This is a genomic window from Curtobacterium sp. 458, from assembly GCF_030406605.1.
In the GTDB taxonomy this organism is placed as follows: Bacteria; Actinomycetota; Actinomycetes; order Actinomycetales; family Microbacteriaceae; genus Curtobacterium.
In genome coordinates this window covers 1,937,711-2,048,320 of the sequence record NZ_CP129104.1, presented here as the reverse complement: position 1 = coordinate 2,048,320, position 110,610 = coordinate 1,937,711, and the positions used below count along the sequence as shown (strand labels likewise).

Annotated in this window: 117 protein-coding genes (2 of these 117 only partly in view); 60 read left to right on the top strand and 57 right to left on the bottom strand. The window is 72.2% G+C overall.

Features of this window, described 5'->3' with window-relative positions:
• The 3 genes in view from QPJ90_RS10215 to QPJ90_RS10205 are tightly spaced (at most 55 nt apart) and all read left to right on the top strand, a layout consistent with a single transcriptional unit that may run on beyond the window.
• Positions 1-690, top strand: partial view of a sugar kinase gene (locus QPJ90_RS10215; RefSeq protein ID WP_290131138.1) — the 3' portion only. The gene continues 288 nt to the left of window position 1, outside the view; the window shows 690 of its 978 coding nt (coding positions 289-978); its start codon lies beyond the left edge, outside the window; the stop codon is at positions 688-690.
• A gap of 55 nt (positions 691-745) precedes the next feature.
• Positions 746-1,396, top strand: a complete 651-nt coding sequence (locus tag QPJ90_RS10210) for a bifunctional 4-hydroxy-2-oxoglutarate aldolase/2-dehydro-3-deoxy-phosphogluconate aldolase (protein ID WP_290131137.1) — start codon at positions 746-748, stop codon at positions 1,394-1,396.
• A complete protein-coding gene (locus QPJ90_RS10205; RefSeq protein ID WP_290131136.1) occupies positions 1,393-2,991 on the top strand; it encodes an amidohydrolase family protein in 1,599 nt (532 codons plus the stop codon). Before QPJ90_RS10210 ends, QPJ90_RS10205 begins: the two co-directional genes overlap by 4 nt.
• A gap of 55 nt (positions 2,992-3,046) precedes the next feature.
• On the opposite strand, the gene QPJ90_RS10200 is transcribed toward QPJ90_RS10205, so the two are convergent.
• Entirely contained in the window at positions 3,047-3,430 is a 384-nt protein-coding gene (locus QPJ90_RS10200; protein ID WP_290131135.1) for a Rid family hydrolase, read from the bottom strand.
• A gap of 148 nt (positions 3,431-3,578) precedes the next feature.
• On the opposite strand from QPJ90_RS10200, the gene QPJ90_RS10195 reads away from it, so the two are divergent.
• A complete protein-coding gene (locus QPJ90_RS10195) occupies positions 3,579-4,835 on the top strand; it encodes a hypothetical protein (RefSeq protein WP_290131134.1) in 1,257 nt (418 codons plus the stop codon).
• Between the two features lie 101 nt (positions 4,836-4,936).
• Here the strand turns inward: QPJ90_RS10195 and QPJ90_RS10190 are convergent, their stop codons facing one another.
• The 3 genes from QPJ90_RS10190 to QPJ90_RS10180 all read right to left on the bottom strand — a co-directional run bounded on the left by QPJ90_RS10190 (position 4,937) and on the right by QPJ90_RS10180 (position 7,455).
• Positions 4,937-5,428 (bottom strand): pyridoxamine 5'-phosphate oxidase family protein, encoded by a 492-nt coding sequence (locus tag QPJ90_RS10190; protein ID WP_290131133.1) that lies wholly within the window; start codon positions 5,426-5,428, stop codon positions 4,937-4,939.
• A 182-nt stretch (positions 5,429-5,610) separates the two neighbouring features.
• Positions 5,611-6,237 carry a hypothetical protein gene (locus QPJ90_RS10185; RefSeq protein WP_290131132.1) on the bottom strand — a complete coding sequence of 209 codons (627 nt, stop codon included), beginning with the start codon at positions 6,235-6,237 and terminating at the stop codon, positions 5,611-5,613.
• Between the two features lie 108 nt (positions 6,238-6,345).
• Positions 6,346-7,455, bottom strand: coding sequence for an LLM class flavin-dependent oxidoreductase (locus tag QPJ90_RS10180; protein ID WP_290131131.1), 1,110 nt, complete (start codon positions 7,453-7,455; stop codon positions 6,346-6,348).
• A gap of 99 nt (positions 7,456-7,554) precedes the next feature.
• Between QPJ90_RS10180 and QPJ90_RS10175 the strand changes: the two genes are divergently transcribed.
• Positions 7,555-8,463, top strand: a complete 909-nt coding sequence (locus QPJ90_RS10175; RefSeq protein WP_290131130.1) for an SDR family oxidoreductase — start codon at positions 7,555-7,557, stop codon at positions 8,461-8,463.
• A gap of 36 nt (positions 8,464-8,499) precedes the next feature.
• Here the strand turns inward: QPJ90_RS10175 and QPJ90_RS10170 are convergent, their stop codons facing one another.
• The 3 genes from QPJ90_RS10170 to QPJ90_RS10160 form a co-directional block, all read right to left on the bottom strand.
• A complete protein-coding gene (locus QPJ90_RS10170) occupies positions 8,500-9,177 on the bottom strand; it encodes an SGNH/GDSL hydrolase family protein (protein WP_290131129.1) in 678 nt (225 codons plus the stop codon).
• Between the two features lie 10 nt (positions 9,178-9,187).
• Entirely contained in the window at positions 9,188-9,925 is a 738-nt protein-coding gene (locus QPJ90_RS10165) for an SGNH/GDSL hydrolase family protein (RefSeq protein WP_290131128.1), read from the bottom strand.
• A gap of 104 nt (positions 9,926-10,029) precedes the next feature.
• Positions 10,030-10,818, bottom strand: coding sequence for an NRDE family protein (locus QPJ90_RS10160; protein ID WP_290131127.1), 789 nt, complete (start codon positions 10,816-10,818; stop codon positions 10,030-10,032).
• Between the two features lie 42 nt (positions 10,819-10,860).
• Between QPJ90_RS10160 and coaBC the strand changes: the two genes are divergently transcribed.
• The 8 genes from coaBC (at position 10,861) to QPJ90_RS10120 (ending at position 17,532) form a co-directional block, all read left to right on the top strand.
• Complete coding sequence (gene coaBC / locus QPJ90_RS10155) at positions 10,861-12,138, top strand: bifunctional phosphopantothenoylcysteine decarboxylase/phosphopantothenate--cysteine ligase CoaBC (protein WP_290131126.1); 1,278 nt, start codon at positions 10,861-10,863, stop codon at positions 12,136-12,138.
• Positions 12,139-12,255: 117 nt separating this feature from the next.
• Complete coding sequence (locus tag QPJ90_RS10150; protein WP_290131125.1) at positions 12,256-12,648, top strand: hypothetical protein; 393 nt, start codon at positions 12,256-12,258, stop codon at positions 12,646-12,648.
• Entirely contained in the window at positions 12,645-13,436 is a 792-nt protein-coding gene (locus QPJ90_RS10145; RefSeq protein WP_290131124.1) for a DUF2071 domain-containing protein, read from the top strand. The genes QPJ90_RS10150 and QPJ90_RS10145 overlap by 4 nt, the downstream gene beginning before the upstream one ends.
• Entirely contained in the window at positions 13,433-13,885 is a 453-nt protein-coding gene (locus QPJ90_RS10140) for a DUF1810 domain-containing protein (RefSeq protein WP_290131123.1), read from the top strand. Before QPJ90_RS10145 ends, QPJ90_RS10140 begins: the two co-directional genes overlap by 4 nt.
• A gap of 82 nt (positions 13,886-13,967) precedes the next feature.
• On the top strand, positions 13,968-14,618 hold the full coding sequence (locus tag QPJ90_RS10135; RefSeq protein ID WP_290131122.1) for a GntR family transcriptional regulator: 651 nt from the start codon (positions 13,968-13,970) through the stop codon (positions 14,616-14,618).
• A 99-nt stretch (positions 14,619-14,717) separates the two neighbouring features.
• On the top strand, positions 14,718-15,173 hold the full coding sequence (locus QPJ90_RS10130; RefSeq protein WP_058724303.1) for a MarR family transcriptional regulator: 456 nt from the start codon (positions 14,718-14,720) through the stop codon (positions 15,171-15,173).
• A 279-nt stretch (positions 15,174-15,452) separates the two neighbouring features.
• Entirely contained in the window at positions 15,453-16,328 is an 876-nt protein-coding gene (locus QPJ90_RS10125) for a phospholipase (RefSeq protein WP_290131121.1), read from the top strand.
• Between the two features lie 58 nt (positions 16,329-16,386).
• Positions 16,387-17,532 (top strand): low temperature requirement protein A, encoded by a 1,146-nt coding sequence (locus QPJ90_RS10120; RefSeq protein ID WP_290131120.1) that lies wholly within the window; start codon positions 16,387-16,389, stop codon positions 17,530-17,532.
• A 27-nt stretch (positions 17,533-17,559) separates the two neighbouring features.
• Here the strand turns inward: QPJ90_RS10120 and QPJ90_RS10115 are convergent, their stop codons facing one another.
• Genes QPJ90_RS10115 through QPJ90_RS10100 form a run of 4 tightly spaced genes read right to left on the bottom strand, consistent with a single transcriptional unit; the run spans position 17,560 to position 19,278 of the window.
• Positions 17,560-17,868 carry a hypothetical protein gene (locus tag QPJ90_RS10115; RefSeq protein WP_290131119.1) on the bottom strand — a complete coding sequence of 103 codons (309 nt, stop codon included), beginning with the start codon at positions 17,866-17,868 and terminating at the stop codon, positions 17,560-17,562.
• Positions 17,865-18,518: a hypothetical protein gene (locus QPJ90_RS10110; RefSeq protein ID WP_290131118.1), complete on the bottom strand. Its 654-nt coding sequence runs from the start codon at positions 18,516-18,518 to the stop codon at positions 17,865-17,867. Before QPJ90_RS10110 ends, QPJ90_RS10115 begins: the two co-directional genes overlap by 4 nt.
• Positions 18,515-19,069: a sigma-70 family RNA polymerase sigma factor gene (locus QPJ90_RS10105; protein ID WP_290131117.1), complete on the bottom strand. Its 555-nt coding sequence runs from the start codon at positions 19,067-19,069 to the stop codon at positions 18,515-18,517. The genes QPJ90_RS10110 and QPJ90_RS10105 overlap by 4 nt, the downstream gene beginning before the upstream one ends.
• Positions 19,070-19,125: 56 nt before the next feature.
• On the bottom strand, positions 19,126-19,278 hold the full coding sequence (locus tag QPJ90_RS10100; protein WP_290131116.1) for a hypothetical protein: 153 nt from the start codon (positions 19,276-19,278) through the stop codon (positions 19,126-19,128).
• Positions 19,279-19,395: 117 nt separating this feature from the next.
• Here QPJ90_RS10100 and QPJ90_RS10095 point away from each other — a divergent pair, with 117 nt between their 5' ends.
• Positions 19,396-20,025, top strand: a complete 630-nt coding sequence (locus tag QPJ90_RS10095; protein ID WP_290131115.1) for an MOSC domain-containing protein — start codon at positions 19,396-19,398, stop codon at positions 20,023-20,025.
• 15 nt (positions 20,026-20,040) lie between these two features.
• Here the strand turns inward: QPJ90_RS10095 and QPJ90_RS10090 are convergent, their stop codons facing one another.
• On the bottom strand, positions 20,041-20,424 hold the full coding sequence (locus QPJ90_RS10090) for an MmcQ/YjbR family DNA-binding protein (protein WP_290131114.1): 384 nt from the start codon (positions 20,422-20,424) through the stop codon (positions 20,041-20,043).
• 73 nt (positions 20,425-20,497) lie between these two features.
• Here QPJ90_RS10090 and QPJ90_RS10085 point away from each other — a divergent pair, with 73 nt between their 5' ends.
• Positions 20,498-20,797 carry an excalibur calcium-binding domain-containing protein gene (locus tag QPJ90_RS10085; RefSeq protein ID WP_290131113.1) on the top strand — a complete coding sequence of 100 codons (300 nt, stop codon included), beginning with the start codon at positions 20,498-20,500 and terminating at the stop codon, positions 20,795-20,797.
• 110 nt (positions 20,798-20,907) lie between these two features.
• Here QPJ90_RS10085 and epsC read toward each other — a convergent pair whose 3' ends face one another.
• The 3 genes from epsC to QPJ90_RS10070 form a co-directional block, all read right to left on the bottom strand.
• A complete protein-coding gene (gene epsC, locus QPJ90_RS10080) occupies positions 20,908-21,492 on the bottom strand; it encodes a serine O-acetyltransferase EpsC (protein WP_290131112.1) in 585 nt (194 codons plus the stop codon).
• Entirely contained in the window at positions 21,489-22,427 is a 939-nt protein-coding gene (gene cysK, locus QPJ90_RS10075; RefSeq protein WP_290131111.1) for a cysteine synthase A, read from the bottom strand. The genes epsC and cysK overlap by 4 nt, the downstream gene beginning before the upstream one ends.
• 320 nt (positions 22,428-22,747) lie before the next feature.
• Entirely contained in the window at positions 22,748-23,773 is a 1,026-nt protein-coding gene (locus tag QPJ90_RS10070; RefSeq protein WP_290131110.1) for a dipeptidase, read from the bottom strand.
• Between the two features lie 52 nt (positions 23,774-23,825).
• Between QPJ90_RS10070 and QPJ90_RS10065 the strand changes: the two genes are divergently transcribed.
• The gene (locus QPJ90_RS10065) at positions 23,826-24,401 is read left to right on the top strand and encodes a GNAT family protein (RefSeq protein ID WP_290131109.1); all 576 of its coding nucleotides are present in this window, start codon (positions 23,826-23,828) and stop codon (positions 24,399-24,401) included.
• Positions 24,402-24,415: 14 nt separating this feature from the next.
• Positions 24,416-24,877: an SRPBCC family protein gene (locus QPJ90_RS10060; protein ID WP_290131108.1), complete on the top strand. Its 462-nt coding sequence runs from the start codon at positions 24,416-24,418 to the stop codon at positions 24,875-24,877.
• Between the two features lie 7 nt (positions 24,878-24,884).
• Here the strand turns inward: QPJ90_RS10060 and QPJ90_RS10055 are convergent, their stop codons facing one another.
• Positions 24,885-25,604, bottom strand: a complete 720-nt coding sequence (locus tag QPJ90_RS10055) for a VIT1/CCC1 transporter family protein (protein WP_290131107.1) — start codon at positions 25,602-25,604, stop codon at positions 24,885-24,887.
• Positions 25,605-25,786: 182 nt separating this feature from the next.
• On the opposite strand from QPJ90_RS10055, the gene QPJ90_RS10050 reads away from it, so the two are divergent.
• Positions 25,787-26,515 carry a VOC family protein gene (locus tag QPJ90_RS10050; protein ID WP_290131106.1) on the top strand — a complete coding sequence of 243 codons (729 nt, stop codon included), beginning with the start codon at positions 25,787-25,789 and terminating at the stop codon, positions 26,513-26,515.
• Here QPJ90_RS10050 and QPJ90_RS10045 read toward each other — a convergent pair.
• Together QPJ90_RS10045 and QPJ90_RS10040 are read right to left on the bottom strand one after the other, a co-directional pair.
• Positions 26,472-26,966, bottom strand: a complete 495-nt coding sequence (locus QPJ90_RS10045) for an N-acetyltransferase (RefSeq protein WP_290131105.1) — start codon at positions 26,964-26,966, stop codon at positions 26,472-26,474. The genes QPJ90_RS10050 and QPJ90_RS10045 overlap by 44 nt on opposite strands.
• A gap of 4 nt (positions 26,967-26,970) precedes the next feature.
• Positions 26,971-28,374, bottom strand: coding sequence for an LLM class flavin-dependent oxidoreductase (locus QPJ90_RS10040; protein WP_290131104.1), 1,404 nt, complete (start codon positions 28,372-28,374; stop codon positions 26,971-26,973).
• Positions 28,375-28,569: 195 nt separating this feature from the next.
• Here QPJ90_RS10040 and QPJ90_RS10035 point away from each other — a divergent pair, with 195 nt between their 5' ends.
• A complete protein-coding gene (locus QPJ90_RS10035) occupies positions 28,570-29,526 on the top strand; it encodes a helix-turn-helix transcriptional regulator (protein WP_290131103.1) in 957 nt (318 codons plus the stop codon).
• A 19-nt stretch (positions 29,527-29,545) separates the two neighbouring features.
• On the opposite strand, the gene QPJ90_RS10030 is transcribed toward QPJ90_RS10035, so the two are convergent.
• The 7 genes from QPJ90_RS10030 to QPJ90_RS10000 form a co-directional block, all read right to left on the bottom strand.
• On the bottom strand, positions 29,546-29,995 hold the full coding sequence (locus QPJ90_RS10030; RefSeq protein WP_290131102.1) for a DUF6234 family protein: 450 nt from the start codon (positions 29,993-29,995) through the stop codon (positions 29,546-29,548).
• A 4-nt stretch (positions 29,996-29,999) separates the two neighbouring features.
• Complete coding sequence (gene sufU, locus QPJ90_RS10025; RefSeq protein ID WP_290131101.1) at positions 30,000-30,452, bottom strand: Fe-S cluster assembly sulfur transfer protein SufU; 453 nt, start codon at positions 30,450-30,452, stop codon at positions 30,000-30,002.
• Entirely contained in the window at positions 30,449-31,756 is a 1,308-nt protein-coding gene (locus QPJ90_RS10020; protein WP_290134205.1) for a SufS family cysteine desulfurase, read from the bottom strand. The genes sufU and QPJ90_RS10020 overlap by 4 nt, the downstream gene beginning before the upstream one ends.
• 103 nt (positions 31,757-31,859) lie before the next feature.
• The gene (locus QPJ90_RS10015; protein WP_290131100.1) at positions 31,860-32,072 is read right to left on the bottom strand and encodes an antitoxin; all 213 of its coding nucleotides are present in this window, start codon (positions 32,070-32,072) and stop codon (positions 31,860-31,862) included.
• 89 nt (positions 32,073-32,161) lie between these two features.
• Positions 32,162-33,496 (bottom strand): chloride channel protein, encoded by a 1,335-nt coding sequence (locus tag QPJ90_RS10010; RefSeq protein WP_290131099.1) that lies wholly within the window; start codon positions 33,494-33,496, stop codon positions 32,162-32,164.
• A 96-nt stretch (positions 33,497-33,592) separates the two neighbouring features.
• Positions 33,593-35,701, bottom strand: coding sequence for an alpha-galactosidase (locus QPJ90_RS10005; RefSeq protein WP_290131098.1), 2,109 nt, complete (start codon positions 35,699-35,701; stop codon positions 33,593-33,595).
• Positions 35,702-35,825: 124 nt separating this feature from the next.
• Entirely contained in the window at positions 35,826-36,809 is a 984-nt protein-coding gene (locus QPJ90_RS10000; RefSeq protein ID WP_290131097.1) for a magnesium and cobalt transport protein CorA, read from the bottom strand.
• 79 nt (positions 36,810-36,888) lie between these two features.
• Between QPJ90_RS10000 and QPJ90_RS09995 the strand changes: the two genes are divergently transcribed.
• Positions 36,889-37,689 (top strand): tryptophan-rich sensory protein, encoded by an 801-nt coding sequence (locus QPJ90_RS09995; RefSeq protein ID WP_290131096.1) that lies wholly within the window; start codon positions 36,889-36,891, stop codon positions 37,687-37,689.
• A 239-nt stretch (positions 37,690-37,928) separates the two neighbouring features.
• Here the strand turns inward: QPJ90_RS09995 and ald are convergent, their stop codons facing one another.
• The 4 genes from ald to QPJ90_RS09975 form a co-directional block, all read right to left on the bottom strand.
• Positions 37,929-39,029: an alanine dehydrogenase gene (ald, locus tag QPJ90_RS09990; RefSeq protein WP_290131095.1), complete on the bottom strand. Its 1,101-nt coding sequence runs from the start codon at positions 39,027-39,029 to the stop codon at positions 37,929-37,931.
• Between the two features lie 120 nt (positions 39,030-39,149).
• Complete coding sequence (locus QPJ90_RS09985) at positions 39,150-40,550, bottom strand: FAD-linked oxidase C-terminal domain-containing protein (protein ID WP_290131094.1); 1,401 nt, start codon at positions 40,548-40,550, stop codon at positions 39,150-39,152.
• Between the two features lie 28 nt (positions 40,551-40,578).
• Positions 40,579-41,562, bottom strand: coding sequence for an AraC family transcriptional regulator (locus QPJ90_RS09980; RefSeq protein ID WP_290131093.1), 984 nt, complete (start codon positions 41,560-41,562; stop codon positions 40,579-40,581).
• A 73-nt stretch (positions 41,563-41,635) separates the two neighbouring features.
• Entirely contained in the window at positions 41,636-42,598 is a 963-nt protein-coding gene (locus QPJ90_RS09975; RefSeq protein WP_290131092.1) for a sugar-binding domain-containing protein, read from the bottom strand.
• Between the two features lie 189 nt (positions 42,599-42,787).
• Between QPJ90_RS09975 and QPJ90_RS09970 the strand changes: the two genes are divergently transcribed.
• Positions 42,788-44,530, top strand: a complete 1,743-nt coding sequence (locus QPJ90_RS09970; RefSeq protein ID WP_290131091.1) for a glycerol-3-phosphate dehydrogenase/oxidase — start codon at positions 42,788-42,790, stop codon at positions 44,528-44,530.
• 145 nt (positions 44,531-44,675) lie between these two features.
• Here QPJ90_RS09970 and QPJ90_RS09965 read toward each other — a convergent pair whose 3' ends face one another.
• Both QPJ90_RS09965 and ykgO read right to left on the bottom strand, forming a co-directional pair.
• The gene (locus QPJ90_RS09965) at positions 44,676-45,332 is read right to left on the bottom strand and encodes a histidine phosphatase family protein (protein ID WP_290131090.1); all 657 of its coding nucleotides are present in this window, start codon (positions 45,330-45,332) and stop codon (positions 44,676-44,678) included.
• Between the two features lie 28 nt (positions 45,333-45,360).
• Positions 45,361-45,483 carry a type B 50S ribosomal protein L36 gene (gene ykgO / locus QPJ90_RS09960; protein ID WP_022905672.1) on the bottom strand — a complete coding sequence of 41 codons (123 nt, stop codon included), beginning with the start codon at positions 45,481-45,483 and terminating at the stop codon, positions 45,361-45,363.
• A 46-nt stretch (positions 45,484-45,529) separates the two neighbouring features.
• Here ykgO and QPJ90_RS09955 point away from each other — a divergent pair, with 46 nt between their 5' ends.
• Positions 45,530-46,582 carry a GTP-binding protein gene (locus tag QPJ90_RS09955; protein WP_290131089.1) on the top strand — a complete coding sequence of 351 codons (1,053 nt, stop codon included), beginning with the start codon at positions 45,530-45,532 and terminating at the stop codon, positions 46,580-46,582.
• Between the two features lie 216 nt (positions 46,583-46,798).
• Here QPJ90_RS09955 and QPJ90_RS09950 read toward each other — a convergent pair whose 3' ends face one another.
• Positions 46,799-48,313, bottom strand: a complete 1,515-nt coding sequence (locus QPJ90_RS09950) for an MFS transporter (protein ID WP_290131088.1) — start codon at positions 48,311-48,313, stop codon at positions 46,799-46,801.
• Between the two features lie 209 nt (positions 48,314-48,522).
• Between QPJ90_RS09950 and QPJ90_RS09945 the strand changes: the two genes are divergently transcribed.
• The gene (locus tag QPJ90_RS09945) at positions 48,523-49,047 is read left to right on the top strand and encodes a DinB family protein (protein ID WP_290131087.1); all 525 of its coding nucleotides are present in this window, start codon (positions 48,523-48,525) and stop codon (positions 49,045-49,047) included.
• A 163-nt stretch (positions 49,048-49,210) separates the two neighbouring features.
• Here QPJ90_RS09945 and QPJ90_RS09940 read toward each other — a convergent pair whose 3' ends face one another.
• Positions 49,211-50,176 (bottom strand): sugar-binding domain-containing protein, encoded by a 966-nt coding sequence (locus QPJ90_RS09940; protein WP_290131086.1) that lies wholly within the window; start codon positions 50,174-50,176, stop codon positions 49,211-49,213.
• Between the two features lie 124 nt (positions 50,177-50,300).
• Here QPJ90_RS09940 and QPJ90_RS09935 point away from each other — a divergent pair, with 124 nt between their 5' ends.
• From QPJ90_RS09935 to QPJ90_RS09925, 3 genes are read left to right on the top strand one after another with little or no spacing between them, the layout of a single operon-like run.
• On the top strand, positions 50,301-51,377 hold the full coding sequence (locus QPJ90_RS09935; RefSeq protein ID WP_290131085.1) for an outer membrane lipoprotein carrier protein LolA: 1,077 nt from the start codon (positions 50,301-50,303) through the stop codon (positions 51,375-51,377).
• On the top strand, positions 51,374-52,330 hold the full coding sequence (locus QPJ90_RS09930) for an ATP-binding cassette domain-containing protein (protein WP_290131084.1): 957 nt from the start codon (positions 51,374-51,376) through the stop codon (positions 52,328-52,330). The genes QPJ90_RS09935 and QPJ90_RS09930 overlap by 4 nt, the downstream gene beginning before the upstream one ends.
• Entirely contained in the window at positions 52,317-53,186 is an 870-nt protein-coding gene (locus QPJ90_RS09925; RefSeq protein ID WP_290131083.1) for an ABC transporter permease, read from the top strand. Before QPJ90_RS09930 ends, QPJ90_RS09925 begins: the two co-directional genes overlap by 14 nt.
• Before the next feature lie 60 nt (positions 53,187-53,246).
• Here QPJ90_RS09925 and QPJ90_RS09920 read toward each other — a convergent pair whose 3' ends face one another.
• The 4 genes from QPJ90_RS09920 to QPJ90_RS09905 all read right to left on the bottom strand — a co-directional run bounded on the left by QPJ90_RS09920 (position 53,247) and on the right by QPJ90_RS09905 (position 57,140).
• A complete protein-coding gene (locus QPJ90_RS09920) occupies positions 53,247-54,305 on the bottom strand; it encodes an NADP-dependent oxidoreductase (protein WP_290131082.1) in 1,059 nt (352 codons plus the stop codon).
• Between the two features lie 95 nt (positions 54,306-54,400).
• Positions 54,401-55,306, bottom strand: a complete 906-nt coding sequence (locus tag QPJ90_RS09915; RefSeq protein WP_290131081.1) for a metallophosphoesterase — start codon at positions 55,304-55,306, stop codon at positions 54,401-54,403.
• Between the two features lie 59 nt (positions 55,307-55,365).
• Positions 55,366-55,719, bottom strand: a complete 354-nt coding sequence (locus QPJ90_RS09910; RefSeq protein WP_290131080.1) for an L-rhamnose mutarotase — start codon at positions 55,717-55,719, stop codon at positions 55,366-55,368.
• Positions 55,720-55,778: 59 nt separating this feature from the next.
• Positions 55,779-57,140 (bottom strand): MFS transporter, encoded by a 1,362-nt coding sequence (locus QPJ90_RS09905; protein WP_290131079.1) that lies wholly within the window; start codon positions 57,138-57,140, stop codon positions 55,779-55,781.
• 188 nt (positions 57,141-57,328) lie between these two features.
• On the opposite strand from QPJ90_RS09905, the gene QPJ90_RS09900 reads away from it, so the two are divergent.
• The 14 genes from QPJ90_RS09900 (at position 57,329) to QPJ90_RS09835 (ending at position 75,364) form a co-directional block, all read left to right on the top strand.
• On the top strand, positions 57,329-58,339 hold the full coding sequence (locus QPJ90_RS09900) for a LacI family DNA-binding transcriptional regulator (RefSeq protein WP_290131078.1): 1,011 nt from the start codon (positions 57,329-57,331) through the stop codon (positions 58,337-58,339).
• Between the two features lie 234 nt (positions 58,340-58,573).
• Positions 58,574-59,665: a LacI family DNA-binding transcriptional regulator gene (locus QPJ90_RS09895; RefSeq protein WP_290131077.1), complete on the top strand. Its 1,092-nt coding sequence runs from the start codon at positions 58,574-58,576 to the stop codon at positions 59,663-59,665.
• Positions 59,666-60,066: 401 nt separating this feature from the next.
• Positions 60,067-61,392: an extracellular solute-binding protein gene (locus QPJ90_RS09890; RefSeq protein ID WP_290131076.1), complete on the top strand. Its 1,326-nt coding sequence runs from the start codon at positions 60,067-60,069 to the stop codon at positions 61,390-61,392.
• Positions 61,393-61,472: 80 nt separating this feature from the next.
• Positions 61,473-62,327, top strand: a complete 855-nt coding sequence (locus QPJ90_RS09885) for a sugar ABC transporter permease (RefSeq protein ID WP_290134204.1) — start codon at positions 61,473-61,475, stop codon at positions 62,325-62,327.
• Between the two features lie 59 nt (positions 62,328-62,386).
• On the top strand, positions 62,387-63,241 hold the full coding sequence (locus QPJ90_RS09880) for a carbohydrate ABC transporter permease (RefSeq protein ID WP_290134203.1): 855 nt from the start codon (positions 62,387-62,389) through the stop codon (positions 63,239-63,241).
• A 117-nt stretch (positions 63,242-63,358) separates the two neighbouring features.
• Positions 63,359-65,683, top strand: a complete 2,325-nt coding sequence (locus QPJ90_RS09875; RefSeq protein ID WP_290131075.1) for a family 78 glycoside hydrolase catalytic domain — start codon at positions 63,359-63,361, stop codon at positions 65,681-65,683.
• Positions 65,684-65,946: 263 nt separating this feature from the next.
• Positions 65,947-67,119, top strand: coding sequence for an L-rhamnose isomerase (gene rhaI, locus QPJ90_RS09870; protein WP_290131074.1), 1,173 nt, complete (start codon positions 65,947-65,949; stop codon positions 67,117-67,119).
• A 34-nt stretch (positions 67,120-67,153) separates the two neighbouring features.
• Complete coding sequence (locus QPJ90_RS09865) at positions 67,154-69,238, top strand: bifunctional aldolase/short-chain dehydrogenase (protein ID WP_290131073.1); 2,085 nt, start codon at positions 67,154-67,156, stop codon at positions 69,236-69,238.
• Between the two features lie 8 nt (positions 69,239-69,246).
• The gene (locus QPJ90_RS09860) at positions 69,247-70,710 is read left to right on the top strand and encodes a rhamnulokinase family protein (RefSeq protein WP_290131072.1); all 1,464 of its coding nucleotides are present in this window, start codon (positions 69,247-69,249) and stop codon (positions 70,708-70,710) included.
• Positions 70,707-72,029: an alpha-hydroxy acid oxidase gene (locus tag QPJ90_RS09855; protein WP_290131071.1), complete on the top strand. Its 1,323-nt coding sequence runs from the start codon at positions 70,707-70,709 to the stop codon at positions 72,027-72,029. Before QPJ90_RS09860 ends, QPJ90_RS09855 begins: the two co-directional genes overlap by 4 nt.
• A gap of 32 nt (positions 72,030-72,061) precedes the next feature.
• Positions 72,062-72,946: an amidohydrolase family protein gene (locus QPJ90_RS09850; protein ID WP_290131070.1), complete on the top strand. Its 885-nt coding sequence runs from the start codon at positions 72,062-72,064 to the stop codon at positions 72,944-72,946.
• A 48-nt stretch (positions 72,947-72,994) separates the two neighbouring features.
• On the top strand, positions 72,995-73,870 hold the full coding sequence (locus tag QPJ90_RS09845) for a fumarylacetoacetate hydrolase family protein (RefSeq protein WP_290131069.1): 876 nt from the start codon (positions 72,995-72,997) through the stop codon (positions 73,868-73,870).
• A complete protein-coding gene (locus QPJ90_RS09840; RefSeq protein WP_290131068.1) occupies positions 73,867-74,613 on the top strand; it encodes an SDR family oxidoreductase in 747 nt (248 codons plus the stop codon). The genes QPJ90_RS09845 and QPJ90_RS09840 overlap by 4 nt, the downstream gene beginning before the upstream one ends.
• A gap of 73 nt (positions 74,614-74,686) precedes the next feature.
• Complete coding sequence (locus QPJ90_RS09835) at positions 74,687-75,364, top strand: FadR/GntR family transcriptional regulator (RefSeq protein ID WP_290131067.1); 678 nt, start codon at positions 74,687-74,689, stop codon at positions 75,362-75,364.
• Positions 75,365-75,402: 38 nt separating this feature from the next.
• Here QPJ90_RS09835 and QPJ90_RS09830 read toward each other — a convergent pair whose 3' ends face one another.
• From QPJ90_RS09830 to QPJ90_RS09800, 7 genes are all read right to left on the bottom strand, one after another.
• Complete coding sequence (locus tag QPJ90_RS09830) at positions 75,403-76,359, bottom strand: aldo/keto reductase (protein ID WP_290131066.1); 957 nt, start codon at positions 76,357-76,359, stop codon at positions 75,403-75,405.
• Positions 76,356-76,724 carry an L-rhamnose mutarotase gene (locus QPJ90_RS09825; RefSeq protein ID WP_290131065.1) on the bottom strand — a complete coding sequence of 123 codons (369 nt, stop codon included), beginning with the start codon at positions 76,722-76,724 and terminating at the stop codon, positions 76,356-76,358. The genes QPJ90_RS09830 and QPJ90_RS09825 overlap by 4 nt, the downstream gene beginning before the upstream one ends.
• Positions 76,724-78,052 (bottom strand): alpha-L-fucosidase, encoded by a 1,329-nt coding sequence (locus QPJ90_RS09820; protein WP_290131064.1) that lies wholly within the window; start codon positions 78,050-78,052, stop codon positions 76,724-76,726. Before QPJ90_RS09820 ends, QPJ90_RS09825 begins: the two co-directional genes overlap by 1 nt.
• Before the next feature lie 70 nt (positions 78,053-78,122).
• Positions 78,123-79,043 (bottom strand): carbohydrate ABC transporter permease, encoded by a 921-nt coding sequence (locus QPJ90_RS09815; RefSeq protein WP_290131063.1) that lies wholly within the window; start codon positions 79,041-79,043, stop codon positions 78,123-78,125.
• Positions 79,036-80,010 carry a sugar ABC transporter permease gene (locus QPJ90_RS09810; protein ID WP_290131062.1) on the bottom strand — a complete coding sequence of 325 codons (975 nt, stop codon included), beginning with the start codon at positions 80,008-80,010 and terminating at the stop codon, positions 79,036-79,038. The genes QPJ90_RS09815 and QPJ90_RS09810 overlap by 8 nt, the downstream gene beginning before the upstream one ends.
• Positions 80,011-80,109: 99 nt before the next feature.
• Positions 80,110-81,348, bottom strand: a complete 1,239-nt coding sequence (locus QPJ90_RS09805) for a sugar ABC transporter substrate-binding protein (RefSeq protein ID WP_290131061.1) — start codon at positions 81,346-81,348, stop codon at positions 80,110-80,112.
• Positions 81,349-81,397: 49 nt separating this feature from the next.
• Complete coding sequence (locus tag QPJ90_RS09800; protein WP_290131060.1) at positions 81,398-82,738, bottom strand: enolase C-terminal domain-like protein; 1,341 nt, start codon at positions 82,736-82,738, stop codon at positions 81,398-81,400.
• A gap of 163 nt (positions 82,739-82,901) precedes the next feature.
• Between QPJ90_RS09800 and QPJ90_RS09795 the strand changes: the two genes are divergently transcribed.
• A complete protein-coding gene (locus QPJ90_RS09795; RefSeq protein ID WP_290131059.1) occupies positions 82,902-84,155 on the top strand; it encodes an alpha-hydroxy acid oxidase in 1,254 nt (417 codons plus the stop codon).
• Between the two features lie 45 nt (positions 84,156-84,200).
• On the top strand, positions 84,201-84,629 hold the full coding sequence (locus QPJ90_RS09790; RefSeq protein WP_290131058.1) for a hypothetical protein: 429 nt from the start codon (positions 84,201-84,203) through the stop codon (positions 84,627-84,629).
• Positions 84,630-84,640: 11 nt separating this feature from the next.
• Here QPJ90_RS09790 and QPJ90_RS09785 read toward each other — a convergent pair whose 3' ends face one another.
• The 6 genes from QPJ90_RS09785 to QPJ90_RS09760 all read right to left on the bottom strand — a co-directional run bounded on the left by QPJ90_RS09785 (position 84,641) and on the right by QPJ90_RS09760 (position 88,245).
• Positions 84,641-85,183: a hypothetical protein gene (locus QPJ90_RS09785; protein WP_290131057.1), complete on the bottom strand. Its 543-nt coding sequence runs from the start codon at positions 85,181-85,183 to the stop codon at positions 84,641-84,643.
• 80 nt (positions 85,184-85,263) lie between these two features.
• Positions 85,264-85,545: a type II toxin-antitoxin system RelE/ParE family toxin gene (locus QPJ90_RS09780; RefSeq protein ID WP_290131056.1), complete on the bottom strand. Its 282-nt coding sequence runs from the start codon at positions 85,543-85,545 to the stop codon at positions 85,264-85,266.
• Positions 85,538-85,801 carry a type II toxin-antitoxin system prevent-host-death family antitoxin gene (locus QPJ90_RS09775; RefSeq protein ID WP_290131055.1) on the bottom strand — a complete coding sequence of 88 codons (264 nt, stop codon included), beginning with the start codon at positions 85,799-85,801 and terminating at the stop codon, positions 85,538-85,540. The genes QPJ90_RS09780 and QPJ90_RS09775 overlap by 8 nt, the downstream gene beginning before the upstream one ends.
• Positions 85,802-85,846: 45 nt before the next feature.
• Positions 85,847-86,392 carry a cysteine hydrolase family protein gene (locus QPJ90_RS09770; protein ID WP_290131054.1) on the bottom strand — a complete coding sequence of 182 codons (546 nt, stop codon included), beginning with the start codon at positions 86,390-86,392 and terminating at the stop codon, positions 85,847-85,849.
• Between the two features lie 65 nt (positions 86,393-86,457).
• Positions 86,458-87,573, bottom strand: coding sequence for a cellulase family glycosylhydrolase (locus QPJ90_RS09765; RefSeq protein ID WP_290131053.1), 1,116 nt, complete (start codon positions 87,571-87,573; stop codon positions 86,458-86,460).
• A 156-nt stretch (positions 87,574-87,729) separates the two neighbouring features.
• A complete protein-coding gene (locus QPJ90_RS09760) occupies positions 87,730-88,245 on the bottom strand; it encodes a MarR family transcriptional regulator (RefSeq protein ID WP_290131052.1) in 516 nt (171 codons plus the stop codon).
• 103 nt (positions 88,246-88,348) lie between these two features.
• Here QPJ90_RS09760 and QPJ90_RS09755 point away from each other — a divergent pair, with 103 nt between their 5' ends.
• A complete protein-coding gene (locus tag QPJ90_RS09755; protein WP_290131051.1) occupies positions 88,349-89,308 on the top strand; it encodes an NADP-dependent oxidoreductase in 960 nt (319 codons plus the stop codon).
• 72 nt (positions 89,309-89,380) lie between these two features.
• On the top strand, positions 89,381-90,007 hold the full coding sequence (locus QPJ90_RS09750) for a CoA pyrophosphatase (RefSeq protein WP_290134202.1): 627 nt from the start codon (positions 89,381-89,383) through the stop codon (positions 90,005-90,007).
• Here the strand turns inward: QPJ90_RS09750 and QPJ90_RS09745 are convergent.
• Positions 89,982-91,163 (bottom strand): ROK family protein, encoded by a 1,182-nt coding sequence (locus QPJ90_RS09745; protein ID WP_290131050.1) that lies wholly within the window; start codon positions 91,161-91,163, stop codon positions 89,982-89,984. The two genes, QPJ90_RS09750 and QPJ90_RS09745, sit on opposite strands and share 26 nt — an antisense overlap.
• Before the next feature lie 135 nt (positions 91,164-91,298).
• Here QPJ90_RS09745 and QPJ90_RS09740 point away from each other — a divergent pair, with 135 nt between their 5' ends.
• From QPJ90_RS09740 to QPJ90_RS09715, 6 genes are all read left to right on the top strand, one after another.
• Positions 91,299-92,597, top strand: coding sequence for an extracellular solute-binding protein (locus QPJ90_RS09740; RefSeq protein WP_290131049.1), 1,299 nt, complete (start codon positions 91,299-91,301; stop codon positions 92,595-92,597).
• Positions 92,598-92,699: 102 nt separating this feature from the next.
• A complete protein-coding gene (locus tag QPJ90_RS09735; RefSeq protein ID WP_290134201.1) occupies positions 92,700-93,569 on the top strand; it encodes a sugar ABC transporter permease in 870 nt (289 codons plus the stop codon).
• Positions 93,569-94,474 carry a carbohydrate ABC transporter permease gene (locus QPJ90_RS09730; RefSeq protein ID WP_290131048.1) on the top strand — a complete coding sequence of 302 codons (906 nt, stop codon included), beginning with the start codon at positions 93,569-93,571 and terminating at the stop codon, positions 94,472-94,474. Before QPJ90_RS09735 ends, QPJ90_RS09730 begins: the two co-directional genes overlap by 1 nt.
• A 35-nt stretch (positions 94,475-94,509) precedes the next feature.
• Positions 94,510-96,171, top strand: a complete 1,662-nt coding sequence (locus tag QPJ90_RS09725; protein ID WP_290134200.1) for a glycoside hydrolase family 13 protein — start codon at positions 94,510-94,512, stop codon at positions 96,169-96,171.
• Between the two features lie 147 nt (positions 96,172-96,318).
• The gene (locus tag QPJ90_RS09720; protein ID WP_290131047.1) at positions 96,319-97,266 is read left to right on the top strand and encodes an ATP-binding cassette domain-containing protein; all 948 of its coding nucleotides are present in this window, start codon (positions 96,319-96,321) and stop codon (positions 97,264-97,266) included.
• Complete coding sequence (locus tag QPJ90_RS09715; protein ID WP_290131046.1) at positions 97,263-98,489, top strand: ABC transporter permease; 1,227 nt, start codon at positions 97,263-97,265, stop codon at positions 98,487-98,489. Before QPJ90_RS09720 ends, QPJ90_RS09715 begins: the two co-directional genes overlap by 4 nt.
• Here QPJ90_RS09715 and QPJ90_RS09710 read toward each other — a convergent pair.
• Positions 98,443-99,171, bottom strand: coding sequence for a hypothetical protein (locus tag QPJ90_RS09710; RefSeq protein ID WP_290131045.1), 729 nt, complete (start codon positions 99,169-99,171; stop codon positions 98,443-98,445). The two genes, QPJ90_RS09715 and QPJ90_RS09710, sit on opposite strands and share 47 nt — an antisense overlap.
• Before the next feature lie 112 nt (positions 99,172-99,283).
• Positions 99,284-99,949 (bottom strand): nicotinamide riboside transporter PnuC, encoded by a 666-nt coding sequence (gene pnuC / locus QPJ90_RS09705; protein ID WP_290131044.1) that lies wholly within the window; start codon positions 99,947-99,949, stop codon positions 99,284-99,286.
• Positions 99,950-100,072: 123 nt separating this feature from the next.
• On the opposite strand from pnuC, the gene QPJ90_RS09700 reads away from it, so the two are divergent.
• The gene (locus tag QPJ90_RS09700; protein ID WP_290131043.1) at positions 100,073-100,600 is read left to right on the top strand and encodes a hypothetical protein; all 528 of its coding nucleotides are present in this window, start codon (positions 100,073-100,075) and stop codon (positions 100,598-100,600) included.
• Positions 100,601-100,701: 101 nt separating this feature from the next.
• On the top strand, positions 100,702-101,307 hold the full coding sequence (locus QPJ90_RS09695; RefSeq protein WP_290131042.1) for a GNAT family N-acetyltransferase: 606 nt from the start codon (positions 100,702-100,704) through the stop codon (positions 101,305-101,307).
• 3 nt (positions 101,308-101,310) lie between these two features.
• Here the strand turns inward: QPJ90_RS09695 and QPJ90_RS09690 are convergent, their stop codons facing one another.
• On the bottom strand, positions 101,311-102,198 hold the full coding sequence (locus tag QPJ90_RS09690; protein WP_290131041.1) for an SDR family oxidoreductase: 888 nt from the start codon (positions 102,196-102,198) through the stop codon (positions 101,311-101,313).
• A 165-nt stretch (positions 102,199-102,363) separates the two neighbouring features.
• On the opposite strand from QPJ90_RS09690, the gene QPJ90_RS09685 reads away from it, so the two are divergent.
• From QPJ90_RS09685 to QPJ90_RS09675, 3 genes are all read left to right on the top strand, one after another.
• Positions 102,364-103,854 (top strand): cryptochrome/photolyase family protein, encoded by a 1,491-nt coding sequence (locus QPJ90_RS09685; protein WP_290131040.1) that lies wholly within the window; start codon positions 102,364-102,366, stop codon positions 103,852-103,854.
• A 118-nt stretch (positions 103,855-103,972) separates the two neighbouring features.
• Positions 103,973-105,307, top strand: a complete 1,335-nt coding sequence (locus tag QPJ90_RS09680; protein ID WP_290131039.1) for a GNAT family N-acetyltransferase — start codon at positions 103,973-103,975, stop codon at positions 105,305-105,307.
• On the top strand, positions 105,307-105,819 hold the full coding sequence (locus QPJ90_RS09675; RefSeq protein ID WP_290131038.1) for a DUF2087 domain-containing protein: 513 nt from the start codon (positions 105,307-105,309) through the stop codon (positions 105,817-105,819). Before QPJ90_RS09680 ends, QPJ90_RS09675 begins: the two co-directional genes overlap by 1 nt.
• Here QPJ90_RS09675 and QPJ90_RS09670 read toward each other — a convergent pair.
• Positions 105,801-106,151, bottom strand: a complete 351-nt coding sequence (locus QPJ90_RS09670) for a hypothetical protein (RefSeq protein WP_290131037.1) — start codon at positions 106,149-106,151, stop codon at positions 105,801-105,803. The genes QPJ90_RS09675 and QPJ90_RS09670 overlap by 19 nt on opposite strands.
• A 242-nt stretch (positions 106,152-106,393) precedes the next feature.
• On the opposite strand from QPJ90_RS09670, the gene QPJ90_RS09665 reads away from it, so the two are divergent.
• From QPJ90_RS09665 to QPJ90_RS09650, 4 genes are all read left to right on the top strand, one after another.
• Positions 106,394-107,374: a prenyltransferase/squalene oxidase repeat-containing protein gene (locus QPJ90_RS09665; RefSeq protein WP_290131036.1), complete on the top strand. Its 981-nt coding sequence runs from the start codon at positions 106,394-106,396 to the stop codon at positions 107,372-107,374.
• 63 nt (positions 107,375-107,437) lie between these two features.
• Entirely contained in the window at positions 107,438-107,869 is a 432-nt protein-coding gene (locus tag QPJ90_RS09660) for a hypothetical protein (protein ID WP_290131035.1), read from the top strand.
• A 154-nt stretch (positions 107,870-108,023) separates the two neighbouring features.
• Complete coding sequence (locus QPJ90_RS09655; protein WP_290131034.1) at positions 108,024-108,464, top strand: hypothetical protein; 441 nt, start codon at positions 108,024-108,026, stop codon at positions 108,462-108,464.
• A 37-nt stretch (positions 108,465-108,501) separates the two neighbouring features.
• Positions 108,502-109,086 carry a DUF1349 domain-containing protein gene (locus QPJ90_RS09650; protein WP_290131033.1) on the top strand — a complete coding sequence of 195 codons (585 nt, stop codon included), beginning with the start codon at positions 108,502-108,504 and terminating at the stop codon, positions 109,084-109,086.
• Between the two features lie 33 nt (positions 109,087-109,119).
• Here the strand turns inward: QPJ90_RS09650 and QPJ90_RS09645 are convergent, their stop codons facing one another.
• Both QPJ90_RS09645 and QPJ90_RS09640 read right to left on the bottom strand, forming a co-directional pair.
• The gene (locus QPJ90_RS09645; protein WP_290131032.1) at positions 109,120-110,094 is read right to left on the bottom strand and encodes an NAD-dependent epimerase/dehydratase family protein; all 975 of its coding nucleotides are present in this window, start codon (positions 110,092-110,094) and stop codon (positions 109,120-109,122) included.
• 20 nt (positions 110,095-110,114) lie between these two features.
• Complete coding sequence (locus QPJ90_RS09640) at positions 110,115-110,504, bottom strand: hypothetical protein (RefSeq protein ID WP_290131031.1); 390 nt, start codon at positions 110,502-110,504, stop codon at positions 110,115-110,117.
• Positions 110,505-110,564: 60 nt separating this feature from the next.
• Here QPJ90_RS09640 and QPJ90_RS09635 point away from each other — a divergent pair, with 60 nt between their 5' ends.
• A protein-coding gene (locus QPJ90_RS09635; protein ID WP_290131030.1) for a metalloregulator ArsR/SmtB family transcription factor crosses the window boundary here: on the top strand, positions 110,565-110,610 show its 5' portion. 311 nt of this gene lie beyond the right edge of the window; only the first 46 of its 357 coding nucleotides appear in the window; its start codon is at positions 110,565-110,567; its stop codon lies off the right edge, out of view.

Genomic DNA, 110,610 nt, shown 5'->3' with positions numbered 1-110,610 from the left:
GACGGCCGGACCCGCGTGACGTACCACCGCCGAGGGTCTGCCGGGTCGGCGATCGGACCCGAGGACGTCCCCGCCGGACTCGTCGAGCAGGCCGCCCTCGTGCACCTCAGCGGGATCACCCTCGCGCTCTCGGACCGTTCCCGCGCCACCGTGGACGCCGTGCTCGACCGCGCCGAGGCCGCCGGTGTCCCCGTCTCCTTCGACGTCAACCACCGGCCGAAGCTCATCGACCCGGACACCGCACGCGTTCGCTACCGCGCGGTGGTCGAACGCTCGGCGACCGTGTTCGCGAGCGACGACGAGGCCCGGCTGGTGCTCGGCCGCGAGGAGCAGCCGGACGACGAGGACGACCTCGCGCGCGGTCTCGCGGCACTGGCCCACGGCACCGCGGTGGTGAAGCTCGGCTCCCGCGGAGCGGTGGCCTCGGTCGACGGCGTCCTGCACCGCCGAGCGGCGACGCCCGTCCGCGTGGTGGACCCCGTCGGTGCCGGGGACGCCTTCGTGGCCGGCTGGATCGCGGCCGTCCTCGGTGGCGCCGAGCCGGCGGTCGCGCTCGACCGCGCGGCGGACGCCGGGGCCCTCGCCTGCACCGTGGCGAGCGACTGGAGACTCCCGGACCCCGACGCGGTCGTCACCGTGGACGATGCCCCGGAGGTCGACCACGCCGTGCACGACCGCGTGGACCGCTGATGGTCACCCGACGACGAGCACGCGCGACGAGCACCCAGACGACAGGAGGACCCCGATGACCGACACCGCCGCCCCCACCACGACGGCCAGGCACCGCCACGACGCCGGACCCGCGGTCGCCGTCCTCCGCGGCGGCACGGGCGAGCACGTCGAGGACGTCATTCGGGTGCTCGTCGAGTCCGGGGTCCGAGCGATCGAGCTCACCACCAACACCCCGCGCTGGCAGGACGGCATCGCCTGGGCGGTCGACCGGTACGGCAGCGCCGCCGCGGTCGGCGTCGGGACCGTCATCGAACCCCGGCAGCTCGACGAGGCCGCCGCGCTCGGCGCGACCTTCGCGGTCAGCCCGCACACCGATCCCGCCATCGGCGAGCGCGCCCACGAGCGGGGCCTCGGCTGGTACCCGGGTGCGGCGACCCCGACGGAGATCGTCACGGCGTGGCGGCGCGGAGCCCGGGCGGTCAAGGTCTTCCCGGCCGCGCAGCTCGGCGGGCCGGCGTTCCTGAAGCAGGTGCTCGCACCGCTCGACTTCGTCGACGTGATCCCCACCGGCGGCATCGGCGTGGACGACGCGGCCGACTACCTCGCGGCGGGTGCGGTCGCGGTCGGCCTCGGCTCGCCGCTCGTCGGCGACGCCCTGCGGGACGGTGACCTCGACGGCCTCCGCACACGCGCGGAACGGCTCGTCGCGGCGCTGGCGCGATGACGGCGCCGGTGTTCCTCGCCGGCGGGTCGATCGTCGGCGACGACGGCCGGTTCCACCGCCGGGACGTCCTCGTCGCGGACGGCCGGGTCACCGAGGTCGGCGAACGGCTCCGTGTCCCCGCCGACGCAGCGGTGATCGACTGCTCCGACCGGGTCGTCATGCCGGGCTTCGTCGACGCGCACTCGCACGCGGGGTCCCTCGTGTTCGACGAGCGCGTGCAGCTCGCGCTCCTGCGCCAGGGCGTCACGACGATCGTCACCGGGCAGGACGGCGTCGGGCCGGCACCGGGCGACGGCTCGTACGCGGCCCGGTACTTCGCCTCGATCGACGGCCCGCACCCGACCTACCGCGGCGACGGGATCGCCGGGCTGCTCGCCACCTACGACGGTACGACGCCGCTCAACGTCGCGACGCTCGTGCCCGCCGGGACCGTCCGGTACGAGGTGATGGGCGACGACGACGGCCCCGCCGACGACGAGCAGCTCGACGCCATGCGCGCGCTCGTGCGACAGGGAACGGCGGACGGGGCGGTGGGCCTCGCGACCGGGCTCGACTACGTCCCCGGCCTGCACGCCTCGACCGAGGAGATCGCCGCCCTCGTAGCCGAGTCCGCCGCCGTCCGGGGCCGCTACGTGACGCACATGCGCGGTGGCTACGAGTCGAACGTCGCCGCGGGCATCGACGAGATCGTCCGCATCTGCCGCGCGGTCGGCGGCTCCGCACACGTGTCGCACCTGCACGCCCCCGTCCGGCTCGCCCTCGACGAACTCGACCGGGCCGCAGCGAACGGGGTGTCCCTGTCGTTCGACGCCTACCCCTACTCGCGCGGCTGCACGATCCTGTCGATGCTGCTCCTGCCCGCGGAGCTCGCCCGCCCGGGCACCGACGACCTCGCCCGGGCGCTGGCGGCCGACGGCGGTCGTGCGCGGGTCCGGGGCGCGGTGCTCGACCGGGTGCTCGGACGCGCGGACCTCGGCTCGGACTGGGCGGAGCAGATCACCCTGTCGCACGTGCCGGCCGCCGAGTTCCACGCGCTGCAGGGCCGGACCCTCGCGGACGCGGCGGAGGCCACCGGGACCGACCCGGTCGACCTCGCGCTCGACGTGCTCGTCGACTCGGAGCTGCAGGTGACCGTCGTGATGCGGGTACCCCGCCCGCGGACGTCGACCGAGCTGGCGGAGCTGTACCGGTACGGCGGCCACACCGGCGGCTCGGACGGCATCTTCGTCGGGACGCACCCGCACCCGCGGGCGTACGGCACGTTCGCCCGGTACCTCGGCGAGTACGCCCGGACCGGCCTGCTCTCGTGGTGGGAGGTCCAGGAGCACCTGTCGACGCTGCCCGCAGAGCTCTTCCAGTTGGACCGCCGCGGTGCCGTCGCGCCGGGCTGGACCGCTGACCTCGTGGTCGTGGACCCCGAGCGGGTCGCTGCGCGGTCGACGTACGCCGAGCCGATGCTGCTCGCCGAGGGCATCGACGACGTCCTCGTCGCGGGCGTCCCCGTGCTCCGGGACGGCGCGCTCACGGGGGCGACCCCGGGCGCGGGACTGCGACGGACGCCGTTCCGTCATCCCGCCCGGACGACCGCGTCCTGACAGCGGCGACCCGGCGCGTGGCGCGCGGTACGCCACGTGCCGGGTGAGGACCCGCTCAGGCGGAGGGCAGGACCGCCACGACGTCGATCTCGACGAGGATGCCCGCGAGGTGCGACTGGACCGTCGTGCGGACCGGGTACGGCTGCGTGAAGTGCTTCGCGTACTCCTCGTTGAACGCCGCGAAGTCGCGGTCGGAGTGCTCGAGGTGCACGGTCGACTTCACGACGTCGTCGAGGGTGGCCCCGTGCTCGGCGAGGACCGCCGCGACGTTCGCGAGCACCTGCGCGGTCTGTCCGGCGACGTCGTCGGCCATCGCACCGGTCGCGGGGTCCTGCGGGCCGAACCCGGCGGTGTAGAGGAAGCCGTTCGCGACGATGCCCTGGCTGTAGGGTCCGGCGGGCTTCGGCGCGTTGTCGGTGACGACGGCGGTCTTCGGCATGGTGCTCCTGTCGGTTGGATCGTTCCGTCCACCGTAGGCGGCGGCGCGCTCCGCGGCCCGGCCACCTGACGGCCGCTTTCCGTCCTGCACAACGCAGGGCGGGCCTCCCGGCTGGGTCTCCCAGGGAGCGGACGACTACCCTCGACCCGTGCCGCCCGAATCGACGCTCTCCGGATCGCTCGCGACCGGCCGACGGCGGTTCACCGACCTCGCGACCAGCCTGCCGGCCTGGTCCGCCGTGCTCCTGGTGTGGTTCGGCGGGCGCGTCGTGTCGACGTTCTGGCTGGCGCTGGCGTACCCGCTGATCGGTCGTGCGCTCCCCGCCAACGCGATCTGGGGCAACGACCACGGGTTCCTGACCTTCCTGACGGCGTGGGACGGGCAGTACTACCAGCAGATCTCGCTGCACGGCTACCCGACGACGCTGCCGACGGACGCGGCCGGCCACGTGACGCAGAACGCGTGGGCGTTCCTGCCGGCCTTCCCGTTCGCCATCCGCATGCTCACGGCGTCCACCGGCATCACGTTCGAGGTCGGTGCGCCCCTGATCGCCCTCGGCGCCGGACTCGTCGCCGCGTTCCTGCTGTACCGGCTCGTCAGCGACCACGCCGGGCACCGCGCGGGCATGTGGGCCGTGTTCTTCTTCACGTGCGGCCCGCTGTCGTTCCTGCTGCAGGTCGGGTACGCGGAGAGCACGTTCCTCGCACTGACCTTCGGTGCGCTCCTCGCACTCGAGCGCCGACGGTACGGCCTCCTCACCCTGCTCGGCGTCGTCGCGGCGTTCACCCGCCCCGGCGCCCTCGCGATCCCGCTCGTGCTCGGGGTCGTGGTGCTCGTCCGCTGGGTGCGTGCCCGTCGCGCCGACCGGGCCACGGGGACCGCCGACCGCACGCTCGACGGCTTCCCGCTGCGCGAGCGCCTCGCGGCCGTGGGGTCCGGGCTCGTGATGGCCGCCGCGGGGGTCGCCTGGCCACTCATCGCGTCGCACGTGACCGGCACGCCGAACGCCTACCTCGAGACCGAGATGTCCTGGTGGGTGAACTTCATCGGTCGGGTCGACTTCGCGCCGATGACGCCGTGGTTCCTCATCGCGTCGCGGTGGCTCGGCGTCGGGGGCGTGTTCATCGTCGTGTTCCTGCTCGTCGCGTACCCCGTGTGGCTGCTCCGGCGCTCGACCCGGCAGCTCGGGTCGACGACCGTGCTCTACTCGGCGGCGTACGCGCTGTACATCTTCGCGGTGTCGCTCCCGATGGCCTCGACGCCGCGGCTGCTCATGCCGCTGGCACCGCTGTTCGGGTCACCCGAACTCGTCGCGAAGCCCTGGATGCGGTGGACCTTCGTGTCCTGCGCGCTCCTCGGGCAGCCGGTGCTGGTGGCGGTGCTGTGGCTGCTCGGCCCGCCGTGACCCGCTGACGCGACGCCGCACCTTGCCCGCCCGGCGTCGCCGTGGAACGACGAAGCCGCTGTCGTGCGACAGCGGCTTCGTCGTTCCACAGCGGCAGGGCCCTAGAGCTCGACCGTCCCGTGGTCGCCCGTGTCGGGCTGGCTCTGCTTGCCGAGTGCGGCCTTGAGGGTCTGCACGAGACTCCCCACGGGGCCGGTGTCCTGGGTCCAGTACTCGACCGAGTCCCCCTCGACCGTGAGGAGCCGGATCGACGGGTCCTTGCGTCCCTCGGGGAACCAGGCCTCCGCGAACGGGGACCACAGCTCGTCGATGACGGTCTCGTCCTGCGTCACGGTGGCGGTGCCGGCGATCGACAGGTACCCGCCCTGCGACTCGATCGCGACGTTCACGTGCGGGTTGCGGGCGATGTCCTCGACCTTCTCGCTGCCGTCCTGCACCAGGAAGCGGAGCGTCCCGTTGAACGCCTTGTCCTGCACCGCCAGCGGCCTCGCGTGCAGCGCGCCGTCGGCGTTGACCGTGGTGAGGAGCGCCGTGCGGGCTCCGTGGACGATGTCCGAGATGGCTGCTCGCTGGTCGGCCTGGGTGTCGGTCATGGTTGGTCCTCCTCGTCGTGCGCCCCGTTGTGCCCGACGTGCGGCCGGGTCTCCCCGGGGCGCGTTCCGTTCGGACCAGTGTGCTCCGGGACGCTGGGACGCGTCTGCCTGGAGGCCCGGTGCGCGCCCGCGCCGTCGGTCGCGCCCGGTGGTCGCCCAGCCCGTCACGCGCGGTCGCGTCGTCAGACGGCGGGTTCGCGGATGGTGGTCTCGACGTCGACCACCTGCGGGATCCGCGGCATGGACGCGAACCCGAACGCCACCGGCGGGTCGAGCGGGGCGATCGACCCGAGCGGCGCTCCTGCCCACGTGCCCCGCACGCCCGTGACGTCGTGCGCCCCGGTCACGCCGTAGTACTCGCGACGACCGTTCCCCGCCGTGCCCGCCGTCCCGGCCCCGGGTGCGAGGAGTCGGGCGACCGGGTCGATCACGGTGAGCCACCGCCAGTCCCGGGCGACCGGCTTCGGGACGATGCGGAGCACCCGCCCGAGCGGTGAGATCCCGCCGACGTCGATCGAGGCCTGCAGGGGTCCGGCGTCGAGCTCGAGGCCGCGGGCGGTCCGGCGCGTCCGGACGTCGACGACCGAGACGGTGTCGAACCGGTAGGTGCCGGAGACGTACGCCGCGACGAGCTCGTCGGGCGCGAGCAGCACCGAGCTGCCGTCGGCCTGCTCGAGGAAGACGTCCGTGAACGGACCGAACGGCGACCGCTCCCACATCCCGACGACGATCCGGACGCCGGACGTGCTGCCGACGCCGAGGATCTTCCCGCGGAAGCGTCGTTCGGTGGGCTCGGGGTTCCGGGACATGCGCCGGACGCTACCCGCGCCCGCCGAGAGCGACGTGACGGGCGCGCACCGTGCCTCCACGCCGGACCGGGTGTGACGAGGGCACGCGACCCGCCCGCACCACCGTGCTCAGGGCACCGGCACCGGCTCCGCGAGCAGCTCGCGGACCCGGGGCGCGACCTGTGTGCCGTAGAGCTCGATCGACCGCATCATGTCGTCGTGCGGCAGGCGGCCCGTCGCGTAGCGCATGTCGAACCGCGAGACCCCGAGGATCCGCATGTTCCGTGCGATCTTCCGCGCGACCGTCTCGGGCGAACCGACGTACAGCGAGCCGCCCGCGGAGAGCCCGGCGCGGTACCCGGCGACGTCGAGGGGCGGCCAGCCGCGCTCCCGGCCGAGCTGGTCGGTGACGGCTTTGTGGTACGGCCAGTAGCGCTCGGCGGCCTCTTCGTCGGTGGCGGCCACGAACCCGGGCGAGTGCATCGCGATGGGCTGCTGCGGCAGCTCCAGCTGGGTCAGGGCCTGGCGGTAGAGCCGCGAGAACGGTGCGAACTGCGCGGGCTGCCCGCCGATGATCGCGAGGAACAGCGGCATGCCGTACGAGGCGGCGCGGATGACGGACTGCGGGGAGCCGCCGACGCCGATCCAGGTCGGGATGGGGCCGTGCTCGAGCTTCGGGAAGACGTCCTGGTCGACGAGCGGCGCCCGCTTCGTGCCGGACCAGGTCACCTTGTCGCCGCCGCGGAGGGCGGCCCAGAGCTGCAGCTTCTCCTCGAAGAGGACCTCGTAGTCGCTCAGCTCGTGGCCGAAGAGGGGGAACGACTCGGTGAAGGACCCGCGGCCGAGGATGACCTCGGCGCGCCCGTCGGAGATCGCGTCGACGGTGGCGAAGCGCTCGTAGACGCGGACCGGGTCGTCCGAGGAGAGCACGGTGACCGCGGAGCCGAGGCGGATGTCCTTCGTCGAGGCGGCGATCGCGGCGAGGACGACCTCGGGTGCACTGACGATGAAGTCGGCACGGTGGTGCTCGCCGACGCCGATGAAGTCGATGCCGAGCTGGTCGGCGAGCACGGCCTGCGCGACGACGTCGCGGATGCTCTGCGCGTCCGACTTCACCGAGCCGTCGGGGAGTTCGGTGACGTCGCCGAACGTGTCGAGGCCGAGCTGCACGGGGCCGACGCGGTCGGGTGCGGGCGGCGGCACGTCCGAGGGGCGGTCGGTGCCGAATGCGTTGCTCATGGATCCTCCTGCGGCGTGCCGTTCAATGCGTATGCATGAATCTACCACGGATCGGTGGCGCGCAGCAGCCCCGCACCCGCCCCGAGTACCGTCACGCCCATGCCGCAGATCCCCGACCAGACCGGCCGCCGCATCGTCGTCACCGGAGCGAACAGCGGGACCGGCAAGGAGACCGCCACCCGCCTCGCCGCCGCCGGCGCGTCCGTGGTGCTCGCCGTCCGGACCGTGTCCAAGGGCGAGGACGCCGCTCGTGACGTCCGCGCCGCCCATCCGGACGTCGACGTCGAGGTCCGCGAGCTCGACCTCGCCGACCTCGCGAGCGTCCGCCGGTTCGCCGACGGCATCGCAGCGGACGACCGACCCCTCGACGTCCTCGTGAACAACGCCGGCGTGATGGCGCCGCCGAAGCGCTTCGAGACGGTCGACGGCTTCGAGCTCCAGTTCGGCACGAACTTCCTCGGCCCGTTCGCCCTGACGAACCTGCTGCTCCCGGTCCTGCTGCGCGCCGAGGCTCCTCGCGTCGCGACCATGTCCAGCCTCGCCGCGCTCTTCGGCACCGTCCGGTTCCCCGACCTGCAGTGGGAGCGCGGCTACAACGGCTGGCGGGCGTACGGCCAGTCGAAGCTCGCCGACCTGCTCCTCGCGCTGCACCTGCACCGTCTCGCGGTGGAGCGGGACTGGGACCTCGTCAGCACGGCGGCGCACCCGGGCTACACGCGGACGAACCTGCAGTCCGCTGGGCGGTCGCTCGGCCGGTCGAAGCCGGTCCGGACGCACGACCGTGCGCTGCCGTTCACGCAGGACGTCGAGCAGGGGTCGGAACCGCTGCTGTACGCGGCCGTCGGACCGAACGCCGTCGGGGGCGCCTACTACGGGCCCGCGGGCTTCGGCGGCCTCACCGGCCCCACCACGGTGGCGTCGGTCCCCCGGTCGGCCCGGAGCGCCGACCTCGCCCGCTCGCTCTGGGCGGTCGCCGAAGACCTCACGGGGACGGCGCCGCCCGCCTGACCGGCCTGGAGGCGCGGTGCGCGCCCGCCCGCCGGCTCACCAGCGCAGGTGGTCGCGCTCCAGGGCTCCGCTCACCGCCGCGAGCAGCGCGCGCTGACCACGGGCGGTCGGGTGCACGTCGTCGGCCTGCATCCACGCCGGGTGCCCGCGGAGCGGCTGCCCCAGGTCGAGCCAGGACCCGCCGACGCCGGCCACCGCGGTGTGCATCGCCGCCGAGATCGTGGCGAGCTGGGCGGGCGGGGCGTCCTGGTCCCAGACCGCGCTGAGGCCGACGACCCGGGCCCGCGGCAGGAGTCGGTGCACGGCCGCGACGAGCTGCTGCGTCGCGCCGTCGAGCTCGTCGTCGTCTTGCCCGAGGTCGTTCGAGCTGGCCTGCAGCACCACCACCGCGGGGTGGAGCGCCGCGGCCTGCTCGGCGAGCTCCTCGTACGTCGCCGAGCACTGGTCGTCCCCCTCGGCGAGCACCCCGGCACCGTCGCAGCCGAGGTCGGTCAGCCGGAGGTGGTCGCGTGCGGCGAGGAGCTCGGGCCACGCCTGCGCCGGCCGGAGTCCGTGCCCGATCGTGATGGAGTCGCCGATGACGACCACGCGTGCCCCGGTCGGCAGCGACCCGATCGACAGGACCGCCGACTCGTCCGACGAGCAACCGGCGAGCACGCCGCAGAGCGCCACCGCGACGGCGACGACGAGGGCTGCTCGGGAGGGACGGCGCACGGCGCGTCCGTCAGAACTGCACGTCGTCGCGGGTGAACGCCGCCGTGACCGCGGCCGCGATCGCCTGCTGACCCCGCACCGTCGGGTGCACGTCGTCCGACTGCATCCAGTCCGCGTGACCCCGCAACGGCTCGCCGATGTCCACGTAGGTCCCACCCTCGCGCTGGAGTGCCACGCGCATCGCCTTCGAGATCTTCGCGAGCTGCGCGGGCGGTGCATCCTGGTTCCAGATCGCGCTGAGTCCGATCACCCGGGCGCGCGGCATCCGCCGGTGCACGTCGTCGACGACCTGGTCGGTGGCGCTCCGGATCTCGGCGGTGTCGAGCCCGAGGTCGTTCGAGCTCGCCTGCAGCAGGACCACCTGCGGACGGAGTCCGACCGCGCGCTTCACGAGCGTCGGGTAGGCGCTCGCACAGTCGTCGTCGTCCCCGAGCGCTGCCACCCCGGCACCGTCGCAGGACAGGTTCGTGAGGGACCAGCCGTTCGTGTCGGCCATCAGCGCGGGCCAGGCCTCCGCGGTCGTGAGGCCGTGCCCGCCGGTGATCGAGTCGCCGATCGCGACGACACCGACGTCCTCCGCCTCGTCCCACGGGGTGCCGGGCCCCGGCGTGGGCGTCGGACGCGCGCTGGCGCTCGGCGACGACTCCGCACCGACGGCGGCGGAGGGCTGCTCACTGCAGGCGCCGAGGGCGAGCACGGCGAGCGCCGCGACGCCGACGACGAGCACGCTCCGGGTCCTGGTGGTCACGGAGCGCGAAGCTACGCCCGCAGGCCACGGCCCGCCCGTGCGTGGCGCTGCGGGTGTGCTCAGGCGCGGCGCAGCTCGGGAGGGTCGGCGCGGTGCCGGGTCGGTCAGGCGCGGTGCAGTTCGACCGAGCCGTCGAGTCGTCCGGGCTCGGTGAGCCGCGCGTGCTGCAGGACGGTCCGCTCGGGTCCGACCGCCGCGGCGACGATCGACAGCGTCGTCATGTGCCCCTCGGCCTCGTGGGCGTCGCGGAGGATGGCGTCCGGGTGGTCCGTCGGCAGCTCGGCGGAGGCGGCGAGCACGCCGAACCAGCCGCTCCAGCCGTCGCCCGCGTCCTCACCGGCGTCGGCGGTGCGCAGTTCGTCGAAGGGCCCGAGCACCGGGGGCCCGACCGGGGCGTCGACCGCGCGGAAGGCCTCGAGCCACCGGCCGATGCGGGGTGCGGCGGGGTCGTCCGGCTCGCCGTGCGTCACCATGTGCACGCCCGGCTCGAGCTCGGTCGTGCGGACGGCCGCGCCGTCCCAGGTGACGACCTCGGCGCCGCCGGCCGTGGCGCGCACGAGGTTGAACGCGCGGGTGGTCGGCAGGGTGCCGTCGTGGCCGGGCAGGACGCCGGTGACCGCGTCGAGCGGCACGACGCCGCGGGTCGTCCACGTGCCGTCCTCGCTCGGCACCGGCTCGCCGCGGTTCAGCACGACCGCGAGTCCGGCGGCGTCGGACGCGGCGAGCCAGGCTCCGCCGGCCGAGCGGTCGCGCACACCCCGGACGCCGGGGTCGAGGTCCGGCCACCAGGCCGCGGGCGGGTCCCACGGACGCTCGGGCGACTCGTCGCGGAGGGCGAGCACCGTGACGGGCCACTCGGAGCCGGGCGCGACGCGGACGACGACGGTGCACATGGGTCCGATCCTCGCACGGGCACCGCCGGTAGCGTGACGGGTGTGAGCGCAGCAGCAGAGCACAGCCGCACGGTCGTCGTCGGCATCACCGGGGGCATCGCCGCGTACAAGGCCGTCGGGGTCGTCCGCGACCTCGTCAAGCGCGGCCACGAGGTCCACGTCGTCCCGACGGAGGGCGCCCTGCGGTTCGTCGGGCTCCCGACCCTCGAGGCACTCAGCCGCAACCCGGTCACGACGAGCGTCTGGGACGACGTCGCCGAGGTCCGGCACGTCGCGCTCGGCCGCCGCGCCGACCTCGTGGTCGTCGCCCCGGCGACCGCGGACGCCCTGGCCCGGATGGCGGCGGGTCTCGCGGGCGACCTGCTCGGCACGACGCTCCTCGCCACCGAGGCGCCCGTCGTGGTCGCACCCGCGATGCACCCGCAGATGTGGGAGCACCCGGCCACCCGGGCGAACGTCGAGACCCTCCGCGCCCGCGGCGTCCGCTTCGTCGGGCCGGTCGTCGGCGCGCTGACCGGGGACGACGCCGGCATCGGCCGGATGTCGGAGCCCGAGGACATCGTCGAGGCCGCGCTGGCGGTGCTGGACCAGGCCGACCACCCCGACGACGCCGGTCTGTCCACCGGGACCGCACCGTCCCTCCCGGCCGGTGACCTGCGCGGGGTGCGCGTGCTGGTGACCGCAGGGGGGACCCGCGAACCCGTGGACCCCGTCCGGTTCGTCGGCAACCGGTCGAGCGGTCGGCAGGGTGTGGCGTTCGCGGCGGACGCCGCCGGCCGCGGGGCCGTTGTCACCCTGGTCGTGGCGAACGTAGACGCCGGACTCACCGCCGACCTCGGCGTCGAGGTGGTGTCCGTCGGGTCCGCCCTCGAGCTCGCCGACGCCGTGCGCGCGGCGGCCGTCGACGCGGACGTGGTCGTGATGACGGCGGCGGTGGCGGACTACCGGCCGGCCGAGGTGCACGCCGAGAAGCTCAAGAAGGACGCGCAGGGCGACCGCCTCACGCTCGAGCTCGTCCGGAACCCCGACGTGCTCGCCGAGCTCGTGGCGAACCGGCGGACGGGGCAGATCATCGTCGGGTTCGCCGCCGAGACGGAGCCCGACCGCGCGGCCCGCATCGAGCTCGGGCGGGCCAAGATCGCGCGGAAGCCGGCGGACCTCCTGGTCGTCAACCACGTCGGGTGGTCGTCGGGCTTCGAGCGCGAGGAGAACGCGATCGAGGTCCTCACCCCGGGCGGCGAGGTCGTGCGGGAGACCTCCGGGTCGAAGGCCGACGTGGCGGCGGCCGTCCTCGACCTGGTCGCGACCGCGCTGGCCTGACGCGGCGCGACGGCAGCGCGCCCGCGCGCTGCACACCGCCGCGTTGCGCGCCGCAGCACTGCGCACTGCGCACTGCCTCGCTGCGCGTTCCGAGGGAGCGACGAGCACGATGGGGCCATGCGACGACGTGAACGCACCAGACGCGCCAACCGCACCGCTGCCGCCCTCGCGGTCGTGCTCGGCGGCGCCGGTGTCACCCACTTCCTCCGCCCGCGAACCTACGACCGGATCGTCCCCGAGGCGCTCCCGCCCCGCCTGACGACGCTGCTGTCCGGCGTCGCCGAGCTCGGCATCGCGGCGGGACTCGCGGTGCCCACGACCCGACGTGCCGCGGGGTGGGCCGCCGGAGCGCTGTTCCTCGCCGTCTTCCCCGCCAACGTCAAGATGGCGAAGGACCTCCTCGACTCCCCGCGGTCGTCCCGGGCGATGCGGCTCGTGTCCGTGCTCCGGCTGCCGCTGCAGGCGCCGCTGGTCTGGTGGGCGGCCCGCGTGGGTCGGCACGGCGGATGAGCGAGGCGCGCGCGGCGGTCCCGCTGCTGCACCGGCCCGTGACGGTGCACGCGTGGGAGGACATCGTCTTCGCGCACTGGCGGCACGACCCGGACGTCCTCGGCCGGATGCTCCCGCGCGGGACCCGTCCGGACGTCGTGGACGGCAGTGCCTGGGTCGGGCTCTCCGCCTACGTCTTCCGCGAGACGCGGGTGCCGCCCTTCCCGCCGTCCGGGCGGCTCCACTCGATGACCGAGGTCACTCTCGAGGTCCTGACGGTCGACGACCACGGACGGCACGGCGTCGCCTACCGGACGGTCGACACGGACAACGTGCCGGCGATCGTCGCGGCGCACGCGCTCCTCGGTGTCCCGTACACGTTCGCGCACGCCGGCTCGCGACGACGCGGGGACACCGTCGCGCACCGGTCCGTGCGGCACCCGAACCGCGCGCTCCACCCGTTCCGCGCCGCGCGGGCGCTGCGGCTGACACCGACGGGCAGGCCGGGAGGCTCGCCGCGCCCCCGCCACGCCGCCGCGGTCCGTGTCGTGGCCGGTCCGGTCACGACGGCGCCGCTCGCGGTCGAGCTCACGACGCGCGCGGGGATCCACGCGCGGCACCTCGCGCAGACGGTGTTCTGGCAGCGGCAGCACCCGCCGCTGACGATCCGGTCGGCGCGCGTCGAGCAGCTGTCGGGCGACCTCCCCGCGGCCGTCGGGCTGCCGGGGCTGTTCGACCGGGCACCCGACTCGGCGCTCGTCGTGGACGCGACGACCGTCCGCTACGCGTGGGGGGACGTGGTTCGGTGACCGACCCCGACCTCGTCCGGTTCGTCACCGCGCAGGAGGGCGTGTACGAGACCGCGCTCGCCGAACTCCGCGCCGGACGCAAGCGGACGCACTGGATGTGGTTCGTGTTCCCGCAACTCGCCGGACTCGGACGCAGTCCGACCGCGCAGCACTTCGCGATCACGGGGCTCGACCAGGCCGCGCGGTACCTGGCGGACCCGGTGCTCGGGCCGCGGCTGCTCGAGGCCGTGGCGGTCCTGACGGAGGCTCCGGCGCCGTCGGCCGAGGTGTTGCTCGGCGGCGTCGACGCCGTGAAGGCGCGGTCCTCGTCGACGCTCTTCGCCCGGGCCGCGCCGGACCCCGTCCCGTTCCGCGCCGCGCTCGACCGCTGGTACGGGGGCGAGGAGGACCCGGTGACCCTCCGACTGCTCGACGCGGGACCGGTACCCCGTTCGCCCGGCGACCGCTGACCGTATATCAGGTACGGTGATCCGTACGGCCGCACCCGGAGTGTCGGTCGCACGACGAGCAGACCTCGAGGAGGGTCCCCCGATGCCGGTCCCCACCAGCGCACCCACCGAGCACCAGCTGCTCCGCGACACCGTCCGCGCGAAGATCCACGACGCGATCATGGACGGCACGCTGGAACCGGGCGAGCGACTCAACGACGACGAGCTCATCGCCTGGCTCGGTGTCTCCCGGACCCCCATCCGCGAGGCCCTCAGCCAGCTCGCCCGCGCCGGGCTCATCGAGATGGCGCCGAACCGGTACACCCGGGTGACCACGCCCAAGCCGGACGAGGTCGTCGAGGCGTTGCAGACCCTCGGTGTGCTGTTCGGCGGCGTCGTGCGCCTCGCGGTCCCCCGGCTCGGGTCCGCGAGCCGGAAGGAGATCCTCGCCGCGCTCGACACGACGATCGCCGAGTTCGAGGCCCACGACGTCACCGCGGTGAACCACGACGCCCTCGACGTGTTCGGACTCTACGTCGCCGAGTGCGGCAACGCCGACCTGCAGCGCGTGTGCCGCGACACCACGGACGGGCTCGGGTTCCGACTCCGCCTGCCGAACCTCGACGAGCTCGTCGACTGGGACCGGATGACCGAGGACTTCAAGCGGCTCCGGGCGGCGACCGAGGCCGGCGACAACGTCGCCGCCGAGCTCGCGACCGAGGCGATCCACCAGCTTCCGGGCGAGAAGCACTGAGAACCCTGTACGTCCGGACAGGTACGGTTGTACCGGCCGCACTCAGCCTGCCCGGTAGCATCTGGACGACCCCCTGAGAGCCGAACCCGGAGGCCACCCATGAGCGCTCGCGAGACCGACCGGACCGCCATCGCGGCCCGACTCGCGGCAGCGGTCGGACGCATCAACCGACGTGCCCGCACCGACTCCGCCTCACTCGGGTACGGCATCGTGTCCGCCCTCGCGACGATCGAGCGCGAAGGGCCCCTGCGACCGGGCGACCTCTCCCGCCTCGAGGTGGTCACGAAGCCCACCATGACGCGGATCCTGACCGAACTCGAGCAGCGCGGTTTCATCGAGCGCGAGGCCGATCCGCGGGACGGACGGGCGTTCATGGTGAGCGCCACGCCGGCCGGTGTCGCAGCGGTCGAGGAAGCACGGTCGCAGCGCACGGGCATCGTCGCCGAACTCATCCACGACCTCCCCGACGCGGACGTCGACGCGATCGCGAACGCCCTCGGCGTCCTGGAGCGCATCGCGCAGGGCGAGCGCACCCAGGAACCTCCCACCTCCTGACCCCTGATCCGGTCGTTACCGAACCGTTACCAACGGGCGGACGGACCGTTCTGCCAGTGTTCCTGGACGCGCTGCCCAGCGTGACGCGTCATCGTGTCGGCTCCGCCACGGCGTGACCTCCCACGGTCACCGGAGGGCGGACGGACGGGCCCCACACCACCGTCCGGGCCTCACCCGACTCGCGGACCCCGACGGTCCCACCGTCCCCGACCTCCACGCCTCCCCCACCCCGGCGTGCCCGGGACGGTCCGCGCCCGAGTCGGCCGACCACCGGAACCGATGAAGCGACGCACCACCGAACTCCCCACGACCACCGCCTCCACCCGACGCGAGGCCCTCGACTCCCCCTCCCGACGCGTGCGGCGGGCCGTCCGCAACCGGACGACCCTCGTCGCCGCGGGCGCAGCCGTCCTGGCCGTCGCCGGCGGCGGTGTGCTGGTCGGGACGCAGCCCGCACTCGGCGAGGCGCTCGGCGTCCCGACGGCCAGCCCGACGTCCGCTCCCGCGCTCGACGGCACCGCGCTCGACCGCGCCCAGGCGCAGGCCACGATCTCGAGCGCGCAGGTCGTGCTCGCCGACGCGAACCACAAGACCGACACCGCGGAACTCGAGCAGCGCGTCGACGCACTCGACGACTACCGCACGCTCTCCGGCGCCGCGCTGACGAACCGGATCGCGTCCACCGTCGCCGCCACGCAGCAGGTCGCCGAGGCCAGCGCCGCGCAGGACAAGTCCGACGTCGATGCGAAGCGTGCCGCGGCCGAGCAGGCCGCCGCGGAGAAGGCAGCAGCCGAGAAGGCCGCCGCCGAAGCCGCCGAGCAGGCACGCAAGCTCGCCGCGGGCAACACGGTGGCGGGTGCGAAGGCGACCGCGAGCTCGCTCGCGTCCTCGCAGTACGGCTGGGGCTCCGACCAGTTCCAGTGCCTCGACAACCTCTGGACCAAGGAGTCCGGGTGGAACTACCGCGCCGTGAACAGCAACGGCGGGGCGACCGGCATCCCGCAGGCGCTCCCCGGCTCGAAGATGGCGACGATCGGCTCGGACTGGCAGACCAACGCCACCACCCAGATCAAGTGGGGTCTGCAGTACATCGCCGACGCGTACGGCACCCCGTGCGCCGCGTGGGGACACTCGCAGGCGTCCAACTTCTACTGATCCTTCCGGATCTCCCGGCCGTCTCGTGGTCGCGCCCGGAGTGCGGTAGGCATGCTCCGTGACCACGACCGGACTGCGCCGCATGGCGCCGCGCGACCCCGCCGAGGCGCACCGCGCCGCGAGCCCGCTCGAGCTGCTGTTCGACCTCGTCTTCGTCGTCGCGGTCGGGTTCGCCGCGACGAACCTGCACGAGATCGAGGCCGAGGGACACGTCAGCACCGCGGTCGTCGCCTACGCGTTCGTGTTCTTCGCGATCTGGTGGGCGTGGATCAACTTCACGTGGTTCGCCACCTCGTTCGACACCGACGACTGGCTGTACCGCGTCACCACGTTCGTCCAGATGGCCGGCGTGCTCGTCCTCGCCGCCGGGGTGCGCCCGTTCATGGCCGAGGGCGACCTCACGATCGCCGTCGTCGGGTACGTCGTCATGCGCCTCGCCCTCGTCGCACAGTGGCTCCGCGCCGCGGGGTCGTCGCCCGAGTACCGCCGGACCGCGCTCCGGTACGCGGTCGGCATCGTCGTCGTCCAGGTGCTCTGGGTGCTCGCCCTGGCCGTTCCAGAGGCCGCGCGCCCGTGGGTGGTCCCCGTGCTGATCCTGCTCGAGGTGCTCGTGCCGCCGTTCGCCGAGCAGGGGTCGCGGACCACCCCGTGGCACACGCGGCACATCGCCGAGCGGTACTCGCTGTTCACGCTCATCGTCCTCGGCGAGGGACTCGTCGCGTCCGCGAGCGCGGTCATCGACGGCATCGCCGACGCCGACCACCTCGGGCCCCTGCTCGTGCTCGCCGCCGCGGGCCTCGTGATCGTCGCCGGCATGTGGTGGATCTACTTCTCCCGCGAGCAGCACGCGCACATCCGGTCCCTCCGGACCGCACTCGTGTTCGGCTACGGCCACTACGTCGTGTTCGCCGCAGCAGGAGCGTTGCCCTCCGGCATCGAGGTGGCCGTGAGCGCCGACGCGGGCGAGGCGGACCTGTCGCACGGCACCGTCGCGGCGACGATCGCCGTCCCGGTCGCGATGTTCGTGCTGGCGATCTGGGCGCTCGCGCTGCGTCCGTCGCTGTCGGTCGGTCGGAACGCCCTCGTCGTCGTGCTGGCGCTCGGGATCGCGGCCTCGGTCCTCGTCCCGGAGGTGTCGGTCGTCGTGACCGCGGTCCTCGTCGCGGCGATCGTGGTCGTGCTGGAGGTGGCGGACCGACGGTGAGCACCGCCGGTCGACGCTCGGGAGCGGTCAGCCGATCCGGGCGACGCGGACGTCGACCCGGCTGAGGGCCAGGCCGTGCTCGGTGGCCGCGGCGAGTGCGGCGACGTGTGCCTCGTGGGCGGTCTCGGGCGCCGGCCGGGACAGGTCGGTGCCGATGACGATCCGGAGCACGTCACCGTCGAGGACGACGCGGCTCGGTGCCGTCCGGGCGGCCAGGCTCTTCACCGCGGACACGGTGCTGCCGAGGGTGGGCCGGGCGCGGTAGAGGTCGGCGACCCCGGGGACCTCGAGCACGGCGGCCTCGACGGCGCCGAGGATGTCGTCGGCGGGGCTCATGCGTCCTCCTCGGGGGCTGCGTCGGCGGCGGTGTGGCGGGCATCGGCGTCGGTGTCGTCCGTGCGGGGCAGCAGGTCACGGACGACGACGTCGACCGAGTCGACCACGAGGTCGGTCTGGTCGGCGAGGACCCGGGCGACGGTCTCGCGCACCTCGGCGGCGACCGTGCGGATCGTCGCCCCGGAGCGCACCGCGATCTCGACGACGACCCGGACCGGCGCCCCGAGCTCGGTCACGTCGCCCTCGAGCGTGCAGCGCGCGATGAGTGCGTCGCCGACGCCGTCGCCGGCGCTGCGGACGAGGGACCGGATGGCGCCCTCGGTCATCACCGGACGTTCAGTCGGCGCCGCCGGGCGGAGCGGGACGTCACGGCCGGCACGGGCCTCGAGCGAGATGTTCGCGAGGACACCGCTCACCCAGGACTCGTCGGCCGGGGCCTCCTCGGCGGCGGCGGCCTCGAGGGAGCCGAGGGACGTCTGCCGGAGCCGGACGAGGGCGGCGAGCGCGTTCTGGCACGCCGGGGAGTCGTCGATGGTCGGGTCCGCGGGCTGCATGCCCGCGTCGAGGTAGTCGGCCAGCTCGTCGATCGAGTGGCCGTCGAGGTCGTCGGGTTCGAGGGACTCGAGCCGGACGTGCTCGGGATCGGTCATCGCCATCCCTCCATGAGACGGATCATGTTCTTCCGGGCTCGGGACAGCAACCCGCGGACGGTCGAGACGGGGAGGTCGAGCTCCTCGGCGATCTGGTCGTACGAGTACTCGAGCACCTCCTTCATGAGCCAGCACCGGCGCTGCGCTTCGGGGAGCTCGGCGAGGGCGGTCTCCACCGCTTCCTCACGCGAGCGTGCCTCGGCGATGCGCTCCGGAGCGTCGTCCGACGGCGCCTCGACCTCGATCTCGGTGACGTCGTCGTGGAACCGACGGGCCCGGATGCGGTCGATGCACTTCCGGCTGAGGATGCGCATGAGCCAGGACTTGACCTTGGCGTGGTCCTCGAGGCGGTCGAGCCGGTCCCAGGCCGTGATGAACGTCTCCTGCACGACGTCGTCGAGCTCGTCGGTCGACCCGAGTGTGCGGCGTGCGTACGCCCGCAGCAGGGGCGTGTAGCGGCGGATGAGGACCTCGAACGCCCGGACGTCGCCGTCGGACGACCGGCCCGCGAGGACGGCGTCGTCGAGGTCGGTGAGGAGCTGGTGGGGCACGGGATCCTTCTACCGGGGTCGGATGGGGTCTTCCTGAGCACGGGCGGACGTCCCGCTCACCGGGCACCTGCGCGGAACCCGTGCGCCGAGGTCACCCGGAACGGTCCGACCGGCCGAGCGGCGAGGGCACGGACCCGCGCCTGCGCGAGCAGGTGCGTCCGCGCGGTGCGGTGACGGGGGTCGGTGCGCGGGTTCGGGGTGTCGGTCATGGTCGTTCCTCCTCGGGCCGTGGAGACGGCCTCCACCGACAGGACGGAGCAGGACGGCACTTCGTCACACGCGGCACCCGACTTCTGCCGCTGGCCTCCGTACGGCATGCTGGTGCCGTGCCCCTGGTGACCGCCGTCTGCCGCGTCGAGCGGCTCCTGCCCGACTCCGGGACGATCGGCGTCACGGCCATCGACAAGCGTCCGGTCGAGGGGCCGGTCCGGGTCCGCCCGCTCGGCCTGTACGCCGACGTGCAGGCCGACCGGAAGCACCACGGCGGCGAGGACCAGGCGGTCTACGCGTACGCGGACGAGGACGCCGCGTTCTTCGCCGACGCACTGGGCCGCGACGTCCCGCCGGGGCTGTTCGGTGAGAACCTGCGGACCTCGGGGCTCGACGTGACCGGCGCGGTCACCGGCGAGCGCTGGCACGTCGGCGACTCCCTCGTCCTCGAGGTCACGATCCCGCGGATCCCGTGCGGTACCTTCGCCCGCCGGATGCGCTTCGACAAGTGGGTCCGACGCTTCACGGAGGAGGGTCGTCCCGGCGCCTACTTCCGCGTGGTCCGGTCCGGGCCGGTGCAGGCCGGTGACGGCGTCGAGGTACGAGACCGGCCGGACCACGGCGTGACGATCGGCGAGCTCTTCGCCGGGGTCAGCGCCGAACGCGCGCGTGCCGTCCTCGACGCGGGTCGTCCGGTGGCGCCGAAGGTGCGGGTCCTGCTCGACAAGGCACTCGCACGCGGCTGACCCAGCGGGTCGTCGTCAGTCGGGCAGGGTGCGGCGGACGGGGTCGATCGGTCGCTTCGCGCGCGGCAGCCCGGCGACCACGAGGTCGTACGCGTTCGCGACGAGGTCCTCCACGAGGGTCTCGTCGATGCCGTCCCCGGGCGCGAGGGTGATCCAGTGCCGCTTGTTCATGTGCCAGCCCGGCGTCACCTCGGCCAGGTCGCGGACGAGCGCCGCTCCGTGCGGCGGGGCGCACTTCAGGTTGACGATCGGGACGCCCCGCAGCTCGGACGTCATGACGAACATCTTGCCGACCACCTTGTAGACGACGGCTCCCTCGCCGAACGGCTGCGTCTCCTCGACCGCTGGCAGACCCATCGCGGTCCGCGCAGCCACCTCGTGCAGGCTTGCTCCGTCCATGCCCCCAGCATGCCCGAGGTCGGGCCCCGATCGGGGGTATGAGTGATCCTCGCGGTGGCCCTAGTCTGAGCGGATGCAGATGACCCGATCACTCAGCATGGCGGCCGCGAGCGTCGTCCTCGCCGCCACCGCCGTCGTCGGCGGCGCCTCGGCCGCACAGGCCGCCCCCACCGTCTACAAGAACTGCGACGCCGTGCACCGCGTGTACTCCGGCGGGATCGCGAAGAAGTCCGTCACCAAGAACAAGGTGACCTCGGCCGGCAAGGTGACGTACCGCGCACTCAAGGGCACCGTCAAGAAGGACGACAAGCTTTACGCGGCCAACAAGAAGCTCGACCGCGACGCCGACGGCATCGCCTGCGAGAAGAGCTGACCCGACCACGCACCGGACGAGGCCCGGCGCGCACGGAGCGCGCCGTGCCTCCCGTCCGGGACCGCGACCGGAGGTCGCTGCGACCCGTGTCGCCGCGACCGGGCTGCGCGTCAGAGCGGGGGCACGCCCTCGTGACCGGAGCGCGGGCGGGCCGTCCCGGCCACACCGGTCACCACCGACCCCGCCGGCACGTCCTTCGTGACGACCGTGTTCGCGCCCACGACGGAGTCCGCGCCGACCGTGATCGCCCCGATGAGGGACGATCCGGCACCGAGCACCACCCGGTCCCCCACCCGCGGGTGCCGCCGCGCGCCCGGCCCGTGCTCGCCACCCCGGCCGCCGAGCGTCACGCCGTGGAAGAGCACCACGTCGTCGCCGACCACCGCGGTCTCGCCGATGACGACCCCCATGCCGTGGTCGATGAAGAACCGGCGGCCGATGCGCGCACCCGGGTGGATCTCGATGCCGGTGACCGACCGGGCGACCTGCGCGACGACCCGGGCGGCGAAGCGCGACCCCGGCAGTCCTCGCGCGAGCCAGAGCCGGTGCGTCAACCGGTAGGTCCAGATCGCGTGCAGGCCGGAGTAGACGACCGCGTTCTCGAGGTCCCCACGTGCTGCGGGGTCACCGCGGCGTGCTGCGGCCAGGTCCTCCCGGATGGTCCGCAGCACGCCGCGCCGACGGGCTGACGTCACGCAGTGAGCCCCTCGAAGAGCACCGTCGAGAGGTAACGCTCACCGGTGTCGCAGACGATCGCGACGATGCGCTTGCCGGCGTTCTCCGGGCGGGCACCGACCTCGATCGCGGCGTGGATGATCGCGCCGGAGGAGATGCCCGACAGGATGCCCTCCTGCGTCCCGAGGTCTCGGGCCACGCGCAGGGCGTCGTCGAGCTCGACGTCGAAGACCTCGTCGATGACGCTGCGGTCGAGGACCTCCGGCACGAAGTTCGCGCCGATGCCCTGGATCTTGTGCGGGCCGGCCTTGCCCTCGGTCAGCAGCGGCGAGTCCTTCGGCTCGACGGCGATGACCTGGACGCCCGGCACGCGTTCCTTGAGGACCTGACCGACACCCGTGATCGTGCCGCCCGTGCCGACGCCCGCGATGAACACGTCGACGTGTCCCTCGGTGTCGCGGAGGATCTCCTCGGCGGTGGTCCGGCGGTGGATGGCGGCGTTCGCGGGCGTCTCGAACTGGTGCGCCAGGATCGCTCCGGGGGTCTCCTCGACGATCTGCTCGGCGCGCGCCACGGCTCCCTTCATGCCCTCGGGGCCGGGCGTCAGGACGACCTCGGCACCGTAGGCGCGGATGAGGGCGCGACGCTCGACGCTCATCGTCTCGGGCATCGTGATGACGACTCGGTAGCCGCGGGCCGCACCGACGAGGGCGAGGGCGATGCCGGTGTTGCCCGACGACCCCTCGACGATCGTGCCGCCGGCCTGCAGCTCGCCGGACTCCTCGGCCGCGTCGATGATCGCGACACCCAGGCGGTCCTTGACGCTCGCGCCGGGGTTGTAGAACTCGAGCTTCGCGAGGATCTCGGCGCTGCCCTCGCGCGGCAGCCGGTTCAGCCGGACGAGCGGGGTGTTCCCGAACGCCTGCGAGATGTTGTCGTGGATGGTGCCGCTCATCTGGTCCGTTCCTCCGGGTCGGGCCGCGCCGCCGTCAGGGGCGGTCCGGCGTGCGGTGCGCTCCTGTGCGCCTGCGGTGCGAGCCTACCGAGCGGAGCCGGGTTCGCCCTGGTCCGTGACGCACCGGTACGAGGCACGATGCAGCGGAGCACCGCGTCCGCCGGGCGCCGGGCGCCGGCCGCCGGATCGAACCTCGGGAACGACGTCGAACCGGGTCACGAGGCCGGTTCGACGTCGTCCCCGTGGTGCGACACGCGCGACGTGCCGAACACGACGCAGGCCGAGTCGCGCCGCGTAGCGTCGCGTCGCGTCGCGTCGCCTCAGCCCACCCCCGTAGTCCGCGCGAACGCCTCGTCCGTCGCCTCGAGCACCCGCAGCACGTTCCCGCCGGCCAACGCCAGCAGGTCGTCGTCGTTCCATCCCCGCCGGACCAGCTCGTCCGCCAGGACCGGGTACCGCGACACGTCCCGCAGGTCCGGCGGCAGCACCGGCGTCCCGTCGTAGTCGCCACCGATCCCCACGTGCGCGATGCCGGCGACGTCGCGGGCGTGCTCGACGTGGTCCGCGACCTCCGCCACGGTGACGAGCGGCGCCTCCCCCACCGACCCGTCTGCTTCCCAGTCGGCGTAGGCCCGCGACACGAACGCCGGCACGAAGGTGATCATCACGACACCGCCGTTGTCCGGCAGCCGCTCGAGGACGTCGTCGGGCACGTTCCGCGGGTGGTCGCACACGGCCCGGGTGGACGAGTGGCTGAAGAGCACGGGCCGGGTCGCGACGTCGAGCGTGTCGTGCATCGTCGCGGGGGCGGTGTGCGACAGGTCGACGAGCACGCCCGTGCGCTCCATCTCCGCCACGACCTCTCGGCCGCGGTCGGTGAGGCCGCCGTGCGGGTGCGCGCCCGTCGCCGAGTCCGCCCAGGGGGTGTCGTCGTTGTGCGTCAGGGTCATGTAGCGGACCCCGAGGCGTGCGAACGACCGGAGGACGGCGAGGTCGTCGCCGATCGAGTGGCCGCCTTCGGCGCCGAGCAGCGACGCGATGCGTCCGTCGGCCACCGCTGCCCGCACCTCGGCCGCGGTCCGGGCGAGGGCGAAGGTCTCCGGGTACCGCTCGACGATCCGGAGCGCGAGGTCGATCTGCTGCAGCGTCGTCCGGACGGGGTCGGGTTCGGAGCAGGGCACGAACACCGACCAGAACTGCCCGACCACCCCGCCCGCCCGGAGCTTCGGCACGTCGGTGTGGAGCGAGCCCTCCTCGGTGTCGATGCCCTCGACCCCGGAGCCGTGGGTGTCGCGCCGCTCCCAGGGCAGGTCGTTGTGGCCGTCGATCACCGGGAACACAGTCATCCGCCGACGGTACCGCAGCCGCCCGCGGTCGCCCCGTCGCTAGGCTCGGCCCATGGACCCCGTGACGTTCAGGACGGACCGCCTGGTGCTCTCGCCGCCGGAGCAGTCCGACGCCGACGCCGTCATCGCGTACGCCACGGACCCGGACGTCATCGCGTACACCCCGGTCCCCGTGCCGTACGGTCACGCCGAGTTCGCGGAGTGGCTCGAGCGGTGCCGTACGGGCTGGGCCGAGGGCTCCCGGCTCGCGTGGGCGATGCGCCGCGCCGAGGACCCGCGGTTGCTCGGCACGGTCGAGCTGTTCGGCATCGCGGACGGGTCCGCGGAGGTCGGCTACGCCGTCCACCCCGACGGCCGCGGGCACGGGTTCACGACGGAGGCGGTCTCCCGCATCGTGGACTGGGCGTTCGCCGAGCCGCCGCACGGCCTCGGCCTCGTCCGCGTGCAGTGGCGTGCGATCGCGACGAACCGTCCCTCCGCCGCGATCGCCCGCCGCGTCGGCATGTCGTTCGAGGGCCTCCGACGCTCGGCCAGCGTGCACCGTGGTCGACGACACGACGAGGCGCTCGCCGCGGTCCTCCGCGACGACGACCGGTCGGCTCCGCAGGGCTGGCACGCCGCCCCGTAGGGCTGGCCCGCCGCGTGACGGTCCGGTTCCGGCTCGACACCCACCTCGACTGCCCGCCCGAGCAGGCGTTCGCGCTGTCCCTCGACATCGGCACGCACGAGCGCTCCCTCGCCGGGACGGGCGAGCACGCCGTCGGCGGCGTGATGAGCGGCAGGATCGGCCTCGGCGAGACGGTCACGTTCCGCGCCCGCCACCTCGGCGTCGTCTGGCGGCTCACGAGCCGCATCACCGCACTGGAGGCTCCACACCGGTTCGTCGACGAACAGGTGCGTGGGCCGTTCGCCCGGTTCCGGCACGAGCACCGCTTCGAACGCGCCGGCACCGGCACGCGGATGGTCGACGACGTCGTCGTCACGGCGCCCTTCGGACCCGTCGGACGGCTCGCCGAGCTCCTCGTCCTGGACGGCTACCTGCGCCGGCTGCTGTCGACGCGGAACGCCGCGCTGGCCGCCGAGGCGGCCGCAGCCGAGGCCTGACCGGACGTCAGACCGCGTGCGCCCCGAGCAGCGCACCGGCGGCGTAGGTCGCGGCGAGCGCCAGTGCGCCACCCACGACGACGCGGATCGTCGCACGGCCCCGGGCAGCCCCACCGAGCGCAGCACCGGTCGCCCCGGTGACGGCGAGCGCGACGAGGACGGCCACGACGGTCACCGCGACCCGCACGGCCTCGGGCGCGAGGAGCATCGCGAGGAACGGCAGCGCCGCCCCCGTGGTGAAGGTCGCCGCGGAGACCCAGGCGGCACGCCACGGGCTGACGACCTCGTCCTCGGCGTCGCGGAGGGCGGCCTCGGCCCGGAGCGCCCGGACCTCGGGTCGGACGAGCTCGGCCGCGACCGAAGAGGCCACCTCCGGCGCGACCCCGAGCCCCCGGTAGTGCGCCGCGATGGTGTCGGCGTCCTCGGACTCCGCCTCGAGCTGCGCCTGCTGCGCGGCCTGACCGGTGCGCTGGGCATCACGGGCACCGCTCACGGAGACGTACTCGCCGAGCGCCATCGAGACCGCCCCGCCCACGAGCGCTGCGGTGCCGGCGGCGATGACCGGGCCGGTCCCGGCGCCCGCCCCGGCGACGCCGACGAGCACGGCGGCGACGGACACGATGCCGTCGTTCGCGCCGAGCAGTCCGGCGCGGAGCCAGTTGAGCTTCGCGGCGCTGGTGGCGTCGTGATCGGTGGCGGGGAGCACGAGGTCCGATGCGGTCGACATGCGACGAGGATGCCACCGTCCAGGACGTTCCGCCAGCAAGGTGAGGCTGCCCTGACCTGGGGTTTCGTGGTGAGGGCAGCCTCACCTGCGCGACCGCCCGACACTGCGGGAAACCGCACCCTTCCCCGCATCGGAGGCACCCCCGGCGAGGAGTCGGACGGCCCGGATGACACACTCCAGCCATGGGCAGGGGAATCAGGATCGACCACGTGGGCGTCACGGTGCCGGACATCGACGCTGCCACGGCGTTCTTCGAGGCGGCACTCGACGCCGTGTTCCTCTACGACGTCCGGAGCCGGACCGAGGAGCCACGGAGCACCCCGGAGGTGCACGGCTACCTCGGGATCCCGTCGACCATGGCGCAGGGTGCCATCCGGATGCTCGCGCTCCCGGAGGGGCCCGGGCTCGAGCTGTTCGAGTACCTCGGGCCGGACCAGCACTCCCCCGCCGCACCGTCGGACCTCGGGTGGCAGCACGTCGCCCTGTACGTGGACGACATCGACGCCGCGCTCGAGAAGGTCGAACGAGCCGGCGGACTGCGGAACTCCGACCCGCGGGAGCTGCGCGGCGTCGAGGCCGGCGAGGGCAACCGCTTCGTGTACACCCGGACGCCGTGGGGCTCGACGCTCGAACTCGTGAGCTACCCGACCCCGCAGCCGTACCTGCTCACCGCGCCCCGGGCGAAGTGGGAGCCGTGGCCGTCCCCCGAGGACGCGCGGCGCGAGCCCGTCGGGGCACTGCGGACCGCCGTCGCGTCGTGGGCGGACGGCTCCCCGTTCCGCCGCGCGGGCGTCGACGCACTGCACCCCGAGCCGGTGCCCGCCTGGTCGGCACTCCTGGCGGCGACGTGGCGAGCGGTCGCCGCCGTCATCGTCCCCCGGCGACCCAGGCGCGCGTCGATCGACCGCTGAGCGGGTGTGCGAAGGGCTCGCCGGCCGGCCGGAACCCGGCACCGCGGTAGAGCCGGACGGCGGGCGCGTTGTCCTCGAGCGCGTGCAGGACCACCCGCGGGTGTCCCGCGCGGCCCGCCGCGGTGACGGCCGCCTCGAGCAGCTCCCGCCCGACGCCACGGCCCTGTGCCCGCGGCGCCACCGCCAGGAGCGACAGGTACGCCGCGTCGGCCGGGTCGCCGGCACCACCGGTGCCCGGTGCCGTCACGAGCACGAAGCCGGCGATGCCCGCGCCGTCCTCGGCCACCACGAGCGCGACCCGGTCCACGCCGAACTTCGTCACTGCGCGTCGGCGCACGGCGTCGGACTCGGGGAGACCGTCACGGACGGCGACGGCGGACACCCAGAGGTCCGTGCACGCCGTGTCCTCGTCCCCCGAAGCTGCACGGAGGACGAAGGACGGGAGGGTCATCCGGTCAGCCTACGACCGACCGCTCGCCGATCCGGTAGCCGGCACCCCGGTGCTCCTCGGGCAGCCGGTCACCGCGTCCGTGCAGCTTGTGCCGGAGCGACCCTTCCTCGTACCCCTCGGGGTAGACACCGCGGGCGCGGAGCTCCGGCACGACGAACTCGATGACGTCCTCCCACGTGCCCGGCGTCACCGCGTAGGCGAGGTTGAACCCGTCGACGTCGGTCTGCTCCTGGATCCGCTGCAGCGTGTCCGCGATGGTGGCGCCGGAGCCGACCGCGACCGGTCCGAGTCCACCGATCGCGGTGTGCCGGGCGAGGTCCCGGATGGTCCACTTCGAGCCGTCGGTGCCCTCGGCCGCGGAGATGTTCGCCGCCGCCGACTGGATCGCGTTCGACTCGACGTCGCCGAGCGGCTCATCGAGCTCCCACTGCGCGAGGTCCACGCCCATCCAGCCGGAGTTCAGCACGAGGGCACCCTCCTCCGACGCGTACGACAGGTAGTCCTCGTACTTCGCCTGGGCGGCCTCGTCGGTGGCGTCCGTGATCACGGTGAGCAGTGAGTAGACGCGGGCGGCGTACCGGTCGCGACCAGCTGCCTCCAGGGCGTCCCGGATCTTCGTGACGGTCGCGGCCAACTGCGGCAGGGTCGGCGCCCCGACGAACACCGCCTCGGCGTTCTCGGCCGCGAAGCGGACGCCTCGCGGGGACGCGCCGGCCTGGTAGATGACGGGCGTGCGCTGCACCGACGGCTCGGAGAGGTGGATGCCCGGGACGTCGAAGTGCTTCCCGTGGTGCTCGATCGGGTGCACCTTCGCCGGGTCGGTGAAGACGCCGGTCGGACGGTCCTCCACGACGGCGTCGTCCTCCCACGAGCCCTCCCAGAGCTTGTAGAGCACCTCGAGGTACTCGTCCGCGACGTCGTAGCGGTCGTCGTGCGACAGCTGGTCCGTCTGCCCCATGTTGCGGGCCGCGCTCGGCAGGTACCCGGTCACGACGTTCCACCCGACCCGGCCCTTCGTGAGGTGGTCGAGCGTCGACATGCGCCGCGCGAACGGGTACGGGTGCTCGTAGGCGGTCCCGGCGGTGATGCCGAACCCGAGGTGCTCGGTCACCGCCGCCATCGCCGAGACGAGGAGCACGGGGTCGTTCACGGGCACCTGCGACCCGGTCCGGAGCGCCGACTCGTCCGACCCGCCGAACACGTCGTACGTGCCGAGGACGTCGGCGATGAAGATGCCGTCGAACGCGCCGCCCTCGAGGATCTTCGCGAGGTCCGTCCAGTACGACAGGTCGTTGTAGTGCCGCGAGCGGTCACGGGGGTGGCGCCACAGCCCGGAGGACTGGTGCGCGACGCAGTTCATGTCGAACGCGTTGAAGCGGATCTGCCGGGGTGCGCTGTCGGTCGTCACGGTCGCGACGCTACGGGTGGGCCGTCGCGTCCGCCACGGACGTTGCGTCGTGTGACACGCCCGGCCGGGAGGCACGGGTGCGGCCCGTCCCACGGCTCGCGTCCGGCGGGCGCACCGTCCGCAGCGCGCGGGTGCGCTGTCCGCACGCCGAACGATTGCTGGGCACCGGTGCGCTCGCCACGGCAGGATGCAGGGGTGCCCCAGACCATGCAGCGCACCCGGTGGTCCGCGACGACCCAGGACCCGGCCCAGGCATCGGAGCAGCTCCGCGCGCTCCCCGACCTGCGTCGCGTCGACGTCGAGCCCGGCGCCGACGGCTTCGCGTTCGACATGCGTCGGCGCGGGACCGACCTGCTCTCCCTGTGGTCCTCCGCGTCCTCGGGCGAGGTCCGTGGCGAGGTGCAGGCCGACACCGCGATGGTCCTCTTCTGGTTGAAGTCCGGCACCGGTGCCGTCGACGACGACCACGACGTCCCGACCGGTCGGCCGTCGCTCTTCCGCCACGACCTCCAGCACGTGCGGTGGACCGGGTACGAGCTCGACCTCATCCGCATCGACCGACGGACCGTCGAGGAGGTCGCCGCCGAACGGGGTGCCTGGCGTCCCGGGCCGCTGCGCTTCCAGCCGCACCACATCCCCGAGGGCCCCGCGCTCGCCGCGTGGTGGCTCATGGTCCGGACCGTGGCCGCCGAGGTGCTCCGCGGCCCCTCCGTCGTGCCCGAGGCCCGCGAGCGGGAGCTGACGCGCTTCGCCGCCGGTGGGCTCCTCACCGCGATCCCGCACTGGCCGATCGGCGAGCAGGGGCCGCCCCCGACCGCAGCGGCCGCCCGGTTCGCGCGCGCCGAGGGATTCCTGCTCGACCACGCCACGGAGCAGATCTCGGTCGAGGACGTCGCCGACGCCGCCGGCCTGAGCATCCGCGGGCTGCAGGAGGCGTTCCGGCGGCACCACGGCGTCACCCCGACGACGTACCTCCGGCGGATCCGGCTGTTGCTCGCACGGGAGCAGCTCGAGTCCGGCGAGGCCGAGAGCGTCGGCGACGTCGCCCGTGCGGTCGGGTTCGGCCACCTCGGGCGCTTCGCGAGCAGCTACCGCGCGGAGTTCGGCGAGCTGCCCCGCGAGACGTGGTCGGCGTCGCGGAAGGACCGCTGAGTCCGCCGGTCTCGCCGAGTCACCCGCCGTACTGGGCGCAGCTGTCCGTGCCGCTGTAGCAGGGGTGGTAATCGTCCGGCAGGGGGCCGGACCCACCGTCGTCGTGCCACCGCCCCTGCGGCACCGAGAGGACGACGGCCGCCACGAGGACGACCGGCACGAGCGTCAGGGTCGTGAAGGCGACCCACCGCACGCCGGCGCGGACGGCGAGCACGAGGGCGGCGACCAGGAGCAGGCCGGCGAGGACGAGCAGCCCCTCGTACCGGTGGACGGACGCGGGCGACTCGTCCGGTCCGTCGAACAGGCGGAGCGTGGACACGAAGTTGCCGAGCAGCACGACGGGCATGCTGCAGAAGAGCAGGCCGGCGGTGACGGCGAGCCGGCGCTCCACACGGCGACCGCGCCCACGTCGGCGCTCGGTCTGGTGTCGCGCGTACTCGGCCGCGACTCGATCCCCCGGGGTCGTCACGCGATCATGGTGCCACGGCGGTGGCCTCGCGCGCGGCTGCCTCGGCGGCGACCCAGGCGAGCATGCCGCACTTGACCCGCATCACGAACTTCGAGACGCCGTGGAACGCGACGAGGTCCTCGAGGACGTCCTCGTCGGGCTCGCCTGCCCCGCGGGAGCGCATCATCTCGCGGAACGCCTCCGTGAGCGCGAGGAACTCGGGGACGGTCCGGCCGGCTGCCATGTCGGTGAGCACGGACGCGGACGCCATCGAGATCGAGCAGCCGTCGCCCTGCCACGCGAGCTCGGCGATGCGGTCGGTCCCCGGTTCGAGCCGGACCCGGACGGTGATCTCGTCGCCGCAGGTCGGGTTGCGCTCGAAGTGCTCCGCGTCCGCGGACTCGAGGGGGCCGTCGCCGTGGCGGGCCCTGGCGTGGTCGAGGATGACCTGCTGGTAGAGGGAGTCGAGGGCGTTCACCGGGCGGCCCCCTCGCTCGAGGCGCCGAAGTAGTCGCGGATCTCGCCGACCGCCTGCACGAAGCGGTCGACGTCCGACTCGGTCGTGTACACGTAGGTGCTCGCCCGGGTCGTCGCGACGAGCCCGAGGCGACGGTGCAACGGCTGGGCGCAGTGGTGGCCGGAGCGCACCGCGATCCCCTGCGCGTCGAGGTACTGGGCGACGTCGTGCGCGTGCACGCCGTCGACGTCGAAGGACACCAACCCCGAGCGGGGCACCCCGGCCGGCGGCCCGACGACGCGGATCCCGGGGGCACCGGCGAGCCCGTCGAGCATGCGCTGCGCGAGGTGCTCCTCGTGCGCGCGGACCTGCTCCGTGCCGAGCCGCTCGAGGTACCGGACAGCCTCGGCGAGGGCGACCGCCTGTGACACCGGCTGCGTCCCCGCCTCGAAACGCTCCGGCGCCGGCATGTACTCGCTCGACTCCATCGTCACGGTGGTGATCATCGAGCCGCCGGTGCGGAACGGCGGCAGCGCGTCGAGGAGCTCCGCGCGGCCCCAGAGGACGCCGATGCCGTTCGGCCCGAGCATCTTGTGCCCCGAGAACGCCGCGAAGTCGACACCGAGTTGCCCGAGGTCGAGCGGCCGGTGCGGTGCCGACTGGCAGGCGTCGAGGACGACGAGCGCCCCCTTCGCGTGGGCGAGCGCGACGACCTCGGCGACCGGGGCGACCATGCCGGTGACGTTCGAGACGTGGGCGAAGGCGACGACCTTCGTGCGGTCGGTGATGTGCTCGGCGGCGTCCGCGGCCGTCCAGGTTCCCTCGTCGCTGACGGGGACCCAGCGCAGCGTCGCGCCCGTGGTCGCGGCGAGCTCCTGCCACGGGACGAGGTTCGCGTGGTGCTCGGCCTCGGTGACCAGGACCTCGTCGCCGAGCCCGATCCGGAAGCGCTCGGCGGCGGGACCGCCCCGGCCGCGGCTGGCGTTCGCGAAGCCGTACGCCACGAGGTTGAGGGCGTCGGTGGCGTTCGCCGTCCAGACGACCTCACGCGGGGCGGCTGCGCCGACGAAGCGCGCGACCGTGGCCCGCGCGTCCTCGTAGGCGTCGGTGCTCAGCGCCGCGAGCGTGTGCGCGCCGCGGTGGACCGCCGCGTTGTCGCGCTCGAGGAACGCGCGCTCGGCGTCGAGCACCTGGCGCGGGCGTTGCGCGGTGGCGCCGGAGTCGAGGTAGGCGAGCGGCTGCCCGTTCACCTCCTGCTGCAGGATCGGGAAGTCCGCGCGGATGCGCAGCACCTCGTCCTCGGTGAGCGGTGTGCTCGGTCCCACGATGGTCACGACTGGTCCTCCCGGTGTCGCCGGTCACGCGACGACCCGTCAATCGTGGTCGTTGTTCCCGCCGACGTCCAGTCGGATCGTCGTGGACCCCGTGCTACTCGTTGCCGACGTGCTTGTCAGCGGTGTCGCGCGCGCTGTCGATCTTGTCGTCGAACTTGCCACCGGTGGCCTTCTTGACGGCATCGGCGACGCCGTCGAGCACCTTGTCGCTGACGCCCTCGGCCTTCTCGCTCTTCAGCGCGTCCTGCACCTTGCCGTCCTGCAGGAACTGCTGCGCCTTCTTGGTGATGTCGTCGAACCCGGCCATGATCGGCTCCTCCACTCGGGCGGAGCACGTCCGCCCCGCGTGCGGCCGATGGTAGGCGTTCGGCCCGTCGGTGTCCGGGCGCCACCTGCTCAGGCCATCTGGGCGCTGCGGCGGCGGGCGAGCACGTACGAGACGGCGACCGACCCGGCGACGGCGAGCAGGGCGGGCACGAGGATGTCCGTCCCCTGCTGGGTGAACTCCACGACGAGCACGAGTGCCGTGAAGGGCGCCCGCATGGTCGTCGCGAGGAACGCCGCCGCGCCCACGAACGCGAACGCCGCGAGCGACGTCGAGTCGACGGGCCAGAGCAGCAACCACAGCCCGCCGAGGCCGCCGCCGATGGCCGAACCGATCGCGATGGACGGGGTGAGGGTGCCGCCGACCGCTCCGGCGCCGATGGTGACCGCGGTGGTCGCGGTCTTCAGGATCCCGAGGACGAGCAGCAGCAGGATCGGGACGAGCCCGAGTACGGAGGCGTCGTCGAGGGCGGCGTTCATCGCGACGACGCCGAGCGCCCGACCGTTCCCGAGGACCTCGGGGAACGGCACCGCGACGAGCCCGACGAGCGCGAACGCGACCGGGAGCACGACGAGCAGGTGCCAGCCCTTCGGCGCGATCCCCTGCAGCCGGTTCGTCAGCTTCACGAACCCGACCCCCGCGAAGCCGAGGACCGGCCCGACGACCACCGACCAGACGAGCAGCGACTCCGACATCGACATCGCGGGCACGTGGTAGAGCACCTCGTCCGGGATCACGAGCCGTGCGGTGAAGGCGGCGATCGCGCTCGTCGCGAAGGCCGGCAGCGCGGTCGCGAAGGTGAGCTCGCCGAGGAGCACCTCGACCGCGAACAGGGCCCCGCCGAGCGGCACGTCGTACACGGCGGCGAGGCCGGCTGCGGCACCGCACGCGACGAGGATGCGGGTCTCCCGGGCCGTGAGCCCCGCACGGACGGTCACGAGCTGGGCGAGCCACGCGCCGAGCTCACGCGGGGCCACCTCCTTGCCGATGGAGCCGCCGAGGCCGACCGCGAGGATCTGCACGCCCGCGTTCGCGACGGTCGAGAGCGCGGGCATCCGCTTCCCGGAGACCGCGGCGGTCACGGCGACCGTGGGTCTCGCCCAGCGTCGGAGCGCCCACCACGCGACCGCGGTCAGGACCCCGGCCGCGGCGACCGCGAGGAACCGGCGCCACCCGGAGTCGGCGTCCGCTGCCTCGAGGTGTCCGCCGTAGGGGAAGCCGAACGCGACGAACTGGATCAGCTGGAGCGCGAGCCACACCGCGACGCCGGCGATGCCGCCCGCGACGCCGACGAGGGCGGTGACGACGGCGATGCGGAGCGCCCAGATCGGGGTGGCGTGACCGGGTACGGATCGACCGGCGGCGGATGCCCGACCGGTGGGGGTGGCGTGACCGGTGCGCGGCATGGCGACGAGCCTACCGAGCACCGGTCACAGGTCCGACCGCCGTGACGCCGGACGACAGGGCGCGGGCCCTCCGCCGTGACGCCGGACGACGCGGGGTCAGACCGCTGTGACCCGGAACGACACCACGGCGTCGGCGGGCAGGTGTGGCGGCTGGACCCCGACCGTCGTGAGCACCCGGCCGGAGAACTCGCGGGAGCCCGACCACCACGCGGGTGCCTTCAGGCCGTGCAGCTCGCCGACGACGACGGGGTCGACCCGGTAGCGCGTCCCCGGGTCGAGGTCGCGGAAGCGCACCCGGCCGGTGTTCGACACGTCCGACCATCCGGTGCTCGCCAGGAAGAACACCGCGCTCCGCTGGTCGGGCGCGACGGTGCCGTACACGAGGCGCGTCGGCTCGACCTCGTCGACCCGCACCAGGTCCCCGCCGTGCAGGAGCGGCCGGAGCTCCTTGTAGAGCGCGGTCCACGCGGCGAGGTCGCGGAGCTCGTCGTCGGTCGCGCGGGCGAGGTCCCACTCGATGCCGAGGTGCCCGACGAGCGCGGTCCCGGCCCGGAAGGCGAGGTCGTGGTACCGGCCCGTCGTGTGGTTCGTGCCGCTCGCGACGTGCGCGCCGAGGAGCTCGGGCGGCAGGAGCTGCTGCGTCCAGCGGTGCATCCGCTGCCGTTCGGACGGGTCGATGCAGTCGGACACCCACACGCGGTCGGTGTGCTCGATGACACCGAGGTCGACGCGGGCGCCGCCGGACGAACACGACTCGATCTCGAGCGCCGGGAATCGCTCCTTGAGCGTCGCCATCAGCCGGTAGGTGGCGAGGGTCTGCTCGTGCACGGCTGCTCCGCCGCCGGGGAACCCCGCCTCGACGAGGTCGCGGTTGTGGTCCCACTTGACGTAGTCGACGCCGTACTCGCCGATGATCGCGGTCATCCGCTCGAGGACGTACGCGAAGGCCTCGGGGATCGCGAGGTCGAGCACCTGCTGGTCACGGGAACGCACGGGCAGCCGGCCGTCGGCCTGCATGATCCACTCGGGGTGCGCCCGCGCGAGGTCACTGTCCTCGTTCACCATCTCCGGTTCGAACCACAGGCCGAACTGCATGCCGAGCGCTCGGACCCGGTCGACGATCGGGCCGAGGCCGTCCGGCCAGACACCCTCGTCGACGTACCAGTCGCCGAGCCCGGCGTGGTCGTCCCGGCGGTGCCGGAACCAGCCGTCGTCGAGGACGTAGCGCTCGACGCCGAGGGCCGCGGCGCGCTCGGCGAGGTCGGTGAGCCGGTCGAGGTCGTGGTCGAAGTAGACGGCCTCCCAGACGTTGATCGTCATCGGGCGCGGGGTCGACGGGTGCTGCGGACGACGACGCAGCCAGCGGTGGAAGCGTCGGGCCTGGTCGTCGAGGCCGTCCCCGTACGCGAACCACACCCACGGCGTCCGGTACGACTCCCCTGGCCCGAGCCGGACCTCGCCCGGCAGCAGGAGCTCCCCGCCGCCGACGACCTGCCGCCCGGTCGACAGCCGCTCGGCGAGGTGCCGGTGGTTGCCGCTCCAGCCGGTGTGCACGCCCCAGACCTCGCCGTGGCCGAACCCGAACCCGGGCTCCCCGACCGAGAGCACCGTCGCGGCGTCCGGCCCGGTGCGTCCCCGACGGTTGTCGCGCTCGTGCGTCCCGACGTGCAGGGTGCTCCGCTGCGGCGTCCGCTCGCCGCCCCACCGTCCGGCGAGGTCGAGGACCTCACGGGCGCGGTCCGGGATCGGGAGCGCGAGGTGCACGTCGTCGAGCGTGTAGGTGCCCTCCCCGGTGTTGGTCACCTCGGCGCGGGTGCGGACGAGCCCCGAGGAGGTCAGCTCGACCTCGAGCACGACCGCGAGCCCGGCGGTCTCGTCGCTCCCGCGCGCGATGACGGCGGAGTCGGTGACGTCGAGCGAGGACACCGTGAACGCCGGCGACCAGTCGCGTCCGTCGCGGTGCCCGGAGATACCCGGTCGGCCGTTCCAGCCGCGGTGCGGCTCCGGCAGCACCGCGAGGCGCACCGGCACGTCGGCCTCGTTCGGCGCGACGACGGCGACGTCGGCGCCGGCCAGGGCGGCGAGGTCCTCCGCGGACACGTCGCCCAGGGCGGCGCCCCAGTGCACCACGGCTGGGAGCGCTCCCGGAGAACAGTCGAGGACGAGGGAGACACCCTCGGCGGTGAGGTGGACGACGTCGGTCATGCAACGACCTTGGCACACGCCCGAGGGCGACACGCGCGCGTGACGCGCGACCGGCCGTCGGACGGGAGGCCCGTGGCGGCGCCGCCACGGGCCTCCCGTCCGACGCATCGCGCGTCGCGAGCCGTCAGAACCAGCGTTTGACCTTGAACACCACGAAGAGGACCGCCGCGAACAGGATCATCGCGAGGATGGACAGCGGGTAGCCCCAGGTCCACTGCAGCTCGGGCATGTGGGTGAAGTTCATCCCGTAGATCGCCGCGATGAGCGTCGGCGCGAAGAGGATCGCCGCCCAGCCGGAGATGCGCTTCGTGTCGTCGTTCTGCTTCTGCGCCGCGAGCGTCGAGTCGACGGTCAGGGCGTTCTGCAGCAGCTGCCGGAAGGTGTCGAGGCGCTCCACCGTGCGGATCGCGTGGTCGAGGACGTCACGGAAGCGGCGCTGCATCTCGACGGGCAGGTGGTACTTCTCCGCGCCCCGGTGCAGGTTCTCGATCATGTACACGAGTGGCCGGGCGGCCCGCTGGAACGCGACCACCTCGCCGAACAGCTCGTAGATGCGCTTCGAGACCCCGGCGACGCCGGCGAAGAGCTGGTCCTCGATCTGGTTGATGTCCTCCTCGAGACCGTCGATCACCGGCAGGTAGCCGTCGACGATCGAGTCCATCAGCGCCCAGAGCTGCGCCTGCGGACCCGCCGTGACGAGGCCGGGCTTCCCGCTCATGCGCTGCAGGGCACGGGGGACGGCCTGCGGCCCGCGGGGGTCCGCGGGGACGACCGCGAGGAAGAAGTCCTCGCCGACGAAGGCGTGCACCTCGCCGAACTCGACCTCCTCCTTCGCGTCGTGGTAGACCGCGGGCTTCAGCACCACGAAGAGGGTCTTTCCGTAGCGCTCGAGCTTCGGTCGCTGGTGCCCCTCGGCGGAGTCCTCGACGGCGAGTTCGTGCAGGCCGAGGGCGACGGCCACGTCCCCGAGCTCCTCGGCGTCGGGCTGGTGGAGCACGATGCACGCACTCGCCCCCTGGTCCTCGAGCATCCGGAAGGTGTCGGGGAGCGACGGACACGCGATCGGCGCGATCTTGTCGACGTACACGGTGTTCAGCTCGACGCTCACGTCCCCCACCGTACGCAGGAGGCGCAGGGTGTGGGCGCGTACCGTCCCGGTCATCAGCATGCTGACGAAGGGAGTGGACATGACTGGGACACGGACGTGGCGGATCGTCGTCATCGTGAGCGCGGTGATCGCGGTGGTCGGGTCGTTCATCGGGTCGGGAGCCGCGGGCGGCACCCCGATCCAGGACGCCGCGGGCGGAGCGCTCTCCGCGTCGTCGACGTCGATCGCGCCGGACGGGCCCGCGTTCGGCATCTGGTCGGTGATCTACCTCGGACTGATCGTGTACGCCGTGCGGCAGCTGTTCCGGACCGCCGACGACGAGCGGCACGCGCGACTGGCCCTGCCGGCGACGCTCTCACTCCTGCTCAACGCGGCGTGGATCCTGTCCGTGCAGTTCGGGTTCCTCTGGGCGAGCGAGCCGATCATCGTCGCGCTGCTCGTGGTGCTCGTGTGGACGTTCACGATCCTGCGGCGCACCCGGCCGGCCGGCCTCGTCGAGGCGATCGTCACCGACGGCACGTTCGGGCTCTACCTCGGGTGGGTCTGCGTGGCCACGGCGGCGAACACCGCGGCGGTGCTCACGGCCGCGGGCTTCCGGGGCTTCGGGCTCGGGCAGGACGTCTGGGGCGTGCTCGTCGCGGCGGTGGCCGGGCTCGTCGGGGTCCTGCTCGCGGTGTGGGGTCGCGGGCGGCTCGCTCCGACGGTCTCGCTCTGCTGGGGGCTCGCGTGGGTGGCGGTCGGACGACTCGACGGGCCGCTCGTCTCGGTGCCGACGGCCGTGACGGCCGTGGTGGCCGTGGTCGTCGTCGTGCTCGTCACGCTCCTGGTCCGGACCCGCGCGGGGTGGGCGGCCCGCCGGCGGGCGGTCGCGGCCGTCTGACGGGCGCTACCGCCCGGCCACGAGACTCGGCGGCCCGACCACGAGTCTCGGCCCAGCGGCGCCGAGACTCGGCGTGGCGGACAGTCCTCGCGCTCTGACTCGCGAGGACTGTCCGCCTGCACGAGACTCGGCCGGGCTTCCCCGAGACTCGGCGTGAGCGTCACCTCGCGCGCTCGAGCGCGCGAGAAGTGACGCTCACCACGAGACTCGCCGCACGCACGGCCGCACGGCCAGCGGCGTCAGCGCGCGGCGGCCACGAGGCCGTGCGCGGCGGCGACGGCCTCGTTCACGACCTGCCCCGCGTGCACGTTCAACCCGAGCGCGAGTGCGGGGTCGTCCCCGAGCGCCTGCTCCCACCCGCGGTCGGCGATCGCGACCGCGTACGGCAGCGTCGCGTTCGTCAGCGAGATCGTCGACGTGCGCGGCACCGCACCGGGCATGTTCGCCACGCAGTAGTACACCGCGTCGTGCACGCGGAACGTCGGGTCGTCGTGCGTCGTCGGCCGGGAGCCCTCGAAGCAGCCGCCTTGGTCGATCGCGATGTCGACGAGCACCGACCCGGGCTGCATGTCGGCGACCATCGCGTCCGTCACGAGCTTCGGCGCCGAGGCCCCGGGGATGAGCACCGACCCGATCACGAGGTCGGCGGACGCCAGGGCCGACGCGATCGCGTGCGACGAGGACCGCAGGGTCGTGATGCGTCCGTCGAACCGGGCGTCGAGCGCACGGAGGCGGGGCAGGCTGATGTCGAAGACGGTGACCTCGGCGCCGAGGCCGAGCGCCATCGTCGCCGCGTGCTCCCCCGCGACACCGCCGCCGATCACGACGACGCGGCCCTTGGGCGCGCCCGGGACCCCGCCGAGCAGCAGCCCGCGCCCGCCGTTCGTCCGCATGAGGTGGTACGCGCCGACCTGCGCGGAGAGGCGCCCGGCGATCTCCGACATCGGGGACAGCAGCGGCAGCGAGCGATCGGGCAGCTGGACGGTCTCGTAGGCGATCGCCGTCGCACCCGACTCCATGAGCGCCGTCGTGAGCGGACGGTCGGCGGCGAGGTGCAGGTAGGTGAAGAGCACCTGCCCGGGTCGGATCGACGCGTACTCGGACGCGACCGGCTCCTTCACCTTGAGGATGATCTCGGCGCGGCCCCAGACCTCGGCAGCGGTGTCGACGATCGTCGCGCCGGCTGCGGCGTACTCGTCGTCCGGGAACGCGGACCCGACGCCCGCCCCGGCCTGCACGAGGACCTCGTGGCCGTGCAGCGTCAGCTCGGCGACACCTGCGGGGGTGGCGGCGACGCGGTACTCGTTGTTCTTGACTTCGGTGGGGACGCCGATCAGCATCACGGACTCCTTCGTGGGCGGTGCTCGTTCGACACCCACGATGCGCCGCGGTTCGTTACGGAGAGGTTTCTGCCGAACTTCTGCGCACGAACCAGCCCGGACGTGTCACGGGATTCGGCGTCAGAACACCTTGCCCGGGTTGAGGATGCCCTTCGGGTCGAACACCCGGCGGATCCCGCGCTGGAGCTCGAGGACGTCCGTGCCGACCTCGTCGCCGAGGTGGTGCCGCTTCAGGACCCCCACCCCGTGCTCCCCGGTGAGCGTGCCCCCGAGTTCGATCGCCGCCCGGAAGAGCGCGTCGGCGGCGTCCCACACCTTCTGCGGCACGACCTCGCCGTCGAACACGAAGTTCGGGTGCAGGTTGCCGTCTCCGGCGTGGGCGCAGGTCGGGATCGGTAGGTCGAACTCGCGGCCGATCGCCTCGACCCGGTCGAACATCTCGGCGAGGCGGCTGCGCGGCACGGCGACGTCCTCGATGAGCACCCGCCCGCGCGCGGCCATCGCCGCGTGGAACGAGCGGCGGATCGTGAGCAGTCGGTCGCGTTCGGCGGCCGACCCGGCCAGGCGGACGGTCCCGCCCTCGGCCTGGAGGCGCGGCACGGCTCCCAGCGCGTCCCGCGTCGCGTCCGGGCCGTCGTACTCCACGAGGAGGAACACCCCGCCCTCCTGGCCGCTCCCCACGGTCTCCGCCACCACGCTCGGCCCGAGGTGGTCGGCGATGTAGCCGAGCGACGAGGCGTCAAGGAGCTCGACGGTCGAGGGCCGGGCTGCACCGTCCGCGGACGCCGCGACGATCGCCGCCGACGCCGCTGCCGCCCGGTGCACCGTCGGGAAGACCGCGCCGAGCGTGGCGGGCTCGCCGGCCGGGACCGGCACGAGCCGGACGGTGGCGGCGACGATGACCCCGAGGGTGCCCTCCGAGCCGACCAGGAGCGACGTGAGGTCGAGGCCGGTCACCCCCTTGACCGTGCGGTGGCCCGTCGAGACGAGCCGGCCGTCGGCGAGGACCACGTCGAGTCCGAGCACGGCTTCGCGGGTGACGCCGTACTTCACGCAGCGCAGGCCCCCGGCGTTCGTCGCGATGTTGCCGCCGACGCTCGCGATCGCCGCACTCGCGGGATCGGGCGCGAAGCGGAGTCCGTGGTGCGCGACGGCCTCGTTCAAGGCGCCGTTCAGCACGCCCGGCTCGACGACCGCGAGCTCGTCCTCCGGCGAGACCTCGAGGATGCGGTCCATCCGCGCGACGCTGAGCACGACCGAGCCGTCGGTCCCGTTCGCGCCGCCGGCCAGACCGGTGCCGGCACCGCGCGGGACGACCGGGACTCCGAGCGCCGAGCACGTCCGGAGCGTGGCTTGCACGTGCTCGACGGAGCGGGCCTCGACCACGGCGAGCGGTGCCCCGTCCGCGACCCAGCCGGACCCGTCGGTGCGGGATGCGTCGACCACGGCGTCGTCGGTGCGGACGAGCCCACCGTCCGGGTCGGCGAGGGCGGTGCGGAGGGCGGCGACGACGGAGTCCATGCCCCGCACGCTACCGGGGACGGTCGGGTCAGCCGGCTCGGAGCGACGCACTGGGCAACTCGCCGAACCGCGACCGGTAGGACGCCGAGAACCGACCGAGGTGGCCGAAGCCCCAGTTGCGGGCGATCTCGGCGACGGTGGTGCCGTCCGGGGCCCCGCGGAGCAGGTCGGTCCGTGCGCCGTCGAGTCGGGCTGCGCGCAGCACGTCGCCCGGCGTCTGCCCGAGGTTGCGCTTGAGCGACTGCTGCAGACCGCGGGGGCTGAGCCCCGAGGCCGCGGCGATCTCGGGCGTCCCGATCGGCTCGCGCGCGTGGTCGTGCACGAACTCGAGCGCCCGCCGGAGCCGGTCGTGCTCGGGCCCCGTCCCGGTGACGGCGGCCCGGAAGCGGCTGCGCTCGGGGAACGCGGCGACCGCAGCCCGGACGAACGCCTCGGCGATGTCGCGCTGCTCGACCGGCCCGACGTCGTTGCCCACGTCGAGCCACCGCGACGAGTGCGCCCGGACGGTGTCCTGCCAGATGCGTCGCCCCTCGGCCGTGGGACGCCGCAGCGGCTCGAACGCGAAGTCGTCGTCGCCGACCACGGACCGGACGAAGTCGCGGTCGAGGTGGACGAGGTTGAGCGCGATGTCGCGGTGGTGCAGCAGGTAGGGCGACCCGAACGGCAGGACGATCGGCACGCCGGCTTCGAGGTCGACCGACTCGCCACCGAAGGTGATCGTGCTCGACCCCGAACGCATCCAGGCGACGAGGAAGGCATCGTCGGTCATGCTCTCGGTCTGGAGGTCCACGCCGAGCCGTGACGAACGGAGCGACATCCGGTCGTCGCCGACGCCCGCGAAGTCCCACGGGGTCTGCTGGTGCGTCCGCCGGACCCGGGGCGCGCGGAAGTCGTAGCCGTCGCCGAAGAAGGCCATCGCCTCGTCGACGTCGTGACCGATGAGCCGCCGGAAGGACCGCGGCACGACCGAGGACGCCGTCTGCGACGGGGTGGTCTCGCTCCTGGGCACCATGACACCGAACCTACGGGGCACCACCGACATCGCCCCGCGCGATGCGGACAAACGGCTGGTCACCGCGGCGGTGTCACGGCTGCAGGATGGCCTGCCCGATGCTCTCGTCGATGATGAGGTCCGTCACGAGGCCCGCCGCCAGGGCGCCACGGAGCGAGGCGGCCTTCGACCGACCGGCCACGACGCACACCCGCCGCGGAGCGTGCTTGATCGTGTCGAGGTCCGGTCCGCCGGCCCGCGCGTTGACGCCGATGTCCTTCCACGAGCCGTCCGCCCGGTAGAACACGGTCGAGACGTCGCCGACGACCTTGGCGCGCACGAGCTCCTGTTGGTCCGCCGGGTCGAGGTAGCCGCCGGAGTACACGTGCGACGGCACCGGGGCCTGCGGCGCACCGACGCCGAAGACGACGAGGTCCATGCGCTCGTGCAGGTCGAGCACGCGGCGGATCGACCGCTCCTTGAACAGCATCTCCTTCGTCGCGGGGTCGTCGAAGAACGCCGGCACCGGGAACTGCTGCACGAAGGCGCCGTACGCCTCCCCGAACCTGCGGAGGATCTCGGACGCGTAGACGATGCCCGTCGTGCGGGTGTTCGCGGCGCCGTTCACCTGCACGATCGTCGACCCGTGCGTCGTCTTCGGCACGAGGTACCGGCTGACCGCGCTCACCGTCGAACCCCACGAGATGCCGATGACCATGTTCGAGTCGATGTACTGCGTGAGGATCCGGGCGGCGGACAGCGCGACCCGCTCCAGACGGTCGACGTCGCTCGTGTGGTCGGGCACCGGGACGACGTGCGCGTGCACCCCGAAGCGGGACCGGATCGACCGGCTGAGCGCGGCCGCCTGGTCGAGGGGCGACCGGATCTGGATGTCCACCAGACCGGTGTCCCGCGCGTACTTCAGCAGCCGCGACACCGACGACCTGGACGTCCCGAGCTCGTCCGCGATGGCGTCCATCGTGAGGTCCTGCAGGTAGTACAGGTGCGCGGCGCGCAGCGCCTGCTGGGTGCGCACGGGCTGGGCGGCATCGCTCATGGTGCTCCGATCTGTTGCACCGCAACCATGCACGGACGTGCACGGCCTCTGCAACCCCTGTCGCGCCTCCCGGCCGGGTCGCGAGCGACCACGACACATGTGCTGCACGTTCGTGCACGCAAGTTGCCCAGCCTCCCACCCAGGAGCACCATCGATCCCGAACCAACCGATCGACCAAGGAAGCGACACATGTCGAAGAAGACGCAGCCCCGGAACACGGTGAGCGCCCTCACGGAGCGCCCCAACGCCCAGGTCCTCATCGTCGGTGGTGGCATCAACGGCATCGCCACCTTCCGCGACCTCGCCCTGCAGGGTGTCGACGTCGCGCTCGTCGAGCGCGGCGACTACGCGAGCGGCGCCTCGGCCGCCTCGAGCCACATGATCCACGGCGGCATCCGCTACCTCGAGAACGGCGAGTTCCGCCTCGTCCGCGAGAGCGTGCAGGAGCGCAACGGCCTCATCCGCATCGCCCCGCACTACGTCAAGCCGCTGCAGACGACGATGCCGATCTTCTCGACGTTCTCCGGCATCATGAACGCCCCGCTGCGGATGCTCACGCACAAGCAGCGCTCGACGAAGGAGCGCGGCGCAGCGCTCATCAAGATCGGCATGACGATCTACGACTCGTTCTCGCGCGACGGCGGTTCGGTGCCGAAGCACCGCTTCCTCACGAAGAAGGCGGCCCTCGCGGACATGCCGGCGCTCAACAAGGACCTCAAGTACACGGGCACCTACTACGACGCCTCCGTGCACGAGCCGGAGCGCCTCGCGCTCGACGTCCTCAAGGACGGCCTCGCCGCGGGTACCGGGACGGGCTCGGCAGCGACGGCCCGCGCGGTCAACTACGTCGAGGCCGCCGGGACCCGCGACGGCGGCGTCCTGCTCCGCGACCGGGAGACCGGTTCGGAGTTCACCTTCACCGCCGACGTCGTGATCAACGCGTCGGGCCCCTGGACCGACCTCACCAACGAGGCGTTCGGCGGCGAGACGAAGTTCATGGGCGGCACGAAGGGCTCCCACATCGTCGTGCACAACGACGAGCTCCTCGAGGCCACCAAGAGCCGCGAGCTGTTCTTCGAGAACAACGACGGCCGCATCGTGCTCATCTACCCGCTCAAGGGCCGGGTCCTCATCGGCACGACCGACATCGACGCCGACCCGTCGCAGCCGGCCGTCTGCACCGAGGAGGAGGTCGACTACTTCTTCGGCCTCGTCAAGCACGTCTTCCCGCAGATCGAGCTCACCCGAGACCACATCGTGTACCGGTACTCGGGCATCCGCCCGCTCCCCCGCCACGAGGACACCGCCCCCGGCTTCGTGTCCCGCGACTACCGGATCGTCGACACCCCGATCGCCGGCCTGCCCTCGTCGACCGTGCTGTCGCTCGTCGGCGGCAAGTGGACGACGTTCCGTGCCCTCGCCGCGCACCTCTCCACCGAGGCCACGACCAAGCTCGGCGCCGCCCGGAAGGTCGACACCACCGGCATGCCGATCGGCGGCGGCAAGGACTTCCCGACCACCGACGCGCAGCGCGCCCTCTGGGTGAAGTCGCACCGTGACGGCCTCGACGCCGCCCTCGTCGAGGGCCTGCTCGAGCGTTACGGCACCCGCGCCGCGGAGGTCGTGGACGTCCTCACCGACGGCCCGGTCGAGCCGCTCGAGTCCGACCCGAAGCTCACCCGTGCGGAGGTCGCGTACTTCGCCGAGCACGAGCAGGCCGTGCACCTGGTCGACGTGGTGCTGCGTCGCACGAACCTCGCGTTCGTGGGCGGGGTCACGATCGACCTGCTCGACGAGCTCGCCGACGTCCTCGCCGACACCCTCGGCTGGACCGCGGAGGAGCGCGGCGACGAGGTGCAGCGCACGCTCGACGTGCTGCGTGAATCGCACGGCGTCATCGTGCCGCTGCACACGGCGGCGCAGCCCGCGTAGTCCACGCGACCACAGAACGGACTGGAGGCCCGGTACCAGCTGGTACCCCCTCCCTCGCAGGCTCGGTCGGCGCGCCCCGCGCAACGCTTCGCGTTGCCAACCAGCGGGGCGCGCCAGTCCGTCGTCGCGTCGCGCGGCGCGTCCGTCAGAAGCGCTCGCCCGTCGGGTCCTGCGCGGTCCGGTCGATGAGGTCCTCGCCGCCGACGGGCTCGCCCTCCCAGTCGACCAGGCGCCAGCCGTCGTCGAACGAGCCCTCGAGCTCGACGATCCCGGTGTTCTCCAGGTGCCGCTTCGTGCCGAACTCGTCCGGCGTGTTCTGCGCGACCGCGCTCGCCCACGTCCGGATGGCGGCGCCGTGGCTGACCGCCGCCGCGACCTCGACCCCGGACGACTCGATCCGGCGGACTGCGTCCTCGTAGCGCGCGAAGAACTCGGTGCCGCTCTCCGCGCCGGGCATGCGGCTCTCGCGGTCGCCCTGCGACCATCCGTGCACGGTCGCGATGTAGGTCTGCACGGACACCTTGTCGCTCTTGCCCTGGGTGTCCCCGGCCTCGATCTCACGGAGGCCGTCCAGCACCTCGGGCTCGAGGCCGAGCGCGGCGGCGAGCGGTGCCGCGGTCAGTTGCGTCCGGACCATCGTCGAGACGAAGAGCCGCTCGATGCCGCGGTCGGCGAGTGCCGCCGGGAGCGCCTCGGCCTGTTGCCGCCCGAGGTCGGTGAGTCCGGGGCCGGGCACCTCGGCGTCGAGGATGCCGTGCACGTTCGCGGGGGTCTGGCCGTGGCGGATGAGCAGCAGTCGCATGGTGCCACCCTACGGACGGGCGCCGGTGTCAGCCCTGCCGGGTGTTCCACCGCGGGTTCTGCTTGTTGATGACGTAGACGCGGCCCCGGCGGCGCACCACCTGCGAGCCGGGGATCTTCTTCAGTGCCTTGAGCGAGTTGCGGACCTTCACTGCCGGACCTCCTAGTTGATAACTGTTCTCATGTACAGTACCGCACATGCGTCCCGCCGCCATCACCCTCGTCTCCGCCCTGCACGACTCCGACGCCGACGAACTCGCCGCGCGCCTGGTCGGCGACGGCAGGACCCGCGCCCACCGGATGCGCGTGCACGGCACTGCGCTCCCCGTCGCTCGGGCAGTGGCCGAACGCGTCGATCAACTGGACCGGACCTGCGGGCCGGACGCTGACCACGGGCTCGTCGTCTCCCTCGCCGCCGGCACCGACGTCCGCGCCGTCGGCATGATGCTCGCGAACGCGGCGCGGTCCGAGACGGGGGACGACCGCGTCCTCCGACACGTCGTCGCCGTCCTCCGTGCCGACGAGGTCGCGAACCTGCTCTGGAGCGATGTGGACGACGCGTTCGTCGCTGCGGAGCGCGTGGCGTCGATCGTCGAGTACGCCACGGTGATCGCGCTGGACCGGCTCGGACCGCTCTCCGGGCGTCGGCGACGTGCACTCGTCGCCCTGCTGCACCGGATGGCGCCGCACACGCTCATCGTCGCGGCACGAGCGGTCCGCGGCCCGCTCGACCTCCCGGTCTCGAACGGCGGGGCTGCCCGGCTGCTCGCGGGCGGTGCCGGGTGGATGCGGGCGCTCTCGTCGGGTGCCGACCTCGACGTCCCGCCACGCGGTGTCGGGGACGACCTCGTGACGATGCGGTACCGCGAGCCGTTCCCGTTCCACCCCGACCGGCTGGCGACCGTGATCGCGGAGGACCTCGCGCCCGGGGTGAACGGACGGGTGCTCCGGTCGAAGGGCTTCTTCCGACTCGCTTCCCGGCCGGACCACGTCGGGGCGTGGTCGAGCTTCGGCGCCATGCTCGCGCTCGACCCCACCGCGAACCGCTCGTGGGACGCGGACGCACCGGTCGGGCAGGCGCTCTGGTTCGTCGGGGAACGGCTCGACGTGCGCGGGATCGAGCGGGCACTGGACTCGGCGCTCCTCACGTCCGACGAAGTGCTCTCCGGACCGGAGGTCTGGCGCACGTGGGCGGACCCGTTCCCGGTGTGGCCCGCGCTCGACCCGTCGCACGAGCAGCGGGGCGACTGAGGCCGGGGCGGCACTCCGCTGGGCACGGACGAGTGACCCGTCGTCGAACGACATGGTGGTCGTCGTCCGACAGCGGCCGCGTCGCAGTCCCGCGTCCGCGACAGCCAGCGCGTGCAACGGGCGACGGCGCCGCTGTCGTTCGACGACAGCGCCGTCGTTCGACAGCGGCCCCCACGTCGCCCCGCGTCACCCCCCGACGCCCCCGCGAGGCGCCCGTCAGCGCCCGGCGGGCTCCGGCGCTGCCTCAGCAGCACGCACGGCGTCGGCGGCCGCGAACGGCAGGTCGCCGAGGTCGAGGTTCGGGTTCGTGTCCTGCGTCAGCACGAGCTCGTGCGCCTCGGCCTCCGTCTCGACCGCGGGCATCGAGCCCGGGAGCGGCCGCTGCGACGACTCCTTCATGCAGAACACCCCGACGGCCCCGAGCGCGCTCATCGCCATGAGGAAGTACGCCGGCGCGAGCTGGTCGCCCGTCCAGGTCAGCAGCGCCTGGACGATCAGCGGGGTCGTCCCACCGAAGACCGCGATCGCGATGTTGTACGCGAACCCCATCGCCCCGTACCGCGTCGAGGTCGGGAACAGCGCGGGGAGGGACGCCGCCTGGTTCGAGACCCAGAGCGCGGTCATGAGGGCGAGGAGGGCGAGACCGAGCAGCGTCGACCACTGCGCTCCGTGGGCGATGAGCAGGAACGCCGGGACGACGAGGACCACGGTGGTCGCGGCCCCGATCCACATGACGACCCGGCGGCCGAGGCGGTCCGAGAGCCGACCGGTCAGCGGCAGCATGACGGCGAGCAGCACGAGCACGGGGATGGTGAGGAGCGTGCCGTCGAGCGCGGAGTACCCGAGCGAGTCGGTGAGGTACGTCGGCATGTACGAGGTCAGCGCGTACCCGACCGTGTTCGACGCGGCGACGAGCATCACCGCGATGAGGATCGGGCGCCAGTGGTCGCGGACCATGGCGAACACGCTCGTCGGCCGGTCACCGGTGGCGTCGGCACGTGCTTCTGCGGAGGCCTCCTGCGCGGCCTGGGTCGCCTGGAAGACGGGCGACTCCTCGATGCGCAGGCGGAAGTAGATCGCCACGACGCCGATCACCCCGGCGAGCAGGAACGGCACGCGCCAGCCCCAGGCCGTCATCGTGGCGTCGCCCAGTGTGAGCTGGAGCACGGTCACCACCGTGGCACCGAGCGCGAAGCCCATGTAGCTGCCGAAGTCGAGGATGCTCGCGAAGAACCCACGGCGGCGGTCCGGGGCGTACTCGGTGACGAACGTCGTCGCGCCGGCGTACTCACCGCCGGTCGAGAAGCCCTGCAGGAGCTTGAGCACGACGAGCACGACGGGCGCGAGGGCACCGATGGTCGCGTAGGCGGGGAGTGCGCCGATGAGGAACGTCGAGGTCGCCATCAGGATGAGCGTCGTCGCGAGGACGCGCTGCCGACCGAGCCGGTCGCCCAGCCGCCCGAACACGATCCCGCCGAGCGGCCTGGCGATGTACGTCGCCGCGAACACGCCGAGGCTGAAGAGGATCTGCACCGCGGGCTCCGCGGTCGGCAGGAAGACCTTCCCCATCGTGACGGCGAGGTACCCGTAGACCCCGACGTCGTACCACTCCATCGTGTTGCCGACCACCATGCCGCCGACGGCTCGGCGCATCATGCTCTTGTCGACCACGGTGACGTCGCTCACACGGAGTCGACGTCGCTGCTCGGTACTGCTGGGGTCGGATCCCATCGGTTCCTCTCTGGGGGACGGCATGGCCGTCGAGCGGCCGGACGGGCCGCGGGGGTCGTTCGGACAGCCAGCGACGTTACCGAGCGACCGACATGTCACTGTGTGGGCATTCACAGGGAACGGCGTGTCACCCGGACGGGGGTCACCGCCCCATCGGCGCGGACACGGGGAAGCGCGGAACCTGAATCACGAACGGGTAACGTTCGCACATGGCGATCGAACCCGAGACGAAGAGCTGGACGTGGGTCATCGGTGCGACGTGCCCCGAGTGCGGCTTCGACGGCCGCGCGGTGTCCGTCCGCGACGTCCCCGGCGTCATCGAGGAGAACACCGCGGCGTGGCCGGCGGTCCTGGAGCGCGACGACGTCCGCGTCCGCCCGGACGACCACACCTGGTCGCCGCTCGAGTACGCCGCGCACGTGCGTGACGTGCACCGGAGGATGGCCGAGCGGCTCGCGCTCATGCTCGAGCAGGACGGACCGACGTTCCCGAACTGGGACCAGGACGCCACCGCGGTCGAGGACGACTACGCCGCGCAGGACCCGGCGGCGGTCGCCCGGGAGCTCGTCGACGCCGGCCGACGCGCGGCGGAGGCGTTCGCGGCGGTCCGCGACGCGGACCTCGACCGGACCGGACTGCGCTCGGACGGCAGCGCGTTCACGGTCGCGACCCTCGCGACCTACTACGCCCACGACCCGGTGCACCACCTCTGGGACGTGCGGCGCACGCGGTAGGCGACCCGCGCCTCCCGGCCTGGAGGCACGGCGCGCCTCCGCCACGGCCGTCCCGCCCCGTCCTGTCTCGCCTGGTCCACGGGACGCGCGCGTCCCGACGAACTGCGCGTCGATCGTCAGGTGCGACGTCGAACCGCGCGCGTTCCGTCACCCACCGGGGGTGTCAGGCGAGCACGTCGAGGACGGCGCGCGCGGTGGCGGCGTCGGTGACGAGCTCGTTCACCAGGCCACCGCGCACCGCGCCGAGGATGCTCGTCGCCTTTCCGGGACCGACCGCGACGCCCACGGCGTGCGGGACGGCCGCGAGGACCTCGCGGGAGGTCCGCACCATCCGGTCGCTGCCCGGGAACTCCACCGCCGAGCCGTCCGCGGCGAAGAAGTTGAGGCAGACGTCGCCGGCAGCTCGGTCGAAGGCCTCGTCCTCGACCGGCAGGCCGCGCGCGAGCTCGTGCCGGGTGACGACGGGAGCGCCGATCCCGAGCAACGCCCCCTTCGCCCGCCGCCAGAGCCCGACGACGTGCTGGAAGGCCGGGTCGTCGTCGAGCGAGGCCCGCAGCGTCTCGCTCGGGAGGGCCGGCGCGAACAGGAACGCGGGGATCGCGCCGGACCGCTCGGCGGCGGCGCGGGTGATCTCGTTCGTCTGGAACCAGCGGTTCGGGTCGGCCTGTCCTCCGACGGTCGGGACGAGCTGGACGCCCGGCATCGGCGGCAGACCGGTGTGCGCGAGGTCGTGGACGGTGCTGCCCGAGGAGACCAGGACGGCGTCACCGGGCGCGAGGGCCATCGCCTCGATCGCCGCGGCGACGGGCGCTGCGAGGTCGGCCCCGAGCGTCGCCTGGTGGGTGACGGCGGCGAGTCGGACGGCGCGGAGACCGAGCGCGTCGCGGAGCTCGGCGGCGAGCGCGACGGTCTCGTCGCGGAACGGGTCGACGACCTCGATGCGGACGAGGCCGGCGCGGCGGGCCTCGGAGACGAGTCGACTCACGGTCGGTCGGGACACCCCGAGGCGGTCGGCGATCTCGGCCTGGGTGGCGTCCTCGAGGTAGTACATCCGCGCTGCCTGGTACACGGTGTCGAGCGGGAACCGGGAGCGGGCACCCTCCGGCTGGACGGAGGGCTCGGTGGACACGCGACCGATCGTAGCCGGAGCACGTGATCCCCAGCCGACTGTCGGTTGCCGGACGTACGGTGCTGCCGACTCCACCGCACCACGTGCCTCCGCACCGGGTGCCATGCACCACCGAGGGGATCCGATGAAGAAGTCAGCCTGGCTGCCCGCCGTCATCGCACCGGTCGTCGTCGCCGGCGCCGTCGCGGCACCGATGATCGCGAACGCCGCGTCGACCCCGATCGCCGGGTCCGACCCGAGCGCGGCGGACGTCATCGCCAGCGTCGCGCAGTCGTCCGACGCACAGTACTCGGGCAAGGTCGAGCAGACGAGCGACCTCGGGCTGCCCGAGCTCCCCTCCGGATCGGGCGGCTCGTCCCTGCAGGGCGACGCGTCGGACGCGCTGAGCATGCTGACCACGTCGCACACCGCGCGCCTGTACGTCGACGGCGCGGACAAGCAACGTGTGCAGGTGACGACCCAGCTCGCCGAGCAGGACCTCGTGCGCAACGGCTCCGACGTCTGGACGTGGGACTCGAAGCAGCGGGAGGCGACGCACGTCACGCTCCCCGCGAAGGCGTCGGCCCCCGAGGACGGCTCCGCCACGCCGGCGGACCTCGCTCGGAAGGCCATCGACGCGATCACGCCGAGCACGACGGTGTCGAAGCCGACGAGCACCTCGGTCGCCGGCCACGACGCCTGGTCGATCACGCTCACGCCGCGGTCGAGCGACTCCCTCGTCGGGTCCGTGCGCCTGGCGGTCGACCAGCAGACCGGTCTCCCGCTGCGGGTGACCGTGTCGGCGAAGGGGCAGGACTCCCCCGCGTTCCAGGTCGGCTTCACGAGCCTCGACTACGGTGCGCCGGCCGCCCGCCTGTTCGACTTCACCCCGCCGAGCGGCGCCGAGGTGCACACGAAGGACCTCTCGGACGCGTCTCGTGAGCACGCGGACCACCGCGGACACGACCGCGCGGACGACCGATCCGCGGCGGGTGTCACGACCACGGGCTCCGGCTGGGACACGATCGCCGAGCTGCCCGCCGGCTCGGCCGACACCACGGCGCTGGACGCCGACGCGAGCGGGCTGCTCGACCAGCTGACCCGCCCGGTCGACGGCGGCCGCGCGGTACAGACCTCCCTCGTGTCCGTCTACCTGACGAGCGACGGCCGGGTGCTCGCGGGCGCGGTCCCGGTCTCCGCCCTCGTGGCCGCGGCCAAGTGACGGACGCTGCTGCTCCCGACGGGTACGCGATCCGCACCGAGGGCCTGCGGAAGGTCTTCCGGAAGCAGCACGCCGTCGACGGCATCGACCTCGAGGTCCCCCGTGGTGCGGTGTTCGGGTTCCTCGGCCCGAACGGTTCGGGCAAGACGACGACGATCCGGATGCTGCTCGGGCTCACCGGGGCGACCGGCGGGACCATCGAGGTCCTCGGTCGCCGGATGCCCGACGCGCTGCACGAGGTCCTGCCCCGCGTCGGCGCGCTCGTCGAGGGGCCCGCGTCGTACCCGTACCTGTCCGGCCGGGCAAACCTGTCCCGGTTCGACGCAGCCGACCCGACGACCGACCCCCGCACGAGGAAGGCCCGGGTGGCAGCGGCGCTCGACCGGGTGGGGCTGTCCCACGCCGCCGACAAGAAGGCGCACGCCTACTCCCTCGGCATGAAGCAGCGGCTCGGGCTCGCGAACGCACTCCTGACGCCACGAGACCTGCTCGTGCTCGACGAACCGACGAACGGCCTCGACCCGCAGGGCACGCGCGAGGTCCGGAACCTCATCCGGTCCCTGGCCGACGACGGCACCACGGTGTTCGTGTCGAGCCACCTCCTGGCAGAGATCGAGCAGGTGTGCACGCACGCCGGGGTGATGCGCGCCGGGAAGCTCGTCGCGCAGGGGTCGCTCGACGAGCTGCGGTCCGCCGGGGTCCGGACCCTGACCGTCCGCACGCCGGACCTCGGTCAGGCGGGCAGCGTCCTCGTGCGCCTCGGGCTCACGCCGCGACACGAGGGCGGTGCGGACGTACTCGTCGCGGACCTCCCGGCCGCCGTGCTCGCCGAGGACGTCACCGCCGAGCTCGTCCGGGCCGACGTCCGGGTGCGCGGCATCACCGTGGGTGGCGGCAGCCTCGAGGACCTGTTCGTCGCACTCACCGGGGAGGGCTTCGATGTCGCAGCCTGACGCCCCGTCCCGCGCGGACGCCGGCGGCACCGCGATCGCCCGTCGGCGGCCCTTCGCCCTGCTCGGCTCCGAACTCGGACTGCTGTTCCGCCGACGCCGCACCTGGGCGATGCTCGGCGCACTGGCGCTCGTCCCGATCCTCATCGCCGTCGCGGTCCGCGCCACCACGGGTCCGGACCGCGGCGGGCCGGCGTTCCTCGGCGACATCACGAACAACGGCCTCTTCGTCGCGTTCACCGCGCTGACGGTGTCGATCCCCCTGTTCCTGCCGCTGACCATCGGGGTGGTCTCGGGCGACACGGTCGCGGGCGAGGCGAACCACGGGACCATCCGCTACCTGCTCGTCGCCCCGACCGGTCGCCTGCGCTTCGTGCTCGTGAAGTACGTCGGCACGGTCGCGTTCGCCCTCGCGGCGACGCTCCTCATCGTGCTCGTCGGTGCCGCGATCGGGGCGCTGCTGTTCCCGATCGGCCCCGTCACCCTGCTCTCCGGCACGCAGGTCGACGGCTGGTCGTACGCGGGTCGGGCCCTGCTGCTCGCGCTGTACGTCGCGATGTCGATGCTCGGGCTCGCGGCGATCGGCCTGTTCGCGTCGACGCTGACGAGCGTCCCGGTCGGGGCGATGGCCGCGACGGTCGTGCTCGCGGGGGCGTCGCAGGTGCTCGACCAGCTGCCGCAGCTCGACTGGCTGCACCCGTTCCTGTTCTCGCACCAGTGGCTCGGGTTCGGCGACCTGCTCCGCGACCCGATCGCGTTCGACTCGTTCGGTGCGAACGCCGTGCTGCAGCTCGGTTACGTGGTCGTGTTCGGGGCGCTGGCGTACAGCCGGTTCGCCACGAAGGACGTCCTGAGCTAGCCAGCGTTCGAGCTCGCCCGCGTCCGAGCGCGCCCGCGTCCGAGCACGCCCGCGATCGAGCTAGCTCGGGTTCGCCGTCCCCCCGGCCATGCTCTCCGTCTTCGCGCCGCGCTCGTCGGCGTAGCGGTCCCGGAGGTCACGGGCCTTCTCCGAGCGGTACCAGTCGAGCCGTGCCCCGGTCTCCACCGTCTGCATGCCGATGACGACCTTGCCGCGAGAGTGCATCTCGGCGAGGTCCTCGTACGCGTCCACGATGTACTCGAACGGGTAGAAGCCCGAGATGAGCACCTGCACGCGGCGGTCCTGCACGGCCTTCGCGAGCAACTGGAGCGACTCGGTGGCTTCCTGGTCGTCGGCGGGGGCGCGGAGGAACCGCACCTCGATGTCGCGCCGCTCCTCGGACGAGACGAAGCGCCCGTCCGGGATGCCGAGCCGTGCGGCCAGGGACTCGGCGTCCGACTCTCCGTGGTTGTCGATGAACGCCGTGATCGTGCGGCCGTCGGCTGCCTCGCGGATGCGGGCCTCTTCGCCCTCGCCGTAGGCCACGGGCAGCGTGCCGATCTGGCGGAGGTAGTCGTGGTTGCGGGGGCTCCCGAGGGCGATCACGGTGGCGCCGGCGTCGTGCGCGAGCTGGCACTCGATGTGCCCGACCCCGCCCGCCGCGGCGGTGATGACGACGGTGTCGTCCTTGCCGAGCCGGAGCTTCCGGACGACGTCGATCGCGGTGCACCCGGCGAGGTAGAGCCCGCCGGCGACCTCCCATCCGACGTGCTCCGGCTTCTTGATGACGGCGGCGCGCGGCACCCGCACCCAGTTCGCGTGCGTCCCGCCCTGGGGGTGGTGCCCCATGACCTCGTCTCCGACACGGAGGTCCTTCACGCCCTCGCCTCGGGCGCGCACGATGCCGGCGAAGTCGACGCCCTGGTGCGCGGGGAAGGTGAGCTCGACGTGGTCCTGCAGCTTCCCTTCGCGGAGGAAGCGCTCGATGTGGTTCAGGCCGGCGGCCACCACCTCGACGACGATCTCACCGGGTCCGGGCTCCGGTCGCTCCTGCTGGACGACCTGGACCACGTCGAACCCGCCGTAGCGGTCGTACTGCACTGCGTTGCCGTGTCGCATGGCGCGCTCCTTCGAAGACGATCTGCCTCTCGTCTACTCGTGCGGGCCGAGCGGTGTCCGCACGTCCGGGGGACTTCGCGGACACCGGGCGCGTCTCAGCCCGCCGCCGCGATGATCGCCCGTACGGTGTCGGCGTCGTGGTGGAACGCGAGCGGGTCGGCGTCGGGCCGCGGCACCCGCACGGGCGTGGACCACACCGAGCCGTCCGCCGCGACGTCGACCACGAGGTAGCCCGCGTCGATGTGCGCCGACTCCTCGTCGTACGCGCCGACGACGTCGGTGTCGTTCGCGACCCCCGGCGCGACGAGCACCGGGACCCCGGTCCACGTCCCGGCGGCGTGGTGGTGGTAGTGGCCACCGAGGACCAGTCGGACGTCCGTCCCGCGGACCGCCTCGGCGAGGGCGTCGGCGTTCCGGAGCTGCAGTGCGGCGTGGAGCGCGGTCGGAGCGGGCAGCGGCGAGTGGTGCAGGACGACCACCGTGCCGCCGTCCGACGGCTCGGACAGTGTGGTGCGGAGGCGGTCGAGCGCCTCGTCCGCGACCATCCCGTAGCCGGCGCCGGGGACGCTCGTGTCGACCGTGACGATCCGGCGTCCGGCGACGACCGACTGCCCGGCCACCGGCACCGTCGGCGGCAGGTACTCGAGGGTGTGCATGAGCGGCCGGCCGCCCTCGCCGAGCACGTGCCCGTTCGCGAGCACCTGCCGGAAGCCCTCGCGCTGGTCGTGGTTGCCGGGGACCGCGACGAGTGCCGCTCCGTGCCGCTCCGCCCACGCGCCGACCCGCTCCCGGAAGACCGTGTACGACCCGGGCGAGCCGTCCTCGGACACGTCGCCGGACACCACCACGAGCCCCACGTCCGGGATCCGCTCCGCCGAGGAGAGCACCGCGTCGAGTGCGGCCGCCGTGTCGGTCGACCCCTGGTGCAGGGCGCCGTCGCCGGTGAGGTGGGTGTCGGACAGGTGGAGGATGCGGAGCGATCCGGGAGCGAGCGGCTGCATGGCGGTCACGCTAGTCTGCGCGGCGATCACCCCGCTGTGCCGCACGTCAGCGTCCGGTGTCAGCGCTCCGTTCCGACAGCGGCGGCCGCGAGCTGGTCCTCGAGGTTGAAGACCTCGGGCAGGACCCGGGCGGTCTGGTCGGCCCGCCCGGTCGCGCCGTCGAAGAGGTCCTGCATGTGCGCCTCCCACGTCGCCGCGACCTCGGACGCGGCGAGGGCCGCATCCGCGTCGGCGACCGAGTCCGTCTCGTAGTACCCGATGAGCAGGCCGTCGTCGTCGAGGAACAGCGAGTAGTTCCGCCGCCCCGCGGCGGCGATCGTCCGCAGCATCGCCGGCCAGACCGCCGCGTGGCGTTCCCGGTAGGCGTCGAGGTGCTCCGCGGCCACCTGGAGACGGAAGCAGACGCGGGTCACGTGATCCGGGCCTCCAGGCGGTCCGGACGGGAGGCGCGCACCACGCTGTTCGACGTCGCTCACCGAGGCGTCCGCTCGCCGGGCGCGGCGCGCAGCGTCCGCTGACGCTCCACGTGCTCGTCGACGGTCCGGGTCGTCCCCGTCACGCTCGTCACGGTGCCGTACCGCTCGGCCTCGATGGACTCGAGCGACCGGCCCTGGGTCCGCGGTGCCCAGATCGTGCCGACGAGGAACGACAGCGCGAGGAGGCCGAGGATGAGCCCGCCGAGGCCGCGGAGCCCGATGTCGGACAGCAGCAGCGGGAACCAGATGCTCAACAGACCGACCATGACCCGCGCGGCAAGGAAGAGCACGCCCTGGGCGCTGGCGCGGTACCGCGTGGCGAAGAGCTCGCTCGTCCAGAGGCCGTAGAACGCCTGCGCGCCGATGCCGGACGACACACCCCACGCGATCGCGAAGAACAGCAGCGTGCCGAGGTTCGCCGGTGCGTAGATGAGGACCGCCCACGCGACGATGGCGAGCACGGCCCCGACGGCGAAGAGCACACGGCGGCTCACCCGGTCGGCGAAGCGCATGAAGCCGAAGTACGTCGCCGCGACCGTGCACGCCCACACGAGGACCTGGAGCCCGTACTGCTCGGGCACGCTCGTGACGCCGGTGGCCGAGTAGACGCGCGGCTGGAAGATGCCGGCCTGACCCGCGACGGTGTTCCACAGCGCGTAGACGCCGAACAGGAACAGCATCGCGGTGAGGTTCACACGCTTGCTGAACAGCTGCGTGATGCCGTGGAAGAAGTTCGCGCTGCCGGTGGCGGCGCGCTCGTCCTTCCAGATCGTGGACTCGGGCAGGCCCCGGCGGAGCCACCACACGACCGCGGCGACGACGAACAGGTGCGCGAAGATGAGCCGGCTGCCGAGCAGGCCGAGCGGGGCGGCGGCGATCGCCAGGGCGAACCCGACCATCGGGCCGATCGACCACGCGAGCTGCGCGGTGCCGACGTGCGCGGCCCGCTTGTCGGCGGGCGCCTGCTCCGCGATGTAGGTCCAGCTCGCGGGGACGCCGGCGCCCACCGCGATGCCGGTGAGGATGAAACCGACGAGGAGCATCCCGTAGCTGCCGGCGAACACCGCGAGGAGGATGCCGAGCATGTAGAGCAGCAGGTCGTAGGTGTAGATGAACTTGCGGCCGTAGCGGTCGCACAAGGGGCCGCCGATGATCGCGCCGGCCGCGGCACCGAACGCGTTGGCGGACAGGCTCGCGAGCAAGCCGACCTGCAGGTCCCCGATGTGGAACTGCGCCTGCCAGAGGCTGAGGCTCGTGGCGATCGCGATGATCGACCCCGACTCGATGTAGTTCGACATGGCGACCGAGATCGTCGCCTTCCAGCCCGTGGTGTTGCGGGCTCCAATGCGGACCGCCATTGGTCCTCCGTTCGCGTGTTCGTCGATGAATCGTTTCAACGGTGGTGCTGCGAGGACGATACGCGGTACCGCGGCGTTCGGCAAGCACCACGACGACGAGCATCGTCGGGGCTGCACCGCGGCAGCGATCCTCGCAGACACAGCGTCCCGCGCGCCCGGAACCACCGGGCGGATGCCAGGATGGCCCCATGGCGGTCAGCGTGCGGGACGTGGCAGCGCTCGCCGGTGTGTCCCTCGGCACCGTCTCGAACGTCCTCAACCGGCCGGACAAGGTCGCCCCTGCGACGGTCGAGCGCGTGCAGTCCGCGATCGCCTCCCTCGGCTTCGTGCGCAACGACTCGGCCCGCCAGCTCCGGGCCGGTCGCAGCTCCACCGTCGGCCTCATCGTGCTCGACGGGGGCAACCCGTTCTTCACCGACGTCGCACGCGGCGCCGAGGACGCCGCCATGGCACAGGGACTCGCGGTCCTCATCGGGAACTCGGACGAGTCCGCCGAGCGCGAGCACACCTACGTCGACCTCTTCGAGGAACGCCGGGTCGCCGGCCTGCTCGTCTCCCCCGCCGGCAACGACCTCTCACGGCTCGAGCGACTCCGGGACCAGGGCACGGCGGTGGTCCTCGTCGACCGCCGCGCCGACGACGAGCACTTCGCGTCCGTGTCGGTCGACGACGTCGCCGGCGGCCGCATCGCCGTCGAGCACCTCGCCGCGATCGGCCGCCGACGGATCGCGTTCGTCGGTGGCCCCACGAGCATCCGGCAGGTGGCCGACCGGCTCGCAGGGGCGACCGCCGCGGCCGAGGCCGCCGGCGTCTCACTCGAGGTCGTCCCGACGCGCTCGCTCTCGGTCCTCGAAGGGCGCCGTGCCGGCGAGGAGCTCCAGGCCCGTCCGCCGAGCGAGCGGCCGGACGCCGTGTTCGCCGCGAACGACCTGCTCGCCGTCGGGCTCGAGCAGGCGTTCATCATGCGTGGATCGGTCGCCGTCCCGGAGGCGATCGCCATCGTCGGCTACGACGACATCGCCTTCGCCGAGGCCGCGGTCGTCCCGCTGACCTCGGTCCGGCAGCCCGCACAGGACCTCGGCCGGCGGGCGATCGAGCTGCTGGTCGCCCAGGTCGAGCACGGGCAGGGCATCGACCTCGAGCACGTGGAGTTCACCCCGGAACTCGTGGTCCGGCAGTCCACGGTCGCCGAGGGCTGAGTCGATCCGCGGTGCCGCCCGCCACTGGACGGGAGGCGCGGTGCGGGGCCGCCACGGGCCTCCCGGCCGGTCGCGTGGTGCCGCCCACCACCCGACGGGTGGCGCGGTGCGGGGCCGCCACGGGCCTCCCGGCCGGTCGCGTGGTGCCGCCCACCACCCGACGGAAGGCGCGGTGCGGGGCCGCCACGGGCCTCCCGGCCGCGGGTGGTGCCGCCCGCCGCCTACGATCAGACCATGGTGCACATCCCGAGGCGCGACGCGCCCCCGAGCGTGCACCACGTCGCGGCCCGCGCCGGGGTCTCGCTCGCGACGGTGTCGAACGTCCTCAACCACCCGGAGCGCGTCGCGGAGGGGACCGCCGCGAGGGTCCGTGACGCCATCGCCGCCCTCGGCTACACGCCGAACCGGAACGCGCGCGCACTCGTGTCGGGACGGACCCGGTCGATCGGACTGGTGGTGACCTCGCTCCGGAACTCGCTGTTCACCGACATGGTGAGCGGCGCACAGACCGCGGCGCGGGCCGAGGGCAACACGCTCCTCGTCACGAACAGCGACAACGACCTCGGGGCGCAGGCCGAGCACCTCGCCTTCATGGAGAGCACGCGGGTGTCGGGCATCCTGCTCGCCTCGATGACGACCTCCCGCGAGCAGGTCGAGACCGTCCGGAAGCACGGCCTCCCGGTCGTCTACGTCAACTACGAGCCCACCGACGTCGACGCGTGCTCGGTGATCGTCGACAACGAGCAGGCCGGCTACGTCGCGACGACGCACCTCATCGAGCAGGGGTGCCGACGCATCGGGTTCGTCAGTGCTCGTCCGGACCTGCAGCCCGTCGCCCGACGACGAGCGGGGCTCCTCCGCGCGATCGCCGAGCACCCCGGCGTGGAACTCGTCGATGTCGACGCCGGGGACATCGACCCACCCGGGGGCACCGACGCCGGAGTCCGGATCGCGGCGATGGCGCCCGCGGACCGTCCGGACGGGGTGCTCGGCGTGACCGACCTGCTCGCGATGGCGGTGGTCACCGAGCTCCGAGCGGCGGGGATCCGCGTGCCCGAGGACATCCCGGTGTCCGGCTGCGACCACAACTCGATCGCGTGGGGCGGCGCCGTGCCCCTGACCTCGGTCACGCAGCACGGCGAGGAAATGGGGGCCGAGGCGATCGCCCTCCTGCTCGCCGAACTCGCGGAGGGCCCGTCGCACGTGCACCGGACGGTGGCCCTCGGGAGCGAGCTCGTGGCGCGGGAGAGCACGCTCGGACGGGCGCGCGCTGCCGGGGTGCAGGCGGCGACGCGGCCGAGCGACCCGCGGCGGACCGAGGCCTGACGGGAGCTGGCGCGGGCGCGGCGGGCGGAGCTCGTGCGCGCGGCTCCGAGTCTCGTGCACGTGGCACCGAGTCTCGCGCGCCCCAGTCCGAGTCTCGTGCAGTGCGACGACTCTCGTGCGTTGGAGCCCGAGTTCGGTCGGTCACCCCGAGTCTCGCCTGCACGGACCGAGTCTCGTGCGCGCCGCCCCGAGCCTCGCCTACGCAGGACGCGCCGCCGCGACCGCACGGGCCGCCGCACGACTCCGTAACGAATTCGACGCGGCGATTGACACGCTTCAATCCTCGTGATTCCATTCCGATTGAAACGCTTCAACCCGCAGTACCCGGACCCGCACCGACGCGGTCTCCGGAACCGCTCCACCCGGGTTCCCCAGCCCCGGGCCTTACGAGGAGGTAAGGAATGTCAGCACGCTCCACGCGCCGACTGGCCACCAGGTTGATCGCCATCGGCGGCGCTGCGGCACTGGTCGGCGGCCTCGCGGCCTGTTCGTCCGGCGGGTCGGCCGACACCGGCGGCAAGGTGCAGATCACGTACCAGGCGGACAACTCGCCCGCCACCGCAGCCACCGCCAAGCCGCTCATCGCCGCGTTCGAGAAGGCCAACCCGGACATCACGGTGAAGTTCGACACCCGCCCACAGGGCACCGACGGCGACAACCTCGTGAAGACGCAGCTCTCCACGGGCGAGATGGCCGACGTGTTCAACTACAACTCCGGCTCGCTCATGCAGGCCCTCAACCCGGACAACACGCTCGTGGACCTGTCCGACCAGTCCTGGGCGAAGGACGTCGACCCGCAGTTCACGAAGGTCGTCAGCACCGACGAGGGCATGTACGGCGCACCGTTCGGCACGAGCTTCGGCGGTGGCGTGATGTACAACAAGAAGGTCTACGAGAAGCTCGGCCTGAGCGTCCCGACCACCTGGGACGAGTTCATCAGCAACAGCGAGAAGATCAAGGACGCCGGCGACGTCGCTCCGATCATCCAGACCTACGGCGACACCTGGACGAGCCAGCTCTTCGTCCTCGGCGACTTCGCGAACATCAGCGCGCAGCAGTCGAACTGGGCTTCCCGGTACACGGCCAACAAGGAGTCGTACGCGAAGCAGCCCGCGCTCGCCGGGTTCCAGCACCTCGCCGACGCGCAGGAGAAGGGTCTCTACAACGAGGACTACGCCTCGGCGACGCAGGCGAACGGGCTGAAGATGCTCGCCGAGGGCACCGGGGCGCAGTACCCGATGCTGACGAACGCCATCGCGACGATCCAGCAGGACAACCCGGACGCGGTGGACGACATCGGTGCCTTCGCCCTGCCGGCCCAGGACGCCGCGGACACCCGCCTGACCATCTGGGAGCCGAACGGCCTGTACATCCCGAAGACGAGCACGGGTGACAAGCTCGCCGCCGCGAAGAAGTTCATCGCGTTCGCGAACTCGTCCGAGGGCTGCGGGGTGCAGAACGACACCGGGACCCCGGGCGGCCCCTACGTGATCTCCACGTGCACGCTGCCGGACAGTGTCCCGCCGATGATCGGTGACCTGCAGAAGTACCTCGACGACGGCAAGGCATCGCCGGCACTCGAGTTCCTCTCCCCGATCAAGGGCCCGAACCTCGAGAAGATCTGCGTGCAGGTCGGCTCCGGCATCTCCTCCGCCGCCGTGGGTGCGAAGCAGTACGACCAGGACGTCGTGCAGCAGGCCCAGCAGCTCGGCATCAAGGGCTGGTGAGGTCGGTGACCGCGACGCTCACGACGGCGGTGGCCCCGCCGCAGACGACGAAGGCCGGACCGGGCCCCGCACGGAAGCGGATGCGCTCGTTCTACCCGGCGTGGTTCTTCATCCCGGCGATCGCCCTGTACGTGGTGTTCTTCGCGGTCCCGACCTTCGCGGGGTTCTACTTCTCGCTCACCCGCTGGACGCTGTTCGACCAGACCTTCATCGGCTTCGACAACTTCGTCCGGTTCTTCCAGGACCCGCAGCTCGTCTCCGGGTTCGTGCACACGTTCGAGTACGGGTTCGTGACGAGCGCGGCGAAGGTGGTCCTCGGACTCGCCCTCGCCCTGCTCCTCACGAGCCCCGTGCTCGGGCGGGGCTACCTGCGGGCGGTGGTGTTCTTCCCGGTGCTCGTGTCGACCATCGGCATCGGCATCACGTTCAAGGCGCTGATGGACCCCTTCCACGGGATCATCAACGGCGCCCTCGGGTCGCTCGGCCTGCCGACCCCCGGCTGGCTGACCGACCCGGCGCTCGCCCTCTGGAGCGTCGCCGCGGTGGACATCTGGAAGGGCGTCGGCATCGCGACCCTGATCTTCATCGCCGGGATCGTCGCGATCCCGCAGGAGTACTTCGAGGCCGCCCGCGTCGACGGGGCGAGCTCCTGGACGATCTTCCGCAACATCACGCTGCCGCTCTCGCGCCCGGCGATGGGGACGGTCATCATCCTGTCGCTCATCGGCGGGCTGCGGTCGTTCGACCTGATCTGGGCGATGACCGGCGGTGGCCCCGGGTTCACGAGCGACGTCATCGCGAGCGTGATCTACAAGCAGTACCAGGCGGGCTTCTACGGGCTCTCGACCGCCGGCAACGTCGTGCTCTTCGTCGTCGTCACCGCGATCATGGTGCCCATCTCGTGGCTCATCAACCGCAAGGAGGCGGAACTGTGACCGCACCAGCACTCGACCGCGCGGCCACCGCGGGACGCACCGGACGGGGACGGGCCACCGTGCCGGGGCCCCGACGCGGCCCGAGGCGCGACACCGTCCGACGGTGGACCGTCGGCAGCATCGCGATCGTCGTCAGCTTCGTCGTCTTCCTCGTGCCGTTCGCCTTCATCCTCCTCCAGGCGATGAAGTCCCCGGCGGAGGCCAACCAGCTCGGCTTCACGCTCCCGACACAGTTCCAGCTCTGGCAGAACCTGGCGGCCGTGCTCGGGACCGGCGACGGCGGCATCCTCCGGGCGTTCCTCAACAGCGCCGTCCTGACCGTCGGCAGCGTGCTCATCATGGTCGTCTTCTCTGCCATGGTCGGGTACACGCTCCAACGCCGCCCGAGCCGGTGGAACGGCGTGATCAACTTCTTCGTGCTCGCCGGCCTCATCGTCCCGCCCGCGATCGTGCCGACGATCTGGGTGCTCCAGGGCCTCAACCTCTTCAAGACGATGGGCGGCATGATCCTCATCGAGGCCACCTTCGGACTGTCGTTCTGCATCCTGCTGTTCCGGGCGTTCGTCGCCACCATCCCGAAGGAGCTCGACGAGGCCGCGGTCCTCGACGGCGCCGGACCGATCCGCCTGTTCTTCGGGGTGGTCCTGCCCCTGCTCAAGCCCGTGATCATCACGGTGGTGCTGGTGCAGTCGGTCACGGTGTTCAACGACTTCACGAACCCGCTGTACTTCCTGCCCGGTTCCGAGAACGCCACGGTGCAGCAGACGCTCTACTCGTTCCAGAGCCAGTCCGTCAGCCAGCTCAACCTGCTCTTCACCGACGTCCTGCTCATCACGATCCCCCCGCTGATCCTCTACGTCTTCTTCAACCGTCAGATCGTCGCCGGCATGACCAGCGGCGCCGTCAAGGGCTGACGCCCACCCGGCCTGGAGGCACGACCCGCCTCCGCCACGCCGCCCACCGCGGCGGGCACCAGCTCCCACGACCCCGCACCGGTCGACGACGACCGGTCGCGTGAAAGGACTCATCTCATGACCACCTGGACCGCACCGTTCATCGCGAGCGACGCCGACCTCGGGAGCGCACCGATCCTGCGCCGGGAGTTCACCCTCGACGACGGCCACGGCGCCGTCATCGGCGCGACCCTCGACGTCAGCGCCCTCGGCGTCGTCGAGGCGTGGATCGGTGGCCAGCGGGTCTCCGACCACGTCCTCGAGCCGGGGTGGACGAGCTACGAGTGGCGCGTCCGGGTCGTGTCCCACGACGTCACCGGACACCTCGCCGAGGCCGGGTCCGGCGACGCGGCGGTGCTCGCACTCGTGCTCGGGAAGGGCTGGGCAGCCGGCCGTCTCGCCTGGGGCGGGGGTGGGGGCTGGTACGCCGACGAGGTCGCCGGGTCCGCCGAGCTCCGCATCACGTTCACGGACGGCCACGAGCAGCGGATCACGACGGACACCGACTGGCAGGCCCTGTCGAGCGCGATCACCGCCGACCAGCTCTACGACGGCCAGGACATCGACGCCCGCCTGCGCGACGGGTCCTTCCTCACGCCGGGCGACGTGACGGTCCCGAGCGTCGAGGGACACGAGGGCCGGACGAGCACCGTCCACACGGTGGACCTCGGCGACCGCGAGCTCGTCGCCGACACCGTGCCGCCCGTCCGGCCCCTCGCCGAGATCGCACCCGTCGCGGTCTGGACGAGCCCGTCGGGAGCCACCCTGGTCGACTTCGGCGTGAACCTCGTCGGCTGGGTCCGCGTGGTCGCGAGCGGCGCCGCCGGGACGGTCCTGACCCTCCGGCACGCCGAGGTCCTCGAGCACGACGAGCTCGGCACCCGCCCGCTCCGGACCGCCCTGGCGACCGACCACTTCACCCTGAGCGGCAGCGGCCCGGACGCCCCGGACCGCTTCGAGCCCCGGTTCACGTTCCACGGGTTCCGGTACGCGCAGGTCGACGAATGGCCGGGCACGCTCGACGAGCTCCGCACGGCGCTCACCGCGGTGCAGGTCGGTTCCGACCTCCCCCGCACCGGCACCTTCGCGTCGAGCCACGACCTGCTGAACACGTTCCACGAGAACGTCGTGCGGGGCATGCAGGGCAACTTCCTGAGCGTCCCGACCGACTGCCCGCAGCGCGACGAGCGGCTCGGCTGGACGGGCGACATCGCAGCGTTCGCGCCGACGGCCTCGTACCTGTTCGACACGAGCGCGTTCCTCGGCGACTGGCTGCGGGACGTGTGGCTCGAGCAGCAGCACGCGGACGGGGTGATCCCGTTCGTCGTGCCGGACGTGCTGAAGTACTCCCCCGCCGAGGACTTCGGGAAGCCGAACGCCACCGCACTCTGGTCGGACGCGGGGGTCTGGGTGCCGTGGACGCTGTACCAGGCCTACGGTGACACCGCGGTGCTCGCGGAGCAGTTCGACTCGATCGCCGCGCACCTCCGCCGAGTCCGCAGCCTGCTCTCCCCCGAGGGGCTCTGGGACACGGTGTTCCAGTTCGGCGACTGGCTCGACCCGGACGCCCCGCCGGAGGACGCCGCCGCGGCGAAGGCCGACCCCGGCGTCGTTGCGACCGCGTGCGCGTTCCGTTCGGCGAGCATCGGGGCCGAGGTGGCGATGCTGCTCGGCCACGAGGCGGAGTCGGCCGAGTTCCGGGAACTCGCCACGGGCCTCCAGGCCGCGTTCCGGGAGCACTACGTGGCGGACGGGAGGATCCGCAGCGACTGCACCACCGTCTACGCGCTCGCGATCGTCTTCGGGCTGCTGACCGAGGCGGACGAGGCCGCGGCGGGCGACCGGCTCGCCGAGCTCGCGGCCGCCGCCGGGTACCGGATCTCGACCGGGTTCGCGGGCACGCCCTTCATCACCGACGCGCTCACGCGGACCGGCCACGTCGAGGACGCCTACCGACTGCTGCTGCAGACCGAGTGCCCGTCGTGGCTCTACCCGGTCACGATGGGCGCGACCACGGTGTGGGAGCGGTGGGACTCGATGCTGCCGGACGGCACCATCAACCCGGGGCAGATGACCTCGTTCAACCACTACGCCCTCGGTGCGGTGGCGGACTGGATGCACCGGGTGGTCGGGGGTCTGTCGGCGCTGGCGCCGGGCTACGCCGAGGTGCTGGTCGCTCCGCAGCCGGGCGGCGGCCTGACGTGGGCGTCGACCTCGCTCGAGAGCGTCCACGGACGGATCGCGGTGCGGTGGGAGCTCGTCGACGGCGAGCTCGCGGTGCAGGTGACCGTGCCCGAAGGGGTCTCGGCGGTGGTGCGCCTGCCGGGGCTGGAGGAGCAGGGCGTCGGCGGCGGCGAGCACGAGTTCCGGGCGCCCGCGGCGGCGGCGGTGCCCGCAGGCTGACCGCCGAGCCAGCCCGTCGGCTCCCCACCGGCGGAACCAGGTTCCGGACACGGCACCGTGCTGTTCCGCAGTGCTGTGTCCGGAACCTGGTTCGGCCAGCCCGGCCAGCCCGGCCAGCCCGGCCAGCCCGGCCAGCCCGACCAGCCCGACCAGCCCGACCAGCCCGGCCAGCCCGGCCAGCCCGACCACTGCCGCCCGGTTGCACACCGCACCCGCAGCGCGTACGGTATGAAACGATTCAATCAGTCACGAGGAAGTGCACGATGACATCCACCCCGACCTTCGCCGGCATCGGCGACCAGCTCGCCCGGCAGCAGATCGAGCTCCCGAGCTGGGCGTTCGGCAACTCCGGCACCCGCTTCAAGGTGTTCTCGACGCCGGGCACCCCGCGCGACCCGTACGAGAAGATCGCCGACGCCGCGCAGGTGCACCGGTACACGGGGCTCGCGCCGACCGTCGCGCTGCACATCCCGTGGGACCTCGTGGACGACTTCGCCGACCTGAAGCGGCACGCCGAGGAGCACGGGGTCCGCCTCGGCACGATCAACTCGAACACGTTCCAGGACGACGACTACAAGTTCGGCGCGCTGACCCACACCGACGCGAGCGTCCGGCAGAAGGCGATCGACCACCACTTCCGGTGCATCGACGGGATGGACGCCACCGGCAGTCGCGACCTGAAGATCTGGCTGGCCGAGGGGTCGAACTACCCGGGCCAGGCCGACATGCGCGAACGCCAGGACCGCCTGCACGAGTCCCTGTCGACGATCTACGACCGGCTCGGCGACGACCAGCGGCTCGTGCTCGAGTACAAGTTCTTCGAGCCGGCGTTCTACCACACGGACGTCCCGGACTGGGGCACGAGCTACGTGCAGACCGCGGCGCTCGGCGACAAGGCGATGGTGTGCCTCGACACCGGGCACCACGCGCCCGGGACGAACATCGAGTTCATCGTGATGCAGCTGCTCCGGCTCGGGAAGCTCGGCAGCTTCGACTTCAACTCGCGCTTCTACGCCGACGACGACCTCATCGTCGGCGCGGCTGACCCGTTCCAGCTGTTCCGCATCCTCGTCGAGGTCGTCCGCGGCGGCGGGTACGACAACCCGGACGTCGCGTTCATGCTCGACCAGTGCCACAACGTCGAGGACAAGATCCCCGGGCAGATCCGCTCGGTGCTCAACGTGCAGGAGATGACCGCCCGCGCGCTGCTCCTCGACCGCGTCGCGCTCACCGCCGCGCAGGAAGCCCACGACGTCCTCGGCGCGAACGAGGTCTTCATGGACGCGTTCCAGACCGACGTCCGCGCCGACCTCGCCGCCTGGCGCGAGTCGCGGGGGCTCCCCGCGGACCCCATGCGCGCCTACCTCGACTCCGGCTACCAGCAGCGGATCGCCGAGGACCGGGTCGGCGGCGTCCAGGCCGGCTGGGGCGCCTGAGCGGCGCCAGGACGACGAAGGAACGCGACTGATCATGACCGACACCAGCCTGGAGGCACGGGTGGACCCCGCAACACAGACGACCGGCGACCAGGTGGTCGCCTCCCTGATCGCGCGCTCGAACGCGCTCGGCTCGGACCCGCGGATCACGAACTACGCGGGCGGCAACACGTCCGCGAAGGGCACCGCGACCGACCCGGTGACGGGCGAACCGGTGGAGCTGCTGTGGGTGAAGGGCTCCGGGGGCGACCTCGGCACGCTGACGCCGTCAGGGCTGGCCGTCCTCCGGGTCGACCGGGTCCGAGCGTTGCAGAACGTCTACCCGGGCGTCGAGCGTGAGGACGAGATGGTCGCCGCGTTCGACCACACCCTGTTCGGCAAGGGCGGTGCCGCACCGTCGATCGACACCGCGATGCACGCCCTCGTCGACGCCACACACGTCGACCACCTGCACCCGGACGCCGGCATCGCGATCGCGACCGCCGCCGACGGCCCGGAGCTCACCGAGCGGATCTTCGGCGACAAGGTCGTGTGGGTGCCGTGGCGCCGTCCGGGCTTCCAGCTCGGCCTCGACATCGCCGCGATCAAGGACCAGCACCCCGAGGCGATCGGCACGGTCCTCGGCGGCCACGGCATCACCGCCTGGGGTTCGTCGTCGGAGGAGACCGAAGCGAACTCGCGGTGGATCATCGACACCGCCGAGCAGTACATCCGCGAGCACGGGCAGGACCAGCCGTTCGGCACCCTCCGACCCGGGTACGAGGCGCTGCCCGAGCCCGAGCGGCGTGCACTGGCGGCTGCCCTCGCACCGACGATCCGCGGCATCGCCGGGCACGACAAGCCGGTCGTCGGCAGCTTCACCGACACCGACGTCGTCCTCGACTTCCTCGCGAGCGAGAAGGCACCCCAGCTGGCGGCCCTCGGCACGAGCTGCCCGGACCACTTCCTCCGAACGAAGGTCAAGCCGCTCCTCCTCGACCTGCCCGCCACGGCGAGCATCGAGGAGCAGACCGCCCGCCTGCACGAACTGCACGAGCAGTACCGCCAGGACTACCAGGCGTACTACGACCGCCACGCCACCCCGGAGAGCCCGGCCATCCGCGGCGCCGACCCGCTCATCGTGCTCGTGCCGGGCGTCGGCATGTTCTCCTACGGCAAGGACGCGCAGACCGCACGGGTCGCGGGCGAGTTCTACGTCAACGCGATCAACGTCATGCGCGGCGCCGAGGCCCTGAGCACCTACGCCCCCATCGACGAGGCCGAGAAGTTCCGCATCGAGTACTGGGCGCTCGAGGAAGCCAAGCTCCAGCGGATGCCCGCGCCGAAGCCGCTCGCGACGCGCATCGCACTCGTGACCGGAGCCGCGTCCGGCATCGGCAAGGCGATCGCGAAGCGCCTCGCTGCCGAGGGTGCCGCCGTCGTCATCGCCGACCTCGACCTCGGCAAGGCGCAGGAAGCAGCAGCCGAGATCGGCGGCCCGGACCAGGCCGTCGGCGTGGTCGCGAACGTCACGAGCGCTGACGCCGTCGACCAGGCGATCCAGGAGACGCTGCTGCACTTCGGCGGCCTCGACCTCGTCGTCAACAACGCCGGACTCTCCCTGTCGAAGAGCCTGCTCGAGACCACCGAGCAGGACTGGGACCTGCAGCACGACGTCATGGCCAAGGGGTCGTTCCTCGTGTCGAAGGCCGCGGCGAAGGTCCTCATCGAGCAGGGCCTCGGCGGCGACATCGTCTACATCTCGAGCAAGAACTCCGTCTTCGCCGGCCCGAACAACATCGCCTACTCCGCCACCAAGGCCGACCAGGCACACCAGGTCCGGCTGCTCGCGGCCGAGCTCGGCGAGCACGGCATCCGCGTCAACGGCATCAACCCCGACGGCGTCGTCCGCGGATCGGGCATCTTCGCCTCGGGGTGGGGAGCGAACCGGGCCAAGACGTACGGCATCGACGAGCAGGACCTCGGGAAGTTCTACGCCCAGCGCACCATCCTGAAGCGCGAGGTCGTCCCCGAGAACGTCGCCAACGCCGTGTACGCCATCTGCACGTCCGACTTCTCGCACACCACCGGGCTGCACGTCCCCGTCGACGCCGGCGTGGCCGCGGCGTTCCTGCGGTAGGGCACGCCGTGACGAACAGCGGCAGCGTCGCCGCGGTCGACCTCGGCGCGACGAGCGGGCGGGTCATCATCGGCCACGTGGACCGGGACGGCGTGCGGACGGACCACGTCGCCCGCTTCCCGAACGGCCCGGTCGCCCTGCACGAGCACGGCCGCGACACCCTGCACTGGGACGTCGTCGAGCTGTACCGGGAGGTCGTGGCCGGACTCCGCCGGGCCCGCGCCGAGCACACCGACCTCGCGAGCATCGGCATCGACTCGTGGGCAGTGGACTACGGGCTCCTCCGCGAGGGACGCCTGCTCGGCCTGCCCGCCCACTACCGGGACGCCCGGCACGAGCACGGCGTCGACACCGTCCACGCCTGCGTGACCGCCGACGAGCTGTACCGCCGCAACGGTCTCCAGCACCTGCCGTTCAACACCGTCTTCCAGCTCGCCGCCGACCCCGACGCCGTCCTGGCGGACCGGGCCCTCCTCGTCCCCGACCTCCTCGGCTACTGGCTGACCGGTGTCGAGGCCGCCGAGCGCACGAACGCGTCGACCACGGGGTTGCTCGACGCGACCACCCGGGGATGGGACCAGACCCTGGTCGCCGCCACGGGCCTCCCGGCCGACCTGCTGCCTGCACTCCGCGACCCGGGTGACCGTCTCGGCACGCTCCTGCCGTCCCTCGGTGGCGGCGTGCCCGTCACGCTCGTCGGGTCGCACGACACGGCGTCGGCGGTCGTCGCGGTCCCCGCGACGGAGGCGGACTTCGCGTACATCTCCTCCGGCACGTGGTCGCTCGTCGGGGTCGAGCTCGAGACCCCCGTCCTGACGGACGCGGCACGCGCGGCGAACTGCACGAACGAGGGCGGCGTGGACGGCCGCGTGCGCTTCCTCAAGAACGTCTCCGGCCTGTGGCTGCTCTCCGAGAGCGTCCGCACGTGGGAGCAGGACGGCTCCGCCGTCGACCTGGAGGCACTGCTCGCCTCCGCCGCGGAGGTCACCGCACCGGTCCCCGTCTTCGACGTCGCGGACGAGTCGTTCACCGCGCCGGGCGACATGCCCGCCCGCATCGCCGATTGGTGCTCGCTGCACGGACTCTCGGCTCCGGCCACCCGGGCCGAGTTCGTGCGGTCCATCCTCGAGTCCCTTGCGGCTGCGTACGCGTCGACGCTGCGGACCATCGTCGAGGTCACCGGCAAGGACGTCCGCGCCGTGCACGTCGTCGGCGGCGGGTCGCAGAACCGTCTCCTCTGCCAGCTCACCGCCGACCGGACCGGACTGCCCGTCCTCGCCGGCCCCGTCGAGGCGACCGCGCTCGGCAACGTGCTCGTCCAGGCGCGCAGTCTCGGCCTCGCGGGGCTCGGGGGTGCATCGTTGGAGGCACTCCGCGACGTCGTCGCCCGCACCGTCAAACCGACCCGCTACTCCCCCGCACCGGGCTCGGACGCCCGACCCCACCGCACCACCGTCAGGAGCCACGCATGACCGCCACCGACGACCAGCACCGCGTCGACCCCGCCACGGGTGCACCCGCGGCGTCCTCCGGTCCGGCGTCCTCGGCACGGGCCCGCGTCGAACGGCGGATCCCGAAGGTGCGGGACCTGGCGCCGTTGCTGCAGTTCAGGAAGCCCTCGCTGCCGGGTCGGCGGCAGCGGCTCGAGCAGGCGTTGACGATCTGGGACCTCCGCGCCATCGCCGCCCGACGCACCCCTCGTGCGGCGTTCGACTACACCGAGGGCGCCGCCGAAGCCGAGATCTCCCTCGCCCGAGCCCGGCAGGCGTTCGAGGACATCGAGTTCACCCCCGCCATCCTGCGCGACGTGTCCCACGTCTCGACCGCACGCTCCGTGCTCGGCGCCGACGTCGCACTCCCGTTCGGGATCGCACCCACCGGGTTCACCCGGATGATGCAGACCGAGGGCGAACGCGCCGGCGCCCGCGCGGCCGGACGCGCCGGCATCCCGTTCTCGTTGTCGACGATGGGCACCACCGCCATCGAAGACGTCAAGGCCGCCAACCCGCACGGGCGGAACTGGTTCCAGCTCTACATGTGGAAGGACCGCGACAAGTCGATGGCCCTGGTCGACCGGGCCGCCCGCGCCGGGTTCGACACGCTGCTGGTCACCGTCGACGTCCCCGTCGCCGGCGCCCGACTGCGCGACAAGCGCAACGGGTTCTCGATCCCGCCGCAGCTCGGCGTGAAGACCGTCGTCAACGCGATCCCCCGGCCCTGGTGGTGGTTCGACTTCCTCACCACCGAGCCGTTGGCGTTCGCGTCGTTGGATCGGTGGTCGGGGACCGTCGGTGAGCTGCTGGACCACATGTTCGACCCGACCGTCACCTACGAGGACCTCGCCTGGATCCGGTCGCAGTGGCCGGGCAAGGTCGTCGTCAAGGGCGTGCAGTCCCTCGCCGACGCTCGTCGCCTGGCCGACATGGGTGTCGACGGCATCACCCTGTCGAACCACGGCGGCCGCCAGCTCGACCGCGCCCCCGTCCCCTTCCACCTCCTGCCCCAGGTCGTCAAGGAGGTCGGGAAGGACACCGAAGTGCACCTCGACACCGGCATCATGTCCGGCGCCGACATCATCGCCGCCATCGCCCTCGGCGCCCGCTTCACCATGGTCGGCCGCGCCTACCTCTACGGGTTGATGGCCGGCGGCGAAGCCGGAGTCGACCGCATGATCCAGATCCTCACCGACCAGATCGAACGCACCATGCGCCTCCTCGGCGTCACCACCCTCGACGAACTCGAACCCGCACACGTCACCCAACTCCAACGGTTGGTGCCGATCCCGCGCTGACAGACATCGGACATCTGGCCCATGATGGTGTCGTGATCATCGACGCTCACCACCACCTGTGGGACCCCGCCGACCGCCCCTACCCCTGGATGGACGACTCGGTCGCCGCCATCGACCGCCGCTTCGACGTGGACGACCTCCGCGCGGCGAGGGCCGACACGGACGTCACCGCGACCATCGTGGTGCAGGCCGTCCACGACGAGGACGAGACCGCGTTCCTCCTCGCCCAGCCCGCACCGGTCGTCGGGGTCGTTGGCTGGGTCGACCTGACGGCGCCCGACGTGGCCGACCGGCTCGCGTTGCTGCTGGGAGACGGATCAGCACGCGAGGCGGCGGGCTCGGCGACGCGCCCGCTGGTGCCGACGGCCCCCGCGTTGGTCGGCATCCGGCACCAGGCGCAGGACGAGCCCGACCCGGACTGGCTGGCCCGTCCGGACGTCGTGCGCGGCGTCCGTGCGGTGGCGGCCGCCGGGCTGACGTACGACCTGCTGGTGCGAGCTCGGGAGCACCCCGCCGCGCTCGCCCTGGTCGACGCCGTCCCGGAGGGGCGCTTCGTGCTCGACCACGCCGGCAAGCCGGACATCGCCGCGGGGGACAACGGGTGGCGGCAGCGGATGGCGGACCTCGCCGAGCGACCGAACGTCGTGTGCAAGGTCTCCGGCCTCCTCACCGAGGCCGGGCCCGACTGGCGGGAGCGTCCGGTCGCCCGGTACGCACGTGAGGTGGTCGAGGTCTTCGGGCCCGACCGGTCGGCGTTCGGCTCGGACTGGCCGGTGTCGACGCTCGCCACCGACTACGCCGAGGTGCTCGGCACGACTCAGGACGCCCTCGCCGACCTGTCCGACGCCGACCGCGACGCGGTGTTCCGGGGCACGGCGGTCCGCACGTACCTGGCGCCTCGCGGCATCGAGACATAGGATGTCTGTCGGGCGCAGTGCCGCGCCGTTCGACGAGAGCGAGGAACGATGCAGTTCGCACGACTTGGCCCGGCCGGCTCCGAGATCCCGGTCGTCATCGACCCCGACGGCAGCGTCGTCGACCTCCGGCCCCTCACATCGGACATCACCGGGGCGTTCCTCGCGGCAGAACCCGGCCCGGACGAGCTCGTCGCGCACGCACGGGCCGCCGGCGACCTCCCGACGATCCCTGCCGACGAGGCCGCTGCCCTCCGCCGTGGCGCACCCGTCGCCCGCCCGGGCAAGGTCGTCTGCATCGGGCTGAACTACCGCGACCACGCGGCCGAGACGGGCGCCGACATCCCCACCGAACCCATCGTGTTCATGAAGGACCCGTCGACGGTGATCGGCCCCGACGACGAGGTCCTCATCCCCCGCGGCAGCACGAAGACGGACTGGGAGGTCGAGCTCGCGATCGTGATCGGCCGGACCGCCCGCTACTGCGCCTCCGAGGACGAGGCCGCCGCCTGCATCGCGGGCTACACGATCGCCCACGACGTCTCCGAGCGGGAGTTCCAGCTCGAGCGCGGCGGGCAGTGGGACAAGGGCAAGTCGTGCGAGACGTTCAACCCGCTGGGGCCGTGGCTCGTCACCCCGAACGGGTTCGCCGACGCCGGACTCGACCCCGAGCGGCTCGGGCTCCGCCTGTCCGTCAACGGCGAGGTCCGCCAGGACGGCACGACCGCCGACATGATCTTCCGCCCGACCGAGGTCGTTCGGTACCTCTCGCAGTTCATGGTGCTCCACCCCGGCGACGTCATCAACACCGGCACCCCGGCCGGAGTCGCCCTCGGCAGCGGTGCGCCGTACCTCAGGGCGGGAGACGTCGTCGAGCTGAGCGCGGACGGACTCGGCAGCCAGCGCCAGACGGTCGGTGCGGCATGACCGGCGGCAGCCACGACGGCGTCCGGGCGATCGTGACCGGCGGAGCGTCGGGCATCGGCGCCGCGATCGCCGAGGCCCTGCGCGAGCGCGGTGCGACCGTCGCGGTGCTCGACCTCCGGCCCGACGACGCCGACCTGTCGTTCGTGTGCGACGTGTCCTCGGACGAGAGCGTGCGGGCAGCGGTCGGCGCCGCGGTCGAACGGCTCGGCGGGCTCGAGGTCGTCGTGAACAACGCCGGCATCGGCGCGCAGGGCACCGTCGAGGACAACCCCGACGACGAGTGGCGACGCGTGTACGAGGTGAACGTCCTCGGCGCGGTACGGGTGTCGCGGGCTGCACTCCCCCACCTCCGGGCGTCCGGCAACGCGAGCATCGTCAACACCTGCTCGATCGCCGCGACGGCCGGCCTGCCGCAGCGTGCGCTCTACTCGGCGACGAAGGGCGCCGTCGCCGCCCTCACCCGCGCGATGGCCGCCGACCACCTGCGCGAGGGCGTCCGCGTCAACGCCGTGAACCCCGGGACGGCCGACACCCCGTGGGTCGGACGGTTGCTGTCGTCGGCACCGGACCCCGCCGCCGAGCGGGCTGCCCTCGAGGCCCGACAGCCGCACGGTCGTCTGGTCGCCGCGGCGGAGGTCGCTGAGGCCGTCTGCTACCTGACGAGTCCGGCAGCCCGGTCGACGACCGGGGTCGACCTGGCCGTCGACGGCGGGATGCAGGCGTTGCGGCTGCGGCCGGCGTGAGGAACCCGGGAGGCGCGGCTATCGTCGTGCTGTCCGGTCGCGTGCGCGACCGCGCTGAGCAGGAGGTGGTGACGTGGCGTCGCTGACCGACGATGCGATCGCACGCATCCAGCAGATGATCGTGAGCGGCGAGCTCCAACCGGGCCAGCGCCTCCCTCCCGAGAAGGAGCTCAGCGAATCCCTGGGCCTCTCGCGGAACAGCCTCCGCGAGGCGGTGAAGGCCCTCGAGCTCATCCGGGTGCTGGACGTCCGCCGCGGCGACGGGACCTACGTCACCTCGCTCGAACCGACCGTCCTGCTCGAAGCGGTCTCGTTCGTCGTCGACATGCACCACGACCGGTCCCTCGTCGACCTGCTCGAGGTCCGGCGCATCCTGGAACCGGCGTCCGCGGTGCTCGCCACCGCCCGGGCGTCCGAGCAGCAGATCGACGAGCTCGCGACGCTCATGGTGGCGGTCGACGACAGCACCGGCGTCGAGGACCTCGTCGCGCACGACCTCCTGTTCCACTCCACGATCGCCACGATCGGGGGGAACCAGTACCTCTCCGGGCTGCTCGACGCCCTGTCGAGCAAGACCGTCCGGGTGCGGGTGTGGCGTGGCCTCACCCAGAACGGCTCCGTGCAGCGCACCCTCGACGAGCACGCCGCGATCGTCGACGCGATCCGCCGGCGCGACCCGCAGCTCGTGCAGTCGCTCGTCGTGGCCCACGTCGAGGGCGTGGAGCGCTGGCTCCGCCGGTCGCTGGACTGACCGGCGCGAGGAGCGCGGCGCGAGGAGCGTGGCGCGGCTCAGGCGCTGAGCAGCCCCGCCGCGCGGAGGTCGTCCCACAGCGCGTCGGGCACCGACGTCGACGCACGCTCGGCGTTCTGCCGCACCTGCGACGCCGACTGCGCACCGAGTGCGATCGCCCGGACGGCGGCGGCCCGGCGGGGGAACGCCAACGCGGCCTCGGGCAGCGTGACCCCGTGTCGTTCGCAGACGCCCGCGATGGCGTCCGCGCGCTCGACGAGGTGCTCCGGGGCCGTGGCGTAGTCGTACGTGGCACCCGGTGCCGGTCGGGGCGAGCTCAGCAGACCGGAGTTGTAGACCCCGACCGCGACCACGTCGACACCGAGCTCGCCGCACCGGTCGACCAGTGCGGCGGCGGGTTGCTCGAGCAGCGTGTACCGCCCGGCGAGCATGACCACGTCGCACAACCGGGTCTCGACAGCGGCCGCCAGGGCGTCGACCGAGTTTGACCCCACACCGACCGCCCGCACGACGCCCTCCGCCCGGAGGTCGGCGAGCGTCGGCAGCGCCTGGGTCAGCCCGTCGGTGAGCGAGTACACGTCCGGGTCGTGCAGGTACGCGACGTCGACGTGGTCGAGGCCGAGCCGGCCGAGTGACTCGTCGAGTGACCGCCGCACGCCGGACGGCGACGGGTCCCACTGCCGCACCGTGTCGTCGGCCACCGCGAACCCTCCGGAGGCCAGGTCGTCCCCGTCGCCCCGGCCGGGCACCAGGAGCCGGCCGACCTTCGTGGACACCAGGTAATCGGACCGCAGTCGTCCGGCGAGCGCCGTCCCCAGCCGTCGTTCGGACAGCCCGAGCCCGTAGTGCGGAGCGGTGTCGAACCCGCGGACGCCGACGTCCCACGCGGCCTCGACGGCGGCGCGGGCGTCCTCGTCGGAGACCTCTCGCAGCAGGTTCCCGATGCCGGCTCCCCCGAACCAGAACGGCCCCCGGTCGAGCTCGACCGCGCTCACCGGTCCGCCTCCGGCCCGACCTCGGCAGTCACGGAAGCGACCCCGTCCACCTGCGCGGCGAGGGACCACACCCGCGGGACCCCGTCGTCGCTGCCGGAGTAGTCGTCGGCGGCTTCGAGCAGCGGGTTGACGACGGCCTGCCACTCGGCGTTCACCGGGTCGTCCGCGAGCGACCGGCGCATCGTCCGGTAGTCCTCGACCTCGATGAGGTGCACGAGGTCGAGGCCGTCGCGCCAGATCGTCCAGTCGTGCACTCCGGCCTCGCGGAGCCGGGCGGCCAGCGCGGGCGGGACCGTGGCGTGGACGCTGTCGTACGCCGCCTCGTTCCCCGCCCGCAACCGCGTGCGCGAGAGGATCCGCTGCACTAGTCCTCCTTCAGGAACAGCTCGACGACGGGCACCGCGACGTCGGGGCGGACGATGGGGAGCACGAGCGTCAGCGTCCCGGCGGGCTGTCCGCCGAGGCCGGTGTTCTGCGCGCGGGTGCCCGGCGGGATCTCCCGGTGGTGCACCTCGGACGCGTCGTTGAGCAGCTGCGCGTAGGCGACCTTGCCCGCGAGGTCGGGCAGGTGCACGTGCTCGAACGGCCAGGTGAAGAGGTGCAGGTAGAGCCGGTCGCCGCGCTGCGTGTAGACCGTGCCCGCCGGTGCCCGGAAGGACGACGGCCCCGCGCCGTACACCGAACGGGCGTGCTGGTGCATCCACTCGCCGATGCCGGCGAGGGACTTCCGTGCGACCGGGTCGAACTCGCCGCGGCCGGTCGGCCCGACGTTGAGCAGCATGTTCCCGTTGTTCGAGACGCCGTCGACGAGCATGCGGACGAGCAGGTCGACGCTCTTCACGTTCTGGTTGTCGCGGTCGTAGCCCCACGAGCCGTTGAACGTCTGGCACGCCTCCCACGGCACGGGGACACCGTCGACCTCCATCGGCTTGTCCGGCTGGTACTGCTCGGGCGTGACGATGTCGCCCGGGATGTCGAGGCGGTCGTTGACGATGATGCCCGGCTGCAGCCGCTTCGTCAGGGCCATGAGCTCTTCGGAACCCCAGTCGTCACGCCCCTTGCCGCCCCAGCGGTCCTCGTGGTCGTTGTCCCGGTACGAGAAGTCGTAGAACAGGTAGTCGATCCGCCCGTACCCGGTCAGGAGCTCCTCGACCTGCCCGTGCAGGTACTCCCGGTACCGGGCCATGTCGCGCCCTTCCTGGAGTCGGGCGATCTCCTCCGGGCTGTCGTCCCGGCGCGGGTGCACGCCGTCGATGGTGAAGTCCGGGTGGTGCCAGTCGATGAGCGAGTGGTAGAACCCGATCCGGATGCCCTCGGCCCGGAACGCGTCGACGAACTCGCGGACGATGTCCCGGCCGAAGCGGGTGTTCGTCGCCTTGTAATCCGTGAGCTGCGAGTCCCAGAGCGCGAACCCCTCGTGGTGCTTGGTGGTGAGGACGGCGTACTTCATGCCGGCCTCGCGTGCCCGGCGCGCCCAGTCGGCCGGGTCGAACAGGTCCGGGTCGAAGTGGTCGAAGTACTTCTGGTAGTCCTCGTCGGTGATGCGCTCGTGGTTCTTCACCCACTCGTGCCGAGCGGGGAGCGCGTAGAGCCCCCAGTGGATGAACATGCCGAACCGGTCGTGCGTGAACCAGGCGGGCAGACCGCTCGCGTCGGTCTCGGTCTGCGGTGCAGCGGGTGCGGTGATGGTCATGTGGGCCAGTTTCCTTCCAAGGAGACGAACGAGGGACGAACGGGAGGCGCGGCGCGCCTGGTCGGGTCGGCTACCGGCCGCCGAGACCGGAGGTCACGATCCCCTTGACCAGGTGCTTCTGCAGCAGGATCAGCAGGATCACGGTGGGCAGCATCGAGATCACCGAGGCGGCCATCACGAGGTTCCACTCGGACCCCTGCTGTCCGAAGAACTGCTGCAGGCCGAGCGGGATGGTGCCGTGCGCCTCGACGTCGTTGACGACGACGAGCGGCCAGAGGAACGAGTTCCAGTAGGAGATGAACGAGAACACCGCGAGCACGGCCATGGTGGGTCGTGCGAGCGGCAGCATCACGGAGAAGAACGTCCGGATCGCACCGGCACCGTCGACACGGGCGGCGTCGTCGAGTTCCTGCGGCACCGTCAGGAAGAACTGGCGGATGAGGAACGCGCCGAGCGCGGTGAACGCCCACGGGATGATGAGCGCCTGGAACGTGTCGACCCAGCCGAAGCCCTGCATCATCACGTACATCGGGATGACGAGCACGTCCTGCGGGATCATCAGCGTGACGAGGAAGAGCATGAAGACGGTGTTGCGTCCCCGCCAGCGGAGCCGGGAGAACGCGTACCCGGACAGCACGGCGACGGCGACGTTGATCGCCGTGCCGGCAGCCGCCACGAACACGCCGTTGAGGATGAACCGGGCGAACGGCAGGTAGGTGAACGCCTGGACGTAGTTGTCCCACTCGAGCGAGCGGCCCCAGAGCGTCGGCGGGGTGGTGAAGACCTGGTCGGCCGGCTTGAGGCTCGTCGCCACCATGTACACGAGCGGCGACACGAACAGCAGGGCGACGAGACAGAGCAGCGCGTAGCCGATCGCGTGGCGGACCCGACCGGGTCGGGGTGCGGATGCCGTCCTGGGCACCGACCGCGGGTTGACGGTCCGGTTCGACGTGGTGAACCCGCGTGTGCGGGCCCGGGTCAGTTCACTCATAGTGCACCCACCGCTTCTGTCCGAGGAACTGGACGGCCGTGATCCCGAGGATGATGACGAACAGCACCCAGGCCCCGGCGGACGCCAGGCCGAGCTGCTGGTTCTGGAAGCCCGTGTTGTAGATGTACTGCACGAGGGTCTCGGTGGCCGTCCCGGGTCCGCCCTTGGTGAGGACGAAGGGCTGGACGAACACCTGGAACGAGGTGATGAGCGTCATCATCGTGGCGAAGAACACGGACGGCGAGATGAGCGGGAACTTGATCGCCCAGAACGTCTGCCACGCGTTCGCGCCGTCGAGCTGCGACGCCTCGATCTGGTTCTCCGGCACGGCGTCGAGCGCGGCCGAGAAGATCAGCATGTTGTAGCCGAAGCCCTGCCAGACGCTCATCGCGACGATCGCGAGCATCGCCCAGTGCTCGTCAGCGAGGAAGTTCGGCGCGTGCACGCCGACCGTGGACTGCAGGGAGGCGTCGATCGCCCCACCCGGTTGGTAGAGCATCCGCCAGACGACGACGTTCGCGACGATCGGCGTGATCGTCGGGATGAAGAACAGCACGCGGAACACGTGGCGCCCGGCGATCCGCGGCGTCAGCCAGGCCGCGAGCCCGAGGGACACGACGAGGTTCAGCGGGACGTACAGCACCACGAAGAGCGCGGTGTTGAGCGTCACGGTGCGGAACACCGGGTCGGCGAACAGCCGGGCGTAGTTCTCGATGCCGGTCCAGCTGCGCTCGCCGAGCATCGGCCAGTTCATGAAGCTCACGACGAGCGAGGCGACGATCGGGAACGCCGTGAACACGACGAGTCCGATCGAGTGCGGTGCGGCGAACGCGGCGCCCCACCACGAGCGTCGGCCGACGGCGCCGGCGGCGTCGCCCTTCCGGCGCGGGGTCGCCGTGCCGGTCGCGACCGCGGCCGCGACGGCCGGCACGGCCGCCTCGGCCGGTGGGTCCTGGATGGTGGTCATGCGACGACCTCCTCGTCATCGGAACGGGTGGGGGGGGACGGACGGGAGGCGCGGGGCGGGGTCGACCCGCGCCTCCCGTCCGTCAGGCGGGAACGCTGGTCACTGCGTGCCGAGCTGGCCGGCGATGGACGACATCGTCTCCTTGCCCGACGTCTGACCGTTCACGGCCTGGAGCGCGTACTGCGTGAAGAGCTGCGAGAGCTGGTCGCTCTGCTTGTTCCCGAGGAGCGGGGAGGACTTCGCGAGCGCGGCCTTCAGCGCGGGTTCTGCTCCGTCGATGCCGGCGCTCGAGTACCAGGCGCCCTGCGCGGCGGTACGACCCGGGAAGGCGCGTCCCTCCTCCGCGAGCCCCGTGAGGACCTTCTCGCTCGTCATCGTCTGCACCGCCTTGAACGCCTGGTCCGGGTACTTGCACTGCTTCGAGACGCCGAAGCCGGAACCGGCCGCGAAGGTCGACGGACCCGACGTCCCGGACGGGAGCGTCGTCACGCCGAGGTCGAACTTGACCTTGGCCTTCTGGCTGATGAGCGACCACGGACCGTCGGTGTACATCGCGACCTTGCCGGCGGCGAAGTCGTTGCTCGACTGCGAGCCGTCGGACGACGCCTGCGACGCGTAGCCCTTCTTCACCAGGCTCGCGAGCCAGTCGAGGCCTTCCGCGAACTTGCTGTCGGTGGCGTCGATCTTCCCGGAGCTCGTGATCACGCGGCCGCCGTTGTACCCGTAGATCATCGACTCGAGGTTGAGGTCGGTGACGGTCGAGCCGAACATGGTGACGCCCTTGGCCTTGAGCGCGGCGCCGGCCTGCTCGAAGTCGTCGACCGTCCAGCCCGGCTCCGGCTCGGCGACCCCGGCCTTCTTGAACACGTCCTTGTTGTAGAACATCATGATGGGCCCGGTGTCGTACGGCAGGCCGTAGAGCTTGCCGTCGACCTTCATGCCGTCGAGTGCCGTCTGGTCGAAGGCGGAGAGGTCGAGCCCGTCCTTCTTCGCCAGGTCGTCGAGCGGCAGGAGCGACGAGGTGTAGTTCGCGGTGCGGAGCGACTGCATGCTCACCACGCACTGGGCGCTGCCTGCGCTGAGCTGGGTACTGAGCTTCGTGAAGTAGTTCTCGAACGGCGCACCCTGGATCGTGAGGGTGATGCCGTCCTCGGACTTCACGGTGTCGGCGACCTTCTGCCAGGCGGCCTTGTCCTCCTTGCCGGCGATCCACATGGACCAGGTCATGGCGTCCTTCGACTGGCTGCCGCCGGCACTGCTGCCCGCGGAACACCCGGTGAGGACGAGGGCTGCCGCGGCCGCGGCCGCCACCCCCGCGATGAGTCGTCGTCGTTGCATCGGTCTCTCCACTCCGTCGTGGTGATCGTGTTCGGTGGTGTGGTGTGGGTCAGGCGACCCGGGCGGCGTCGCGGACCGGCGGTGCCGGCGCTTCCGCCGCCCAGACCGGGCCGTCGGGGTAGGTGTAGGTGTCCAGGGACCCGGCGAGCATCTCGGTGCCCGCGCCCGGTGCGGACGGCGGCCAGTACCGGCCGTCGTGGACGTCGACGGGGGTGACGAAGTGCTCGTGCAGGTGGTCGACGAACTCGATGCACCGCGTGTCCAGATCGCCGGTCAGTGCGACCGCGTCGAACATCGACAGGTGCTGGACGGCTTCGCAGAGCCCGACTCCGCCGGCGTGGGGGCACACCCGGACGCCGTACTTCGCCGCGAGGAGCAGGATCGCGAGGTTCTCGTTGACGCCGGCGACCCGCGTCGCGTCGATCTGGAGGACCGACATCGCTCCGGCCTGGATCAGCTGCTTCGCGATGACCCGGTTCGCCATGTGCTCGCCGGTCGCCACCGGGATCGGGGCGATCCGGCGGGCGATGGCGGCGTGCGCGAGGACGTCGTCGGGACTCGTCGGCTCCTCGACCCAGGCGACGTCGAACGGTCGGAGCCGCTCGATCCACGCGACCGCCTCGTCGACGTCCCACCGTTGGTTCGCGTCGATGGCGATGCGGATGTCGGGGCCGACGACCTCGCGGGCGATCCGCATGCGACGGACGTCCTCGTCGACGTCGGCGCCGACCTTGAGCTTCACCTGCTCGAAGCCCTCGTCGACGGCTTCGCGGCAGAGGCGGGCGAGCTTGTCGTCGTCGTAGCCGAGCCAGCCCGGCGTGGTCGTGTAGGCCGGGTAGCCCTCGCGCTCGAGCCGGCCCTTCCGCTCGGCACGGAGCGGCTCGGCACGACGCAGGAGTGCGAGCGCCTCGTCCGGGGTGATGGCGTCGGTGAGGTAGCGGAAGTCGACGAGGGCGACGAGTTCCTCCGGGGTCATGTCGGCGAGCAGCGCCCAGAGTGGCTGCCCCGCGCGCTTGGCCTTGAGGTCCCACAACGCGTTCACGACGGCGCCGATGGCCATGTGCATGACGCCCTTCTCCGGGCCGAGCCAGCGGAGCTGCGAATCGTGCACGAGGTCTCGCCACGTCGCACCCATGTCCGCGAGGAGCGCCTCGGCGTCGCTGCCGACGACGTGCTCGCGGAGGGCTGCGATCGCGGCCTCCTGCACCTCGTTGCCGCGGCCGATCGTGAAGACGAAGCCGGTGCCGACGTGTCCGTCGGGCTCGTCGGTGCTGAGTTCGACGTAGGCGGCGGAGTAGTCGGGCGCTGGGTTCATCGCGTCGGAACCGTCGTGCTCCCGCGAGGTCGGGAACCGGACGTCCCGGACGCGCAACCCGGTGATGCGACTCATCGTGTCTCCTGCCCGTTCGGTCCTCGATGACCGAACGCGCTCATCAAAACATCCGACCTCTTCCGCGTCAAGCATCGTTCTGCGGCGGTTCTTGTTCGCGAGTTGCAATATTCGTAGGATGACTCGTGGACGCGCGGTACAGCGCGGACGAACGGAGACGAGCATGAGCCGAACGCGCCCGCAGATCGAACGGCGGATCCCGAAGGTGCGGGACCTGGCGCCGTTGCTGCAGTTCAGGAAGCCGGCACTGCCGGGTCGGCGCCAGCGACTCGAGCAGGCGTTGACAATCTGGGACCTCCGGCAGATCGCTGCCCGGCGGACGCCTCGTGCGGCGTTCGACTACACCGAGGGTGCCGCTGAGGCGGAGATCTCACTCGCACGGGCGCGGCAGGCGTTCGAGAACATCGAGTTCACCCCCGCGATCCTGCGCGACGTCTCGCACGTCGACACGTCCCGGGACGTGCTCGGTGCGCCGACCGCGTTGCCGTTCGGGATCGCCCCGACCGGCTTCACGCGGATGATGCAGACCGAGGGTGAACGCGCCGGCGCCCGCGCTGCCGGACGCGCCGGCATCCCGTTCTCGTTGTCGACGATGGGGACCACGGCGATCGAGGACGTGCGGGATGCGAACCCGCACGGTCGGAACTGGTTCCAGCTGTACATGTGGAAGGACCGCGACAAGAGCATGGCGCTGGTCGACCGGGCCGCGAAGGCCGGGTTCGACACGCTCCTGGTCACGGTCGACGTCCCCGTCGCCGGAGCGCGGCTGCGGGACAAGCGCAACGGGTTCTCGATCCCGCCGCAGCTGGGCGTGAAGACGGTCGTGAACGCGATCCCGCGGCCGTGGTGGTGGTTCGACTTCCTCACCACCGAGCCGTTGGCGTTCGCGTCGTTGGACCGGTGGTCCGGGACCGTCGGGGAACTCCTCGACCACATGTTCGACCCCACCGTCACCTACGAGGACCTGGCCTGGATCCGGTCGCAGTGGCCGGGCAAGGTCGTCGTCAAGGGCGTGCAGTCCCTCGCCGATGCTCGTCGCCTGGCCGACATGGGTGTCGACGGCATCACCCTGTCGAACCACGGCGGCCGCCAGCTCGACCGCGCCCCCGTCCCCTTCCACCTCCTGCCCCAGGTCGTCAAGGAGGTCGGGAACGACACCGAAGTGCACCTCGACACCGGCATCATGTCCGGCGCCGACATCATCGCCGCCATCGCCCTCGGCGCGAAGTTCACCATGGTCGGCCGCGCCTACCTCTACGGGTTGATGGCGGGCGGCGAAGCCGGTGTCGACCGGATGATCCAGATCCTGTCCGACCAGATCGAACGCACCATGCGCCTCCTCGGCGTCGCCACCCTCGACGAACTCGAACCCGCACACGTCACCCAACTCCAACGGTTGGTGCCGATCCCCCGGTGACCGGATCGTGACCCTCGGGTCCGGCGCAGCGTGGTGGGATGGGGCATGCAACGGGGACGGATGCGGCTGGTCACGGCGGGGATGCTGCTCGTGGCACTCGGCGGCTCGGTCACGGGGTGCTCGGCCAGCAGCGCAGCCGGGTCCTGTGCCGCGAAGGAGGTCCGGCTCGGCGATTCGGACCTCCGACCGGGTGGCGAGGTCGCGCTCAGTGTCGACTGGATGCGGCGGACGTGCGAGGACACCGGCGGGGTGCCGCGCGCCTCGGACGACGTCGTCGTCACGATCACGCCGTCGTCCACGGGCACGGCCGTCGTGCTCGGACGGCCCGCGCCGGAGGGTCCGCGCTTCCGTGTGGCCGGTCGGTTCGACCTGCCCGACGACCTCCCGGCGGGAGACGCGGTCCTCGGTGCGCACAGCAACGACGGGGACCGCGCGGGCGCCGACGTGCCCGTGACGATCAGCCCGGCGGACTGACCCGCACTGCCTCAGACGCGTTCGGCTCGGTCGCGTCGGCGGAACACGAGCGTGCCGGCTCCCTGGACGACGAAGAACAGCCCACTCGCGGCCAGCACCGCTGCGACCACGAACCCACCCGCGGTCTCCACACCGATCGCGGCGACGACGGCGAGGGTGAGGAAGATCGCACCCATCACGATCAGGACGACCGGGTTCTGCGCGATGAAGAACCGTCGCCCGTGGTTCGCCGCGGCCGTGGCGTCGGACCGCGCCTTCGCCACCTCGTCCGGGTCGCGGCCGGCACGCCGGTCGGCGGCTCGTCGGCGTGCACGGAGGACGAGGAAGACCGCGAGCCCGACCACGATCGCCACGGGGTAGGCGATCGGCCGCTCGATGTGCACCAGACCCGAGACGAACAGCACCCCGACCGCACTGACGACGCCGGCGACCATCGCGGTCGTCCAGACGTCGGTGCGACCGTCGGCGCCGGTCGCGTAGCCGGGGCGTCGCGCGTACGGGTCGTGCTCTGGTTCGTGCCGCTCGGGCGCTGCCCGGTCTCCGTCGTTCCCCACGGCGTCAATGTACCGGCCGACGGGCAACGGCGGCGTTCAGGCGGCGCGTCAGCGGTGCACGTCGCGCCGGTGTCCGCTCGTCAGGACGATCGGTACACGTCGCGCCGGTGCCCGATCGTCAGGACGAGTACGACCAAGCGGTCGTCGACGATCTCGTAGACGATCCGGTGGTCCCCCACGCGAACACGGAGCTCGCCGGGTCGCCCGACGAGTGCGGTCATGCCGGGCGGACGTGGATTCGACTGCAGGAGGACGAGCGCCGCGAGGATCCGACGCTGCGTCGGACGATCGAGCTTCCCGAGGGTCTCCGCGGCGCGCTTGGTCAGTTCGACGGCGTACTGCTGTGGAGCGGGGTCAGGCAAGCGTGATCCCGAGCTCCCGCGCGACGTCCGCGAGCGGCAGCGTCGCCGGGTCGTCCTCGAGGTCCGCACGGACGGTGTCCACCGCGGCGCGATCGGTCGCGTCCTCCAGCGCCGCCAGAGCCCGGTGTGCGAGATCGGCGTCGAGCACGACGACCCGTTCACGACCGCGGATCGTGATGCCGACCGGCTCGCGGTGCGCGAGATCGAGGAGGTCTGACCACCGCTGGCGGGCCTCACTGGCAGGAAGCGAGTACACGTACGAATCGTACGATTCGTACGGTCCCTACGTCAAGCCGGTTCGTCAGTGCTCGAGGAGGTCGGCGCTGCGGACCACCGTCGCGAAGCTGCCGTCGAGGGCGGCCAGGAACGCGGCGTGCACGGTCGCGCCGGGGACGGTCACGTCGCCGAGCGCGAGGTCCGGCGCGGCGCAGGCATCGGCCACCACGGTGCACGTGAACCCGAGCTCCGATGCGGCTCGGGTGGTCGAGTCCACGCACATGCTCGTCATCATCCCGAGGACGACCAGGTCGGTGACGCCACGATCGCGGAGCAGCGCCTCGAGCCCGGTGCCGATGAAGCTGTTCGGCTCGTGCTTCTCGACCACCGTCTCCCCCGCCCGAGGCTCGACGTCGGGGTGGAAGGCCACCCCGGGCGTCCCGGGGACGAAGAAGCCCGCGTCGGCCTCGGTGGCGGTGTGGAAGACGTGCACGACGTCCTCGCCGGTCTCGCGGAAGTGCCGCAGCACGGCGCCGGCGGCATCGGCCGCCGGCTCGGGTTCGACGAGCGGGAACGCCCCGCCGGGGAAGTAGTCGAGCTGGACGTCGACGAGGAGCAGCGCGCGGGTCATGCCCCGATCATGCTCGTCGGGCACCCGGTCCGTACCGGGTGCCCGACGTGTCAGCGATGCGCGGGTCAGCCGACCGTGAACGGCGCGCGACGGCCTTGACCCCACGCCCAGTGCAGGAGCGCGAGGCCGGAGTCGTTCGTCACCGCGAGGGACAGGTGCTTCCCGGAGCCCTGGATCGTGGTGAGGCTGTAGGTGTCGTCGGTGCGCAGGCCCGGCCAGTAGACCGCGCCGAGGTGCCGCTCGCGGGCGATCGTCGTCACCGTCTGGAGGAACGCCACCGAGTTGTCGGCGTCGGCGTCCCCGGTCGTGGCGGACCCCCGGTAGTCGATGCCGGTCGTCATCGGGACGCCGAACTCGTCCAGGACGGTCCGGGCCGAGCACGCCTGGTCGCCGAGCCGGGAGGTGAAGTCGGCGGCCCACCCGGCCGCGTCGTGCGTGCCCCAGAAGCCGTAGTAGTGCTGCGAGACGTAGGTCCCCGCGAGTGCCGGGGCGGCGCAGACCGCGTCGACGTGGTCGTTGTAGCCGACGCCGCTGACGAACACGCGGTCGCGCGGGATGCCGCGAGCGGTGTAGCGGTCGACCCAGTCGGTGGCGACCTGGATCCACTGGTCGGCGGTGTACCCGAACGGCTCGTTCATCGGCTCGAAGTACACGCCACGGTCACGGGCGTACGTCCGGGTCAGGGTGTCCCACATCCCGGTCCACGCCGCCGGGTCGTCGACCTTGCCGTCCTTGCTCGCGCCGTCGCCCTCCCAGTAGCCGAGCACGACACGGAAGCCCTCGTGCCGCGCGGCGTCGATCGCACCCCTGTACGAGTTCCACCAGGCGGTGCCGACCGAGTACGGGTTGACCGGCATCCGGACCGTGTTCGCGCCGAGGTCCTTCCGGAACCCCTGGATGATCCGCTCGGACGTGCGGTACACGGTGCGGTAGTCGTCGCTCGTCGAGAGCCCGGAGAGGACGACCGGGCCGTTCGCGTAGTTGTCCCTCGGGTCGGCCCAGTTGACACCGTGGAACTGCGTCGGGTCGAGCGCCGGCACGGGTCCCCGGTGCGCTGTCGCCGCGGGGGCCGGGGCCGCGTTCGCGACCGCCGGGCTCGCGAGCGCGAGTGCGGTGGCGCCGGCGAGTGCGGCGATGGTCGCGGCGAGGAGGCGTCCCCGCCGGGTGGTCGGTGCGTGCATGTGTGCGTGCTCCCTGTCTGCTCCGTTGCAGCGGCACGGCGTCGTCGCGGTGCCGGAGTGGACGGCTGCCGTGGCGGGTCCCTTCCGCCATGGCAACGTCAACATCCAGCAGGGTTCCACTCCGAAGACGGGGTGTCAACGCCCCTGCGGGACCGTTCAGCCGGGGGCGGGGCCGCGGCGGCGACGGGACGTCACGGAGCGTGGCGGGACGGTGCGCAGGTGGTCGCGCACGACGCCGAGCACGCGGCCGAGGTCCTCGACGTCGCGCGGACCGATCGCGTCGAAGACGAGTTCCCGCAGCAGCGCGACGTGTCCAGGGAAGACCGCGCCGAGCTTCACCCGCCCGGCCTCGGTGAGGGTGACCGTGACGCCGCGGTCGTCGTCCGCCGCCTGCCCACGAACGACGAGACCGTCCCGTTCGAGCAGTCCGACCTGGTACGTCAGGCCACTGCGGCTGATCACCACGCCGTCGGCGAGCTCGGTCATCCGCCGGCTCCCGCCGGGCGCGTCGCCGAGGGTGGCGAGCAGCTGGAACTGCACGTAACTGAGGTCGCCCGCATCGCGGAGCTGTTGCTCGACCGCGTGCCGCACCAGGTTCCCGACCTCGATCAGGGCGAAGTACGCCCCGAGCTCACTGGCGTCGAGGTTCGTGCGCGGCTCGGATCCGGTCATGACCCCACCCTACCTGTTGCTTCGAATTCGAAGCAGTGGTAGCGTCCTCCGCAGATGCTTCAAATTCGAAGCACACGAGGTTCCACCAACGAAGGGCAAGACCATGCGAGCAGTGCGTTTCCACGAGGTCGGCGGACCCGAGGTCCTGCGGATCGAGGACGTCGAGCGACCGGTGCCGGGTGCCGGGGAGGTCCTGGTGCGGGTCGCCGCGTCGGCCTACAACGCCGCGGACAACGGGATGCGGGGCGGCTTCCTCCCGATCCCGGTCGTCCTGCCGCACGTGCCGGGGTACGACGTGTCCGGCACGGTCGAGGAGGTCGGACCGGGTGACACGGACCTGCGGGTCGGTGACGCCGTGGTCGGGTTCCTCCCGATGGAGCGGGACGGCGGCGCGGCCGAGTTCGTCCTCGCACCGGCGGAGTCGCTCGTCGCCGCTCCGACGAGCATCCCGCTCGCGGACGCCGCAGCGCTGCCCTCCGTGGCACTCACCGCGTGGCAGGCACTCTTCGACGACGGGCGCCTGACTGCCGGACAGCGCCTGCTGATCGTCGGCGCTGGCGGGGTCGTCGGGAAGTACGCCGTCCGGCTGGCGGAGCGCGCGGGTGTCGAGGTCGTCGCGACGGCGAGCCCGCGGAGCGCGGAAGCCGTGCGGGCCGCGGGTGCGGACGTCGTCGTCGACCACACCACCGACGACCTCCTCACCGCGGTGGACGGGCAGGTCGACGTGTTGCTCAACCTCGCCCCGCTCGACCCGGAGCGGTTCGCCGCCCTCGTCGCCCTCGTGCGCGACGGTGGCACGGTCGTGAGCACGACGGCGTTCATCGCCACCCCGGGCGACGACGCCCGTGACGTCCGTGCGGCCACGGTGTTCGTGCAGCCGAACCGGGAGCGCCTGGTCGAACTCGTCCGTCTCGTCGAAGCCGGCGAGCTGCACGTCGAGGTGACGCGACGCATCCCGCTCGCAGACCTGCCGGCACTGCACGCCGAGGGCGCCGCCGGTCGGATCGCCGGCAAGGTCGTCGTGCTGGCCGGACCGGACGCCACCGCTGCACCGTCCGCCTAGGGTGGGGACGTGAGCGACGAGCAGGCACGGGCAGCGCTGGCGACGGTCGGTCGGGACACCACCGCACCACTCGTGCCGACGCTCCCGGCCCTGCCGTCACCACGACGGGCCGCCGTCCTCATGCTCTTCGGCGTGCTGGACGACCGTCCGAGTGACCGCCCCGCGTCGGCGCCGAGGGTCTCCGACGACCTCGACGTCCTGCTCCTCCGACGCGCGGACACGCTCCGCGCGCACCCGAGCCAGGTCGCCTTCCCCGGGGGGCGCATCGACGCGGGCGACGCCGACGCCGCGGACGCCGCCCTCCGTGAAGCGCACGAGGAGACCGGGCTCGACCCCGCGGGAGTCGACGTCCTCGGGGTGCTCCCCGCCGTACCGCTCGCGTTCTCGAACCACCTCGTCGAACCGGTCCTCGCGTGGTGGAGGTCGCCCTCGCCCGTGCGGGTCGTCGACGAGCGGGAGTCCGCGACCGTCTTCCGGGCACCGGTCGCCGACCTCCTCGACCCGGGCCACCGCGGCGTGACCGTGATCCGACGGGACGGTCAGGACTGGCGTGGACCGGCGTTCACCCTCGACGCGGAGCACGGGACGGAGACCGTGTGGGGATTCACGGCGATGCTCCTCGACGCGCTGTTCGACCGACTGGGGTGGGCGGAACCGTGGGACGACCGGACGGTCATCCCACTGCCAGGGGAGCGCTGAGCGAGGCGTTCACCGGGAGCGACAGCGCGAGCGGGTCCGACCGGACCTCGTCGAGCGCCCGGGCGACGGCTCCGAGCACGACGACGTCGGCCCCGAGCCTCGAGGCGACGAGCTCCGGGACCGGGTCGTAGTCCCAGTCGGCGAGGTGCACCCGAGCCCGGTCGAGCACGGGACCGACCGCGTCCGCGATCGCGCCGGCGACGACCACCCGGTCAATGTCGAGGAGGCTCGCGAGGAGCACGCTCACCCGGGCCAGCCGGTCCCCGAGGCGGTCGACGACCTCGACCGCGACGGGGTCGCCGAGCGCCGCGGCCTCGAACAGGCGCTCCGAACCGTTCCGCCCGGCGAGGAGCGACCCCGGCGGGATCCGGTCGGTGGCCTCGGCCACGAGCAGGCGCGCGGTCGCACCGATGCCCTCCGGGGAGCCGACGCCGTCGACGAGGTCGAGCACGCGCATCTCACCCGCTCCGCCACGTGCTCCCCGCAGCAGCGCTCCGTCGACGACGATCCCGGCGCCGAACCGCTCACCCGAGAGCAGCGCGGCGAAGGAGGCGTCGCCGGAGGACGGGCGTTCCGCGAGGGCGGCGAGGTTCGCGTCGTTCTCGACCACGAGGCGTCCGTGCCCGAGGAGCGCACCGAACCCCGGGTTCATCCGGTCCCAGTACCCGTCGTCGCGCGGCGAGGCACCGCGGACGTCGACCGGCGCCGGGATCCCCACGACGACCACGAGCACCCGGTCCGCGGCCACCCCGGCGTCGGCGAGCGCCGCCGACACCGCGTCCTGCACCGCGCCGAGTCGCACCGCGACGTCGAGACCGGTGTCCCCGAGCGACGTGGCCGCGCGGCCACGGACGACACCGCGGAGGTCGGCGACCGCGACGGACACCCGGTGCTGACCGGCGTCGACGCCGACGAGCACCCCTGCGTCGTCGTCGAGCGCGTACCGGCGCGCCGGACGGCCCTTGCGGTACTCCCCCGCCGCACGGGCGTCGTCGAGCGCCCGCAGCCAGCCGAGCTGGACGAGTTCGTCGCACGCGGCGAGCACCGTCGAACGGGTCAGCCCCGTCCCCGCGATCGCCTCCGTCGCCGTGAACGCGCCGGAGGCGAAGGCGTACGCGAGGACGACCTCGGCACTCGATCCTCGCGACGGCGGCATGGTCGGAACACTACCGCGGAACGAGTTGCTTGCGCGATTAGATTTTCTCGCTAGATTTAGTCCTGCGGGGCGACACCGAAGCCGCTCCGCGACACGGAACGGCAGGGACGCCGGGTCCGTGCGGACGGAGACGACGTGCAACCACACGCCACGAAGGGCACGGCCGCCGCGGTGAGCCGGAGGTCCTTCCTGCTCGGCGCCGGCGGCATCGGTGCGGGCCTCGCCCTCGCCGGGTGCGCACCGCTCGGAGGATCGAGCGCACGCCCCGAGACGATCACGTTCTACGTGTCGAAACCCGAGGTCATCGGCTACTTCGACGACGTCATCGCGAAGTTCCACGACAGCCAGTCGAAGATCCGGGTCATCCGCGACTCGACGTCGAACATGTCCGCGAACTTCGTCCGGAACCGGCCGCCGGACCTCGGCTGCCTGAACTACAACTACGCGATGGTCTCGTTCGTCGAGCACGGCGCGCTCACCGACCTGGCGGACCTGCCCGAGAAGGACACCATCAACCCGGACCTGTGGCCGCTGATGAAGCAGACCGCGGACTACCCGGGCCGCACGAGCGTCCTGCCGTACTCGGTGACCGCCGCGTCGGTGATCTACAACAAGCGGATCTTCGCCGACCAGGGCATCGAGGTCCCGACGACGTGGAGCGCGTTCCGCGACGTGTGCGAGCGCCTCACGAAGGCCGGCATCACCCCGATGTACGGCACGTACAAGGACAACTGGACGATCGCCCAGGGCATGTTCGACTACTCCGTGGGCGGCATGCTCGACCTCGGGAGCACCTTCGCGGCACTCGACCGCGAGGGCACGAAGGTCGGGAAGGGCTCGCGTGTCTCGTTCGAGAAGGACTTCGCCGCACCGGTCGACCGGATGGTGGACCTGTTGCAGTGGCACCAGCAGGGCGCCGCGAGCCGCGGGTACGGAGACGGCAACCTGGCGTTCGCGCAGGGCAAGGCCGCGATGTACCTGCAGGGCCCGTGGGCCCTCGGCGAGATCGCGAAGTCGAACGGGGACATCGAGCTCGGCACGTTCCCGTTCCCCGCGACCGACGACGCCGCGGACAACAAGGTGCGCGTGAACGTCGACCTCGGACTCTGGATCCCGGAGGCCTCACGCAAGCAGGAGGCCGCACGCGAGTTCCTGTCGTTCCTGATGAGCCCGGCGGTGAACGACAAGTACAACGCCGACAACAACGGCTTCGGTGTCCGCAAGGACTCCCCGCCGGCGTCGAACCCGGCGCTCCGCGGCATGCAGGACTCCTACGACGCGGCCGACTTCTACCTCGGGGCTTCGCAGCTCATCCCCGCCGAGATCCCGGTGGCGAACTACCTGCAGTCCATCGCCTTCGGCGGTGCCCCCGCTCCGCAACTCCGCACCCTCGACGGCGACTGGGCGCGTCTCGCGCTCCGCACGGCCGCGTAAGGAGACACGACCTTGGCCACCACCACGACAGAATCCGTCACGACGGCGGGCAGCCGCCGACGGGGCGGAGCCGCACCGCGCCTCCAGGCCGGTCGCACCGGACTGCGCACGAAGCGCAACCGGGTCGACCCGCTCTTCCTCGTGTTCCTGATCCCCACCCTCCTGCTCTTCACGCTGGCGATCACGCTCCCCGCGGTGATGGGCATCGTCCTGAGCTTCACCGACTCCGTCGGGTTCGGGGACTTCCGGTTCATCGGCCTGACGAACTACGTCGCCGTGTTCAGCGACCCGGCGATCCTGCAGGCGTACCTGTTCACGATCGGGTTCTCGCTCGTCACGGTGCTCGTCGTCAACGCGCTCGCGTTCCTCCTCGCGATCGCCCTGACCTCGAAGGTCCGCGGCAAGATCGCGCTCCGAGCCGTCTTCGTGCTGCCGATGGTGATCTCCGGGATCGTCATCGCCTACGTGTTCTCGTTCCTGTTCGCGAACAGCCTGCCGGCGCTCGCGACCGCCCTCGGGTTCGCGCCGCTCGAGCAGAGCATCCTCGCGAACCCGGACCTCGCGTGGGTCGCGGTCGTCATCGTGACCGCGTGGCAGGCCATCCCCTCGACGCTCCTCATCTACATCGCCGGCGTCCTGTCGATCCCGGGTGAGGTCTACGAGGCGTCGGCCCTCGACGGCGCGAGCGCCTGGCGACAGCTCGTGTCGATCACGGCGCCGCTCACCGCGGGCTACATCCTCATCAACCTCATCATCGGGTTCAAGAACTTCCTGAACTCGTACGACATCATCGTCGGCCTCACCGACGGCGGCCCCGGTACCTCGACGACCAGCGTCGCGATGTCGATCTTCAAGGGCTTCAACGGCGGCGACTACGCCTACCAGATGGCGAACGCGACGATCTTCTTCGTGATCGCCGTCGTGATCGCCGTGATCCAGCTGCGGGCGACCCGCGGGAAGGCAGCGCTCTGATGACCATGCAGGCACCCCTGCGGCCGGGGACCACCGCGACGGGCTCCATCCGTTCCGTCGACGCCGACCGGAACGCCGGACGTCGCGGCGAGCGCTTCAACTGGCCCGTGACGATCGTCCTCGTCCTCTGCGCCCTGTCCGTGCTCGTCCCGCTGTACGTCACGATCACGATGGCGTTCAAGACGACCTCGCAGGCGGTCGACGGCAACGCGTTCTCGCTGCCGGCACCGTTCAGCGTCGACGGCTTCGTGCAGGCCTGGGAGCTCACGGACTTCCCGCGCGCGTTCGGCGTCTCCGTGCTCGTCGCCGCGATCACCGTCGTCGGGACGATCCTGCTCGCCTCGTTCACGGCGTACGCGATCGCCCGCAACTGGGAGCGCCGGCTGTTCCGCTGGTCGTTCTTCTACCTGCTCGCCGCGATGTTCCTGCCGTTCCCGGTGCTCGCGCTGTCGCAGGTGAAGCTGACCGGCCTGGCGGGACTGGACAACCCGTTCGGCGTCGCGATCCTGCACGTCATGTTCCAGCTCTCCTTCAGCGTGCTGCTCTTCACGGCGTTCCTGCGGTCGATCCCCGCGGAGCTCGAGGAGAGCGCCCGCATCGACGGCGCGAGCACCGGCCAGGTGTTCTGGCGGCTGGTGTTCCCGCTCCTCGCACCGATGAGCGCGACCGTCGGGATCTTCGCGTTCCTCGCGTCGTGGAACGACTTCGTGATGCCGTCGCTCATCACGTCCGACCCGGCCCTGCAGACCCTCCCGGTGCTGCAGCAGATGTTCCAGACGCAGTTCAGCAACAACTACAACGTGTCGTTCGCCTCGTACCTGATGGCGATGGCACCGGCGATCATCGTCTACCTGTTCACGCAGCGCTGGGTGATGGCCGGGGTCACGCAGGGCGCGATCAAGTGACCACCACCACCCGCACGAACAACGAAAGGCCCGACGTGACCGACACGCTCGTCCAGCCCGCAGCCTCCACCGACGCCGAGACCTGGTGGCGCCAGGCGAGCGTCTACCAGATCTACCCCCGCTCCTTCGCGGACGCGAACGGCGACGGCATCGGCGACCTGCCCGGCGTGACGTCGCGGGTGCCGTACCTGGCGTCGCTCGGCATCGAGGCGGTCTGGCTCAGCCCGTTCTACCCGTCCGCCCTCGCCGACGGCGGCTACGACGTCGACGACTACCGCGACGTCGACCCGCGGCTCGGCACCCTCGACGACTTCGACGAGATGGTGTCGGCGCTGCACGCTGCCGGCATCCGCGTCATCGTCGACGTCGTGCCGAACCACACGAGCGACCGGCACGAGTGGTTCCGCGAGGCCCTCGCGTCGCCGAAGGGCAGCGCGGCCCGTGACCGGTACGTCTTCCGCGACGGCACCGGGCCTTCGGGCGAGGAAGCCCCCGCCGACTGGGTGTCGATCTTCGGCGGTCCGGCCTGGACCGCGGTCGGTGACGGCCAGTGGTACCTGCACAACTTCGCGAAGGAGCAGCCCGACCTCAACTGGGCGAACCGGGAGGTCCGCGACGACTTCCTCCACACCCTCCGCTTCTGGTCGGACCGGGGTGTCGACGGCTTCCGGATCGACGTGGCGCACGGTCTGGCGAAGGCCCTGCCCGAAGGCGACCTGCCGAGCTGGGCCGAGGTGCTCGCGAGCCCGAAGGACGGCCAGCACATCCTCTGGGACCGCGACGACGTGCACGAGATCTACGCCGAGTGGCGGCAGGTCTTCGAGGAGTACACCCCGGCCCGCACCGCGGTCGCCGAGGCCTGGGTCGCCGCGGACCGTCGTGCCCGCTACGCCAGCGCCGAGGGGCTTGGGCAGGCGTTCAACTTCGACCTGCTCGAGGCCGACTTCGACGCCGGCTCGTTCAAGGAGATCATCGAGTTCAACCTCGGGCTCGCCGAGCAGTCCGGCTCGTCGACGACGTGGGTGTTCTCCAACCACGACGTCGTGCGCCACGCCACCCGCTACGCGCTCCCGGCCCGGAACGGCGCCGAGGAGAAGCAGGGCTCGGCCTGGCTGCTCGCCGGCGGGTCGCAGGAATCCCTCGCCCGCGACCTCGGCCTCCGTCGCGCCCGTGCGGCGACGCTGCTCGAACTCGCGCTGCCCGGCTCCGCGTACCTGTACCAGGGCGAGGAGCTCGGCCTGCACGAGGTCGGTGACATCCCCGACGCCGAGCGTCAGGACCCGTCGTTCTTCCGGAACCCGGGCGTCGACGTCGGCCGTGACGGCTGCCGTGTCCCGATCCCGTGGACGACCTCGGGCGAGAGCTTCGGCTTCGGCCCCGGCGGCTCGCACCTCCCGCAGCCCGAGTGGTTCGCCGCGGTGTCGGTCGAGGCGGAGGACGCCGACCCCGACTCGACGCTGAACCTCTACCGGAAGGCCCTCGGGCTCCGCGGGCAGCTGCAGTCCGAGGAGCACCTCGAGTGGCTCGAGACCGGCCGCGACGACGTCCTGGCGTTCCGCCGTCCGAACGGGTGGACGAGCGTCACGGTGTTCGGCGACGAGCCGTACGACCTCCTCTCCGGCGAGCTCCTGCTCGCCTCCGCGCCGGTGGCAGACGGCGCACTGTCGGGTGTGGGGACGGCCTGGTTGCGTTCCTGACGGAACCAGGTGACGGACTGGAGGCGCGGTGCGGGCAGGCACCGCGCCTCCGGTCCGTCACGGGGTGCGGGCGGGAGCCGCGCGGGACACCGCACGATCGCCGACGTGCCCGGCGCCGCGTCGGCGCCGGCCGGTAGGGTCGGCGGCATGAGTGGGGCGAGCATCGAGGTGCGGGACTTCGTGATGCGGTTCGGGGACCGCACCGTGGTGGACGGGCTGTCGTTCGACATCGCCCCCGGAGAGACCTTCGGCCTGCTCGGCAGCAACGGCTCCGGCAAGACCACCACCATCCGGGCACTGCTCGGCATCACGACCCCGACCTCCGGCACGCTCACGATCGACGGGCACCCCTACAAGCCGGCGACCGGCGGCATCGGGTACCTCCCCGAGGAACGCGGGCTCTACCGCAAGGAGTCCGTCATCGACGTCATGACGTACTTCGGGCAGCTCCGCGGACTGGGCCGGCACGAGGCCACGGCGTGGAGCCACGAGTACCTCGAGCGGGTCGGCCTCGCGGACCGCGCGAAGCTCCGGGTCGACAAGCTCTCCGGCGGGCAGCAGCAGAAGGTGCAGCTCGGCATCACGATCATGGACCGGCCGCGCCTGCTCATCCTCGACGAGCCGACCAAGGGCCTCGACCCGGTGAACCGTCGGCTGCTGCTGGACCTGGTCGACGAGCGGAAGGCCGACGGTGCGACGGTCATCCTCGTCACGCACCACATGGACGAGGTCGAGCGGCTCTGCGACCGGATCCTCCTGCTCAAGGACGGCGCCGCCGCCGCGTACGGGACGATCCCGGACGTGCAGGACGCCTTCGGCGGTGCGGTCGCGAAGGTCGGCCTCGACGGATCGGTGCCACCATCGCCGCTGTACCGGCTCGCCCGCCACGAGGGACACGTGGCGTACCTCGTCCCGACCCGCGCAGCCTCGGCGGACGGGTCGGACATCCTCGCCTCGCTCGTCGCGGCGGGCGCCCACGTGACGGGGTTCGAGATGCGCCGCATCCCCCTCGACGAGATCTTCGTCCAGGTCTACGGGCACGACGCCGGCGCCGACCTGGTCGCCGACGAGCCCACGGCGGGAGCAGCAGCATGAGCCGGCTCGGCACGGTCGTCCGCTTCGAGTTCGTCCGCGCGGTGAAGAAGCCAGCGTTCTGGATCGGCACCCTCGCGCTGCCGATCGTCATCGTGCTGGTGACCCTGCTCGTGGGGCTCGGCCAGTCCGCAGGCGCCGACTCGGTCGTGTCGAGCAGCTCGGCGACCAAGACCCCGTTCCGCTACGTCGACCACTCGGGGCTCGTGTCCGAGCAGGTCGCCGAGAAGTGGGGAGGGACGCCGTCCACCGACGCCGCCGCCGACCGCGCCGCCGTGCGGGACGGCCGGCTCGACGCGTTCATCGAGTTCCCCGAGTCGCCGGCGACCTCGTCGATCCGCGTGGACGCCGCCGACCGGGGGCTGTTCGGCAACGGGCGGTACTCGTCGCTGGCGGAGCGGGTGGTCGAGCAGAGCGTCGCTGCCTCGGTCGACGACCCGCAGGCGGTGCAGCTCCTCCGGAACCCGCCGTCCGCCGACGTCACCACCTACGCCGACGGAGCCGTCGCCCCGGGGTGGCTGTCGGTCCTGCCACCGGCGCTCTACGCGGCCGCGTTCTTCGGGCTGGTGATCCTGCTCGCCGCCCGGATGGTGACCGTGGTCGTCGAGGAGAAGGAGAACCGGATCTCCGAGATGATCCTCACGACGGTGACGGCGGGTGACCTCATCCGCGGCAAGGTCGTCGCGATGCTGCTCGTCGGCCTCGTGCAGATCGGGGTGTTCCTGCTCCCCGGGCTCGTGACGTTCGCCGTCGCCCTGCCGCTGTTCGCATCGCGACTCGGCGGGATCGTCGTCGATCCGTGGCGGATGCTCGTCGGGGCACTCCTGCTCGTCGGCGGGGTCCTGCTCGCCTCCGGGCTCTTCGTCGCCGTCGGCGCCGCCGTGCCGTCGATCAAGGACGCCTCGTCGCTGCAGTCAGCCGCGATCTTCGCCCTCATCATCCCGGTCTACGCGGTGTTCTTCGTCGTGACGAACCCGACCTCCCCGGTCGCGGCGTTCTTCACGTACTTCCCGACGTTCACCCCGGTGACCGCCATGGTCCGCAACGCCGTCGGCTCGCTGAGCGTCACCGAGTCCATCGTCTGCATCGTCATCGTCTGGGTGGTCGCGGCGGTGCTGTTGTGGTTCGCGGAGTACCTGTTCCGGCACTCGGTCGCGCAGTACGGGTCGAAGGTGACGCTCAGGCAGATCGCGTCGTGGCGTCGGGGACGACCGGCAGCCCGGTGACCGTCGGCGGTGAAACCGGCGCAACACCGGCGCCCGGCACCGCACCCGGAGCCGCCACCGCCGAGGGCGCGTCGAGGTCCCACGCCGGCACCGCGCGCTGCTGCCACCCCTGTCGCAGGGTCCGGACGGCACGGTCGTACTCGACGAGGACGTCGACGTGCGGCCGTACGAGCATCTGGATCTGCAGGCCCTCGTAGACGGCGAGCAGCTGGGTGGCCGCGACGTCCGCGGGCACGACGGACCGCTCGGTCTCGGCGTCGAAGTCGCGCTGGAGGCCCGCGGTCAGCTCCCCCACGTACTCCTCGAAGCGCTTCCGGAACAGCTCGGCGAAGCCGGACTCGGCGGCGGCGATGTTGATCACGCCCGCGAGCACCCGGACGAGCCCGGGGTCGGCGACGTCCTCGGCGAGGGTCATCCGGACGTGCTCGATGGTGCAGCTCGGTTGCACGTTGCGTCGCGTTCCCCGGAGCTGGGTCCAGCGGTCGTAGGTGACGAGCAGCAGCGCGTCCCAGGTCGGGAAGACGCGGGCGACGGCGTCGAGGGGCACCCCGGCCACCTCGGCGACGACGGCGGCGTCGACCTGGTCGAACGGGTGCAGCCGGTAGGCGCGGATGGCGCCCCGGACGATCCGCTCGGCGAGCGACTGTTCGTCCTCGAGTGCGGCCGCGTGCTGGTCGGTCATCCGCCCATCTCACCCGAAGAGTGAGCAGATGTCTGCAACCCGAGCGGGGGTGTCGCGATCGCCGCAGCAGGAGCCGGCCTCCGTGACGGACTCGAGCCGTGCCTCCAGGCGGTCAGCCCACCGTCACCGGCGCGGCCGGCGGCTTGGTCCGCTGGCGCATCCAGACGAAGAACCCGGTCAGCGTGAACACCCCGTAGAAGACGTACATCAGCCCCGACGCGTAGTAGCCGGCGGAGAACAGCAGGGGCACGCCGACCAGGTCGACGGCCACCCAGACGAGCCAGAACTCGACCCAACCCTTGGCCATGCCGTAGGTGGCGAGCAGGGAACCGACGAAGATCCACGCGTCGCTCCACACCGGCTCGTACGAGCCGAGGGCGCGGAACAGCGGGGTCAGGATCGCGGTGCCGCCCACCATCCCCAGGACCAACAGTCCGCGGGTCCGCCAGGAGGCCCAGTGCGGGTCGATCACGGTGGTCGCCTCCGCCGGGCGGTGCGTCCAGCGGTACCAGCCGTAGACGCTCACGATGATGAACATGACCTGGCGTCCCGCCTGACCGAGCAGGTTCACCGGGTTCGGGGTGTCGAACAGCGCGCCCATGAACACGGTGAAGAGCAGGGCGTTGCCGAGGATGCCGACGGGCCACGCCCAGATCTTCCGGCGCATCCCGCCGAGGGCGCTGAGCAGACCGAAGACGTTGCCGATCACCTCGCGCCAGAGCACCGTCTGGTCACCGATGACGATCTGTGCGTCGAACAGCCAGCGCACGCTGCCCATGGGCCCTCCTCGTTTCCGGTCGGTGCAACGGTAGGGGACGCCGTGGCATTCCAGCGGCCACGCTGCGCGGTGTGACGGGCACCACGTGCCGGGTGCCGGTCGGCGGGGCTACGCTCGAGAGCCGTGACGGACGGTGTTGCTCGGGCGAAGGCGCTCCTCGGTGACGCCGCACGGACGCTCGACGCCGCCGACGCCCGCGACGAAGCGCTCGGCGAGTACGTCGAGCCCAAGGCCCTCCTCGGCATCCGGCGCGACCCCACGATCCGCTCGCTCGGGCGGGTGTGGCGGGTCGGCGCGCTGCTCCTGGGGTCGTCACCCGAGACGGTCGGGCGGGTGTGGGCGACCGGTCGCATCACGCGCGTCACCGAGCCCGGTCGCTCACAGTTCGTGTCGGTGTCGGCCGAGGTGCGCCGGGCGTACCGTGCGGCCGCGCAGAAGGGGCACTTCGCTCCGGGTGACACCGTGAACCACAGCGCGACGCCGATCCCGCTCGACGAGACGTTGGTCGGGTCGGACGGCGTGCTCACCGTCGAAGGTGACGAGCCCCTCGTCCGGTGGTCCCCGACGGCGGGCGACGCGGTGCCGCTCGCGGGGTACCTCGCCGACCGGGTCGCGCTGCTCGTCGACCCGCCGAAGGGCGCGACCGACTGAGGACGTGGTCGCCACGGCCGTGCCGGTCACGGAAGCTGCCCGACCGCTGCGCTCCGGTGGCAGGATGCACCCACACGACCTGCGACGGAGGAGGTGCCGTCATGTCCGACGGACACGTGGTGAAGCCCCTGACCCCCGAGACGTTCGACGCCTGGCGCGCCCTCGCTGCGAAGCACAACGGCGTCTGGGGCGGCTGCTGGTGCTCGTACTTCCACGGCGACACCGACCAGACCGTGAAGCGGGAGCACGACGGGCCCACCTTCAAGGAACGACTCGTGTCCGAGGGCGTGGCGCACGCGGCACTGGTGTTCGACGGCGACGATGCGATCGCCTGGTGCGAGTACGGCTCCCCCGCGGAGCTGCCGAACATCTACCACCGCAAGGAGTACGACGCGGGCGAGAGCCGACCGGCGCCGTGGCGGATCACCTGCTTCTTCGTCGACCGCGACCACCGCAGGGCCGGCGTCGCTCGCGAGGCCCTCGACGGAGCCCTCGACCTGATCGCTGCTGCCGGCGGGGGCGAGGTCGTGTCGTTCCCGAACGAACCGGGACCCGGCAAGCGGACCTCGTCCTCGTTCCTCCACAACGGGACGCGGTCGATGTTCGAGCAGGCGGGCTTCACGTTCGAGCGGCAGCTCGGGAAGCGGAAGACCGTGATGCGGAAGATCGTCCCGGCCTCGGGCGGCGCCGTGGCCGGGAGGCCGTGACCGCTAGAGCGAGAAGCCGCCGTCGGACGTGAGGACCTGCCCCACCACCCAGCTCCCCGACGACGTCGCCAACCAGCCGATGAGCTCGGCGGGGTCCTGCGGCGTCCCGACCCGGCCGAACGGCGTGCTCGCGAGGTACTCCTGCAGCCCGTCGAGCGACCGGTCGGTGGTCTCCGGGTCCATGTAACCCGTGTTCACCGGCCCCGGGTTGACCGTGTTGAGCACGATGCCGAGCTCGAGCAGCTCCTTCGCCACGGTGGCGGTCACCCCGGCGAGCGCGGCCTTGCTCGCGGCGTACGCGACCTCACCGATCATCGCCCCGTGGATCTGGCCGGAGGTCATCCAGAACACGTGACCCTGCGCCTCGGTGTAGGGACCCGACCCGGTGATCCGGTCCCCCGGTCGCCGCGGCTCGTCCGTCCGCGGTGCTCGCCGTCGGGCGAACTCGGCGGTGAGCAGGAGCGTCGCGCGGGTGTTGACCTCCCAGAACGCGCTGAGCCGCTCGGGGGTCATGTCGAGGATGCTGCCGTCGTCGCCGCTCTTGGCGTGGTTGCAGACGAGCACGTCGAGGCGGCCGGTGAGCGCCGTCGCGGTGTCGATGAGCCCGGGGATCGTCGACGGGTCGGACAGGTCGCCGGGGACGTCCGTGAACCGGGCTCCCTCGGTCAGGTGGGCGCGGAGCCCGTCACGAACGGAGTCGAGGTCGTCACCACCCCACGGGAGGTCGAGGTCGTGCGGCCGGTGGTGGTGGACGACGATGCTGGCGCCGAGGTCGGCGAGCTTCGACGCGACGGCGAACCCGATGCCCCGACGCCGCGAGACGCCGGTGACGAGGGCCGTCTTGCCGGCCAGGGGTAGGGACCGATGCAGGGGCAGTGCGGAGGAGGGCATGGTGAACCTTTCGACGGCGCCGAGCGGCGCACGGGTGGGAGTCGAAGAACGGTTCAGCGGCACTGCATGTCCGTCACCCTACACAGACCGGGCCACCCGCAGAACCGCCGTGGAGTCGGGGGACGCACCGGGCCACCGGTCGCACGCTCGCGTACCGTCCGCGGCATGACCGACCAGCGCCGCCGCCTGATCCTGCCGGGCCAGTACGGCCCGGACTTCGACGACGGCGGTCCGCTCCTCGTGGTCGAGGCGCGGGAGTTCCTCACCGCGAGGCCGATGCACCGTGCCAAGGCGCACCTGTGGTTGAGCGCCCTCCGGCACCTCGTGCACGATCTCCACGAGCGCGGCGAGGGCGACCGGGTCGAGCACGTGCAGGTCGACGCGCTGAAGGACGCGCTCGTCGGCCGGGACGACCTCGAGGTCGTGGACCCGCCGTCCCGCACGCTCCGGGCGCAGGTGCGGCACTGGGGCAAGGGCACCGAGGTGCTGCCGAGCCGCGGGTTCGTCACCGACGAGGACGAGTTCGCCGAGTGGGCCGCGCAGGGCACCGGCCGCTTCCGGATGGAGGCGTTCTACGAGCGGGTCCGCAAGCGCGAGGGTTGGTTGATGCGCTCGGACAAGCCGATCGGCGGGAAGTTCAGCCTCGACGACCAGAACCGCGAGTCCCCGCCGAAGGGTGCGACGACGCTCGGGCTCCCCGACCCGTGGTGGCCCGAGGAGGACGACGTCGACGCCGAGGTCCGGCGTGACCTCGACCGATGGGAGCGGGACGGGCTCGCGCGGTTCGTCGGCGCCGACGACCGACGCCGGTTCGCGGTCACCCCGGCGGAGGCGCAGCACGCCCTCGACGACTTCGTCCGCACCCGGCTGAACGACTTCGGGCCGTTCGAGGACGCCACGCTCACGGACGACTGGACGATGGCGCACTCGCTGCTCAGCGTGCCGATGAACCTCGGCGTCCTCGACCCGCGCGACGCGATCGAGGCCGCCCTCGTGGCGCACCGCGACGACGACGCGCCGCTCGCGAGCGTCGAGGGCTTCGTCCGGCAGATCGCCGGGTGGCGCGACTACGTCTGGCACCTCTACTGGTGGTTCGGCGACGACTACGGCGCGTCCGAGAACGCCCTCGACGCCCACGAGCGGCTCCCCCGCTGGTGGAAGGAGCTCGACGCGTCGGAGATCGACGCGGCCTGTCTGCACACCGCGATCGACGGCCTGCACGAGCACGGCTGGCTGCACCACATCCAGCGGCTCATGGTGCTCGGCAACTTCGCCCTGCAGCGTGGCTACGACCCGGTGCACCTGACCGAGTGGTTCACCGACGTCTTCGTGGACGGGACCGACTGGGTGATGCCCGCGAACATCATCGGGATGTCGCAGCACGCGGACGGCGGGATGGTCGCCACGAAGCCGTACGCCTCCGGCGGGCGCTACATCGACCGGATGTCGGACCACTGCGGCGGCTGCCGGTACGACCCGACGAAGCGGGTCGGCGAGGACGCCTGCCCGTTCACGGCCGGCTACTGGGCGTTCCTCGCGCGGACGGAACCCGCGCTGCGGAACAACAACCGCATGGCGCGTCCCCTGCAGCAGATGCGCAAGCTGGCGGACCTCGACGAGGTGATCGCCCAGGAGGCGCGGCGCGGCACGCCCTGACGACGCACGTCCGGAGGGTGGGCCGTCGCGGCGGGGCCGACCCGTGCCTCCCGTCCGGTGTCCGCGGCGCTGAGCGGGCGCTGTCGCGCCCGCGCAGGCTCCCGATAGTGTCGGGGTCGTGAGCAGCGACGCATTCGACGAACGGTACGAGCTGCGCACCATCGCGCCGGCGCTGGACGAGCAGGGGGCTCCCACCGCGGAGACCACCGCGTGGATGCGCGCGGTCAACCTGGGCTTCCACGAGACCGATGCGACGCCCGAGCACGCAGCGCGCGCCGTCGGCGAGTTCGCCGCGGACGACCAGACGTGGCTCGGTGCGTACGTCCGACACCCGCTGCCCGGCTCCGTCGACGAGACCTGGCCCGCCGGCACCTTCGCCTGGTTCCGCAAGGCGCTCAGCTGGGGTGACGGCTCGACGGTCGACACGCAGGCGATCAGCGCCGTGACCGTCCGACCCACCGAGCGGCGACGCGGGATCCTCCGCGCGATGATGACCCGTGCGCTCGAGCAGGGCGTCGCCGAGGGGTACGCGATGGCGTCGCTCACCGCCTCCGAGGGCACGATCTACCGGCGGTTCGGGTTCGGCAGCGCCATCCGCGAGCGCGCCGTCCGCGTCCGTCGTGCCCGCGCGCTGCCGCTGCTCGCGCCGACCTCGGGCACCGTCACGGTCGTCACGCCCGAATGGCTCGAGGCCGGCCCCGCCCGCGAGGTCTTCGCCCGGTTCGACGCCTGTACGCCGGGGTCGATGGTGCGGAACACGGGGACGTGGCCCGTCGCGCTCGGGCTCCGCGGGTACGACGGCGAGCCCGCGAAGGACGTGCGGGCTGCCGTGCACAGGCCGTCTGGTGTGGACGAGGTCGACGGCTACGTGACCTGGCGGGTCAAGGAAGGCCACGGTCGCGACGACGACACCGTCCTCGAGATCGTCGACCTCGTCTACGCCACCGACGAGGCCTACCTGTCGCTCTGGGAGTTCCTGCTCTCGATCGACCTCAACGACGTCGTGCGGTACAACCGCTCGCGGCTGGACGACCCGATCGTTGCGGCGCTCGGCGACAACCGGGCGTACGACGTCGAGCACGAGGAGGACCACGTCTGGCTGCGCGTCCTCGACGTCGCCCGCGTCCTGGAGTCGCGGCCGTACGCCGTCGACGGGTCGCTGACGCTGGCGGTCTCCGACGCGATGGGGTTCGCTGCCGGGACGTACCGGCTCGACGTGGTCGACGGGCGCGGATCCGTCACGCGGATCGCAGACACTCCCGACGGGGACGCCGACGGCGCTGCCGACGTGCGTCTCGACGTCGCCGACCTCGGTGCGGTGCTCATCGGGTCGGTGTCGCCCACGACGCTCGCGGCCGCCGGGCTCATCCAGGCAGACGACCCGACCGCGGTCACCCGGCTGCGCGCGATGCTGCTGCCGGAGCGGACGCCGCACGGGATCACGTACTTCTGATGGGTGCGGGGGCGTCGTCTGGTGCGCGCGCGTCGGCTCAGTCGAGTGCCGGGCCGTCCGACGTCGCCCGCGCGATGGCCCGTGCGCGGCAGGCCGTCGCAGTGCTCGCCAGCCCGACGCTCCGGGCCGCGCTGGTCGGCGACGGCGAGCTCGACGACCGGACCCGCGCGGCCGTCGACGCGTTCGACTGGGTGGACGAGCACGGTCCGGACCGAGCACTGCTCGGGTCGACCGCGCGGACACTGCAGCTGCTGCAGGCGCCCGCTGCGGCCCTCGAGTTCGACCGGATCGCGCGGATGCCGCACGCTGAGGCCGAGCGCGTCCCGCTGTCCCTCCGCATCGTCGGGATCGTGGGCGATCGTCTGGGTCGTACGCGGCCCCTGACCGAGCCGGTGCTCAATGCTGCCATCGCGATGTTCGCGGAGGACGTCGCGGTCGTCCGGCGGGACGCGGTGGACCAGGGGCTGCTCGAGCGGACCGAGGACGGGGCGTCCTACCGGTTCGTCGGCTGAAGCACAACGCGGTCGAGGCTCGTCACCGGGACGACGACCGGCCACGGTTCTCCGTCGAGGAGCACGGACCGGAGGCCGAGCGGCAGGTCGGGGGCGTCGTCCTCGGTGACGATCGAGCCCTCGAGTCCGATCAGGTGCCCGGAGCCGCGGCTGTAGCGCACGCGGTCCCCGATGACCGGCAGGATGACGGTGTCGGACACGGACTCGAAGTCGTCCTCGTGGACGAGCGCGAGTGCGAGTGCGAGCTCGCGGCGGTCGAACACAGTGGGATCATCGAGCGCGTCGGGCTCGTCGACTTCGTCGACGGCGTTCAGCGGGATGGCGAGCAACACGGCGCACACCCTTCCGCCTCGTCGCGGGGATGGTGCTTCGCGTGGTGGTCCATCGGGTCGCCTTCGGGTCGGCTCCTCGCGGCCTCGGATCGGGCCGTGCGGGGACCGTACGTCCGTACAGGTCCCTACCGCGAGGGATGCTCGACGACTTTGCGGGAACCTGCACCGGTGTGGCCTCGCGGCGTCGCGCGATCGCGGTGGTGTGTGGTGCGATGCGCTGGAAGCGCGGTAGCCTCCGCGCCATGGACGACGTCGTCGACTGGCTGCTCGACTCCGATCCCGCGATCCGCTGGCAGGTGGAGCGGGACCTCGTCGGTGCGCCGGTCGAGGTCTGGCGGGCCACCCGCGCTCGCGTCGCCACGGAGGGGTTCGGCGCCGCGCTGCTCACCCACCAAGACGGCGACGGGCAGTGGGCCGGTGGCGCGTACTTCCCCGCCGACTTCGACCCCGACGGCCCCGAGGCATCGGCGCCCGGGCAGCCGTACACGGCGACCACGTGGGCACTCAAGGACCTGCGCGAGTGGGGACTCGGCGCCGCGGTCCTCGGAGACACCGCCGCACGCGTCGACGCGAACAGCCGGTGGGAGTACGACGACCTGCCCTACTGGGGCGGCGAGGTCGACTGCTGCATCAACGCCTTCACCCTCGCGAACGGCGCGTGGCTCGGAGCCGACGTCGACGGGATCGCGCAGTGGCTCCTCGACCACCAGATGGACGACGGCGGGTGGAACTGCTCCTGGGTCGACGGCTCCACCGTCTCGTCGTTCCACTCGACGCTCAACGTGATCGAGGGCCTCCTGCAGCACGAGGTCCTGACCGACGGGCGGCACCCGCTCGCCGCGGACCTCCGCGCAGCCCGACACCGGGGCGCCGAGTACCTGCTCGACCGTCGGCTGCTCCACCGGAAGTCCGACGGAGCGCTCGTCGGCTCGTGGGCGACCGAGTTCGCGTACCCGTTCCGGTGGAAGTACACCGTGCTCCGCGCGACCGACCACCTCCGGGCGGCGGCACTCCGGGACGGCACAGCACCCGACCCGCGCGCGGCCGAAGCGATCGAGGTCGTCCGCGCTGCCCGCGGTTCGGACGGACGATGGGTGCAGGGCGACCGACCACCGGGTCGGCAGTGGCTCGAGGTCGACGTCCCCGCGGGCGAGCCATCGCGGTGGCTCACGCTCGTCGGGACGCGGGTGCTGCGGTGGTGGGACGCTCCCGTCACTCCGTGAGCAAGGACTCTTCGGGGCGTCCGTACACGCGACCGTCATCGAGACACTTCGCGGACCACTCATGTGAGACGAGCTGGAGCGCAGGCGCTGGAGGTACGAACACGCGCACGTTCCTGTCCGCTGAAGGACCGCATTCGACGCGCACCGTTCAGCGGCCGCGCCGCCGGCTGGAACCTCGCCCTCATCTGGGTCGTCATCGTCGTCGGTCTGCTGAGCGCCATCGTCTGCGTCGGGTTCATCCTCAACGAGAGCCTCATCTCGTACAGCACCTGCTCGAACCGAGATGATGGCTGCAGCGGAGGGGATGCAGGCTGGTTCACCGGCATGGGCCTCACCTTCTTCGGCGGGTTCGCCGCCGTCATCACCGCCGGCGCTGCAGGCATCCGCTCCCACACCCGCAGGACCGGTGTCTGCTACCCACTCGGTGGCCTCGGCGCGCTCCTCCTGATCACCGCAGCCGGGTACGTCCTCCTCACGGCCCTGACCCTGACCTAGCCGGATCTTGCTGGTTCGGTCAGCGCCTCCGAGAGTCGATGCGCGCGGCGAAGTTCCTCGCCTGCGTCTCTCCTGCTGACGGGAGCGGGATGCTGCTGATTCCGTCTGTCAGCGTCTTCGTCAGGAGCCGCTCGCCGACCCGTAGTCTCGTCCCGTGACGGATCGGTTCTGGCATCAGCGCGATCCGATGGAGGTCCGTGACCGCGATGGTTCGGGGCGAGCGTCGGCCGGGTGGGTGGCTCTCGCACTCGTGGTGCTCTATTCCGCGGTGCTGGCGCTCGTGCTCTCCGTCTCGAACGGCGTCAGTGCGGCGGATCTCGCTGGCGCGGGCGCCGCACGGCACCCCTTCGACGACCCTCCGGTCCTGGTCGCGCGAGCGGAGTTCGTGGTCGGGCTCGTCGCTGTCGCCGCGCTCCCCACCGCACTCACCGTGATCGCGCTCGGGTACCGCGGCGTGGTGCGAGGCTGGGTCGCCGGCCGTCGAGTCGGCTGGGTCGCGCTGGTCATCGGCGGGGTCGGTCTGCTCCCCGCGTTCCTCGCCTCCGCGCTGGGGGTCCTCGTCTGCATCCTGGACGGAGGTGCGATCGCCGCCTGATGGCAGGCGGGAGACGTCCGGCCGGTACGGTCGGCACATGGACGACATCGCATGGAGTGCCGGGACGTGGAGCAACCCGCCCGTCGCGGTAGCGACCTCGGAAGACGGCATCCGCGTCAGCGCCGCGGAGGGCAGTGATGCCTGGCGGCTGACCTCCTACGGGTTCGTGCACGACACCGAGCACGCACTCCTGGCCCCGTTCACGAACGGCACCGCGATGGAGGTGACCTTCCGTTTGGACCTCGCCGAGCAGTTCGACCAGGCGGGGATCTTCGTCTCGGTCGACGAGGCGACCTGGATCAAGGCCGGGGTCGAGCGGAGCGACGGTGAGGACTGCCTCGGCGCTGTGGTCACGCGAGGGTTCTCGGACTGGTCCTTGTCCCCGGCCCCGGAGTGGCACGGCAGGCTCGTCACGATCCGCGCCAGTCGGTCTGACGACGCGCTCACGGTCCGCGCCCGCGTCGAGGACGAGCCGTGGCGGTTGGTGCGCGTCGCCCCGCTGGACGAGCGAGCCGTGGTCACTGCCGGGCCGATGTGCTGCGCACCGTCGCGTCCGGGCTTCGAGGTGCACTTCACCGCGTGGCAGACCGGCCCGGCTGACGGCAGTCTGCACGCGGACTGACGACGCAGCACCGCTTCGTGTCCACGGCACCAGCTAGCGGCTGGTCCTCCGCCGGACCTGCCGGAGGACGGCGCGCTCCTCGGAGGCGCTGAGACCTGAGCGGCGGACCCGATCGAGACTGCGAGCGCGCTCGTCCTCGAGCACCGAGCGCGCCGTTGCTCCCAACGGCCGTACCCGACCTCCCGTGCGTGAGAAGGCGCACGACGACCGCTGCGCGAAGGCGGCATCCGATAGTGGAAGCCACAACGGGAGGGATCGCGGCCCCGCCCAGTAGCGAACAGCGTGTGCGAGCAACTCACTGTCCTCGACCTCGACGAGTTCGCCGTTGAAGCCGGTGACGCTCGCCACGGTCCGGAGGAAGTCGGCCAAGGCGACTGACTCCCCCACGGCGTTGACCACGCCGCTGTGACCGGCTCGTGCTGCCTGCCCGATCCAGGCTGCCAGGTCGGCGACGTCGATGACCTGCACGAAGCGGCCCGACGTCGTCGGGGTCAGGACGGGTCCGGTCCCGCTCAGCCGCGCGGGCCAGTACCCGAACCGGTCGCTGGGGTCGCCGGGACCGACGATGAGGCCGGGTCGACCGATCAACAGCCGGGACCCGAGACGAGCGGCGGAGCTGCGTTCGGCCGCCACCTTCGCATCCGCGTACTTCGACAGGTCCGTCGGCTCGACGACGTCGGCTGTCTCGTCCGCCCCGGGTTCGTCGTTGCGGGCGTACACGGACGCGGTGGACACCAGTGTCCAGTGCGCCGCGGCGTCAGCGAGGGCGTCGAGGGCAGGCTCGACGAGGTCCAGCTCGTGCGAGAGCTCGATGACCTCGTCCCACTCGCCGTGCACGGCCTTGTACGCACCCGGCGACAGGCGATCAGCCCGGACGAGACGAGCACCCTCCGGGACGGTCCCCGACTCCCCTCGAGCGAGACACGTGACCTCGGCACCTCCTTCGAGGAGGTGTTCGACCACCGCTCGTCCGGCCCACCCTGTCCCGCCCAGCACCAGTGCTCGCATGGACCCAGTCAAGCGTGCCGTCAGAACCAGCGGAGCAGGAACTGTTCGAGGACGTTCCGCGCGACCCCCACCACTCCGGGCACCGGTTCTCCGGAGACCCGGCCGACGCTCCTGAGGAGCGCACGCTGCGCAGCCTCGTACTCGTCACGCTCGGTGTCGGTGTACGTGTCCGGCGCGTCAGTCCGGCTCGTGCCCAGGGCTGCCAGCCGGCGCATGCCGTGGCGGAACCCGACCGGTCGTGGCGCAGCCTCGATCAGCTGCAGCAGGCGCGCGTGCGAGTAGTGCTCTGGACAGCGAGCAGCCCGCCCGATGAGGTCGGTGAGTCCTCGGAGCCCCGCTTCGGTCGAGACCGACCGGACCTGTACGAGCCGAGCACGGCTGCACAGGTCGTACAAGAGCGCTTCGTCCATGCAGTCCCCCTCGCCGCGCCACCATCTTGGCACGACGAGCCCTTCCGCTAGTACCTGCATGTGCACGTAGACAAGCAGCCTTGCGGACTCAGCCCGGAGTCCGAGT

What these genes read in the sequence shown, in the direction of transcription:
- QPJ90_RS09905 (WP_290131079.1), bottom strand. Translation starts at nt 57,140, where the DNA reads ATGGCGGTCCGCATTGGAGCCCGCAACACCACGGGCTGGAAGGCGACG.
- QPJ90_RS09770 (WP_290131054.1), bottom strand. Translation starts at nt 86,392, where the DNA reads ATGACCCGCGCGCTGCTCCTCGTCGACGTCCAGCTCGACTACTTCCCC.
- QPJ90_RS09820 (WP_290131064.1), bottom strand. Translation starts at nt 78,052, where the DNA reads ATGACCATCACCGCACCCGCTGCACCGCAGACCGAGACCGACGCGAGC.
- QPJ90_RS09675 (WP_290131038.1), top strand. Translation starts at nt 105,307, where the DNA reads ATGGGTGCGGGGGCGTCGTCTGGTGCGCGCGCGTCGGCTCAGTCGAGT.
- QPJ90_RS10145 (WP_290131124.1), top strand. Translation starts at nt 12,645, where the DNA reads ATGAGCGAGGCGCGCGCGGCGGTCCCGCTGCTGCACCGGCCCGTGACG.
- QPJ90_RS10125 (WP_290131121.1), top strand. Translation starts at nt 15,453, where the DNA reads ATGAAGCGACGCACCACCGAACTCCCCACGACCACCGCCTCCACCCGA.
- QPJ90_RS09915 (WP_290131081.1), bottom strand. Translation starts at nt 55,306, where the DNA reads ATGCAGCCGCTCGCTCCCGGATCGCTCCGCATCCTCCACCTGTCCGAC.
- rhaI (WP_290131074.1), top strand. Translation starts at nt 65,947, where the DNA reads ATGACATCCACCCCGACCTTCGCCGGCATCGGCGACCAGCTCGCCCGG.
- QPJ90_RS09840 (WP_290131068.1), top strand. Translation starts at nt 73,867, where the DNA reads ATGACCGGCGGCAGCCACGACGGCGTCCGGGCGATCGTGACCGGCGGA.
- QPJ90_RS09815 (WP_290131063.1), bottom strand. Translation starts at nt 79,043, where the DNA reads ATGAGTGAACTGACCCGGGCCCGCACACGCGGGTTCACCACGTCGAAC.
- QPJ90_RS09650 (WP_290131033.1), top strand. Translation starts at nt 108,502, where the DNA reads ATGGACGACATCGCATGGAGTGCCGGGACGTGGAGCAACCCGCCCGTC.
- QPJ90_RS09845 (WP_290131069.1), top strand. Translation starts at nt 72,995, where the DNA reads ATGCAGTTCGCACGACTTGGCCCGGCCGGCTCCGAGATCCCGGTCGTC.
- QPJ90_RS10090 (WP_290131114.1), bottom strand. Translation starts at nt 20,424, where the DNA reads ATGGACGGAGCAAGCCTGCACGAGGTGGCTGCGCGGACCGCGATGGGT.
- QPJ90_RS09710 (WP_290131045.1), bottom strand. Translation starts at nt 99,171, where the DNA reads ATGACCGACCAGCACGCGGCCGCACTCGAGGACGAACAGTCGCTCGCC.
- QPJ90_RS10175 (WP_290131130.1), top strand. Translation starts at nt 7,555, where the DNA reads ATGCCGCAGATCCCCGACCAGACCGGCCGCCGCATCGTCGTCACCGGA.
- QPJ90_RS09800 (WP_290131060.1), bottom strand. Translation starts at nt 82,738, where the DNA reads ATGAGTCGCATCACCGGGTTGCGCGTCCGGGACGTCCGGTTCCCGACC.
- QPJ90_RS09955 (WP_290131089.1), top strand. Translation starts at nt 45,530, where the DNA reads ATGCGTCCCGCCGCCATCACCCTCGTCTCCGCCCTGCACGACTCCGAC.
- QPJ90_RS09730 (WP_290131048.1), top strand. Translation starts at nt 93,569, where the DNA reads ATGACCATGCAGGCACCCCTGCGGCCGGGGACCACCGCGACGGGCTCC.
- QPJ90_RS10200 (WP_290131135.1), bottom strand. Translation starts at nt 3,430, where the DNA reads ATGCCGAAGACCGCCGTCGTCACCGACAACGCGCCGAAGCCCGCCGGA.
- QPJ90_RS10130 (WP_058724303.1), top strand. Translation starts at nt 14,718, where the DNA reads ATGAGCGCTCGCGAGACCGACCGGACCGCCATCGCGGCCCGACTCGCG.
- QPJ90_RS09920 (WP_290131082.1), bottom strand. Translation starts at nt 54,305, where the DNA reads ATGCGACACGGCAACGCAGTGCAGTACGACCGCTACGGCGGGTTCGAC.
- QPJ90_RS09765 (WP_290131053.1), bottom strand. Translation starts at nt 87,573, where the DNA reads ATGCACGCACCGACCACCCGGCGGGGACGCCTCCTCGCCGCGACCATC.
- QPJ90_RS10045 (WP_290131105.1), bottom strand. Translation starts at nt 26,966, where the DNA reads ATGACCCTCCCGTCCTTCGTCCTCCGTGCAGCTTCGGGGGACGAGGAC.
- QPJ90_RS09810 (WP_290131062.1), bottom strand. Translation starts at nt 80,010, where the DNA reads ATGACCACCATCCAGGACCCACCGGCCGAGGCGGCCGTGCCGGCCGTC.
- pnuC (WP_290131044.1), bottom strand. Translation starts at nt 99,949, where the DNA reads ATGGGCAGCGTGCGCTGGCTGTTCGACGCACAGATCGTCATCGGTGAC.
- QPJ90_RS09890 (WP_290131076.1), top strand. Translation starts at nt 60,067, where the DNA reads ATGTCAGCACGCTCCACGCGCCGACTGGCCACCAGGTTGATCGCCATC.
- QPJ90_RS10050 (WP_290131106.1), top strand. Translation starts at nt 25,787, where the DNA reads ATGGGCAGGGGAATCAGGATCGACCACGTGGGCGTCACGGTGCCGGAC.
- QPJ90_RS09790 (WP_290131058.1), top strand. Translation starts at nt 84,201, where the DNA reads ATGCAACGGGGACGGATGCGGCTGGTCACGGCGGGGATGCTGCTCGTG.
- QPJ90_RS10065 (WP_290131109.1), top strand. Translation starts at nt 23,826, where the DNA reads ATGGACCCCGTGACGTTCAGGACGGACCGCCTGGTGCTCTCGCCGCCG.
- QPJ90_RS09885 (WP_290134204.1), top strand. Translation starts at nt 61,473, where the DNA reads ATGCGCTCGTTCTACCCGGCGTGGTTCTTCATCCCGGCGATCGCCCTG.
- QPJ90_RS10005 (WP_290131098.1), bottom strand. Translation starts at nt 35,701, where the DNA reads ATGACCGACGTCGTCCACCTCACCGCCGAGGGTGTCTCCCTCGTCCTC.
- QPJ90_RS09695 (WP_290131042.1), top strand. Translation starts at nt 100,702, where the DNA reads ATGTCCGACGGACACGTGGTGAAGCCCCTGACCCCCGAGACGTTCGAC.
- QPJ90_RS10085 (WP_290131113.1), top strand. Translation starts at nt 20,498, where the DNA reads ATGCAGATGACCCGATCACTCAGCATGGCGGCCGCGAGCGTCGTCCTC.
- QPJ90_RS10150 (WP_290131125.1), top strand. Translation starts at nt 12,256, where the DNA reads ATGCGACGACGTGAACGCACCAGACGCGCCAACCGCACCGCTGCCGCC.
- QPJ90_RS09745 (WP_290131050.1), bottom strand. Translation starts at nt 91,163, where the DNA reads ATGCCGCCGTCGCGAGGATCGAGTGCCGAGGTCGTCCTCGCGTACGCC.
- QPJ90_RS09715 (WP_290131046.1), top strand. Translation starts at nt 97,263, where the DNA reads ATGAGCCGGCTCGGCACGGTCGTCCGCTTCGAGTTCGTCCGCGCGGTG.
- QPJ90_RS10185 (WP_290131132.1), bottom strand. Translation starts at nt 6,237, where the DNA reads ATGTCCCGGAACCCCGAGCCCACCGAACGACGCTTCCGCGGGAAGATC.
- QPJ90_RS10210 (WP_290131137.1), top strand. Translation starts at nt 746, where the DNA reads ATGACCGACACCGCCGCCCCCACCACGACGGCCAGGCACCGCCACGAC.
- QPJ90_RS10010 (WP_290131099.1), bottom strand. Translation starts at nt 33,496, where the DNA reads ATGCCGCGCACCGGTCACGCCACCCCCACCGGTCGGGCATCCGCCGCC.
- QPJ90_RS09995 (WP_290131096.1), top strand. Translation starts at nt 36,889, where the DNA reads ATGACTGGGACACGGACGTGGCGGATCGTCGTCATCGTGAGCGCGGTG.
- QPJ90_RS09965 (WP_290131090.1), bottom strand. Translation starts at nt 45,332, where the DNA reads ATGCGACTGCTGCTCATCCGCCACGGCCAGACCCCCGCGAACGTGCAC.
- ald (WP_290131095.1), bottom strand. Translation starts at nt 39,029, where the DNA reads ATGCTGATCGGCGTCCCCACCGAAGTCAAGAACAACGAGTACCGCGTC.
- cysK (WP_290131111.1), bottom strand. Translation starts at nt 22,427, where the DNA reads ATGAGCGGCACCATCCACGACAACATCTCGCAGGCGTTCGGGAACACC.
- QPJ90_RS09640 (WP_290131031.1), bottom strand. Translation starts at nt 110,504, where the DNA reads ATGGACGAAGCGCTCTTGTACGACCTGTGCAGCCGTGCTCGGCTCGTA.
- QPJ90_RS10070 (WP_290131110.1), bottom strand. Translation starts at nt 23,773, where the DNA reads ATGACTGTGTTCCCGGTGATCGACGGCCACAACGACCTGCCCTGGGAG.
- QPJ90_RS09720 (WP_290131047.1), top strand. Translation starts at nt 96,319, where the DNA reads ATGAGTGGGGCGAGCATCGAGGTGCGGGACTTCGTGATGCGGTTCGGG.
- QPJ90_RS09945 (WP_290131087.1), top strand. Translation starts at nt 48,523, where the DNA reads ATGGCGATCGAACCCGAGACGAAGAGCTGGACGTGGGTCATCGGTGCG.
- QPJ90_RS09865 (WP_290131073.1), top strand. Translation starts at nt 67,154, where the DNA reads ATGACCGACACCAGCCTGGAGGCACGGGTGGACCCCGCAACACAGACG.
- QPJ90_RS09985 (WP_290131094.1), bottom strand. Translation starts at nt 40,550, where the DNA reads ATGGACTCCGTCGTCGCCGCCCTCCGCACCGCCCTCGCCGACCCGGAC.
- QPJ90_RS09760 (WP_290131052.1), bottom strand. Translation starts at nt 88,245, where the DNA reads ATGACCGGATCCGAGCCGCGCACGAACCTCGACGCCAGTGAGCTCGGG.
- QPJ90_RS10205 (WP_290131136.1), top strand. Translation starts at nt 1,393, where the DNA reads ATGACGGCGCCGGTGTTCCTCGCCGGCGGGTCGATCGTCGGCGACGAC.
- QPJ90_RS09795 (WP_290131059.1), top strand. Translation starts at nt 82,902, where the DNA reads ATGAGCCGAACGCGCCCGCAGATCGAACGGCGGATCCCGAAGGTGCGG.
- QPJ90_RS09900 (WP_290131078.1), top strand. Translation starts at nt 57,329, where the DNA reads ATGGCGGTCAGCGTGCGGGACGTGGCAGCGCTCGCCGGTGTGTCCCTC.
- QPJ90_RS10160 (WP_290131127.1), bottom strand. Translation starts at nt 10,818, where the DNA reads ATGTGCACCGTCGTCGTCCGCGTCGCGCCCGGCTCCGAGTGGCCCGTC.
- QPJ90_RS09645 (WP_290131032.1), bottom strand. Translation starts at nt 110,094, where the DNA reads ATGCGAGCACTGGTGCTGGGCGGGACAGGGTGGGCCGGACGAGCGGTG.
- QPJ90_RS09980 (WP_290131093.1), bottom strand. Translation starts at nt 41,562, where the DNA reads ATGGTGCCCAGGAGCGAGACCACCCCGTCGCAGACGGCGTCCTCGGTC.
- QPJ90_RS09805 (WP_290131061.1), bottom strand. Translation starts at nt 81,348, where the DNA reads ATGCAACGACGACGACTCATCGCGGGGGTGGCGGCCGCGGCCGCGGCA.
- QPJ90_RS10110 (WP_290131118.1), bottom strand. Translation starts at nt 18,518, where the DNA reads ATGACCGATCCCGAGCACGTCCGGCTCGAGTCCCTCGAACCCGACGAC.
- QPJ90_RS09975 (WP_290131092.1), bottom strand. Translation starts at nt 42,598, where the DNA reads ATGAGCGATGCCGCCCAGCCCGTGCGCACCCAGCAGGCGCTGCGCGCC.
- QPJ90_RS10190 (WP_290131133.1), bottom strand. Translation starts at nt 5,428, where the DNA reads ATGACCGACACCCAGGCCGACCAGCGAGCAGCCATCTCGGACATCGTC.
- QPJ90_RS09935 (WP_290131085.1), top strand. Translation starts at nt 50,301, where the DNA reads ATGAAGAAGTCAGCCTGGCTGCCCGCCGTCATCGCACCGGTCGTCGTC.
- QPJ90_RS09875 (WP_290131075.1), top strand. Translation starts at nt 63,359, where the DNA reads ATGACCACCTGGACCGCACCGTTCATCGCGAGCGACGCCGACCTCGGG.
- QPJ90_RS10135 (WP_290131122.1), top strand. Translation starts at nt 13,968, where the DNA reads ATGCCGGTCCCCACCAGCGCACCCACCGAGCACCAGCTGCTCCGCGAC.
- QPJ90_RS09950 (WP_290131088.1), bottom strand. Translation starts at nt 48,313, where the DNA reads ATGGGATCCGACCCCAGCAGTACCGAGCAGCGACGTCGACTCCGTGTG.
- QPJ90_RS09925 (WP_290131083.1), top strand. Translation starts at nt 52,317, where the DNA reads ATGTCGCAGCCTGACGCCCCGTCCCGCGCGGACGCCGGCGGCACCGCG.
- QPJ90_RS10055 (WP_290131107.1), bottom strand. Translation starts at nt 25,604, where the DNA reads ATGTCGACCGCATCGGACCTCGTGCTCCCCGCCACCGATCACGACGCC.
- QPJ90_RS10100 (WP_290131116.1), bottom strand. Translation starts at nt 19,278, where the DNA reads ATGACCGACACCCCGAACCCGCGCACCGACCCCCGTCACCGCACCGCG.
- QPJ90_RS09665 (WP_290131036.1), top strand. Translation starts at nt 106,394, where the DNA reads ATGGACGACGTCGTCGACTGGCTGCTCGACTCCGATCCCGCGATCCGC.
- QPJ90_RS09685 (WP_290131040.1), top strand. Translation starts at nt 102,364, where the DNA reads ATGACCGACCAGCGCCGCCGCCTGATCCTGCCGGGCCAGTACGGCCCG.
- QPJ90_RS10180 (WP_290131131.1), bottom strand. Translation starts at nt 7,455, where the DNA reads ATGAGCAACGCATTCGGCACCGACCGCCCCTCGGACGTGCCGCCGCCC.
- QPJ90_RS09855 (WP_290131071.1), top strand. Translation starts at nt 70,707, where the DNA reads ATGACCGCCACCGACGACCAGCACCGCGTCGACCCCGCCACGGGTGCA.
- QPJ90_RS10015 (WP_290131100.1), bottom strand. Translation starts at nt 32,072, where the DNA reads ATGGCCGGGTTCGACGACATCACCAAGAAGGCGCAGCAGTTCCTGCAG.
- QPJ90_RS09895 (WP_290131077.1), top strand. Translation starts at nt 58,574, where the DNA reads ATGGTGCACATCCCGAGGCGCGACGCGCCCCCGAGCGTGCACCACGTC.
- QPJ90_RS09970 (WP_290131091.1), top strand. Translation starts at nt 42,788, where the DNA reads ATGTCGAAGAAGACGCAGCCCCGGAACACGGTGAGCGCCCTCACGGAG.
- QPJ90_RS09755 (WP_290131051.1), top strand. Translation starts at nt 88,349, where the DNA reads ATGCGAGCAGTGCGTTTCCACGAGGTCGGCGGACCCGAGGTCCTGCGG.
- QPJ90_RS09690 (WP_290131041.1), bottom strand. Translation starts at nt 102,198, where the DNA reads ATGCCCTCCTCCGCACTGCCCCTGCATCGGTCCCTACCCCTGGCCGGC.
- QPJ90_RS10115 (WP_290131119.1), bottom strand. Translation starts at nt 17,868, where the DNA reads ATGAGCCCCGCCGACGACATCCTCGGCGCCGTCGAGGCCGCCGTGCTC.